Source organism: Halobacillus sp. A1, from assembly GCF_024189295.1.
Lineage (GTDB): Bacteria > Bacillota > Bacilli > Bacillales > Halobacillaceae > Halobacillus_A.
This window is the reverse complement of record NZ_JAIZEN010000001.1, coordinates 56,925-172,267: the sequence shown is the minus strand read 5'-3', so window position 1 is coordinate 172,267 and position 115,343 is coordinate 56,925. Positions and strand designations below refer to the sequence as shown.

At 41.5% G+C, this 115,343-nt stretch carries 100 protein-coding genes and 3 riboswitches; of the genes, 27 read left to right on the top strand and 73 right to left on the bottom strand.

What is annotated here, in order from left to right:
- Positions 1-222 precede the first annotated feature (222 nt).
- Positions 223-1,455, bottom strand: a complete 1,233-nt coding sequence (locus LF817_RS00860) for an NADH:flavin oxidoreductase/NADH oxidase family protein (RefSeq protein WP_253933865.1) — start codon at positions 1,453-1,455, stop codon at positions 223-225.
- Positions 1,456-1,735: 280 nt separating this feature from the next.
- On the opposite strand from LF817_RS00860, the gene LF817_RS00855 reads away from it, so the two are divergent.
- Positions 1,736-3,028, top strand: a complete 1,293-nt coding sequence (locus LF817_RS00855) for a DUF2254 domain-containing protein (protein WP_253933864.1) — start codon at positions 1,736-1,738, stop codon at positions 3,026-3,028.
- Between the two features lie 172 nt (positions 3,029-3,200).
- Here the strand turns inward: LF817_RS00855 and LF817_RS00850 are convergent, their stop codons facing one another.
- The 4 genes from LF817_RS00850 to LF817_RS00835 all read right to left on the bottom strand — a co-directional run bounded on the left by LF817_RS00850 (position 3,201) and on the right by LF817_RS00835 (position 8,712).
- Entirely contained in the window at positions 3,201-4,754 is a 1,554-nt protein-coding gene (locus tag LF817_RS00850; RefSeq protein WP_253933863.1) for a BCCT family transporter, read from the bottom strand.
- 212 nt (positions 4,755-4,966) lie between these two features.
- Complete coding sequence (locus LF817_RS00845; RefSeq protein ID WP_253933862.1) at positions 4,967-6,409, bottom strand: FAD-binding oxidoreductase; 1,443 nt, start codon at positions 6,407-6,409, stop codon at positions 4,967-4,969.
- 51 nt (positions 6,410-6,460) lie between these two features.
- Positions 6,461-7,894 carry an FGGY-family carbohydrate kinase gene (locus tag LF817_RS00840; protein ID WP_253933861.1) on the bottom strand — a complete coding sequence of 478 codons (1,434 nt, stop codon included), beginning with the start codon at positions 7,892-7,894 and terminating at the stop codon, positions 6,461-6,463.
- A gap of 41 nt (positions 7,895-7,935) precedes the next feature.
- Positions 7,936-8,712 (bottom strand): SDR family NAD(P)-dependent oxidoreductase, encoded by a 777-nt coding sequence (locus LF817_RS00835; RefSeq protein WP_253933860.1) that lies wholly within the window; start codon positions 8,710-8,712, stop codon positions 7,936-7,938.
- A 267-nt stretch (positions 8,713-8,979) separates the two neighbouring features.
- Here LF817_RS00835 and LF817_RS00830 point away from each other — a divergent pair, with 267 nt between their 5' ends.
- Complete coding sequence (locus tag LF817_RS00830; protein WP_253933859.1) at positions 8,980-9,546, top strand: glycerol-3-phosphate responsive antiterminator; 567 nt, start codon at positions 8,980-8,982, stop codon at positions 9,544-9,546.
- A gap of 153 nt (positions 9,547-9,699) precedes the next feature.
- Here the strand turns inward: LF817_RS00830 and LF817_RS00825 are convergent, their stop codons facing one another.
- From LF817_RS00825 to LF817_RS00790, 8 genes are all read right to left on the bottom strand, one after another.
- Positions 9,700-11,073 carry a hypothetical protein gene (locus LF817_RS00825; RefSeq protein WP_253933858.1) on the bottom strand — a complete coding sequence of 458 codons (1,374 nt, stop codon included), beginning with the start codon at positions 11,071-11,073 and terminating at the stop codon, positions 9,700-9,702.
- A 190-nt stretch (positions 11,074-11,263) separates the two neighbouring features.
- The gene (locus tag LF817_RS00820) at positions 11,264-11,647 is read right to left on the bottom strand and encodes a flavoprotein (protein WP_253933857.1); all 384 of its coding nucleotides are present in this window, start codon (positions 11,645-11,647) and stop codon (positions 11,264-11,266) included.
- Between the two features lie 572 nt (positions 11,648-12,219).
- Positions 12,220-13,128, bottom strand: a complete 909-nt coding sequence (locus tag LF817_RS00815; RefSeq protein ID WP_253933856.1) for a M23 family metallopeptidase — start codon at positions 13,126-13,128, stop codon at positions 12,220-12,222.
- Positions 13,129-13,154: 26 nt separating this feature from the next.
- Positions 13,155-13,910, bottom strand: a complete 756-nt coding sequence (locus LF817_RS00810) for a fumarylacetoacetate hydrolase family protein (RefSeq protein WP_253933855.1) — start codon at positions 13,908-13,910, stop codon at positions 13,155-13,157.
- 47 nt (positions 13,911-13,957) lie between these two features.
- Positions 13,958-14,653, bottom strand: a complete 696-nt coding sequence (locus LF817_RS00805) for a hypothetical protein (protein ID WP_253933854.1) — start codon at positions 14,651-14,653, stop codon at positions 13,958-13,960.
- Between the two features lie 231 nt (positions 14,654-14,884).
- A complete protein-coding gene (locus tag LF817_RS00800) occupies positions 14,885-15,748 on the bottom strand; it encodes a 5'-methylthioadenosine/S-adenosylhomocysteine nucleosidase (RefSeq protein WP_253933853.1) in 864 nt (287 codons plus the stop codon).
- Between the two features lie 150 nt (positions 15,749-15,898).
- Positions 15,899-16,002, bottom strand: a riboswitch (purine riboswitch).
- Positions 16,003-16,276: 274 nt separating this feature from the next.
- Positions 16,277-17,686: a hypothetical protein gene (locus tag LF817_RS00795; protein WP_253933852.1), complete on the bottom strand. Its 1,410-nt coding sequence runs from the start codon at positions 17,684-17,686 to the stop codon at positions 16,277-16,279.
- A 314-nt stretch (positions 17,687-18,000) separates the two neighbouring features.
- A complete protein-coding gene (locus tag LF817_RS00790; RefSeq protein ID WP_253933851.1) occupies positions 18,001-18,891 on the bottom strand; it encodes a hypothetical protein in 891 nt (296 codons plus the stop codon).
- A 178-nt stretch (positions 18,892-19,069) separates the two neighbouring features.
- Here LF817_RS00790 and LF817_RS00785 point away from each other — a divergent pair, with 178 nt between their 5' ends.
- Positions 19,070-19,492: a hypothetical protein gene (locus tag LF817_RS00785; protein WP_253933850.1), complete on the top strand. Its 423-nt coding sequence runs from the start codon at positions 19,070-19,072 to the stop codon at positions 19,490-19,492.
- A gap of 48 nt (positions 19,493-19,540) precedes the next feature.
- On the opposite strand, the gene LF817_RS00780 is transcribed toward LF817_RS00785, so the two are convergent.
- From LF817_RS00780 to LF817_RS00765, 4 genes are all read right to left on the bottom strand, one after another.
- Positions 19,541-20,086, bottom strand: coding sequence for a 3-dehydroquinate synthase II (locus tag LF817_RS00780; protein WP_253933849.1), 546 nt, complete (start codon positions 20,084-20,086; stop codon positions 19,541-19,543).
- A gap of 346 nt (positions 20,087-20,432) precedes the next feature.
- Positions 20,433-21,155, bottom strand: a complete 723-nt coding sequence (locus LF817_RS00775) for an exonuclease domain-containing protein (RefSeq protein ID WP_253933848.1) — start codon at positions 21,153-21,155, stop codon at positions 20,433-20,435.
- On the bottom strand, positions 21,152-22,120 hold the full coding sequence (locus tag LF817_RS00770) for a DUF294 nucleotidyltransferase-like domain-containing protein (RefSeq protein WP_253933847.1): 969 nt from the start codon (positions 22,118-22,120) through the stop codon (positions 21,152-21,154). The genes LF817_RS00775 and LF817_RS00770 overlap by 4 nt, the downstream gene beginning before the upstream one ends.
- A gap of 24 nt (positions 22,121-22,144) precedes the next feature.
- Positions 22,145-23,407, bottom strand: coding sequence for an ammonium transporter (locus tag LF817_RS00765; protein ID WP_253933846.1), 1,263 nt, complete (start codon positions 23,405-23,407; stop codon positions 22,145-22,147).
- A 1,337-nt stretch (positions 23,408-24,744) separates the two neighbouring features.
- Positions 24,745-24,850: riboswitch (SAM riboswitch) on the top strand.
- Between the two features lie 70 nt (positions 24,851-24,920).
- Positions 24,921-25,027: riboswitch (SAM riboswitch) on the top strand.
- Between the two features lie 140 nt (positions 25,028-25,167).
- Between LF817_RS00765 and LF817_RS00760 the strand changes: the two genes are divergently transcribed.
- From LF817_RS00760 to LF817_RS00745, 4 genes are all read left to right on the top strand, one after another.
- Positions 25,168-27,111 carry an acetoacetate--CoA ligase gene (locus LF817_RS00760; RefSeq protein WP_253933845.1) on the top strand — a complete coding sequence of 648 codons (1,944 nt, stop codon included), beginning with the start codon at positions 25,168-25,170 and terminating at the stop codon, positions 27,109-27,111.
- Entirely contained in the window at positions 27,111-28,271 is a 1,161-nt protein-coding gene (locus LF817_RS00755; RefSeq protein ID WP_253933844.1) for a thiolase family protein, read from the top strand. The genes LF817_RS00760 and LF817_RS00755 overlap by 1 nt, the downstream gene beginning before the upstream one ends.
- Positions 28,268-28,687: a Zn-ribbon domain-containing OB-fold protein gene (locus tag LF817_RS00750; protein ID WP_253933843.1), complete on the top strand. Its 420-nt coding sequence runs from the start codon at positions 28,268-28,270 to the stop codon at positions 28,685-28,687. The genes LF817_RS00755 and LF817_RS00750 overlap by 4 nt, the downstream gene beginning before the upstream one ends.
- A gap of 98 nt (positions 28,688-28,785) precedes the next feature.
- Positions 28,786-30,285 carry a sodium:solute symporter family protein gene (locus LF817_RS00745; RefSeq protein WP_253933842.1) on the top strand — a complete coding sequence of 500 codons (1,500 nt, stop codon included), beginning with the start codon at positions 28,786-28,788 and terminating at the stop codon, positions 30,283-30,285.
- 183 nt (positions 30,286-30,468) lie between these two features.
- Here LF817_RS00745 and LF817_RS00740 read toward each other — a convergent pair whose 3' ends face one another.
- The 4 genes from LF817_RS00740 to LF817_RS00720 form a co-directional block, all read right to left on the bottom strand.
- Positions 30,469-30,915 (bottom strand): YueI family protein, encoded by a 447-nt coding sequence (locus tag LF817_RS00740; protein WP_253933841.1) that lies wholly within the window; start codon positions 30,913-30,915, stop codon positions 30,469-30,471.
- 622 nt (positions 30,916-31,537) lie between these two features.
- Positions 31,538-32,524, bottom strand: coding sequence for an aldo/keto reductase (locus LF817_RS00730; RefSeq protein ID WP_253933840.1), 987 nt, complete (start codon positions 32,522-32,524; stop codon positions 31,538-31,540).
- Positions 32,525-32,720: 196 nt separating this feature from the next.
- Positions 32,721-34,166, bottom strand: coding sequence for a PH domain-containing protein (locus LF817_RS00725; protein ID WP_253934265.1), 1,446 nt, complete (start codon positions 34,164-34,166; stop codon positions 32,721-32,723).
- A gap of 4 nt (positions 34,167-34,170) precedes the next feature.
- Complete coding sequence (locus LF817_RS00720; RefSeq protein ID WP_253933839.1) at positions 34,171-34,659, bottom strand: PH domain-containing protein; 489 nt, start codon at positions 34,657-34,659, stop codon at positions 34,171-34,173.
- A 182-nt stretch (positions 34,660-34,841) separates the two neighbouring features.
- Between LF817_RS00720 and LF817_RS00715 the strand changes: the two genes are divergently transcribed.
- Genes LF817_RS00715 through LF817_RS00700 form a run of 4 tightly spaced genes read left to right on the top strand, consistent with a single transcriptional unit; the run spans position 34,842 to position 37,236 of the window.
- Complete coding sequence (locus LF817_RS00715; RefSeq protein ID WP_253933838.1) at positions 34,842-35,414, top strand: hypothetical protein; 573 nt, start codon at positions 34,842-34,844, stop codon at positions 35,412-35,414.
- 11 nt (positions 35,415-35,425) lie between these two features.
- Complete coding sequence (locus LF817_RS00710) at positions 35,426-35,638, top strand: helix-turn-helix domain-containing protein (protein ID WP_253933837.1); 213 nt, start codon at positions 35,426-35,428, stop codon at positions 35,636-35,638.
- A 12-nt stretch (positions 35,639-35,650) separates the two neighbouring features.
- The gene (locus tag LF817_RS00705; protein ID WP_253933836.1) at positions 35,651-36,334 is read left to right on the top strand and encodes an ABC transporter permease; all 684 of its coding nucleotides are present in this window, start codon (positions 35,651-35,653) and stop codon (positions 36,332-36,334) included.
- The gene (locus tag LF817_RS00700) at positions 36,334-37,236 is read left to right on the top strand and encodes an ABC transporter ATP-binding protein (RefSeq protein WP_253933835.1); all 903 of its coding nucleotides are present in this window, start codon (positions 36,334-36,336) and stop codon (positions 37,234-37,236) included. Before LF817_RS00705 ends, LF817_RS00700 begins: the two co-directional genes overlap by 1 nt.
- Before the next feature lie 433 nt (positions 37,237-37,669).
- Here the strand turns inward: LF817_RS00700 and LF817_RS00690 are convergent, their stop codons facing one another.
- Together LF817_RS00690 and LF817_RS00685 are read right to left on the bottom strand one after the other, a co-directional pair.
- Positions 37,670-37,855, bottom strand: a complete 186-nt coding sequence (locus LF817_RS00690) for a hypothetical protein (protein ID WP_253933834.1) — start codon at positions 37,853-37,855, stop codon at positions 37,670-37,672.
- Positions 37,856-38,149: 294 nt separating this feature from the next.
- Positions 38,150-38,686 carry a DUF5412 family protein gene (locus LF817_RS00685; RefSeq protein WP_253933833.1) on the bottom strand — a complete coding sequence of 179 codons (537 nt, stop codon included), beginning with the start codon at positions 38,684-38,686 and terminating at the stop codon, positions 38,150-38,152.
- A 345-nt stretch (positions 38,687-39,031) separates the two neighbouring features.
- On the opposite strand from LF817_RS00685, the gene LF817_RS00680 reads away from it, so the two are divergent.
- The gene (locus LF817_RS00680; RefSeq protein WP_253933832.1) at positions 39,032-40,306 is read left to right on the top strand and encodes an L-lactate MFS transporter; all 1,275 of its coding nucleotides are present in this window, start codon (positions 39,032-39,034) and stop codon (positions 40,304-40,306) included.
- A 120-nt stretch (positions 40,307-40,426) separates the two neighbouring features.
- On the opposite strand, the gene LF817_RS00675 is transcribed toward LF817_RS00680, so the two are convergent.
- The 4 genes from LF817_RS00675 to LF817_RS00660 all read right to left on the bottom strand — a co-directional run bounded on the left by LF817_RS00675 (position 40,427) and on the right by LF817_RS00660 (position 44,156).
- Positions 40,427-40,816 (bottom strand): VOC family protein, encoded by a 390-nt coding sequence (locus LF817_RS00675; protein WP_253933831.1) that lies wholly within the window; start codon positions 40,814-40,816, stop codon positions 40,427-40,429.
- A gap of 118 nt (positions 40,817-40,934) precedes the next feature.
- Positions 40,935-41,597: a hypothetical protein gene (locus tag LF817_RS00670; RefSeq protein ID WP_253933830.1), complete on the bottom strand. Its 663-nt coding sequence runs from the start codon at positions 41,595-41,597 to the stop codon at positions 40,935-40,937.
- Between the two features lie 53 nt (positions 41,598-41,650).
- Positions 41,651-42,250 (bottom strand): DUF1643 domain-containing protein, encoded by a 600-nt coding sequence (locus tag LF817_RS00665; RefSeq protein WP_253933829.1) that lies wholly within the window; start codon positions 42,248-42,250, stop codon positions 41,651-41,653.
- A 253-nt stretch (positions 42,251-42,503) separates the two neighbouring features.
- Positions 42,504-44,156 (bottom strand): CoA-disulfide reductase, encoded by a 1,653-nt coding sequence (locus tag LF817_RS00660; RefSeq protein ID WP_253933828.1) that lies wholly within the window; start codon positions 44,154-44,156, stop codon positions 42,504-42,506.
- Between the two features lie 485 nt (positions 44,157-44,641).
- On the opposite strand from LF817_RS00660, the gene LF817_RS00655 reads away from it, so the two are divergent.
- Positions 44,642-45,427, top strand: a complete 786-nt coding sequence (locus LF817_RS00655) for an SDR family oxidoreductase (RefSeq protein WP_253933827.1) — start codon at positions 44,642-44,644, stop codon at positions 45,425-45,427.
- A 249-nt stretch (positions 45,428-45,676) separates the two neighbouring features.
- Here LF817_RS00655 and LF817_RS00650 read toward each other — a convergent pair whose 3' ends face one another.
- The 17 genes from LF817_RS00650 to LF817_RS00570 form a co-directional block, all read right to left on the bottom strand.
- Complete coding sequence (locus tag LF817_RS00650) at positions 45,677-48,652, bottom strand: carbohydrate binding domain-containing protein (protein ID WP_253933826.1); 2,976 nt, start codon at positions 48,650-48,652, stop codon at positions 45,677-45,679.
- 69 nt (positions 48,653-48,721) lie between these two features.
- Complete coding sequence (locus LF817_RS00645; protein WP_253933825.1) at positions 48,722-50,068, bottom strand: GH1 family beta-glucosidase; 1,347 nt, start codon at positions 50,066-50,068, stop codon at positions 48,722-48,724.
- Between the two features lie 31 nt (positions 50,069-50,099).
- Positions 50,100-51,113, bottom strand: a complete 1,014-nt coding sequence (locus LF817_RS00640; protein ID WP_253933824.1) for a LacI family DNA-binding transcriptional regulator — start codon at positions 51,111-51,113, stop codon at positions 50,100-50,102.
- A 67-nt stretch (positions 51,114-51,180) separates the two neighbouring features.
- The gene (locus LF817_RS00635; protein WP_253933823.1) at positions 51,181-52,020 is read right to left on the bottom strand and encodes a carbohydrate ABC transporter permease; all 840 of its coding nucleotides are present in this window, start codon (positions 52,018-52,020) and stop codon (positions 51,181-51,183) included.
- A 3-nt stretch (positions 52,021-52,023) separates the two neighbouring features.
- Positions 52,024-52,971: a carbohydrate ABC transporter permease gene (locus tag LF817_RS00630; protein WP_253933822.1), complete on the bottom strand. Its 948-nt coding sequence runs from the start codon at positions 52,969-52,971 to the stop codon at positions 52,024-52,026.
- A gap of 59 nt (positions 52,972-53,030) precedes the next feature.
- The gene (locus LF817_RS00625) at positions 53,031-54,305 is read right to left on the bottom strand and encodes an ABC transporter substrate-binding protein (RefSeq protein ID WP_253933821.1); all 1,275 of its coding nucleotides are present in this window, start codon (positions 54,303-54,305) and stop codon (positions 53,031-53,033) included.
- Between the two features lie 402 nt (positions 54,306-54,707).
- Complete coding sequence (locus LF817_RS00620) at positions 54,708-55,436, bottom strand: TspO/MBR family protein (protein ID WP_253933820.1); 729 nt, start codon at positions 55,434-55,436, stop codon at positions 54,708-54,710.
- Positions 55,437-55,638: 202 nt separating this feature from the next.
- Positions 55,639-57,063, bottom strand: a complete 1,425-nt coding sequence (locus LF817_RS00615; RefSeq protein WP_253933819.1) for an aldehyde dehydrogenase family protein — start codon at positions 57,061-57,063, stop codon at positions 55,639-55,641.
- A 764-nt stretch (positions 57,064-57,827) separates the two neighbouring features.
- Positions 57,828-59,006 (bottom strand): formate-dependent phosphoribosylglycinamide formyltransferase, encoded by a 1,179-nt coding sequence (gene purT, locus LF817_RS00610; RefSeq protein ID WP_253933818.1) that lies wholly within the window; start codon positions 59,004-59,006, stop codon positions 57,828-57,830.
- 227 nt (positions 59,007-59,233) lie between these two features.
- Complete coding sequence (locus tag LF817_RS00605; RefSeq protein WP_253933817.1) at positions 59,234-60,562, bottom strand: 2-hydroxycarboxylate transporter family protein; 1,329 nt, start codon at positions 60,560-60,562, stop codon at positions 59,234-59,236.
- 41 nt (positions 60,563-60,603) lie between these two features.
- The gene (locus LF817_RS00600) at positions 60,604-61,785 is read right to left on the bottom strand and encodes an NAD(P)-dependent malic enzyme (protein WP_253933816.1); all 1,182 of its coding nucleotides are present in this window, start codon (positions 61,783-61,785) and stop codon (positions 60,604-60,606) included.
- A gap of 132 nt (positions 61,786-61,917) precedes the next feature.
- Positions 61,918-62,625, bottom strand: a complete 708-nt coding sequence (locus LF817_RS00595) for a response regulator (RefSeq protein ID WP_253933815.1) — start codon at positions 62,623-62,625, stop codon at positions 61,918-61,920.
- Positions 62,622-64,226: a DcuS/MalK family sensor histidine kinase gene (gene dcuS / locus LF817_RS00590; protein WP_253933814.1), complete on the bottom strand. Its 1,605-nt coding sequence runs from the start codon at positions 64,224-64,226 to the stop codon at positions 62,622-62,624. The genes LF817_RS00595 and dcuS overlap by 4 nt, the downstream gene beginning before the upstream one ends.
- Before the next feature lie 269 nt (positions 64,227-64,495).
- Positions 64,496-66,067 carry an L-lactate permease gene (locus LF817_RS00585; protein WP_253933813.1) on the bottom strand — a complete coding sequence of 524 codons (1,572 nt, stop codon included), beginning with the start codon at positions 66,065-66,067 and terminating at the stop codon, positions 64,496-64,498.
- Between the two features lie 282 nt (positions 66,068-66,349).
- A complete protein-coding gene (locus LF817_RS00580) occupies positions 66,350-67,351 on the bottom strand; it encodes an NAD-dependent epimerase (RefSeq protein WP_253933812.1) in 1,002 nt (333 codons plus the stop codon).
- Positions 67,352-67,471: 120 nt separating this feature from the next.
- A complete protein-coding gene (locus LF817_RS00575; RefSeq protein ID WP_253933811.1) occupies positions 67,472-68,521 on the bottom strand; it encodes a sugar phosphate nucleotidyltransferase in 1,050 nt (349 codons plus the stop codon).
- A 24-nt stretch (positions 68,522-68,545) separates the two neighbouring features.
- A complete protein-coding gene (locus LF817_RS00570; RefSeq protein WP_253933810.1) occupies positions 68,546-69,838 on the bottom strand; it encodes a UDP-glucose dehydrogenase family protein in 1,293 nt (430 codons plus the stop codon).
- Between the two features lie 198 nt (positions 69,839-70,036).
- On the opposite strand from LF817_RS00570, the gene LF817_RS00565 reads away from it, so the two are divergent.
- Together LF817_RS00565 and LF817_RS00560 are read left to right on the top strand one after the other, a co-directional pair.
- Complete coding sequence (locus tag LF817_RS00565) at positions 70,037-71,137, top strand: CotS family spore coat protein (RefSeq protein WP_253933809.1); 1,101 nt, start codon at positions 70,037-70,039, stop codon at positions 71,135-71,137.
- Positions 71,134-72,840, top strand: a complete 1,707-nt coding sequence (locus tag LF817_RS00560) for a glycosyltransferase family 4 protein (protein ID WP_253933808.1) — start codon at positions 71,134-71,136, stop codon at positions 72,838-72,840. Before LF817_RS00565 ends, LF817_RS00560 begins: the two co-directional genes overlap by 4 nt.
- 70 nt (positions 72,841-72,910) lie before the next feature.
- On the opposite strand, the gene LF817_RS00555 is transcribed toward LF817_RS00560, so the two are convergent.
- Complete coding sequence (locus LF817_RS00555; RefSeq protein ID WP_253933807.1) at positions 72,911-73,843, bottom strand: VanW family protein; 933 nt, start codon at positions 73,841-73,843, stop codon at positions 72,911-72,913.
- A gap of 111 nt (positions 73,844-73,954) precedes the next feature.
- Positions 73,955-74,605: an SDR family oxidoreductase gene (locus LF817_RS00550; RefSeq protein ID WP_253933806.1), complete on the bottom strand. Its 651-nt coding sequence runs from the start codon at positions 74,603-74,605 to the stop codon at positions 73,955-73,957.
- A gap of 162 nt (positions 74,606-74,767) precedes the next feature.
- Here LF817_RS00550 and LF817_RS00545 point away from each other — a divergent pair, with 162 nt between their 5' ends.
- Positions 74,768-75,658 carry a fructose bisphosphate aldolase gene (locus tag LF817_RS00545; RefSeq protein WP_253933805.1) on the top strand — a complete coding sequence of 297 codons (891 nt, stop codon included), beginning with the start codon at positions 74,768-74,770 and terminating at the stop codon, positions 75,656-75,658.
- 596 nt (positions 75,659-76,254) lie between these two features.
- On the opposite strand, the gene LF817_RS00540 is transcribed toward LF817_RS00545, so the two are convergent.
- The 8 genes from LF817_RS00540 to LF817_RS00505 form a co-directional block, all read right to left on the bottom strand.
- Entirely contained in the window at positions 76,255-77,901 is a 1,647-nt protein-coding gene (locus LF817_RS00540; protein WP_253933804.1) for a metal ABC transporter solute-binding protein, Zn/Mn family, read from the bottom strand.
- A 216-nt stretch (positions 77,902-78,117) separates the two neighbouring features.
- A complete protein-coding gene (locus LF817_RS00535; protein ID WP_253933803.1) occupies positions 78,118-78,531 on the bottom strand; it encodes a hypothetical protein in 414 nt (137 codons plus the stop codon).
- A gap of 177 nt (positions 78,532-78,708) precedes the next feature.
- The gene (locus tag LF817_RS00530) at positions 78,709-79,224 is read right to left on the bottom strand and encodes a YehS family protein (RefSeq protein ID WP_253933802.1); all 516 of its coding nucleotides are present in this window, start codon (positions 79,222-79,224) and stop codon (positions 78,709-78,711) included.
- 161 nt (positions 79,225-79,385) lie between these two features.
- Positions 79,386-80,705 carry a beta-N-acetylhexosaminidase gene (gene nagZ / locus LF817_RS00525; protein ID WP_253933801.1) on the bottom strand — a complete coding sequence of 440 codons (1,320 nt, stop codon included), beginning with the start codon at positions 80,703-80,705 and terminating at the stop codon, positions 79,386-79,388.
- Between the two features lie 136 nt (positions 80,706-80,841).
- Complete coding sequence (locus LF817_RS00520) at positions 80,842-82,977, bottom strand: type IA DNA topoisomerase (protein WP_253933800.1); 2,136 nt, start codon at positions 82,975-82,977, stop codon at positions 80,842-80,844.
- A 219-nt stretch (positions 82,978-83,196) separates the two neighbouring features.
- Positions 83,197-84,381 (bottom strand): alanyl-tRNA editing protein, encoded by a 1,185-nt coding sequence (locus LF817_RS00515; RefSeq protein WP_253933799.1) that lies wholly within the window; start codon positions 84,379-84,381, stop codon positions 83,197-83,199.
- 235 nt (positions 84,382-84,616) lie between these two features.
- Positions 84,617-85,279: a hypothetical protein gene (locus LF817_RS00510; protein ID WP_253933798.1), complete on the bottom strand. Its 663-nt coding sequence runs from the start codon at positions 85,277-85,279 to the stop codon at positions 84,617-84,619.
- 514 nt (positions 85,280-85,793) lie between these two features.
- Complete coding sequence (locus tag LF817_RS00505) at positions 85,794-86,378, bottom strand: 2OG-Fe(II) oxygenase (protein WP_253934263.1); 585 nt, start codon at positions 86,376-86,378, stop codon at positions 85,794-85,796.
- Between the two features lie 422 nt (positions 86,379-86,800).
- Here LF817_RS00505 and LF817_RS00500 point away from each other — a divergent pair, with 422 nt between their 5' ends.
- From LF817_RS00500 to LF817_RS00480, 5 genes are all read left to right on the top strand, one after another.
- Positions 86,801-87,961, top strand: coding sequence for a sensor histidine kinase (locus LF817_RS00500; protein ID WP_253933797.1), 1,161 nt, complete (start codon positions 86,801-86,803; stop codon positions 87,959-87,961).
- A complete protein-coding gene (locus LF817_RS00495) occupies positions 87,939-88,574 on the top strand; it encodes a response regulator (protein ID WP_253933796.1) in 636 nt (211 codons plus the stop codon). The genes LF817_RS00500 and LF817_RS00495 overlap by 23 nt, the downstream gene beginning before the upstream one ends.
- A 208-nt stretch (positions 88,575-88,782) precedes the next feature.
- Positions 88,783-89,715 carry an ABC transporter ATP-binding protein gene (locus LF817_RS00490; RefSeq protein ID WP_253933795.1) on the top strand — a complete coding sequence of 311 codons (933 nt, stop codon included), beginning with the start codon at positions 88,783-88,785 and terminating at the stop codon, positions 89,713-89,715.
- An 11-nt stretch (positions 89,716-89,726) separates the two neighbouring features.
- Positions 89,727-91,004, top strand: coding sequence for an ABC transporter permease (locus LF817_RS00485; RefSeq protein WP_253933794.1), 1,278 nt, complete (start codon positions 89,727-89,729; stop codon positions 91,002-91,004).
- On the top strand, positions 91,001-92,104 hold the full coding sequence (locus tag LF817_RS00480; RefSeq protein WP_253933793.1) for an ABC transporter permease: 1,104 nt from the start codon (positions 91,001-91,003) through the stop codon (positions 92,102-92,104). The genes LF817_RS00485 and LF817_RS00480 overlap by 4 nt, the downstream gene beginning before the upstream one ends.
- Positions 92,105-92,523: 419 nt before the next feature.
- Here LF817_RS00480 and LF817_RS00475 read toward each other — a convergent pair whose 3' ends face one another.
- From LF817_RS00475 to LF817_RS00395, 17 genes are all read right to left on the bottom strand, one after another.
- The gene (locus LF817_RS00475) at positions 92,524-93,288 is read right to left on the bottom strand and encodes a LamB/YcsF family protein (protein ID WP_253933792.1); all 765 of its coding nucleotides are present in this window, start codon (positions 93,286-93,288) and stop codon (positions 92,524-92,526) included.
- Positions 93,285-94,646, bottom strand: coding sequence for an acetyl-CoA carboxylase biotin carboxylase subunit (locus LF817_RS00470; protein ID WP_253933791.1), 1,362 nt, complete (start codon positions 94,644-94,646; stop codon positions 93,285-93,287). Before LF817_RS00470 ends, LF817_RS00475 begins: the two co-directional genes overlap by 4 nt.
- Positions 94,647-94,665: 19 nt before the next feature.
- Complete coding sequence (locus LF817_RS00465) at positions 94,666-94,899, bottom strand: acetyl-CoA carboxylase (RefSeq protein WP_253933790.1); 234 nt, start codon at positions 94,897-94,899, stop codon at positions 94,666-94,668.
- An 18-nt stretch (positions 94,900-94,917) separates the two neighbouring features.
- A complete protein-coding gene (locus tag LF817_RS00460; protein ID WP_253933789.1) occupies positions 94,918-95,895 on the bottom strand; it encodes a 5-oxoprolinase subunit C family protein in 978 nt (325 codons plus the stop codon).
- Positions 95,888-96,775 carry a 5-oxoprolinase subunit B family protein gene (locus tag LF817_RS00455; protein WP_253933788.1) on the bottom strand — a complete coding sequence of 296 codons (888 nt, stop codon included), beginning with the start codon at positions 96,773-96,775 and terminating at the stop codon, positions 95,888-95,890. Before LF817_RS00455 ends, LF817_RS00460 begins: the two co-directional genes overlap by 8 nt.
- A 40-nt stretch (positions 96,776-96,815) precedes the next feature.
- Complete coding sequence (locus LF817_RS00450) at positions 96,816-98,231, bottom strand: NAD-dependent succinate-semialdehyde dehydrogenase (RefSeq protein WP_253933787.1); 1,416 nt, start codon at positions 98,229-98,231, stop codon at positions 96,816-96,818.
- 62 nt (positions 98,232-98,293) lie between these two features.
- The gene (gene gabT / locus LF817_RS00445) at positions 98,294-99,652 is read right to left on the bottom strand and encodes a 4-aminobutyrate--2-oxoglutarate transaminase (protein ID WP_253933786.1); all 1,359 of its coding nucleotides are present in this window, start codon (positions 99,650-99,652) and stop codon (positions 98,294-98,296) included.
- A gap of 14 nt (positions 99,653-99,666) precedes the next feature.
- Positions 99,667-100,326 carry a GntR family transcriptional regulator gene (locus tag LF817_RS00440; RefSeq protein WP_253933785.1) on the bottom strand — a complete coding sequence of 220 codons (660 nt, stop codon included), beginning with the start codon at positions 100,324-100,326 and terminating at the stop codon, positions 99,667-99,669.
- Positions 100,327-100,734: 408 nt separating this feature from the next.
- On the bottom strand, positions 100,735-101,922 hold the full coding sequence (locus LF817_RS00435) for a GTP-binding protein (RefSeq protein WP_253933784.1): 1,188 nt from the start codon (positions 101,920-101,922) through the stop codon (positions 100,735-100,737).
- Between the two features lie 68 nt (positions 101,923-101,990).
- Positions 101,991-102,260: a 30S ribosomal protein S14 gene (rpsN, locus tag LF817_RS00430; protein ID WP_253933783.1), complete on the bottom strand. Its 270-nt coding sequence runs from the start codon at positions 102,258-102,260 to the stop codon at positions 101,991-101,993.
- 30 nt (positions 102,261-102,290) lie between these two features.
- Positions 102,291-102,836: a dCTP deaminase gene (gene dcd / locus LF817_RS00425; RefSeq protein WP_253934262.1), complete on the bottom strand. Its 546-nt coding sequence runs from the start codon at positions 102,834-102,836 to the stop codon at positions 102,291-102,293.
- A gap of 38 nt (positions 102,837-102,874) precedes the next feature.
- Positions 102,875-104,056, bottom strand: coding sequence for a GTP-binding protein (locus LF817_RS00420; protein ID WP_253933782.1), 1,182 nt, complete (start codon positions 104,054-104,056; stop codon positions 102,875-102,877).
- 71 nt (positions 104,057-104,127) lie between these two features.
- Positions 104,128-105,120: a CobW family GTP-binding protein gene (locus tag LF817_RS00415; protein ID WP_253933781.1), complete on the bottom strand. Its 993-nt coding sequence runs from the start codon at positions 105,118-105,120 to the stop codon at positions 104,128-104,130.
- Positions 105,110-105,547 (bottom strand): Fe-S cluster assembly sulfur transfer protein SufU, encoded by a 438-nt coding sequence (gene sufU / locus LF817_RS00410; protein WP_253933780.1) that lies wholly within the window; start codon positions 105,545-105,547, stop codon positions 105,110-105,112. The genes LF817_RS00415 and sufU overlap by 11 nt, the downstream gene beginning before the upstream one ends.
- 53 nt (positions 105,548-105,600) lie before the next feature.
- Positions 105,601-105,960 (bottom strand): hypothetical protein, encoded by a 360-nt coding sequence (locus tag LF817_RS00405; protein WP_253933779.1) that lies wholly within the window; start codon positions 105,958-105,960, stop codon positions 105,601-105,603.
- 252 nt (positions 105,961-106,212) lie between these two features.
- On the bottom strand, positions 106,213-106,602 hold the full coding sequence (locus LF817_RS00400) for a YbaN family protein (RefSeq protein WP_253933778.1): 390 nt from the start codon (positions 106,600-106,602) through the stop codon (positions 106,213-106,215).
- Positions 106,603-106,824: 222 nt separating this feature from the next.
- Entirely contained in the window at positions 106,825-107,793 is a 969-nt protein-coding gene (locus tag LF817_RS00395; protein WP_371924979.1) for an ATP-dependent 6-phosphofructokinase, read from the bottom strand.
- 1,045 nt (positions 107,794-108,838) lie between these two features.
- Here LF817_RS00395 and LF817_RS00390 point away from each other — a divergent pair.
- On the top strand, positions 108,839-110,296 hold the full coding sequence (locus LF817_RS00390; RefSeq protein ID WP_253933776.1) for an IS1182 family transposase: 1,458 nt from the start codon (positions 108,839-108,841) through the stop codon (positions 110,294-110,296).
- Between the two features lie 310 nt (positions 110,297-110,606).
- On the opposite strand, the gene LF817_RS00385 is transcribed toward LF817_RS00390, so the two are convergent.
- Positions 110,607-111,386, bottom strand: a complete 780-nt coding sequence (locus LF817_RS00385) for a carbon-nitrogen family hydrolase (protein WP_253933775.1) — start codon at positions 111,384-111,386, stop codon at positions 110,607-110,609.
- Positions 111,387-111,472: 86 nt separating this feature from the next.
- On the opposite strand from LF817_RS00385, the gene LF817_RS00380 reads away from it, so the two are divergent.
- From LF817_RS00380 to LF817_RS00365, 4 genes are all read left to right on the top strand, one after another.
- Positions 111,473-111,763 carry a GNAT family N-acetyltransferase gene (locus tag LF817_RS00380; RefSeq protein WP_253933774.1) on the top strand — a complete coding sequence of 97 codons (291 nt, stop codon included), beginning with the start codon at positions 111,473-111,475 and terminating at the stop codon, positions 111,761-111,763.
- A gap of 22 nt (positions 111,764-111,785) precedes the next feature.
- Positions 111,786-112,250, top strand: coding sequence for a GNAT family N-acetyltransferase (locus LF817_RS00375; RefSeq protein WP_253933773.1), 465 nt, complete (start codon positions 111,786-111,788; stop codon positions 112,248-112,250).
- A 26-nt stretch (positions 112,251-112,276) separates the two neighbouring features.
- Positions 112,277-113,170 carry a diacylglycerol/lipid kinase family protein gene (locus LF817_RS00370; protein ID WP_253933772.1) on the top strand — a complete coding sequence of 298 codons (894 nt, stop codon included), beginning with the start codon at positions 112,277-112,279 and terminating at the stop codon, positions 113,168-113,170.
- Positions 113,171-113,625: 455 nt separating this feature from the next.
- Positions 113,626-114,291 carry a lytic transglycosylase domain-containing protein gene (locus tag LF817_RS00365; RefSeq protein WP_253933771.1) on the top strand — a complete coding sequence of 222 codons (666 nt, stop codon included), beginning with the start codon at positions 113,626-113,628 and terminating at the stop codon, positions 114,289-114,291.
- 47 nt (positions 114,292-114,338) lie between these two features.
- Here the strand turns inward: LF817_RS00365 and LF817_RS00360 are convergent, their stop codons facing one another.
- A complete protein-coding gene (locus LF817_RS00360) occupies positions 114,339-114,878 on the bottom strand; it encodes an NADPH-dependent FMN reductase (protein WP_253933770.1) in 540 nt (179 codons plus the stop codon).
- 140 nt (positions 114,879-115,018) lie between these two features.
- Between LF817_RS00360 and LF817_RS00355 the strand changes: the two genes are divergently transcribed.
- Positions 115,019-115,303, top strand: coding sequence for a YkvA family protein (locus tag LF817_RS00355; protein WP_253933769.1), 285 nt, complete (start codon positions 115,019-115,021; stop codon positions 115,301-115,303).
- The last annotated feature ends 40 nt before the right edge of the window (positions 115,304-115,343 follow it).

Here is a 115,343-nt window from a genome sequence, read left to right as displayed (position 1 = left end):
TATTTCTATATTGATAAAATAATTCATTCCCAACACAATCTCCTAAATAAACTTTAATTAAACATATTCAGGGAATTTTTCATGAGATTTTTTCTCAAAGCTGAACAAATTCACTCTCGAAAACATGGGGGCAAATTTATCAACATTTACTTTGCCCCTGCGCTAGCCTTTGGTATAGTTACAAAGATACTTCATAGTAGCCAAGCTGCTTACACAGCATTTTTATTCTCTTCTTTTCTGAAAAACATCTCTCCCATTTTTTACAACGGTAAGCATGAGTGATAGGATCGGCGAGAATTCCGGCTTCGTGGGTTTTCCTTGTCCTATTCTATCCAGCTGCTGACTGTACCACGTCAATTCCAGCAGAGCTTTATCATCAATCAGGCCAATTCCAGTTTTGATAGGAGAAATTGAAATAGCCCCAGCACGATTCTGAAACAATCGGTTCGGGTAATCAGGGTATACCGCCATCGGCCTTGCCAGCCCAATACAATCGGTCGCCCCATCTCTCAAAGCTCGGTTCATGCCGGCTCGTGTCCTGAACCCTCCGGTCAAAACAAGAGGGATATCTGTTTTCTTTTTTAGCTGTTCGGCGTACGCCAGGAAGTAAGCCTCACGTTCTAAAGTGGAAGGCTTCACGTTTTTTCCAGTCATATTCGGCTTTTCATACGTCCCTCCCGAAATTTCGATAAGGTCCACACCGATTCGATCTAATTCCTGAATGACAAATTGGGACTCTTCTTCGCTGAATCCCGCTTTCATAAAGTCAGAACTGTTGATTTTAACTCCTATCGGAAAACCCTCACCTACTTCCGTGCGAATGGCCTGGTAAATTTCCCGCAAAAACTTGAACCGATTGGCTATAGGTCCTCCCCACTCATCCTCCCTCTGATTGTGACGGGGTGAAAGGAACTGACTGATCAAATATCCATGAGCAGCGTGAATTTGCACTCCCGTGAAACCCGCACGCTGGGCATGCTTAGCGGTCGTGGCAAACCGACCAATGATCTCTTTGATTTCATTTTGTGTAAGAGCTCTGCTTTTCGGAAAAAAACGCTGTAGCTTAGGATCAAAATTTACGGCAGACGGAGCTACAGCTTCTTTAGTCACCCCTTTGATCACCTGTTTGCCCGGATGATTGATTTGCATCCACAAATGGGTATCATTCTGCGTCCCTGCTTCCGCCCACTTTTTAAAGGAATCCAAATGTTCATCATCTTCTAACACTACATTGCGTGGTTCTCCAAGGGCACTTCTATCGACCATTACATTCCCGGTAATGACCAAACCCGCTCCGCCCTTTGCCCAGGCTTCATACAGCCGGAACATCGAAATATCTGGAAGATGACCTTTTGAAGCGAGTCCCTCACTCATCGCAGATTTAACAATCCGGTTTTTAAATGTCGTTCTTTTATCTTTCAATTGGAATGGTTGTGAGATTGTACATTCATCCATTGGAAGTGCCTCCTCTAATCTTTGTCAGATTCATTAGTGTAATCTTCTTTCTCCTTCTTTTCTCTACATTAAACGTAAAGGAGGCTGAACGTTTGGAGAAAGTCTCTTCCCACCGTCTTTCATGCGGCATTCAATCATACATTAAGAGCAATTGGCCAATGATAAAAGAAAACCGTGTAAAAATTTAGCATAACGTTGAAATCATTGCGAGTTGAGGAAACTTCGTGCAAACTAGGGAAGCTTATAAAAATCAGTTTACGAAGGAAAAGGTGAGTCAGGTATGAACAAAGAAAAAACATGGGTACACCTGCGAGATAGTTTTTGGTTTCTTCCCGTCATATATAGTTTATTCGCTATTCTCAGCGTTTCACTGGTCACGATGATAGACTTATGGATGACACCATCAATTAAAGAAAATATTCCGGCAATCTTTTTAATGGATAATAGTTCAGCACAGGCAATGTACGGAGCTTTGATAACAGGAATTTTGACAATGACGACCATCAGTTTCTCAACAATCATGGTCGTATTGACAACGTATACGACCCAATTCTCTCCACGTACTCTGCAGGATTTTATGAGAAGCCGGGTGACACAGCACGTATTGGGCGTTTATTCTTTTGGAATTGTGTATGTATTAATTACGCTGCTTCTCTTGGGGGAAGAAAAGAATAAAGCGTTGCTCAGCCCTTTTATAACCGCTGTCGTAGCCATCATATGTTTAGGGTTTTTCGTGTTATTCATTCACCACTCGTCCCGCTTCGTGCAAGTGAATAACTTGATTGGACAAATCCGCTCAAGCACTTCCAAAGTCATCCACAAAACCTACCGGGAAAAAGATTACATTGAGAGAACTGAATGGGAGGAAGAAGCTATTAACCATCGAAAAAGACATGAAAAACGTGCCATCTATGCCCAGCGTTCAGGATATACGCAAGGAGTCATGATGCAGCCTTTGATTAAGTGGGCTAAACAGCACAACGTATTATTAGAAGCAAATTTTTTTGTCGGATCTTATGTTCAAAAAGGGATGCCGCTTTTCTACTATTGGTCTGAAGAAAAGACAAAAATCAAGGAAGAGTGGGGAGAAGGATATGTATGGCTTGGAAACGAACGGACAGATCTGCAGGATATCGAGTTCTCCCTGCAAAAGCTGGTAGAAATCTCCGTAAAGGCTATTTCTCCGAGCATCAATGATCCTCATACAGCTATCAACTGCATCAACCGCATTGGATCGCTGCTAGCTGAGTTAGGAGAAGTGTATGAGCCGATCCGTTATTATGCCGATGACGAAGATGAACTCCGCATCATATTAGAGCCTTTATCTTATAGGGAATATTTATATAAAAGCTTTTACCAGATGAGAATTTATGGAAAGCATGATATCTCTGTCATGACTGGTATATTAGAAGCTTTGTATAAAATAGCGCTCGTTAACCGCGAAGCCATCAAGAAAGACGTTTGGGAATTTGGTCAATATATTATGAGATCTGTCGATGATGATCAACTTGAAAGGTTGGACCGGGAATACTATGATGATCAGGTCGCGAAATTGAAACAGGCGTGCAGCTGATTAATGGTCATGGACAGCTGAAGGATAATTTTAATCTCTTTTTCATTGATCTACCTAAAATCTGCGGAATCCGTATGATCAACTAAGGGTTTATCGACCGCGTTAACATCATTGGTCTACTTGTATTAATACAGAAAACCAGCTCTCCTGCGCAGGAGAGCTGGTTTTTGTTTTATGCTGAATTTCTTTCTTTTTCTTGCTGGAGGTGACGATCGAACTTAGCCGGCTGTCTCATGATGACAATTAATGAAAGAATACTCAGTATCCCTAAGAACAAGGCCGGAAATCCGCCTAAGTAAGATAACGTCATAATACCGTCGATGCCGAGTGTGGAAATGAAAATCAAAGCTACGGCTCCGACGATGACACCCCAGGTGATTTTGATGAATATGGGCGCCTCTTGAGCACCCTCAGTAATTCCAGTGGCACTGATACTAGCCATCGCGTTCGTTGTCGAGTCAGTCGCTGTAACAAAAGAAATCATAACAGCTAGTAAATAAAGAACGATAAGAACGCCCGCGAATGGTATTTCACTTAAGACGGCATAGCCGGCTGCTCCTGTTCCTTGTTCCTCGATAATTGCCGCAATGTCAACTTTTCCTGTCATTTGGAAGTTGATCGCTGTACCGCCTAACACAGTCATCCAAATGACACTGAAAAATCCAGGAATAACAAAGTTCATCATGATAACTTCTTTAACTGTGTAACCATAAGCGATTCTGGCTAGGAAGACGGCTGTTACAGGTGCCCAGGCCATCCAGTTGGACCAGTAGAAGGTCGTCCATCCGCTTGCCCAGGTGTCCTCTGCTGTTCCGCCTGTAAATAATGCTTTCTCAAAGAAGTTGGACAAGAAGCCGCCGAAGCTTTCTGTCCCCATGCTGAACATGAATACGGTCGGACCTAAAATAATCAGCGCAGCAATAATAATATAATACAAATAAATATTAAAGTCAGCTAGAACTCGAATACCTTTCATCAGTCCAGTACTGGAAGAGATAATAAAAGCTATTGTACCAATAATCGTAATGACGATCCATAGCGCCCGATCATTATCAATACCGGTTAATGAATTGATGCCGCCCCCCATATTCATAACAGACGTTCCAAAGGAAGACGATATGGCGGCAGCAACCGCAAAGAGAATGACTGCATCAACGATACCGTTAATTTTATCCTGGTTATAGTTTCTAAGAGCCGGTGATATTTGAGCGCCTACACTAAATGAACGTCTCATATTATAGTAAGCAAACGCAAATACAATGGTCGGAACAGAATAGAAGGCATATGGGATGAATGTCCAGTGCAGATACAGCGTCTCCATAGCGAAAATCGCAGCTTCCGCTGACATAGGTTCAATTCCCAGGGATTCAGGAGGGGCAGTTAAGTGAGATATAGGCTCTGCAGTTCCCCAGAATAAAATACCTGCGGCAATCGTTGTCGTTAATGTAATCGCGAACCACGTTTTCTTTTTAAGTAAAGGTTTCGCTTCCTTTCCTCCGATTTTCACATTACCTAAAGGTGAAAAGTATGCAAAAATGATCAGTACCACACAACCTACTCCAGCCAGACTGAAGACCCAGCCTACTTCTTGGGTCATAAAGTTTTGAGCCGTGGTGGTCACGCTTAGAAACCAGTCGTAATTCACAAAGTTAAGGATAATGGTAATTAAAAGTAAAATAAAGGCTGGAAAGAATACCAGCGGACGAATTGATTTAAGATTCTTCACATTTTTCCTCCTTGGTGATGTAAATTTGATGTGCACGTATCCTTTCCGTTTGGAAGTCACACGTCCATATTAAATCGTTTTCATTTTAAGAGACCATCTTTATGGAAAAAAGGTCTCTTTCTCCTTATCAGGAAACAATCATACAGGGTGCTGCAGAGACAGGGGTGTGAGCCCTGAGCTCGACAGCATGCTGTATTTTTCAATCATCTCTATTAATCTTCTTTTGGAAAAATCGTTCCTTTATTCATAATTCCATTAGGGTCAAAAGCTTTTTTCAACGTTTCTAAAATATAATAAGAAGATCCATACTCGTCTTTGATCCAAGGCGTACGGTGCTTCCCGACTCCGTGGTGGTGTACCATGGATCCGCCCGCCGCAATCGTTTCTTCAACGATGATCTTATTGATCGGATAGTGGTACTTCGTAATTTCCTCCTCAGGCTTAATATCAACGAGATCATAGTAATAGACGAAGTACATATTCGTACCGTTCATGTAACTGTGGGAAGAGTGACCGCCAAGCATCGTAATATGAGGAATTTCCTCACGGACACGCTTGATGCAGCGCTCATAAATGTCGTTAATGACACCCCATGAACCAGAAACTTCAGTCGTAAACCCAATGTTGTTCGTTTCCTTGATTTCTTGTCTTTCTTCACTGACTTTTGAAGGATCCCAGTTCAAGTTTTCGAACCAATTCTGAATCAAATGGCTTTCCACACGCTCACTCTCTGCAAATTCAGCAACGATATCTTCGATCGCTTTTCCTGTCGCTTCAGCTATGGACTTTGGTCCTTCCGCCATGAATATCAATACACACTTCCCTTTTGCAAAATTAAAGTGGTCCGCTGCGTCCTCAGGGTCGTACAGACGAGCTACGGATGGGCGATAACCTTGTACCATCACTTCACGAAGAATCTCAAATCCGGATTTCATATCGTCTAAAAGATAGCCATAATACTGATTGTTCTCAGGCTTGTATTGGAAAACTTTCACGGTCACTTCCGTGATATAACAAAGCGCGCCTTCATTTCCAATAATGACGTGGCGAATATCCGGGCCAGCTGCACGTCTAGGGATATTTTTGATTTTCGTAATTTCTCCGTTAGGGAACACCGCTTCAACGCCAATCACCATGTCTTCAATACCGCCGTATAACGTAGACAGCTGCCCGATGCTTCGTGTGGCTACAAGCCCTCCCATTTGTGCAAGCGGCTTCGATTGCGGAGAGTGTCCCGTTGTTAATCCTTGTTCACGCAATTTGTCTTCTAGTTCTTCTAAAGGCACGCCGCACTTCACTGTCGCAAGCATGTCATACTCGTCGATGCTTACAATTTCGTTCATAGCGGATCCATCAATGACAAGAGAGTTCTCAACAACTGTCTCAAGGCCGCCTTCAGTAGCAGAACCGCCAGTTCTCGGCACGGCATTGATGTTGTTTTCATTCATAAACTTCAGAAGATCAGCTACCTCTTGTTCGTTTTTCACCTTTACTACTGCTGCAGGAAGCGGCTGCGTGTACACGCCGTGAATGGTTTCATATTTACGGAAACGGTCTACGCTGTTCTCTTTTAAGACTTGTTCATCTGTAATGATTTGGTCCTCTGATACGATTGCTTTCAATTCGCTAATGATGTGTTCTTTCGTTAATCCCATTTATAAAACTCCTTTACCAATAAATTTTTTAATTTAAGTAGACATCTCTCATTATTCATTTAAAAAGGCATGAGCTTTTTTCAAGAGACCATCAGTATGAGCTGAAATTTGTTGATACACTTCTTTGTTAAACCGCGTGTAAAAATCATGCTTATCTTCTTCCGGGGTAAACGTATCACTCACCTCCACCATCTGATCGATAGCTTCTCCATAAGTGTTGTACACTTCAAGAGCCACTGCGGTGTTGATCGCAGCCCCGAGACTCGCTGATCCGTTAACCGAATTCCGCTTTGCCTCTATGCCGAATACGTTGGCAAAAATCTGCATCATCAGATCGCCATTCGATCCTCCGCCGGTAATGACGATGTTATCGAGTTTTATATCGAGTTCCTCACACATGGCATCCATATTCATCTTCATCGTTAAAGCGATGCCTTCTAGAATAGAGTGATACATATGGGCTCTACTGTGACGGCCGTCAAAACCGATCATCATCCCTTTTTTAAAAGGCTCATCAGCTGTAGAAAGCCAGTCGAGTACTGTCATTAACCCATCACTGCCAGCCGGTACAGTTTCTGCAGCTTCTTTATTTAGAAATTCTTCGGGTGATACCTTCAAGGCTTCTGCCTGTTTCGTCAACTCTTCCCCGAGTAACTCTTTAAACCAGCTAACAGTCCACATCCCCCTTCGAATTCCATTGCTTTCATATAAATATTCATGTGGAACCGCAGCAAAATTCGGAAAAAAATGAGTGGCGTCTCTCGGGTTCTCGCGCCCATGAACCATACCTGCTATATATGTCCCCAAGGAGATGAGCCCGGATTGATCAGATAACATGCCGGCTCCTAAGGCTTCGACCGCTTTATCATTAGCAGTAGCAATTACAGGAATGTCAGCAGGAAGACCTGTTGCTTCTGCTGCCTCTTTTGTCACACAGCCGAGAATGGTACCAGGGTTCTGAAGATCAAACAGCATGTGGCGTGGGATGTTGTATTTCTTGAAGACTTCATCATCTTCGCTCCAATCCCAAGTATCCGTATTGATCGGCCACAAACCTTGATAATTTCCTGATGAATCCTTGAATTCACCTGTCAGTCTGTGCGTAATGTATCCCGAAGACGTCGTAACGTAAGCCGTATAGTGGTTCGTATGTTCATAAGGCTTTGAGACTCGCTCGTCCATCCAGCTCATCGCCGGGGCTGCAAGCGTCCCATCTTCTTTCAACAGGCATCGTACGAATCGAATGGTGCAAAGTCCAAGACCGATAATATCTTCCTTTTCACCAGGGAAGCTATTCATAGCTTCTTGACTGGCATCCACTAAAGACGCCCATAAGTCGTCATCTGGATGCTCAACAAGTCCAGGTCTCGGTAAACTCATAGGCTGCAGTTCTTTCTTTCCTTCGCTTACGACCTTGCCTTTGAGATCATAAATCACCACTTTTGTACTTTGGGAGCCGCCATCGACTCCAATAATATATTTCATGCAGTCCTCACCTTCCTTTCACTAAAAGCAAAGAAAAATTCCTACCGGACGAGATAGCCGCCATCTACAGATAAAATGTGACCATTTACATAATCGGAAGCTCCACTTGCCAGAAATACAACGGCTCCCATTAAATCCACAGGTTCTCCCCAGCGATTGGCAGGCGTATGGTCCAGCACTTTTTGGTTTGTCTTCGGATCATTCCTCGTCTCTTTAGTTAACTCTGTCGCATAGTACCCTGGTGCGATGCCATTCACTTGAATGTTATAAGAAGCAAGGTCATCACAATAAGCTTTCGTTAATCCAGCCACCCCATGCTTGCTTGCTGCATAAGCTGGTGACCCTTGCCCTCCCTGAAAAGAAAACACTGAACAAATATTTATAATCTTCCCGCGGCGCTTCGGCATCATAGTCTTTGCAGCTTCATGACTCATTTCAAACGAAGCAGTCAAATTCACTTGGATCATCGGGTCCCACTTGTTTCTGTTGAATTCCTCAAAATCCGCTACTTTATTAAGACCTGCACTATTAACGACAATATCAAGCGCACCCATCGTTTCAATGCATGTCTCAACGACGCGCTTAGCCGCTCCGTCTTCCGTAATATCCACCTGCATGAATTCCATGCGGCGTCCTTCTTTTTCTATCAGCTTTTTCGTCGTGCCGTCATCATCGGTCAGACTCGGAATAAAAACGTCCGCACCTGCTTTAGCTAAAGCCAGTGAAAAAGCGCGCCCTAGTCCTGAGTTTCCTCCAGTGACGAGGGCCGTCTGGCCTTTGAGAGAAAAGAAGTCCATCGTGAAGTCTGTTATATTCATTTTCTGTATTCCCTCCCATTCCTTACAATGAAGAGCAAAAAAAAGAGAGAAAAGCATACTTCCCCCAGGGGAAGTTACTTTTCTCTCGGCTCTAGTAACTTTAACTGTTAATAGTATAGGGTTACCTTCTCAAACTGTCAACCGCCCCTGTTCTATTATTCTGCCTTTTTCGACAGATTACCTATTAAACCCGTTAAATTTTCCAACCTCTTTCATCTCCTATATAATAGGTTATGGAAATACTAAAAATAGGATAAGGAGATTATTATGAGAGAACAAGTGGAAGACGTCCTAGCAGAAAATCCGGTCATTGCCGCAGTCAAAGATAAAAAAGGATTAGAAGAAGCCATCCAGACAGACTGCACCATCATCTTCATCTTAAATAGTGATATTATCAATGTCGGTGACATCGTAGACCAAGTGAAAGCTCATAATAAGCTGGCTTTTGTCCATATCGACCTTCTTGAAGGCACCTCCAATAAAGAAGTCGCCCTGCAATTCCTAAAAGAAAGCACGAATGCGGACGGCATCATCAGTACGAAAGCTCAAATGGTTCACGCCGCAAGAAGCTACGGTTTTTATACAGTCCACCGTTTTTTCTTAGTCGATTCCATGTCATTTCGAAGCATGGATAAACAAATCGCAAACTCCAACCCTCACTTTATTGAAATACTTCCAGGTATGATGCCGAAAGCGATCGGCTGGGTCAAAGACAAGATTGATACCCCGATTATAGCCAGTGGATTAGTTTGTGAGAAAGAAGATGTCGTCACAGCACTACAAGCTGGCGCTGTTGCTATTTCTTCAACGAACAATGAAGTTTGGTATATGTAGCAGAAACATCCGCCTCGATCGTGGCCCGACCATATAAAAAGTCTTCTCCCCTCGTCAAAAGGGGGAGAAGACTTATTTTATGTTTACAGCTTTACGAAAGGTAACTTTTTATTCTATTGAATACTTAACTATATTTCTTATAATAAGTACACATCAGTAGATCTGCAGCGTAAACCAAGCGACAAGTATTCCTAGAAAACCAAGCACCAGACTGTGCGGAAGATTTTTCATAACGATTTTGTATGGATTCATCCGTAAACTGACAGACGTCAAAGTGACAATTAGTCCATAAGGAGCAGACGGCACAGTAGCTATTGCCGTGCTTGCAAGCAGAATCGTAAGCGTGACCGGAGGCAAAGCTCCCATCAATAACTCACTAATCCCTCCAAAAATCCCCATAGTTGCCAAAGGGTGTACGCCTAGTAGTGTCATTACTAGAAACGCAGCTTGAATGAATAGCATGATCAACAATGGATGTCCTTCTAGAGCGATGATTGGATTCTGCAAGTATTCCAGATATGGAGAAACGTTCAGTGACTCGGTCAAAAATGACAGAGCTAATAAGAGAACGATAAAATTGCTGAGGTGGTTCGTCTGTTTTTTCCATGTAGGCCAACCGATCGTAAGAAAGCTACTTTTCCGTTTCAAGAGAACGGCCCACAAAAAAGCAAATGGAAAGATGGCAATAGTAACGGCAAATAAGAAATCAAACTGGATGACATTCACCAGAAAGACAACGACGACCAGAAATAAAACAAGCGCCAGTAGAAATCCACCCAGTTTCTTTTTATGATCGCTGAGACTCTTTATAACAGAAGTCTGTTCTTCCAATTCATAGTTACGGAATAGCCATTTCCCTATTCCAGCATCTATCATAATTCCAAACAAAGCGATGAGCAGCATCCACGGCAAGACGACTAAATAATTCGCACCTGTGATGAAAATCGAAGTCGCTAACAAAATCTCAAGAGGGCTCCAAAGTAAAGCGAGGGAATACCCTCGGAGTGTGGTCATAGCAACAAAGCTGTTCCTAACTTTCGTTTTCACATGCTTCAGCTGATTGATCAATAAGTCCTGAGAAATCGTGGCGGAGGACAAATTAAGAAAAGCGGCCAAAGATACCATCGTTGCTTCACTGCGCACATACAAAGGTCCGAGAGAACGATTGCCGTTCCCCTGAAGCAGAGCGTGAAGCAACTTATTATACCTACCTGCCTTAACGACACTGTTCATCCATGGTAGCATCGACAGAAGGAATAACAACCCAACGTTTCCTGCAAAAAAAGCCGGAATTTTTCCAGCCGATACTCCACTGGAAATAAAAAAGAAACTTCCAGCTGCAAGAAGAATTCCTCCAAGTATTTTGAACACACGATCAGCTCGAGGAACACTTATGACAATCATGACCATTCCTGCCACACCGATTACCGTATAAAGAACAGGGTTTGGCCAAAAGACGTGAATGACATTCAATAAAAAAACCAGTGAGTAAAATATGTATACATGTTGTAAGAAACGGTTCCGCATTTTCATCCTCCTATTCCAGACAGGCGAACGGAAGATCATTGTCTTGAGTCACTTGAGTTCGTCTACTTCTATCTAATTCATGATATCTCCTAATGCTACCGATAATTGGATAGATTTTCAATCAAGAACACGAATCCCGCTATTAACCCCCACGAATAACCCCTCCGTTTTGCGTGGTTTTGTTAAACTATTATAAATGAGTATACTGGAATGACATGTCCTTCAGGTTCGAAATATGAACGCCCGTTTCTATGTAACTTCTAATCAATCTCCACCCGTGATCATTGGTAAATTTGAATGTTTGAAAAAATAAGCTAACGGTTTGTGAACGATCTCCCTCCATCACTAAATCAGCTGAAACAATCGCCATGACTTCATTATCTTTTACAGGAATTACCGCGATTTCTCTGAGATCCCAAGTACAAGGTTGATTTTCAGCAAATTGAAAACCTTGTTTCCAACCGCCTAAAGCCTCCTCATATCCAAAGTCTACGACATCTCCACCAGCAATCTCTCTGGCTTTATAACTTTCAGAAAGCATCTCTTTTATCTTGTAAATGACGATTGTCTCCACACTTCTAAATATTCATTTAAAAACTCACGAAATAAATAGTTACTCTTCACAATACCCTCCTCCACCTCAGTAGTTTCTAAAAAATCTATTCTTCTCTTTCACATAAAACACCTTATTCTACCGATCAACAACCTCCTTTAATTTTCCAATTTACATAATTATATCGTATAATATTCTTCCATAAAGACGTTCTATCATTAAAGTCCTCCTGGTCTCGCTATCAATGTATGTTTAAATAATAATAAAACCGCCCCACCATTCGTCAGTTCACAGCTGATAATGGAAGGGCAGTACTTTATAATCTTTTGGCTATATTAAAAGTGGTTGTTAATGTTTATAAAAGAGTTGTTCAACAATATATAAGGATAGTGGAAGGCTTGATTTGGATACATTTGGTAAGTGGATCAGGGCGGCGAGTGATTTCCCGGACCTTCAAGCACTATTTTTTAGTCACGGAAACTACCTAAACACGCCGAACCTGGGTCTTCAAGAATAGGGAATATTATAAATAAATGCCCTTACGCCACCAGAGCCGAGGATAAGAACCAAAGAGCTCATTGTTATACGTCACACTAGTTGAAAACTAAACTATTCCTTTTTAAAAACCGGTCATTGAACGTAATTGGCACCCCTTCTCCATCTCTCTCCGCATGAATATGCAAGTGAGGCTCTGTCGTATTCCCGGTATTTCCTACTTCGCCAAGTACATCTCCGGTATCTACGTCCTGTCCTTCTTGAACTTCGACTGTACCAGGTTTGAAGTGAGCGATGTGAATTTCAGCATTTTCACATGAAAGAATAACATGGTTGCCAGCAGGTTCTTCAGGTTCGATATCTGATTGCAATGGAGGAATATCCTCATATCCATCAACAGCAGAAAGTACGTTTCCTGCACAGGGGCTGTAAAGCTTAGCTCCATAAATCTCGTATTTTTCAAGCTCTGATGGAGTAATTCCCTCGGCCCTCAGTCCCCATCCATTCAGTTGCAGAATATCATAAGAATATCGCTGATTTGGATGGGAAGCATGATAATTAACTGTCGTCGTAGAACCCCCATGTCCCACCGCAAAGACACCGTCTTTTAAAGGAAAATCGAGTGCAATCTCCTCACCGCTTTTCTGAAAATATCCTGATAAGCCGACGATCATGATAAAACCGAAGTAAACAGCTAGAACGGCACTGATTCCAATTGAAAATTTATAACTCTTATCGTGTTTGGGTCCTCTCTTAGGAATCTTTTTGATCTTTTTAAAAGAAACAATCGATACGACGATAAAAATAAGAATCCATATGTATCGGAAGTAATAAAAGAATATGTGCCATGGTCCGACGACAAACAGAAACCCTATGAAAGCAGCGGTCGACAACCATTCTATAAACCATAGTCTTTGACTCGTATAGTCATTTTTAACTACCCTATATAATAAAAATAAAGGCAGCAGTAAATAAACGAATGCCTGGAACCACATCATAAGCTGCATTCTAGGCCCTCCTTGAAATCACCTGATCATTTTACCGTATTACGCAGTACGCCGATCCCATCCACTTCAGCCTCCACTATATCTCCAGGAGAGAGAGGACCTACACCAGACGGCGTTCCGGTATAAATAACATCTCCAGGATTCAATGTCATGACCTCCGTCACTTTTGAGACAAGCTCTGCAATATCATGAATCAAATCGTTTGTATTGGACTGCTGTTTCACTTCCCCATTTAATGTCAGCTTAATCGCAGACTCGTTCGGATTCAATTCAGTTTCAATGACAGGGCCGAGCGGTTTGAACGTTCCGAATGATTTTGCACGTGTATACTGGCCGTCTTTTTTCTGCAGGTGCCGATCAGAAACATCATTTCCTACCGTGTAGCCGAAGATATAGGAAAACGCATCTTCTTTCTTCACATGCTTCGCTTCTTTTCCTATAACAATCACGAGTTCGGCCTCATAATCGATGCGATGCTCTGTTGTTGGAAGAACAATATCAGTATCATGAGCCGTTACAGCGCTTGGTGACAACATGAACATCATCGGTTCTTCAGGAATCGGTTTACCTGTTTCTTCAGCATGCAACTCATAATTCAAGCCGATGCCGATAACCTGTCCCGGTACGACCGGCGTCAGCACTTCTACTTCCTCCAAAGAAAATTCTGTTGCAAGAGGGCGTGTTTCTCCCTTTATGTAATCCCCATCAAGCTGAGTGATGGAATGTCCTTTTACCACGCCAAAATAAGTTTCGCCGTCTTTTTTAAAACGCATGTATTTCATGATGAATTCCTCCTTCTTCTACTTAACAACTATTTCGATATCTACTGTTAAATTCCTTTTTTTCGACGATTTGCTCGTAACTGTTTAATGATTCCGGGTGCCACGGATAAACAAAAGTCGACCTCACCAGCCGAGATTTTTTCTGCATAGAGGGCTTTTGTCGTAATTCTATGAATTTCATTAATGGCCTGACTTTCAGGGATCCCGATCAATTTATTTTTTACAAGTACGTCTGCAGCCTCTGGTGTTCCAATGAATTCAACTGATTCACCTATATGTTCCCTAACTATAGACTTTAATTCCTTCCCCAGGCTGCGCCTTAATTCAAATAATCTTATCAGCGACTCATTGAGACGATCAACGGGTTGGTGCTGGGCCGTAAAATTTTTGGGAGATTCAGCTAGTATCGACTTTTCCAACTGTTTCAATTGACCTTCAGGTAATCCACTTGAAAAGTACAGGTTATTACTATTGGTAGTGTTGAGAATCAATTTGATTTCATTCAACGCTTCAGTCATTTCCTCCTGCACCTCTTCTAGTTCTTTTTTAAAAGAAAGCCCGAACAGACTCATTTCTGCGAAAAAAGGAATGAACGCCAGAACGATAAATAAACAAAAAATCAAATAGTCGAAAGTCTGGGCATCAGCTGATGTCAAATAGTCATACCTTGACATGAGGACCAAAGCGGAAAAGATCAAAAGAAACACCCACCAAATGACTTTAAACTGGTTATTGATATTCATAAGCTCTCCTCCAATTTTCATGCTTTACGCTACTCTTTTCACTATTTCGATAACGGTCGGTGGATGTCCTCTTTTTAAAAAACAGTCGCTGCAGGCTGTACTGCTAGATGTACAAGAAATTTTAAAAAACGCCAGCCCTTATACGGGTGGCGTTGATCATCGCTATTTCCAAAATTTTAAATTAAGCAGGGACCAGCTTTTTCTTCCAAGCTGGTCCCTAGCTTGTTTACATTACTCTCCGTCTGTAGTTGAAATATATTCTTTCACGACTTCATACACATATTCCTGGTTCGCTTCCGCTGTGTCAGGGTCGTATTCGCCGTCGTTAACTTTATTGTTAGATAATATACGAATGCCTAAGTAAGGTACTTCATATGCATCCGCAATTTGGGCTCCAGCAGCCCCTTCCATTTCTTCTACAGAGGTTTCATACTTTTCGTGGAACCACTGGATCCGATCAACTTCATTATTCCAAAGGTCAGCTGAACCGATTGTTCCTTCTACTACCTTACCTTCCTCATGGGTGTCTTTTACTTGCTGAGCAGCTGTAAGTAGATCTTGATCACCATCGTAGTATCGGATATTCTCAGCGTCAGGATCCTCCCCCGCACTTCCTTCTGAGGCCATTAGATCCATAGGAATCCAATTTGTCGGCTCGATGCCTTCTCCTTCATCCCTGTCCCCTGTTTTTAAAGCCCCGATGTTGGTCGTTCTTTCCCCTAAAACAATATCATATACTTCTAAATCTGGATCGTGTCCTCCGGATGTACCTTGATTTATGATGGCTGCCGGGTCATATTTTTCAATAGCCAAAGCGGTTGCTGCTGCGGTATTCTCCATACCTTTCCCAGTTTTAGCCACGATCACCGGGTAATCATCTACGGTGCCTTTGTAAAATACAAACGTTCCAGACTTCTCTTCCTCTACATCATCAAGACGTTCAGCGAATTGTTCAGCTTCGATCGGCATAGGACCTTGAACTAAGATCGGCTGCTTTTCCTCTTTTTGTTCGGCTTCCCCTTCTGTAGACGCGCTGCACCCTGCAAAAACAATTAATAACAGTACAGCAATTATGGTTCTTGATGCTTTTGACATTCTTTTTCCCCCTTGGTGTTGGATACCTTCGATAATTGGACCATAGGAAAAGGCCCAGAATGGCAGGATGTCTCTACCTTCTAGACCTAAAAAAGTCAAAGCATGGAGAATCAAGCAAAATCCGAACAATCACCTGATAAACTAAAAAAGCAGCACCACACTTCAACTCGTAGTCTAGTTCATTCAATGGGAACCAGGTAGAAACGTTCGGACCATATTACCGAAAATATACGAGTTACTATTTATAATAATTACTGTGCTACTATAGCAGACTTATTCAGGAGCTTCAATACAAAACACGAACTTTTATTGATAAACACATAAAAATATTCGCTTTATTTTCTTCTGAATTACTTTTTGATATTCAAATAAGCTAGCTTATTTTAAAGTCCTGAAAACTCATCGTCGCGATGGTTTCCGTTCCTGAGCTCCCCCGGAAAGCGAGCTATTCACCGCCGACCCGATCCACTTACCAAGTAACTACTTTATTAATTCATTACTTTGTTATTTACTACTCAACAACTACGTTTATATTAAAATAGTAACAATCTGTAAATACGCCTGAACAAAGGCATAAAAAACAACCGCATACAGAATATTGAATTGGAAACCATTTTTAAAAATGCTCAATCCGTTTTCACTGCTCAACACAATCGCCGGCAGAATAAACGGGGACAGCAGTGCGGAAATGACACTCCCTGATGTGATGGAAAGCACAAGCAGTTCCGGCGGATATGGCAGTGATACATTTTGCAGCACCCCGCCCACAAGAACTAATACAGGTAAGGGACCGATTCCAAAGAAGCTCAGAACCATTGGAACAAAAGGTAAGATGCTTAAGATGTTCAGAAAAGGTATAGTATCTTCAACCGTCAATATGCCATCAATCATCGTTTTGCCCCATCCTGAAAGGTTCAAGGAGGCAATCACTAGTCCTACAGATAATAGAATACTGAACTGCTGGGATTTGGATCTCAGGTAGCCTGTGAAATAATGTTTGATATTTTCATTCAAACTCACGAACCGTTGTTTTATAAAGAAATAAAGCAGCGTATAGCTTAAGATCACAGGAGGTATGATAAGCAGGATTTCCAGCCCGAACACGCCGTGAAGAAAAAAAATCGTTCCGAAAATCAACACGAATAGGCTGGCGAATTCGAGCACTTCACGGTTAATTTTTCCTCTTTCCTGAGATCCGATCGCTTTTTCAATTTCTTCTCTAAGAGCAGAGTTGATATCGATGTTATAGTGCTTTTCTTCATAATAAGAAAAAATAACAGCTAGTAGGATAGCACAAAATGATATAAAGGCTCCCTGCAGCATGGACATCCATAGAGAAGCATCCAGAAAGTTCACGATGAACACAAAACTCGGAATACTGATGACCCACAACGTACACAACGAAAAAGCCCGTAATAATGCGGTGCCCTTGAAATTCTCCCACCCTTCCCCTTTCCGGTCGCCTAACAACTGCTGGATCAATTGGTACACTGTCTGAATTGACCCGAACAATAAAAAGAAAGAGAGAATTTGGGTAATCAGCATGATGCCGAAATAAAATTTGCGACTGGTATTTAAAAAATTCCCCGCCAATGCCATGATTTTTTCAATGTAAGGCTCCTCATCTAAAATCCAGCTGATAATCGGCACGATCAATAATATCGCAATCAAGCTTGTCATCTGGCGAAACCCTTGAAGCATACCCTCTGCCAATGACGTTTCGGACAATATTAAAATGAGAAATGCAAATATAATCAAAGCTACCGGAAGAACTCGTTTGCGTCCGGATAAATAAAAAAGAGAAAACAAAAGGGAAAAGACACCAAGCACAGATAGAATCGTCAGCAGATTATCGTACTGCACTGTCCGGGTGAAATAAAATAGAACAATATAAAGATTTATGATAGCTGCGTATACATACAAAGTAACTTTCTCCATTAATATAGCTCCTGACTCTAGTGAATGGTTCTATTATATGACTCGCTCGGTACGTAGTCTAATGTTACAACCTCACCTATTCTGCATCATAGAAGTTCACACACAAAAAGACCAGTCCTTTCTATGGTAAGAAGGACTGATCCTGTGAGGCCAACCGGGCAAGCCAAGCTCCAGCATAAATACGAACCACGCTTGCATTATTTAACGAACCCCCGAAAGAAGTCTCCCTCTTCAAGCGTGTGAAGGGCAAAGCCCAACAACGCTAATGAAGGAGAGTTTTTTTCATTCAATAAACATCATCCTTTAAATAATCCCTACAAATCACTGTAATTCATCTGGATGAACTGGATAACAGTCCCTAACGTCCTCCCCTTAAATTCATCAGACACAGATTCACCTTCAGGATTTTCATAATAATAAGCTTCTACCTGTTCGTTATATTCAAAGCCAAGCTGAAGTAATTCATCGCGAAGGTCTTCTGGCAGCTCACTCGCGCCGGTTTGTTGGGTGAAATAAGCTGTAGGGTAAATCCATACGTCAACATCCGTTAATCCAGTATGTACGACGAATAAATCGCCATCGTATTGGGAAATCCACTGGTCTTTGGAATAAAGCGACACCCGCGACCCTTCAAGCGACGAGATACCATCTAAATTGATACCGAAAATTTGATTGATCACCCTTCGAATTTCCTGGCCATCAATTTTCTCACCATAAGATTCCAAATAAAAATCCATCACTTCTACTTTTGTTAATGATGAAAGATCCGCATCAGGGGCGGCCGCTTTCACGCCTTCAATGATTTCTTCCGGATAAACTTCGTCTTTACCTGCCCCAAGCTCAGATACCCGATTCAAATCAATCTCATAGATTTGTTCCACGATTCGCCGGATTTCCTCTGACTCTACTTTTTTACCATACGCATCAAGGTAACTGTCCATCACCTCGACTTTTTTCATTCTCTCAATAATCTCGAGAGCCTCTTCGTAGTAAAGAGGTCCTTTCGTTTCTTTTTTCAGCGTTTTCATGACCTTACTGGTGATTTCTTCTGGATACTTTAAATCTTCCTGTTCTGCTTGATTGAGTTCATGTTTAAAACTTTTTGCTTCAACAGGAACGGAAGGAACGGATATAGATGTCCCGGCAAGTATGATAATCCCTGTAACTACGATGAAATTTTTCAACGCTTGTGCAATCGACGGCATGTCTCCACCTCCATATTAATTTATGAGCTTTTTTTGTTAGCCTCCACCCTATTATCGGCTTTAAAATAAGGAAGGTGAACAAGGCTAGAACGGTTAATTTTCTAGATATTGATTGAATGAGAATAAAATTAAACTATACTGAAGGATAGAAGGATTAGAAAGGATAGTGGTTATAGAAATGCTGTACGTTTGGGATGTAGAAAAAATCATTAGAGAGACCTTAAGCGAGCATAGCCTCGATATAAATATTGAAATCAATAATAATTTACGGGCACCAATGAGCTACAACGTGTCCACTAATACGCTGAATTTCAATTATTTAGAAGTCAATGGGTATATGAGTAAAGTAAAAATGAAAGAATCAGAGGAAAATTTCGCTCGAATTATCGTCTACCATGAGATCGGGTATTATTTGACGTTCAAAAAACACAAGCATGACCTAAGGACACTGAAATACGGAGAAGATGAAGAAATTGAAGCGCTCCAATCTGAGATTGAAAGAAATGCATGGGATTACGGACGCACTTTGGTACCTGAACATCTAATTGAATCCTATGATAAAGTACGAGAGCAAGACGGAATGCTCATTAAAGGGCTGTAAATTATATAAACGAACTCCTGCAAAGAAAAAGCCGGGAGTTCGTTTCATTTATTTCTCCTCAATAACCTCATCAATTTGTTCCCCTAAATGCCGGCCCGGCTTGTCCATAAGGCCGAGTACTTTGTGGCCGGTTTTCAGCTGAAGCAAAGGGATTTCTCCTTCACTTTCCTCCATAAGATACACACTGCTGGATTGCTGCAGCGTGGCTGAAATAGTCCTTCCCCCAATTTCACCTTCCACCCTTACAAATGGACGCTTTTCCGTTTTTACTCGCCCGATAGAAATCTCTCTTTCTATTTTCTCATCGGTAAGTATCAGTTTCTCTCCAGGGGTAAGTTCATGAAGATAGTACGTTTTTGTTTTTTGATATAAGTATTGGTGGAATGCCCCGCAATTGATTCGAAACGGACGCGGGGGATATCCATCCGATTCGCGGTTTTCGGCCAGTACTTTAATGTAGCCGTGCCCTGTGTTGCCTACATATAGGCCGTCTGAAGGATTCAAGTTATCTATGAAATCAAGACATACTCTCATTCCTTCACCGACTTCTTCGATTTTAGTAATTTTTACAAATTCTTTCTCCTCATTGCTCATACATTTACACCTATCCTCTCTTCCATTCTCCTTCTTTTATTTTCCTGCTTAATGGTAGGTTTTGTCCACTAATACGAAAGATCGGTTTCGTTATTTTTGTTCGTAGATTCTAATGGTTTATCAAAGTCGTTTCCGAGCTACTAATCATAGTAAAGAGCTGTGAATCATAACGGAAACAGCCCGAATATCTCGAAACTGAGTCTTCAACTAAAGAGAGCTTTAAGATTTATGTAATGCTGGTATTACGGCTCTAGACCCCATTCCTAAAACCACCCTCTACTCACCTTAATGACAGAACAACAAACAGGAACTGTCCTTAAGGGTGAACAGTTCCTGTTTTTACGTTCTATTTGGAAGTAGCAAGGTAGGTATAGACATCCTGCAATTTAATGAATCCTTTTTGCTGGATATCCCGGATGCTTTCCACCCACAACTCGGCAGTGGCTTTTGCATCGTACAAGGCGTGATGCCGCTGTTCAATACCGATTCCATAGTGAGCACAGCAGTCGTCCAGGCTCATCATACTTTGATCCTGATGAACAATTTTCGTTAAAAAGGACGTATCTACGATGCGGTGCTGGAAGTTTTTCCTAAGGGCAAGCCACGTTGCGTGACTCATGAATTGTTTTTCATGATTGGCATGATGGGCCACCAATACATCACCTTTGACAAACGAGTAAAAATCTTTAAGAACATCCCGAAGAGGTGCAGCTGACTCGAGCATTTCCTTAGTAATTCCGGTCAGCTCCTCAATTTCTTGCGAGGGTCCGGTATCATTATATACGAGAGAATAGAACGTCTCCTCTTCTTTGATATGCGTTCCTTCGACCTTCACCGCCCCTATTGACAGGATATGATCACCTTTATAAGGATAAAAGCCTGTCGTTTCTAAATCAAAGACGATGACGTTCAAGTCTTCAAAAGGGATGTCTAGAACATCTTTATTTTTCATTTGTCGTTCCAAATTCCTAACGTAAGCTACTTTGGCAGGGTCATTCTGGTTTAAAGAAGAAAATCCATTCCCGAGCCGATCTGACAAATCCTTCACAAATTGAGAAAATGGATTCATAATCTCAGCTCTTTTCTAACGATGGATTTGGATTTAGCGAAAAGCTGATTCCCGCGTCTGATCAAATATTTCAGCTCCTGCTTTTCCTCTTTTGTTAAACGATCGATCGGCAGCAGATGAACCTTTTCATAATTTTCCGCTCCCTGTCTAAGTCGCAGGCGGAATTCGAGAAGATGTCTGAAGTCTTTCTCATATTCTTCAATGAATGGATACTTACCCTTCAAGGCTTCGAACCTTGAAATTGTTGGAGCCGCCATCGCTCCGCTTCGTAAAGCCAGAATACGCAGAGCATTCACATATGGAAAGTAAGCCGTTTCCTTCAAATGGATGTCGCCTTTCATCCCTTGCCTCTGATCAGGCAGCAGCTGCCCGAATACGCCAACCCCTTTTTTTATAAATTCAAAATTGTCGACTAGTCTTGCATACAAAGAAGGATGGTTCTCTAGTCGGGAATAAGCTTCGTGCTTTACCCTTTCTAGTAACTCTTCCTTGCCATACAATACACGGGAATCAATAATAATTGAGAAGTTACGCAGCGACTGCCAGCTGGCTTCATCCAGCCATTCAGAAATTTGATCTTGAAAAGAAACAACTGATCGGCACCACAACGGATTGGAAGCCATCACCTGGCCTTCACACCATTCATAACCTACAGTAGCTAATCCCCGGCTGATTTCCTCACCCAGCTCCAAAAAATAATGCTGCACGTTTTCGTCACCATCAAATACAATTCCGTGATCTTGATCGCTCCATACCGACTGCTCAAATCGTCCAGCGCTCCCCATCACAAAAAACGCAAAAGGAGCAGGTGGATTTCCCTGCTCACTTTCGATTTTATCCATTGCGATCGTTGCCGCCTGATACATCAATTGATCGTGGAAGGCATTTAATTGAAGATGGTCATCCGCTACAGACCTGATCGTATTTTCTCGCCATTGTTTCAATTCCTCATACGTACTGAACATAAGAACCCATTCCTTTATTCGTGTTTATGCTCCTGATTTGGATTCTGGACGAGTCAAGTTTTCAGGGTATCCATACCCACCGTGTTCACTGATATCAAGACCCATGATTTCCTCTTCTTCGGTAACACGTAAACCTCCCATGGCTTTATCCATTACCTTCAGAATAATCCAGGAAACGATGAATGCATATAGACCACAAGCCACAACACCTAGAAGCTGTACACCAAGCTGTTCAAATCCCCCGCCATAAAACAATCCCGGACGACCTACTGACGCAAGTTCAGGAGTCGCAAACAGTCCATTGGACAGCGTACCCCAGATCCCGACTGTTCCGTGTACAGAAAGAGCAAAGATAGGATCGTCGATTTTTCTTTTATCAAAGAATCTCATACTGAAGAATACGAAAGCTCCACCTACAAGACCAATAATCACAGCGGCCCATGGCTCAACAAAAGCACAAGAGGCAGTGATGGCTACAAGACCGGCTAAAGCACCATTCAGCGTCGTAGGCACATCCGCTTTTCCGGTAACTGCCCAAACCATAAGCATCGCACCAATAGCACCAGCGCCAGCCGCCAATTGAGTGTTCAATGCTACGTAACCGAAGAACGCATCTTCCACTCCAAACGTACTCCCTGCATTAAAACCGAACCAGCCTACCCATAGAAGCAAGACACCTAACGCAGTAAACACCTGGTTGTGACCAGCAATTTCGTTGGAAGATCCGTCTTTATTATACTTCCCGATACGCGGCTTCAAGATCATCGTAGCAGCTAAAGCCGCTGCCGCTCCGGTTAAGTGAACGACCGTGGAACCGGCAAAGTCCTGTTTACCGTGTTCACCCAACCAGCCGCCGCCCCAGATCCAGTGTGCAATGACTGGGTAAATGACAATAGAAAATAAAATAGCAAAAATTACGTAACCAATCAGTTTTGCACGCTCGGCGAATCCACCGAATGCAATCGTCATTGCGATTGCTGCAAACGCAAGCTGGAACATGAAATCAACAGAACCCGCAAGTCCCTCTCCCATCGTCGTTGCATCACCATAAAAGAAATTAGAAAAACCGATAAATGCATTTCCTTCACCATAAATCAATCCATATCCAACTGCCCAGAATACAAGAGAAACAATACCGACGGTAAAAACAGTTTTCCCGGCAATATGCCCGGCATTCTTCATTCTCGTGGACCCGGCCTCAAGTAAAATAAATCCACCCTGCATCAGCAGCACAAGAACCGTACACACGATAATCCATAAGTTATTCATCAAAAAAGTTGCATCCATTTGAAGCTATCCCCTTTATGTTATATTTTCTAACACGTTATGTTATACAATATACTATCAAAAACTGAAAATTTACACAAATGTTTTTTTAAAAGTTTATTCACTTTGTAGGTTTTCTTTACTATGAAGCTATACAGGACGTGATTATTCAGAAAATGCTATTTAGTTTTCTCAGGTTTAATTTGATTCACATACAAATGAATCCGACCGTTAAATCACACTTTTCTTTTATAGTGGCTAAAGGTGGTGGTTGATATTGATAAGTGAGTTATTCAACAATATGGCAGGATAGCTGAAGAATTGCTATCGAGATATTCAGGGTTCGTTGCCCTATTAAGAGTTAGGGGTTGTTGGGAAGCTACTCGCTTTCCTGTGGGGGAAGTGGCGAGCTTCCTCGGGCTTTTCAGCCCTGTGGGATCTCGCCTACATCCTTCTCCCACCTCTTACACCTATATTAGTCTAGGGCATGAATCATTTCATAAACCTTATGGGCGACTATCCAGCTCCAGCGCTTAGCGGCTACTGAGACTTCCTTCACTTCTGTACGATAAGTCAACATCGAATCACTCCGTTCTTCGTGTTTCCTTTATCTCCGGCAGCTCAGTCCAGTCCATACGCCGCTGACCAAAGCGCTTCCGCTTTTACAAAAGGAGTCTCGCAGCTTCCCAACAACCCCATTTGATGAAGGTGAGAAACGAACCCTCACATAAAAATGAGCGTCTTCCCGATTCCAGCGAAATGAAGATATTGCGTTCCACCTCAAGTTTTTTATCAAGAGACCTTTGTTACACCCCTCAGTATTTAACCTCAATGTTCGCATTTTCATGCAAAGCCTGCGCCGTAAACATCTGGAGCATTCGTGGTAATCAATTGCTACGTTTAGGTTTATTAATTAAGGAGAGAAGCTGCTTCTATTTGGGTATGACACATTACATGAATGGAGGGGGTTTATGTCTACTGCTAGCCATGTTCTGAGTGAAAAACTTCATAACGGTTCTAAGGTGCTGAAGTCCTGTCATAAGAGTTTCCGTTCTACTAACGACTGGCAAAGAGCTCCGGGAAATTGCGAGACTCCTGTGGGAAGAGAGTGCTTGGTGAGACCCCGGAGAGCGAAGCTCGAGGAGGCTCACTGCGCTCCCACGGAAAGGGAGTGATTTCTCGGAGCTCTTCCTGCTGTTAAACATAACGGAAACAGTACAAACATTTCGAACCTGAGTCTTCCAATAAAGGGAGCATATAGGAATACCAACACTGAACTATAACAAAGCCTTTATAATATGTAATTGACATCCAAGCTTTTCCCTGCTAACATGACACTTAATTAAATGAACGTAGTATTCTTATCCAGAGAGGTGGAGGGACTGGCCCTGTGAAACCCGGCAACCGCTATTTTAAATAGCAAGGTGCCAAATCCTACTGAGCAGCTGCTCAGGAAGATAAGAGAATTTTTAATCTCTTACCCTCTCTATTCAAGAAATAGAGAGGGTTTTTATTTTTTCAACTGAATAATTTGTTCTTATCCAGAGAGGCAGAGGGACTGGCCCTGTGACGCCCGGCAACCATCAAGTAATACCTTGATAAGGTGCTAATTCCTGCAGGAGAAATCCTGAACGATAAGAAGAGTCTAAAGCTCTCTTCTTATTGTGAAGAGAGCTTTTTTCTATAAGTATCTATTTAACTGAATCCCTTAACCATGAGAAATCAACAAAAGATATAAAACTACTAATCCGTTACCTTGCTAAACGAAAGGAGATTTATCAATGACTATATCCATTACCCCTTCCCACTCCTCTAGTGTATGGGAACCTTCTAAGGAAACAATTGAGCACTCTCACTTAAAAGCCTTTGCGGATTTCGCAGAACAGCCGCTTTTTCCATATGAACGTCTGCATCGCTGGTCTATTTCCCATTTAGATGAATTCTGGTCAAAGGTATGGGATTACGCAGGGATCATCGGTCACAAAGGGGATCAGGCTTATGTTCCGGCCTCTTCTATGCCGGATGCCGAATGGTTTCCACATGCACGGTTAAATTTCACGGAGAATCTACTTCGGGGTTCATCGGATCGTATTGTTGCGTATGAAGCAAGCGAATCAGGAGTTCATCGCAGCGTGACATTGAAAGAACTGAAAAAAGAGGTGGCTCAAGCGCAACAAGGGTTGAAAAACTTAGGTGTACAAAAAGGGGACTGTGTGGCGGGAATCACAACAAACGATATACAGGGCCTTGCCGCTTTACTTGCCACTGCTTCATTAGGTGCAATTTGGACGTCCTGCTCCCCTGATTTTGGTGCCAAAGGAATTATTGACCGAATCGGTCAGGTGAAACCAAAAGTATTAATCACTACCCTGGCTTATCAATATAAAGAAAAAGCTTTTAATATCGAGGAAAAAATCATAGAAACAACCAAAAGCCTCGATGACTTATCCGCCGTAGTTACATTAAATGGAAGAACCAAATTTTCAGAAACGAATACTCTTTCCTGGGAAGAGCTTTGTTCAAACGTCGCGGAAGAACCGGCTTTTACCCCGACAGCTTTTAATGATCCGTTATACATCCTATACACATCAGGAACAACTGGTCTGCCTAAAGCAATAGTCCATTCAGTTGGCGGCACACTTCTTCAGCACGTAAAAGAACATCAATTCCACTGCGACCTTCACAAAGATGATGTTTTGTTTTGGTACACCAATACAGCGTGGATGATGTATCCATGGCTTGTTTCCGGTCTAGCTAGTGAAGCCGCCCTGCTTTTGTATGATGGATCTCCTGTTAAACGTGATAATCTCCTTCACCTTTGGGATCTGGCTGATGAAGTAGGAGTGACCCATTTTGGGACGAGTCCTAAATATTTAGATACGCTGGCCAAAGCAAATACTAGATTAAAAGACACCCATTCGCTTACCTCTCTAAAAAGCGTGCTTTCCTGCGGTGCTCCTCTCGCTCCAGCGCAGTATGACTGGGTGTATCAGACATCAAAAGAAGACATTCTACTTGCATCGATTTCAGGTGGAACGGAAATCATCGGCTGCTTCGTCATGGGGTCACCCGTCCACCCTGTTTACCGGGGAGAGATTTCCTGCAAATCTTTAGGAATGGCTGTTGATGTTTTAGATGAACGAGGAGCTTCTGTATATGAAGAAAAAGCTGATTTAGTTTGCACCCAGCCTTTCCCCAGCATGCCGATCACCTTTTTCGGTGAAGGAGGGGAGGAACGTTACAGGAATAGTTATTTCTCAAAGCGTCCAGACATCTGGACCCATGGAGACCTCGCTGAACAGACGATTAATGAATCGTTCATTATTTATGGGCGGGCCGATACAACGTTGAATCCAGGGGGAGTCCGAATCGGCACAGCTGAGATTTATCGAGTGGTCGAACTTATCGAAGGTATTGAGGATGCGCTAGTGTTCGGCTTACCTAAAGACAATGATGAGGAAATCGTACTTTGTGCCGTTACAGACCAACTGGATGAGGATTACGCAAACCATATTCGCCAGAAAATTCGTTCCAAGGCTTCTCCTAGACACGTGCCTAAACGAATTTATCAAGTCGACGACATTCCTCATACCATCAATGGTAAGAAAGTGGAAGGGGCTGCGAAAACAGCCGCATTAGGAAAAGTTGTCACTAATGAAGCCTCCTTAAGAAATCCTTCCAGCTTACAGTCTTTCCGTCAGCTTACAAAAAAGGAGTTCTTATAATGGCCCGCAGACCTAAAGGTTCAATTATCGGAATAGGAGAACTTAAGCCTGTCCGTTATTCAACAGGAAAAACAACGTTAAGTTTAATTGCAGAGTCTGTCCGGCTGGCCATTCAAGATGCAGGCATTTCTAAAGGTGAAGTGGACGGCCTGCTCGTCGGACCACAAGTAGGAGAGACACCACAGCACGTTCCAGCAACGGTTTCGGAGTATTTAGGGATAAATCCAGCGATGTCCAACACCGTAGACCTCGGCGGGGCGACTGGCCCGGGCATGATTTGGAGAGCTGCAGCAGCCATCGAAGCAGGAATGTGTGAAACGGTCGTGTGTGTGCTCGCCAATAAAAATGAAAAAGGAGAAACCTTGCGCTCCCCTAACCGTAATCCAATACGCGAGTTCGATGTCCCGTTTGGAGCTTCAGGAGCGAATACCTCCTACGCCCTTTTAAAACGCCAGCACATGGAGGAGTACGGGTCAACGCAAGAGGAATTTGCACACTTAGCTTACTGGGCGAGGAAAAATGCTCAAAAGAACCCGGACGCCATTTTCTACGGAAAGCCTGCAGAGGTGGATGATATCCTGGCATCTCCTCTCATTTCCGACCCGCTTCATTTATTAGAAATCGTCATGCCAGTTGCTGGAGGAGCAGCCGTTGTCGTCACTTCCGAAGAAAATGCCAATCGCGGCCGGCATAAGCCCGTTTATTTAAGGGGAGCTGGTGAGAAAATCACTCATCGAGCTGTGAGTCAAGCTCCTGCTACCAACCAACTGCCGTTCAGCTACTCCATTCCAAAGGCACTTGAGCAGGCAGGAATCAACATTACAGACATCGACTTATTCTCCCTTTATGACTGTTACACAAGCGTTGTCGCCGTCACACTTGAAAGTGCTGGATTATGTAAGCCCGGGGAATTCGGATCGTTTGTAAAAAGTCACACCTTTGGTCATGACGGGGACTACCCATTAAATACACACGGCGGCCAGTTAGGCTTTGGACAGGCGGACCTCGCCGGCGGGATGTCTCATGTTATAGAGGCTGTCCATCAGCTTCGCGGCGAAGCTGATCAGCGTCAAATCAAAGACGCTAACCTCTCCCTTGTTACAGGTAACGGAGCCACTTTAAGCGAAACGACCGCTCTCGTGTTAGGAGGAGAAAGATGAACCCACAAACAAACATATCCCTGCCGCGTCCAACCATTACACCTGTCAGCCAGCCATTCTGGGACAGTATTAAGCAAGGGAAATTGACACTCCAACAATGCGAGAAATGTCTTGATTGGGTTTTCTATCCCCGTGAGCACTGTCCCCATTGCTTTCACGATGAATTGATTTGGCGGGAGGCCTCGGGATACGGACATTTAGTTACCTGGAGTGTCATTTATCGAGCAGGTCACCCGGCCTGGCAGGAACTTACTCCGTATATAGTAGGTATTGTGAAACTGGAAGAAGGACCTTCATTATTGACCCACTTGCTTATAGAAGAAAAGGATGTATTTCACCTCATGGAAGTGGAGATGGATATTCAGGAAATCGGTCCCCATCCCCTGCCATTTTTCAAAAAGAAGGAGGAAAATTAATGATTACTACCTATTTTGTATCTATCGCTTTGTTTTGGGCAGGCGGACTGACCCTATGGAAAATATCGTATGGAAAAAAGAAAGGAGAACAATAACTCATGCTCACAGAATCAAGTGTATTATTATGGACCGTTATTATTTTACTGACCGCATACTTTGCCGCTGTAACGTGGGTGGGTAAAAAAGGCCGTGCACACAGCCAATCGATGGCAGGGTTCGCAACTGCTCGGGGTAAAGTCAGCCCATGGCTGGTCGGGGCAAGTTTTGCAACATCCTATGCCAGTGCCAACCTCTTTATCGGAGTTCCCGGTTTAGCTTATGAGCACGGAATGGCAGTTCTTTGGTACACCCTCGGCTGTTTTGGTGTTTCCTGGATCGGCCTGCTCCTTTTTGCAAAAACATTTTGGCGCTACGGAAAAAAATTCGGTCGTGTTTCCACCATTCCCGAGTGGCTCGGAAAAAGATATAACTCTAAAGCTCTACAAGTCCTGGTATCATTATTAATATTATTCAATGTGTATTATATCGTGGGACAAAATGTCGGACTCGCCACCATTTTTGAAACGGTCATCGGCATTCCATATTTCTGGGGAATCATCATCGGTGTAGCCATTACCATTGTGTATATCGGTCTTGGCGGAGCATTTGCACAGATGATCACAGACGGCATACAAGGGATCTTAATGGCCATTACCTCTATATTGATTGTCGTTTCCTTCTTATGGACGGTAGGAGGCGGATTGAATGTATTCGGTGTGTTGACCGACCGCTTACACGCCATCGATCCAAACTTGACGGCAGCTGTAGCAGATGGCGGTCCCTACAACAGCGCGCTAGCCATTATGGCAGTTCAATTCATGCTGTTCAGCTTTATTTTAATGCCACACCTATTAAATAAGGTATTATCTCTTGAAAATGAAGAAGATCTCGCACCATTCACATTGTCAGCAGGGCTCGTTCTTTGTGTCATTTCTACTTTAATGGTACTAGGCGGACTGGCAGCACGTGTGCTCTTTCCATCATTACAAAGTGCCGATTCTGCGATTCCAATGTATGTCATCGAAGCCTTCCCTAGTTTTATTGCAGCCATTATGATTGTAGGAATCATTTCTGCGATCCTATCCAGTACGGACAGTTTGTATCTAGGTGTAACCACTAGTATTGGTAACGACTTATATCGCGTAGTGGCACCAATATTATCCTCAAAAAATATTAGTGAAAAAGATTTAGACAACCAGTCGCTGAAAGTGGCAAAAGGATCATTAATTATCATCGGGCTGCTCTCTCTTTATCTATCTTTAGAGCGACCAGAATCTTTGGCCTTCCTGATCCAATTCAGTTATTCTGCTATTATTTCCGGAATTATTGCTCCGATCACCCTCGGGTACTTGTGGAATAAAGCAAATAACTACGGGGCTATTGCGGCTCTTATTACGGGAGCTGCTTTATATGTACTATTTACTACCCAAAGCCTCATCGGTAATATTTTCATCGCGATGTTCATCAGTTCGACAGCTGCCTTTATCGTTATGGGAATCGTAAGTGGACTCACATCGCAAACGACTGAACAAGAATTGACATTAAAAAAATCCAGCTAAACAAACAGGGCTGCCCAGATGTTTATGGGCTTGCCCTGTTTTTTCTATAATAGCGCCATTTAAGTTTCACTACTTGTATACTCAACTTCAGTTGATTTCCACTCCTTAGAATGGAGCTTGAAGGTCCGTGAAAATATTCACATAGGCTTCCAGGAGAGCTAAGTTTATTATTCAGGAGACAACTTAATTAGAGGGCTTAAACAACGATTTCAGAAAAGCTTTGAAGCCGCCCTCCGGCTCACTCTCTTCCTTAGGAGGTGCTTTCGTTTCGATATGAATATCTTCTTTTTCGATGGCATAATCCACGGTTAAGATCGCCCCAACATCCGTTTCCGTCTCTTGATTAGAGACCGTTGTCGTATGAATATTATTTTTATTAGCCAATTGCCGATATGGCCTGCGAAAATCATACGTAACTTCACCGTTCAATAATAAGCTGGCATCCTTATGCACTTTCATTTGTTTTTCTAATTCATCCAGCCCATCTTGCTGCATGACTTCAGATTTACTCAGCAAGAGTATGATACGTTCCCGAAGCGTTCCCAGGTACATTTTCCGCTCTCCTGGTTTCGTTTGACGGCTGCCGTAAATCCCTTCCTGGAGATAGTCGTCCACATTTTCTTTACTCATAAGTACACCTCACTTTAAACTGTTACTATTATGTACATTATATCCTTCAATAGTCATGTACTCAAAGTGAAAAGCATCACAAGTCAGTAGAAGGTCAAAGCAGAACTTTAACTCCAGTCCTAGCGCTTTCCATAGCGCTGAACACCTTATCCATACTTTTAATATTATCCGTGCACTCCTTTTCAGCACGCCTTTTTTCTTCAAGGAACGAAAACATTTCATCCAGGCAGCCAAAATGACGTAATGATGAGTCATGAAACCCCTCCTTTTTCTAGGGTAGCATAAAAACAGGTAATGTTTACCAAAGTGCAGAGAATCGAACCAGAGATCCTCAATCTACCTCAACAAGGGTGACTTTATCTTAATTATTTTCAATACTAGTTTCAGCTTACTACATCGTTGAATTTGTCTAAATACATCGGAATAAATATTTCCCGGGAAATGAAGAGAGTAATTTGTAGTATATGGGCTTTTTTTATAATTTTTATTAAGCGGTCGTAAACTTGTTGTCTTTTTTTGCTAATCGTAAACAACCCGCTTTCATATCGAAATGTCCAATAAAAAACAGGTAACAGCATCGATAGCTGTTACCTGTTTTTTTACTAGAAAGTGTTATCGCTTATCAATTTCCGTTTGGCAGCGGAGCATTCGGAGCTACTAATCCTTGTTCCCGCATTTCCTGCCAGAATGAAGCAGGGATATGAGTATCCAGGGCATCTTGATCCTCTTTGATTCGCTCCGGGCGGCTGGCACCAGGAATGACCGCAGCGATAGCAGGGTGTGAGAGTGTAAACTGGAGTGCTGCCGCCTTCACACTAATTCCGTTACGCTCAGCGATGCTCTTGATCTTCTTCACTTGTGAAATGACTTCCGGAGATGCTTCCTGATACTCAAAATGGCTCCCGCCAACAAGTGCACCAGAGTTGTATGGGCCGCCAGCAACAATTTCTACGTTTTGTTCTAAAGCTGCCGGCAAAACTCGCTGTAACGCTTTTTCGTGGTCGAGCAGCGTATAGCGATTAGCCATCAAACATATATCCGGCTTGGCTTCTTCGAGGTCTAGAGTCAGTTCAATAGGTTCTGTACGGTTTACTCCTAGACCCCATGATTTAATAACTCCCTCTTCTCGTAAGCGGGTCAGCTCACGGAACGCTCCCGTTCGTGCTGTTTCAAACTGAGCAAGCCATTCATCGCCATGGAAGTCTTGAGCAATATCATGAACGTAAACAAAATCCAGGTGGTCCGTATTCAAACGTTTCAAGCTTTGCTCGATCGAGCGCAAGGTTCCGTCCGCGCTGTAATCATTAAGCACCTTGTTCTTACGCCCATGCTCAAATAGTCCCTCTGCAGGTTCTTCTAATTCATCTTCAATCACACGGCCTACTTTACTGCTCAGAACATAATCGTCTCGGTTATACTTCGACAGCGCTTTTCCAAGACGAATTTCAGCCAGACCAGCGCCATAAAAGGGAGCCGTATCGAAGTAACGGATGCCATGCTCCCATGCGGCATCAACAGTGGCTAACGCTTCATCTTCTGGTATATCACGGTACATATTACCTAAAGGAGCTGTACCAAACCCTAGTTTACCTTGCGTCATACTTTTCATATATACTTCCTCCTAATCGAATGTCAGTAGATGAATCTATTTTAGGCAGTAAGCGAAGGCTTACCTTACAATCCTTTTTTAAGAACCACTATTCTTTCATTACCCGACATTTTCAATTTTGAATCTAATATAATGGAATGAAAAGTACACTCTTTTAAGTAACGGAGATGCTAGTAAGTGCGTACTCCAAGAGTACTCAATTGTCTGAGTATACATGATGGCGCTCATACCAGTGATAAATTTTCCTACTTTCTTCTATTGTCAAATCCTTGAGTACTTTTGGCTTCATTGAACGATTTTTAGATTGAATGGTACCTAACCGAAGATATTTTTGAAGTAAATTCCGGGTCATTTGCATTTCTGTGATCTTTCCACTTTCCATCATAACTGTGTAATTGTGCAAGATGCCTGTTCTAAGTTGTAGAATTTCAGTATCAAAACTATAACGCGTTCTCCAAAAACTTATCCATTTGGCTAATACAACTACAAAAAAGAACAACATAGAATACACCCACCACGGCTGCATAATTCCATAAGGTACAGGCTCCCATAAAAATAAACCAACTGTAAATACTCCTCCTAACCAAAGCGGGTGTACTATACGGGATAACCCTCCCCTCTTAGGTAAACGGGTTTGAGGCCAAGCTATTCTATATTGGGGTAACAGCTCTGGTATCAGCGTATGGATTCTATTGAGAGGTAAGAATGGAAATAATTGATATGATTCAACTTCAGAAGGCGACGCTCCAGTAACCATCAAATTAACTTTAGCTGTACGTGTTATTCTTTTTGATATGGATTGGGTAACTTCAATTCCCTGCACTTTAAACTTGGGGATAGATAAAGAAGATTTATGACTTACCCCATTAGATATATAGATATAGAACTGATCAGTTGTAATTTCGTAATTTCCATATTTACTATAAGTTTTAACAATACCCAAAACAGTGCTGCCTATTAGAACAACTAAAGCAAAGAGGATCAACTGTCCCCATGAGAATTCGTGGTTTAATAAGTAATCGAGTACTTGTCTATCCCAGTCATTCAATTTGGATATAATTGATAAAGTAAAAGGGATGAACAGTAAAAAACTAAAAGAAACAAAAGAAGCTTTGAGTATATCTTTAATACCCGCCCTAAAGTTTACCATCAGCTCTGACTCTACACCTGTTTTATAAATGCTCTCCTTTATTTTATTGGAATTAATAAACTCATTACTTTTTACAAAAGATTCAATACGATCAGCTTCCTCTAAGGTGAGAACACGGAAGATAATATCTTCTTCACTATCCAATTCTGTTGCCAGTTCAATAGATGTCACACCAAAACATGTATGTAAGAAAGATGTATGACGATTGACGTGCTTAATGCTTCTGGAATAAAGTGTTTCATTTTTCTTTGCAAATACTCCCTTCTGCCACTCCAAAGCACCTTCCTCCAAGCTATATTTATGCGTGACCCACTGCATTAACGTCATCAACATACTCAAAGAAAAAGCTGTCACAAACACATATCTTCCATATTCAAAGAAAGCAGAATCATCTCCCCCACGAAGGATGAATAACAGGAAGATAAAAAACACTCCACTTTTCATTAGCTTTAGAAACTCAAAAAGAAGTACCAGCGGGTTCTGTCTTTTCATCACATCATTCACTCTCTTCCACGATTCTTGCATGAAAAGCTATTCGTTCTTTTAATTGAACCGCGATATCTTTTGGTAACATGGGAATTTCGTGCGATGAGCTGATGGTTTGAACCTTGATGGTACAAAGTCCATATTTTTTCAGCAATGGGCCCTGCTCCATTCGCACATGCTGAACCTTACTCATAGGTATCAAATCATGTACTTCTTTCAAGGCTCCACGTTTCAAGCGTAAAAACTCCACTGACACATCGTAACGCCAATTCCTATACAAAAGAAACGGCCTGTACATTGACCATGGAAGCAAGAAAATAGGAAAAACCGCAAAAAAGAAAAAACTCCATCTTATCCAAAGCGGCCAATCTAAATGTAAAGAAGCCCACAGCACAACTCCAACAACTAATAAAACAAAGATTGTTGCAGTAATTTCGGTAACTATCCATACTTTTACAGCTTGATTCGAAAGTCGTTTTCTGAGAATTGGACCGTTCATTTTAATCTCCCACTTTCTATTTTTTACATTTCTTTACACTGAATAACTTAACTGATAAAACTATTAAATTCAATAATAATTTATTGTTTATCAATAAATTATTATTGAATAGTAGTGATATACACTGTATACTTAGTACCATCAATAAGATACATATTCTTACATAAGGAGATCAACTGGATATGAAATTAAATGCCTTCTACAAAATTGCTTCAATTTTTTGCATCATACTTTTTTATGTTGTAGCACTAGCCGGGCTTCTTTCAATAGCCTTTCACATCGGTTACTTATGGTTTCCAGATAGTGCATTCACCAAATCAGTTGGGCCTTTTGAGCCCATCTATTCGTATTTAACTCTCCACTTTAACGAACAGCCCAGACTTTATGATGATCCGTCTTTTATAAGGTTATCTTTCTTAAATGTAGTAGCTACCTTTCTTTTTGCGAATCTTTTCTTATGGCTGCTGTATAGGTTCCTGAAAAACATTTATAAACATGGACTGTTCGTTGAGCAAAACGTCTCTGTCATCTTAAGACTAGGTCTTACCTTTATCATTCTGGGTACGGCGTACGCATACACTGATGAACTAATGACTGTGGAAGCAGTGGCGAGATTAGAAGTGACCAACGCGACCATCAGTTTTTCCAGCCTATATTACATAGACACTCTCCTTAGTGGAATTATTATGATCATCATCGCTTTAGCTTTAAGAACAGCAGTTGGAGCAGTAGAAGAAAACAAGAAAACAATATAAGGCGGTTAACTATGATACGAATCAAACTAGACGTAATGATGGCACAACGGAAAATGTCATTAAACAAACTATCCGAGATCGTGGGAATCACACCTGCCAACTTATCGATTTTGAAAAATGAAAAAGGAAAAGCCGTGCGTTTTTCTACACTAGATGCTTTGTGTAGAGCATTGGAATGTCAACCTGGTGATTTACTTGAATATGTGGAGGAAGAAGAAAAATAGGGAGGAAAAAGTATGTGGGCCATCTGTTTTAGAGAGTGCAAAGATTTGTTCAAAGGATTCAAACCTGTGTTAATTATTAGTATCCTACTGGGAATGGCGATGGTTTCAACAAGACTGGGAGCAGCCTTTCCGGATGAGATTGAAGGGGTGACACAGAAAGAGATGTACACATCAGGGCTTACTCTGACCATTACACTATTCGGCATCCTGTTCGTGTTTGCTCTCTCTCATAGTGTTATGAATAAAGAAATTGAGTCGAAAACCATTCGGTTCTTAGTTACTAAAACATCCAGGGATAGAATTTTGCTTGGTAAGTTTATGGGAACCGTCCTCTTCTGGCTGATTATCATAGGAACCTGTTTCGCGTTTATAACGCTTACCTCCAGAATGATTCACTTAACGAATTACATAGAGATTATGATTTTTCTCCTCTATTCCATTAGTGCGGCTTTCCTATTATCCAACACAGTTCCAAAATCCAACCAGTCCATGTTCATCGGCTTGATTCTCGCCCTGGCGATTCCGGGACTGTCGCTGTGGGCCTACTTTTCTGAACGCTGGTATGTCATGTGGCTCAAATACGTCACCCCTTATTACTATACGGATTTGGCATTTCCACTCCAAGGAGTGCCTTTACTATTTGCTGCTTTATTTATCGCCCTATCCCTCTACTTATTTAAAAGGAGAGATTTCTGATGCCTGTCATAGAAACCGAGAAATTATCCAAGTCATTTTCTAGAAACGAAGTAGTAAGTTCCATTTCCTTAAAGGTGGAGAAAGGAGAAATCTTCGGCTTTTTAGGTAGAAATGGTGCTGGAAAAACAACCTTTGTCAATATGCTCACCGGCATCACCCTCCCTACCTCAGGAAGGATGCTCCTGTTGAACAATAATAACGATATTGATCAAATTAAGCATCGGGTGGGCGTACTGCCTGATTACTCAACTTTTTATGACCACTTAAGCGCAAAAGATCATTTAAAGTATTTCTGCAAAGTTTCCGGTAAAACAGCTACCACCTCCAAAATCGAGGAAGTATTAAGAGCTGTGGGGTTAATAGGACACGAAAAGAAAAAAGTGGGCAAGTTTTCATTTGGAATGAAGAAAAAACTTGGTATTGCTCAAGCTCTTATCCACGACCCTGAACTTCTTTTTCTCGATGAACCCACATCTGGCGTTGATGCCGAATCCGCCATTCATATTCAACGACTCATTCTTGAATTACAAAAGAATGGAAAGACGATTTTCATGACCTCCCACAACCTTGATGAAGTGGAACGAATCTGTACGAGAATAGCAATTATGAAAGAAGGACATATTCAATCAACTGGCACGATGAAGGAATTGAAGAAAAAGTATCAAACGAGATCAAGGATGCAAGTAAAACTATCCTCACACATAAGAAAAGAGCAAAAAGAAAACATCAAAAACTTGTTATTTTCTTATTCTATAGAATGGAAGGACAGTATGCTATTGGTGGATGTCATGGCTGAAGAGGAAATACCGACGATTGTGCATGCTTTAAGCAAGGAAGGCATCGATATATATGCTGTACATGTCCACGAACCATCATTACAAGAAATCTTCCTAAGCCAGTAACTATTAAATAAGATTGATAAGCAACTGATTATCGAACAATATACCATCTGATAGCTATTTAAGAAGGCCTGCGCCCATGTATTAAAAACACGGGGAACAGGCCTTTATTGCGTTACTCTACCTCCATCTCCCTAACTATTTCGTCCATCCCTTCTCACACCCACTCATAATGAAGTTCTGAAGAAAAATAAGAATTGTCCGATCTTAAACTCCTCCTGGCGTAATATTCAACTTTTATCCAAAATCATAAGAATCGTACTTCCAGCCCACAATAAATAGGCTGCCTGTGTCATGATGAGCATTCCAAACTCGAAAGTTGAAAGCTTCCTTTGCCGTTTGATTTTTTTGAGATGTATGTAAAAGATGAAAGAACAAAAGAGCAACAGTAACACCGAAACTTCGTACATGTTTTCTAACAAATCAGGCAACGCAATCAATCCTCACTTTCCGTTTCATAATGAGATCCGCTCTTATGATAACCTTTTTCTTCTTCCAAATACTTTTCAAGTTTGTATGCTATAAAAACAAGCGCTGATGCACCGACTCCAATCATCACGCCATCTGTCAAAGCTCCAACCAACCCGCCTACCAAAATAAATGTAGTGATTTGATACTTCATAAAAAACCGTCACCTCTTTATCAATAAGTCTTAGCACTCTTCCCCTTCCTCAGTTCTTAGTTCCAATTATTTCAAAATACTTCTGTTAACTCAACCCATATAAAACGTAATTCTTTAATAGAATGACGCACACGATCATCCTTATTATGACTTTCATTTCTGATCATTTATTTATGGGATGTTTCAATATCTTGAATCAGTTGAGGCAAATCATCCTTAAAAAAATGATCCACGTTTTCGAAAATTATTGTCTTCGCATACGGAAGCCTATAGACATAAATGAGGTACTCTCTTTTAGTAACTTAAAGTCTCCCCTTTATTCACATCTATTATGTGATTATTTATCGAAACCTTATTATTACTTTGCCAATTAACCTTAGCGTGTTCTATGCGTTTTTGATAATATATTCTTTTTTTGAACCAAAGTGGTCCACTTAACTCCCCTCTTATTCCAAAGGTGCCAGCTGCTCCTGCATCCCACCGGTAGAAATCAATGGTGTGCTTTTCATTAGGAGAGCTCACTGTTTTAATATGCTCATCCACTCCCATCGAAGAAAAGAACGATGCAAATAACAAGGTTAAAGACAGGGCAGCAGCCAACAACAATGATAAAACCACAGTCAACCAGCTTCTTAATCTCGAAAGCCAGCTTCTTTTGTCTTTAAAACCTTTAACTCCTAAAACAAAAGCGGTGATACTAACTGCAAAAAGAATATAATTCGGAGGTGCAATCAACCATGCGTTATTAAAATTAGAATACAAAGAGTAAACAGCTAATCCTATGCAGAATAATATTAAACATAATCCTCCCACGTTATACTTTATTACCAATAAAAACACCCCGATAGCGTTTTAAGTTTTGTCTTCTAGGCTCAGTGACTCTTTACTATATAAGCCTGCAAAAAATCCGCCATATCTTTTTTTGAAATTACAACTTAATCACCGAATTATCTTCCGGGCAAGAGCTATACCGCGAAAGGATCCATTTTCATTATATATCCAACTTTCTTTCGGCTTCGCATCTTTTCCAAAACTTTTACTCCGCCTATACATCTATGTTACATTCTACATCTAATTTTACAGAAAGTTTAAATTATTATAAATTATTTGATTTTATTAGTCATTAGTTATATCCTTTTTGTATCCGCTTACATAATAGAACAGAGGAGGAATAACATGACAGCCAATAAAAACAGATGGCTGATTGCTTTATCAGCCATTGCTATTCATCTATCTATAGGGGGAGCTTACGCATACAGCGTGTACACTACGCCCGTAAGTGAACAAATGGGATGGTCCCCGACCGAAGTAACGATTGCATTTACCATTATGATGGCGCTTGCCGGGTCATCTGCCGCCTTATTCGGGAAATTCGTTGAAAAAAGCGGACCGAGAAAATCAGCGATCGTTTCTGCTGTTTTATTCGGACTTGGACAAGCAGGGTCTGGTGTCGCGATTGCTGTTGATTCCCTTACGCTATTTCTGCTTACATACGGACTGGCAAGCGGACTCGGACTTGGAATCGGTTATATTTCCCCTGTCTCGACACTTGTCAAATGGTTCCCAGATCGAAGAGGTTTAGCCACTGGATTAGCCGTATTAGGTTTTGGAACAGGGGCTCTGATCACCGCTCCTGTAGCTGCCAATTTAATGGCCACCGTCGGCATATCCAATACGTTCTATATATTAGGCTCTGCTTATTTCGTATTTATCACCTTAGGGGCTTCTTACATTGCTCCCCCTCCAGAAGGCTGGATGCCAGCATCGATGAAAAAGAATATGGCCTCTGGTAAAAAAGTTTTCAAAAAGGATTTGCAGCAGCTAACTTCAAAAGAAGCGGTAAAAACGAAACGGTTTTGGCTGCTTTGGATCATGATGCTCATTAACACGACTGCAGGGATTATGATGATTTCCGTGGCATCGCCTATGGCTCAGGAAGTAGTCGGCTTATCAGCCGCAGCGGCAGCTACGATGGTAGGTATTATGGGAGTTTTTAATGGAGGAGGCAGACTCGGCTGGGCAGCGGCATCTGACTATATCGGCCGCCCCAATGTTTTTCTTATCTTTTTCATCATTCAAATCGTGGCCTTCTTTACACTTCCTTTAACGACGAACGTCATTCTATTCCAAGTACTTATCCTGCTAGTTGTCAGCTGTTACGGTGGAGGATTTTCCAACCTGCCTGCTTTTATCGGAGACTTGTTTGGAACGAAACAGCTTGGCTCCATTCATGGATATCTTTTAACAACCTGGTCTTTAGGCGGCGTATTCGGTCCGATGCTAGTTTCACAAATCAGAGCAAGCACAAATAGTTACACAGCCGTCTTTTACGTTTTTCTCGGATTAATAACCCTGGCCTTTATTGTCTCAATTTTAATGAAATTAGACATTAAGAAGATCGAGAGAAAAACAAGGCAGAAACAACAGGAAGATGAAGCTGTCAATTATTAATAACTAAGAGGTGGCTATTTCAGTTGTAAAAATTGAAAAACAATCAAAAAAAAAACGATCCGAACTTTATATGGTCGGATCGTTTTTTGATTGGATTTAAACATCAAGTCACTGTGGAAATTAGTCTTCTGTCAATTGAGTGGATATCCACCAGGTGTTGCCTGCCGGATCTACAACTCCCCCACGTCGATCGGGATCACCTTCCTTATTTACAGGTTCTTGTAGTGATTTTCCACCAGCGTTTATCGCCCGGTTATAAGTGTTTAAAGAATCTTTTACGTAGAGGTGAATGTGAGTCGGATAGGACGGCCAGCCTTCTCCGGATTCTCCAATCATAATTACGGAATCATCCAGGCTTACTTCTGAGTGCATTATTGAACCATCGAGTCTCTCATAGACACGCAGTTCTTCACCATCGAAAGCTTCCTTTAAAAAATCTATCAAGGCTCTAGCATCGTCTACTACTAAATAGGGAGACACTGAGGAGTATCCTTTTGGTTTCCAGCTCATCCTTCATCATTCTCCTTTACGCAGTTTTTGTGAAGCACTTAACTTCCTATAAAAATTATACACAAAGAAAGCTCCCTTTGATTAACCTGAACAAATTTGATCATCAAGAATTCACAGATCACGTTTCTTCCTTACCCTCAGGAAAGACAGTTATTAAATGACTCAGCATCCTAGAAGATGAAGGCTTTATATCCAATTCGGTGAACACCTTCTTATAGTGATTCAACCATTCATCAATCGTAGTAGGTTTATGGCTTACATCATTAACAAAGTTAACAAGAACGAGCCAGGTAGGTATATTGAATTTCTCATTCATCAAATACAAGTAAGCGAACCGATTAGCCAACTGGTAATAGTGTTTCACCCATGTATCAATGGGCGCCTCTGACCCAAAAAAACTCTTCGTCTCCTGAATTGTTCTTAGAATTAATTCTATACTTTTATCGTCCGAGGCTCTCAATTGGGAGTTCATCTCCCTGACATGGGCTTTTGCTTCTACTAGCAGCAACCCTCTCCTGCCATCTTTTCCTTCGACCGTGGCTATCCCATCCCAGCTTGGCCCTATTTTTGGCCAATATTTGTCCATTTTATCCATATAGTGTGTCCAATTGTCATCACAATTGAGAAACTCATTTCGATATTCTTTATAACCACAATCTTTTAGAGGTGAATGCCATTGTATTTCTTTATCCTTCTCTATAAAGGATAGCAGTGAAGGTGAACTCTTAAGGATCGCATGATTGATTTCTGCTTGTTTGTTATTGACATACTCTCTAATCAATAATTGACTTCCTTTTTTAGGAATAATATCCTCTCGATGTTGAGCTACTAATTCTATAAGAATCTTTCTTTGGCTTTATTTAGTTGCGGTGCAGGATGATAATAATCTTCTTTGGAATCATCCTTTTTACCGATAACCGGTACATCTGCAGCCTCGATTGCTTCCAGCCATTTCTGTTTAACACCTTTAAGATTCGTCCAATTACTCTTTTGGTTAAGTCCCCAGCCAAGGAGAAGCCAGGGGTGTTGTTGTAATTCACTTTTCGAAACTAAAGACTCATCGAATGGATACTTTCGCATATCAACGTGACTTTCAAATAATTTGATGGCTTGTTCAGCATTTGTGTGGCGAAGCGTAAAGAGATTGTAGATGTGGAAGCGACCAGAGATTTCGGAGTTTTTTTCATAAATGGCTTCAACTATTCTAATCAGCTGTCTCATCGTTGGGTCTTCTGTTTTAATACGCCCCTTCGCGTACCCTTGTTCTTGTAGAGAATGTAATAAATCACCAGTAATTGTAGCAGAACCTGGATTAAGCATGAGGCATGCCCCTAACGATTCTTCAGAGTCTCCCCATTGTAAATAGGCTGATTTACGATAAGTGTGCTCACCTTTTTTCACAAAATCTCCATAAGCTTTTGCTTTTAATAACAAGATGTTCACCTCTCTTGGGATTGATTTATTTCCTTATTTTAGGTATTCTCTCCATTACTTAAATAACCTCTATTTCACGTGAAAAAGGAGCGTGATATTTACTTTTTCACGTGAAACTGACTAAAGGTAATGAAATAAAAAAAGATGATCCCTGTGAACTACAGAGATCATTTTCAAAAAGAAACAGGTTAGGTTACTTTTTTAAGTTTATTTTTTATAGGATCTATTTTACTAATACCCATACTCTTCTTATCTATGACTTTTGAGTAGCAGCCTGGTAGGTTTTATACCCACCACTTAAGTTGCTTGTTTGATAGCCGTTATTTTTCAGGATAGTTGAAGCTAAATAACCGCGAAGACCTACTTGACAATGGACATAGATATGTCGATCATCTGGCAGTTCATTTAGTCGAGCGCGCAATTCTCCTAAGGGAATGTTGATCGATCCGTCGATCATTCCTCCGTCTCTTTCTCCAGGTTCTCGTACGTCGATGAGAAGTTCCCCTTTATCTACGATGTCGCTTACATGATGGTAGTGAATAATATTCATTTCACCATCCAAGACGTTAGCAGCTACATACCCGGCCATGTTTACAGGGTCTTTAGCAGAAGAATACGGCGGGGCATAAGCCAATTCTAAATCGGCTAAATCCCGTACATTCAACTTTCCTTTAATAGCTGTAGCGATAACGTCTATACGTTTTTCAACACCCTTATATCCAACACCTTGAGCTCCTAAGATCGCCCCTGTATGTGGATCGAATAAAAGCTTTAAAGAAACAGGACTGCCACCGGGATAATAAGAGGCATTAGAGGCAGGGTGTACATGGATAGCTTCATAGTTTTTATTGAGTGATTTTAATAACTTTTCATTATTTCCCGTTGCCGCTACCGTCAAATTGAAGACTTGAGCTACTGATGTTCCCAGTGTTCCTTCGTAGGAAATGGAGCGCCCATTAATGTGATCGGCAACTAGCCGACCTTGACGATTTGCAGGCCAGGCAAGAGGAATCATAGCTGGTGTCTGTTGGATATAATCTTTTACTTCAATAGCATCTCCAATAGCGTAGATACTTTCATCTTCTGTTTGTAACTGTTCATTCACAAGAATACCTCCTCGAGAGCCGAGGGAAAGGTTTGCGTTTTGAGCAAGTTCGCTATCGGGTTGGACCCCTATGGACATGATCGTCAAATCGCTGTTCAACTTCCTCCCACTTTGGAGTTGAATAGTTTTTCCTTTATCTTGAAATGCTTTGACGCCGTCTTCAAAAATCAAATCCACACCATTTGCCTTCAATTCTTGATTAATAAGTGCTGCCATTTCGTAGTCGACTGGTGACATCACTTGGCTTCCTAGTTCAACAATTGTTACTTTTATGCCTCTATGGTTGAGATTCTCTGCCATTTCTAAGCCAATAAATCCACCGCCAATAACAACGGCTTCTTTCGGGTGCTGCTCATCGACCCATCTCTTGATTTGATCTGTATCCGGTACTGTGCGCAGCGTAAACAAATGCTCTGCTTCAGCAATCCCTTCAAATGGAGGGACGATCGGCTTCGCACCGGGAGATAAAATGAGTTTGTCATAGGACTCCTCATAGACTTCACCTGTATTTAAATTTTTTATTTTAATTGTCTTTTTCTCGCGATTAACCTCTATTGCTTCACTTAAATTACGGATGTCTAAGTTGAATTTATTGGACATCCCTTCAACCGTTTGAACTAGTAAGGCCTCTCTGTCCGTGATGACCTCTCCAATATAATAAGGAAGCCCGCAATTCGCAAAAGATATATATTCTCCTCTTTCAATCATGATAATCTGGTCTTCTTCACTTAACCTTCGCAACCTTGCAGCAGCTGTTGCTCCTCCAGCAACACCACCGACAATGATAATTTTTCTACCCAAGACGACCCTCTCCTTTTAGATAGCTGTTATGCTAATGTGATTAATTTCACATTTAACTTATAATTTAAGTTTACTCTTAACATATCGAGAAATCAATATACCCCTAGGTGTATATTTTGTGACAAAATTATCTTCTTTGAGAGCTATATTGTTTTTGGAACTCCAAAGTTGTTTGATGGCAGGCCCTTTTGACTGTTCTTCTAAATTACTTGTAGTTTCCGTAGGGTAATAATCTCTCTTTACAACTTTCTCTAACCCAAAATTAAAGGGAACCTGCAGCAAATTAAGCATACTGAAGAAGCTACTTAATTAAGCGGCTTCTTCAGTATGTGGATAGGCGGCATTTCAAAAATGAGTGTTTTTTTAAAAAACAACGTCCTTCCAAAGGAATATTTATAAAAGAGCTTAAAATCTCAAGTTACATTTTCATAGACAAGGGTATAAATCAACTAAACCTTTCCAATTGAAAAAGGAGATAGATACTTATGACACAGACAGTAGAAGGAAAAGTCGCACTAGTCACAGGAGGAGGCTCAGGCATGGGCAAAGCCTCTGCCATTCACTTAGCTAAAGAAGGGGCAAAAGTCGCCCTCGTCGACATTAAAGAAAAAGACGCACAGGAAACCAAAGAGGAAATAGAATCCATAGGCGGAGAGGCGATTATTATTGAAACAGATGTATCGAACGAGGAAGATATTGAGCAATGTTACAAGCAGCTCATTGATCGCTTCGGACAATTAGATATCATCTTCGCCAACGCCGGCATCAATGGAAAAATCACGCCGATTGAAGATATGAGCGGTGAGGAATGGAGTCAGACGATTGATACTAATTTAAAGAGCACTTTCTTAACGGTGAAGTATGCTATTCCTCATATGAAGGAAGAGGGCGGGAGCATCATTATTACGAGCTCCGTCAACGGAAACCGGGTCTTTTCCAACTTTGGTTTTTCTGCCTACAGTTCGTCGAAAGCCGGACAAATGGCTTTTGGAAAGATGGCTGCTCTTGAACTATCCAAGTACCAAATTCGCGTGAACGTCATCTGCCCTGGTGCAATCGAAACGAATATCGAGGAAAACACCCACCCTGAAGAAGATAATTTAGAAAAAATTAAAATTCCTGTTGAACATCCTAAAGGTGATCAGCCTTTGCAGGGTCGACCTGGAAAACCAGAAGAAGTTGCGGATCTAGTCGTCTTTCTCGGATCTGATGCCTCCCGCCATATTTCCGGCACAGAGTTATATGTGGATGGAGCAGCCTCGCTGCTTTAGCTCGTAGAATGCATGCAGCCTTAATTCATCTACTAAAAAGCAAACGCAAAAGCCCTCAGCTCTACAACTGAGGGCTTTTCCATTAAGTCTAATAGAAACACAGCTTCCTATATCTATAAAAAAAGTAGATTTATGGGATAAGTGGATGTATTCCCTGGAATTCTAGTAAATAAAAAGGCTATCCTTTTGGTGTAAGGATAGCCTCTTCAGACTTAAATTTTATTGCGGTAGAGCTAAATATTTTTTTGATTACTTATCATCATATTCACTTGCATTCTTTACTTCAAGCACGACATCATCAATAGAAATATTATGTTCTTCACTTACGTTGCCCATCAGAAATTTAAGAGAAGCTTGATCATCAGCCGTCATGTCAAACTCAAAATCAAAACGCTGCGCTTCTTCATTTAAAGAAACTGTTTCATTGAAATAGCGGTGATAATCTGCATTTTCAAGGGTAACTTCTATATCTCTAGCCACACTGGAACTGGCGTCAAAAGAGAGTACATAAGTGATTCCGTTCGTTAACGAAAGATCCTGCTGCTCGATAAGCACACCCCAGTCTTCGTTCCCGCCTTCTTGAATATCTACATTCAGTACTCCTTCGTCAGCGGAAACATTCGCTTCTGCATCGAAATGAATGTATTCCGTCCAATAGCCGAGACCTGATGAGAAATCACCATTCTTTAATGGGTAAAGGTCCATTTCGCTGGAGGTTTGAAGCATTTTTACATTATCTAAATACACGTCTCCTGACTGACCTCCGACCATAAACGTCAATTGTCCGTTCGAAACTGCTTCCGGCACCGTAAATTCAACAGTATGATCTTCCATTTCTTCAGTTAATGTCACCGGTTCACTCGCATAGTTTTCGCTGCCATCTTCACTTATGAGTCCAACTTCGATGGTTTTGTTTTGTTCTGCTCTTGCGTTAAAGGTCAGTTCATAATCCTGTCCTTCTGCCAAAGGGATTCCTGACTGTTTTACCTGCACATCTTCAGCATTTACACCTTCACTTTGAATATCAAGTTGCATTTCGCGCTGCTCTTCAGAAACTTTCATTTCAGCGGAAGACTGCTCTGATGTCACAAGATCCCAGTAGCTTGTCCTTGTCATATCCCCCTGATCAAAAGTTCCATTATAAATGAAGTTCCCGTCCGCTAAAGCAGGCTTTGTGCTGTTTTCCTGCTGTTCTCCCGTGATATTCTCCACTCGGACATTTCCAATAGAGACTGGGGCCGTTCCGTTGCTTCCCATATTAAACTCTATTCGAGCGCCCAGGTCTGTGTCCTGGTTTAGCGTAAATGTATATTCGTAGGACTGAACTTGATCACTAAGCTCCATCGTTTTTTCTCCGGAATAGTTAGCAAAGCCTCTTTCTTCTCCACCGGATACCTTCGTCATTATATTACGGTTGGTATCAGATTTTGCATCAAAGGTTACTTTATACGTATTCCCTTCCAGAATCGCGAGCTTTTGAATAAGCTGCAGGGACCATAAAGCATTACCAGGGTCTGTCACACTTGTTTTTGCAAAGGATTGGCCGTCAAGCTCTTCCTTCTCTATCGTTCCGCTTCCCTGAAAGTCTGGAAGCTGTACGAGATTCCAATAATTCTCATCAAACTCGTCTTCCTGTTGATCGATGATGGTAAAAGGTTCATTATACTCATTATCATAAATGAGGTTGCCATCTTCTAATGGCTGTTTCGCATCTTCAGGCAGCTCATCTTTTTCAACGACAGGTTCTACAGGCTCTTTATACTCACGGCCCGTTAACTCATAGGCTCTTACATAGTCGACTTCCATTGTTCCTGGAAACTCTGTTGATTCATCGGGATTGCCGCCATACCAGCCACCAACTGCTAGATTCATAATTAAATAGAATTCCTGATCAAATGGCGCAGGGAAAGCATATTTATCCGACTGATTCTCCCCTTTACCAAACCAATTGTCTAATGTTTGATATAATTCTCCATCCACATACCAGCGGATTTCTCCAGGTTCCCATTCCACTGAATATGTATGGAAATCGGTATAATCTTCTCTTTCAGGAAAATGATATTCGGTTCCTTTGTACGTATTATTCGGGTATTCCTCTCCGTAATGAATCGTACCACCAATTTCACTCGTATCTTTTCCAGCGGCTTCCATAATATCGATCTCACCGGAAACCGGCCAGTCACCATAAACTTCATCTTCAGGCATCATCCAGAAGGCCGGCCAGAATCCCTGACCTTCAGGCAGTTTCATTCTTGCTTCGAACTTTCCATACTTTTGGCTGAACAGCCCTTTGGATGTCAGCTTAGCTGAAGTATAGTCGTAACTTCCGAATGAGTCACTTTTCTCTTCTTCTTTCGCCTCGATGACCAGCTTACCGTCATCAATATAGGAGTTTTCAGATGAGTCAGTGTAATACTGCAATTCATTGTTACCCCATCCAGGGGAGACCCCTTCACCATTTTCGTCTACGATCCAGTTTCCAGTATCATGGGACCACTTCGATTGATCGATTTTACTGGATACGAACTCATCGGACCAAACGAGAGACCAGTCAGATTCCTTTTGGTCCCTATCGACGATTACTACGTTATCTAAGTCCGAGTCAATGGCCTGGACTTTATTTTGAAGCTTCTCATCAATATAGACGGTTCCGCTGACCGTCGTGTTCTCTAGTTGAATATTTCCCGGGTCAGCCCCTTCGCTAATATAAAGGTCCCCTTCAATCGTAGAGTCTATAAGAGCGACATCCGAATGATTGATCCAGGCATTTCCTTTAATTTGCTCATCCTCGTACGTTCCTTTTTCATAAAAGTAACCTTGTATTAGAGAGTCAATCATAGCCATAGCATCTTTGCGCTTTAATGGTTTGTTCGTACCCTCTTCTACTTCACTCATCCATGGATCTGGTAATACGTATTGAAAAATTTTGACCGCCTCTGCCTTTTTCACGGCGGAATTTTCATTTCTTGTTACATACCCGGCATCTTTAACCTCTTCCAACACACGCTCACTGCTTATGTTCAACAAGTTTCCAAGCAGTACTGTGTATTCTGAATAAGACATTGCAGCATTTTCACTCTTTTTCGTATTCAGCCCTGTCAGTAATCCTCTCTCTTCCCAGTATTCAACCCGATCATCTCCCTTATCTTTCTTAGCAAGCACAGAAGGGGACACGACTTGAAACACGACAGCAAACGTTAATAGGACAGTTAAGATTTTTCTCAAATTACTCCTCCTTAGAATGAGCTTATATTTTAGTAGCAGGGAAACCGGTTTCGTCAACGAACAAAAAAATTAAGTAATCTCAAATCTCTTATTTTCGACCGTGTTCTTATACCAATAGTAGCTTTCCTTCCTCGTTCTTTCGAAAGTATCAAAGTTGATGTGAATAATACCGAATCTCTTCTCGTAACCTTCAGCCCATTCGAAATTATCCAGCAGTGACCACACGAGATACCCTTTAATCGGCACACCCGCTTTGATTGCTCGATGCAGAGAAGTTAAGTGCTGCTTTAAGTAGTCAATGCGTTCCTGGTCATTTACTTTTCCATCTTCTACTCCATGATTATAGCAAGCCCCATTTTCCGTAATATAAATAGGAACGTCGCCGTAGGTTTCGTTCAAATTCTTCAAAGCTTTATAAAAGCCATCCGCATAAATCGGCCAGCCAATGTCCGTTTGCCGATAATCAAGAGGAACTTCCTCGACCTGAAACATTCCCGCCTCATCATTATGACGGCCAAGACTGCCTGTATAATAGTTGATGCCATAAAAATCAATCGGCTGAGAAATCAGTTCTAGATCTCCTTCTTCGATATGCAGTACAGCGTCATGCTCTTTAAAAATCTGAATCAATTCCTCTGGATATGATCCTTTAAAAACGGGATCCATAAACCACTCTTTCTGCCACAGCATCCCACGACGACACGCATCTTGATCTTCAGCTGCCGGACTAAATGGTTCCAGCCAGCCTAAGTTTGGTGCATAGCCTATTTCTCCATCAGGTACAAGTTCTCTAAAAGACTGAACAGCTTTACCATGGGCTGTAAGCAGATGGTGAGATACATCGACAGCCGCTTGTAAATCTTTTTTTCCAGGAGCGTGGATTCCTAAGAAATTGGACAAAAACGACGCACACCATGGTTCATTGATCGTAATCCAGTTCTTCACTTGATCACCGAATTCCTTAAACATCGCTTCAGCATATTCGTTAAAAGCGTCTATTGTGGCACGGTTCTCCCAGCCCCCTTTATCCTGCAGGACTTGAGGCAGATCCCAGTGGTAAAGGGTGATCATCGGTTCAATATCATATTTGAGCAGCTCTGTGATCAAGTTTCGGTAATAAGCTACCCCAGCAGGATTCAAGCTCCCTGTTCCTTCAGGCATGACTCTCGACCAGGAAATCGAAAATCGGTAAATATCGATTCCAAGGTCTTTTAAATGCTGGACATCTTCTTTATATAAATGATAACTGTTGCAGGCATGATCTCCAGTGTCTCCGTTTTTTACATTTCCAGGAGTATGAGAGAAAGTGTCCCATATAGAAGGACTTCTCCCGTCTTCATTAGCTGCTCCTTCAATTTGATAGGAAGCTGTTGCAGCTCCCCACTTTAATTCTTTCGAAAATTCTATTGTTGTCATATGATAACCTCCATCATGAACGTAAGTGGGACTAGCTTTCTATACTGGATGAACGAACCACAAGCTCTGGATCCACTTTCACCGGGCGAATGTCATTATGATCCAGGATGAGGTCATTCAGCATTGTAGCAGCCAGTTTCCCTAATTTCTGTTTATCTTGCTTGACTGTTGTGAGTGGCGGGTCACTGTATCGGCAAGCTTCAATGTCGTCACAGCCGATCAATTGAATGTCTTCAGGAACCGATAATCCTTTTTCCTTGATGGCTTTAAGCGCTCCAAGGGCCATCATATCTGATGCTGCAAAAACGGCTTGTGGTAATTCTTTCGTTTGCAAGATTTCTTTCATAGCTTCATAGCCGCTTTCCTCGAAGAAATCCCCAAACTTCACCCATTCGTCTTTTATAGGCAGTCCAAATTGCTGCATTGCATCGATATATCCCTGATTGCGGATACTCGCCACATGTGAATTCTGTTTACCGCCTATATAAGCCACTTTTCTTATTTGATTTAAATAGAAAAACTCGACAACCTTTAAGCCGATTTTCGCATTATCCGTCATGATATAGCTTGAGTTCGGACCTTCCAGTTTAAGGTCGATACCGATACATGGAATATTGCTTTCGGCGATTTCATGGACGGCCTCTTCAATCTCATCCCCAGCTATAATCAAACAACCATCGACGTGGAAATGTTTGCACCGCTCCAAATACTTACTTTCTCCCTCGTAAAATTTTTCGTTGGAAAATAAAAGGAGATCATATCCTTGTGCCCCCACTGTTTTCTTAAAGGTATTCACGACTTCATTGAAAAAGGGGTGCTTAAAGTCCACATTGATTTTCCCGGCATAAATCAAGCCGATTAAATTCGATTTTTTAGTTGCCAGCGATTTCGCTGAGAACGTCGGCTGGTACTTTGTATCCTGCATGATTTTATAAACTTTCTCTCTTGTCGGCTCACTGATACCGCCATAATTGTTGATAATCTTTGAAACAGTAGCAGGAGATACACCAGCCATTTTTGCTATATCTTTTATTGTTAAATCCATCTTCATACCTCTCCTTAGAAACTGCTATCTCAATTTATTGTATCAACAATCGGCTAGAGTAGCTCGCTTATTTAATTGAGCCTTCCGTAATACTGGAGATGAACCATTTATTGAAAATAAGGAAAATCACAACCAATGGAACAGTTGCCCAGAACACACCGGAAAGCAACATACCAAAATCTACATTGAATGAGTTGTTTAAAGAAGCCAGCGCCACTTGTAAAGTGTAAGAAGAAGGATCTCTCAGAACCGTGAACTGCCATAAGAATTCTCCCCACACGAGTGTAAACACGATAATCCCAAGCGTAGCAAAGGCCGGTTTTATAATAGGAAGCACAATACTCCGGTAAATTCTGAAGTTTGAGCAGCCATCTAATTTAGCCGCTTCGATCAGTTCATCTGGTACAGATTCGCTGATATATTGACGCATGAGAAAGATACCTAGCGGGTTTAATAAGAACAAAACCCCTGCTCCAAATAACGTATCCAGCCACCCTAATTGAGAAATCAGGTAGTATTGCGGGATCAACCCTAATTGAGGAGGGATGACCATCGTTAAAAGAATACATATGAACAAAAAGTTTTTGCCGGGAAATGAAAATTTAGCAAAGGCGAATCCCGACAGTGAACTAATCAATAGAACAATAATCGTAACGACTGAACACAACAGAATCGTGTTCCACATCGCCTGAAAAAATGGAATCGTGTTTAATACTTTCTGAAAGTTTTCAATCAGCATTCCACCAGGAAGCAATGTCGGAGGAATGGAATTATACGCAGCGCTTGGCTGGGTAGCCATTACAAACATCCAGTAAAACGGGAAAATAGACAAAGCAGAGGCGAATCCTAACGCGATATATACGGGAATGTTTCCACGCTTGAACCTTTTCTTTACATGCTCGCTCATTCTCTAAGCCCCCTTCTTTCTGCGTCCGGCCCCGGATGTCAGCCATGTATTCAGAGCTGCTGCACCTACGATGATGATCAGCAATAAAATTGCTGTTGCTGAAGCTGTACCGAAGGAACCTAAGCTAAACGCATCTCTGTATAAGTACATAACCACCGTCATCGCTTCATCACGTGTAAAGGCAGAACTACCTAAAAATACAGTAGGCTCAGCAAATAATTGAAGCGCTCCTACAGTTGCCATAAAAACGGTCAGCAGAATGAATGGTTTCAGCAAAGGAATCGTAATGTGCATGAACTGCTGAACTTTATTAGCCCCATCGATTGTCGCTGCTTCATACAAATGTTTCGGAATACTTTGCAGTCCTGCTAAGTAAATGATCGTATTATATCCGACCCAGCGCCAGAAGACCATAAGGGAAATGGCGAATTTCGCTCCCCACTCTGACGTTTTCCAGCTGACCGGATCAATACCAAACCAGCCAATAACATAGTTAGCGAGAGCTGTTTCATTGCTGCTGAAAAACACTCCGAACACCAATGCGACAGCTACCATGGAGGTAATATACGGCATAAATATCGTCACTCTGAAAAAATTAGTAAATCGTACCGCAGCCATATTCAGGAAATATGCTAGAATAAGACCGACAATCAGCTGAGGAGCGGTTCCCATCAGTCCGATAATGACCGTGTTATATAAAGATTTCCAAAATAGTGGATCCTGCAGGACGACCGTAAAGTTTCTCAACCCTACAAAGTCCATTTCCCCAAGACCATTCCACTCTTGAAAAGCAAGAACAATACTGAATACGGCAGGATAAAGACCGATAATTCCAAAGATGATAAAGAATGGAGCAACATACAAATAACCGGAGAGCATATCTTTCTTCTTCTCAGACAATCGACTCTCTTTCGCAGAGGAGACATGCTGTTGTTTTTCTACACTTTCCACTTTTCTACCTCCTTACATAGAAAGGGTCAGATTGAAATTCATCCGACCCTCCTTGTAAATTATCGATCAATTAACCCTTCGATACGTTCCACAGCTTCTTCCCATTCCTGCTCAGGATCTCCACCTTCTTGAACGTTTCTAAGCGCAGTCAATACTTCATTATTAACCGTTACATACTTAGGTCCTTTATAAACTTCAGGAATTTCTTTAGCTGCTTCAGCAAAATATTCTGCTGTGTTTTGTCCGCCGAAATACTCATCAGAGTTTGATGTGAATTCTTCCATTTCATATGTTTCTGGTGTAGAAGGGAAAAGACCGCTTTCTGTGAAAGATTCCAATTGATTCTCTGGTGATAACAGCCACTTGGAGAATTCATAAGCTTCTTCACTGTGTTCTGTCTCTTTAGGAATAGCTACATAAGAGCCTCCCCAGTTCCCGGCAAAGTCACTAGGAAGGGTAGTCACGCGCCAATCTCCAGCAGCTTCGGGTGCATTTTCTGTCATATAGCCCTTCAGCCAGGCAGGAGCCATTTCAACGCCGAAGCTTCCTTTGTTCAAAGCATCTCCCCATTCAGGAGTCCACATTTCAAAGTCACTCACATACCCTTGTTCATGTAATTCAACCGCATAATCGTAAGCGTCTTTCACACCGTTATTCTCACTAATCAGTAATTCGCCATCACGATTAAAATAACTTTGTTCTAACGCATCCATATTTGCTCGGAAAGCCATTTCCATACTATCGACCATAGGTTTATCTGTAGCTTCTAACACTTTATCCGCCGCATCCGCGAACTCTTCAGGTGTTGAAATCAATTCGCTCACTTCATCTGGATCTGTTGGAAGACCTGCATTTTCAAAAACTTCGCTATGGTAATACATCGCTTTTGGTCCGATATCAGTCGGAAGTCCGAAAAGGAAATCACCTTCCCCATTTGCTGCCATGTTCCATTTCCAGTCTAAGTATTGGTCTTCAATTTCGTCCGCGCCTAAGTCATACATATTAGTGAAACGATCTTGAGCTTCTCTATATCGATCCAGCTGGTCGACTTCGATCATAGTTAAATCAGGAGCTCCAGTACCTGCAGATATTGCAGTAAAAAGACTGTTATGATGATCTTCTAATTCAGATGTTTTAATATTAATTTTCACATCAGGGTTTTCTTCCTCGTACTCTTTTGCTAAATCTTCATAATTGGTAGCTCCAAAAACCCAGAAATCCAATGTAACATCCTTGCCTTCACCTGAAGCTGAATCTTCATCTCCACCACAAGCGATAAGTAACGCACTCATACTCAACAGTAAGCCAGAAAGTAAACTTTTTTTCAATTTCATTATGTCTTTCCCCCTCCATTTTAAATAACCAAGGAAACGATCATCCCATTAACGAAACCGGTTTCGTTAATGATTAAAAAAAATCAAGTGATTTGATAACTTAAGTTGATTATAAGGGTATATGTATCCGTTTTCAATAGTTTTTTTATAAAAATTCAAAAAACTAACAAGTTTCTTAGTAAACCGGTTTCTTAAAGGTGCAAAATGAAAGACTTTATACTGAATTATATTGTCAAAACAACGATGTAAACGCTAACATAAAAAGTTAATTTACCCATGTTCTTGAGTTATGATTATAGATTTCACCCAGACTGCATAAAGAAAAACGCGGCAAGACTGATTAGACTCGCCACGCTACCTAGGAAAAACTCATTTTCACAATGCCACAATGGAACACGACAATTATTTTCTTAACTTCAATGCGTATATAAAGGTGATAAGGAAAAGACCGGTTGCCAGGATATAGGATGAGTAAACGACTAACGGCACTTCAGCGACGTCGTTTTTAACACCAATGCCGATGAATGCCCAGACGAAAACGAGCGGGTATACCCAATCCTTTTCACTTCTCATGAAATAAAGAGCCAGTGTTACAGCCACAATTAATAGCACGAAAGTCCAGATCGACTCTGAGATTCCAAACCCGTTCCAGCCAATGTAAGTCAAATAGTAACTGATATTGGTGATCGTGGCGACGCTGATCCAGCCAAGATAGACTGAGAAAGGAAGTAATTCAAGGAAAGATGCATCTGCGGCTTTTGCTTTAACATATAAACGGATCAAGGTCGTCAGTAAAAGAAGCATCACAATGACCGAGAGACCAAAAAATTCATAGTGCCACATAAAAATCCAAAGGCTGTTCAGAATACTGCTTAATACAAAAAGAAAGCTCGTGGTCTGGTAAACAGGTAGGTTTCGGCGGCTTGAAGGAAATTGCGAAATGATCCAAATACCAAGGAGGATGTAAATGAATCCCCATATACTAAACACATATCCCGCCGGAGTAAACAGCACGTTAAGCCTATTTGAAATGTCACCTGTCGTTTGTCCATTAAGAGGTAAAGCATTAGCAAGCCCATTAACGGTGATCACGAGAAGGTAAGCGATTAGATTAATTATAAATTTGCCCATTCCACCACTCCTCTCCAAAAATAACTACGATACATAGTATTCCTTCATAATCATACGTAAAACATTTTTGTGCGTTCTTACCCTGCCTACCTTTATTTTTCCTTAGTATGGAACCCTTTCACAAAAAACGCCTGCCCCTCATTTCACACCAAGGGACAGGCAGGTAAATTTATTATTTGAAGTACATGGGTCGCTCATCTCTTTAGGACGGATAACCTAAAATGGTTTTCACTTCAAGATATTCTTCAATTCCAAAGTCGCCCCACTCTCTTCCGATACCAGACTGTTTAAAGCCTCCGAACGGTGAAGAAAAGTCAGCTTCGGCATCATTGACCTTCACTCGTCCTGCGCGGATGCTTGAGGCCACTTTTCTAAGCGTTTCTGGATCTTTTCCGTATACATATCCAGCCAGACCATAAATCGTATCGTTAGAAATCTGAATGGCTTCTTCGACCGTGTCATAGGTGATCACCGTCATGACAGGTCCGAAGATTTCTTCCTGAGCGATGACCATTTGATTGTCGACATCCGTAAAGATAGTCGGCTTCGTATAGTATCCCAAATCGAGTCCTTCTGGTTTACCGGAACCTCCGACAAGCAGAGTTGCTCCTTCTTCCATCCCTTTTTCAATATAGGATTGTACCGTATCCCACTGCTTCTTGGAAACGAGCGGACCTACGTAATTACCTTCACGTGGATCACCGACAGGAAAGTCTTCCAATGCCTTCTTCATTGCCTGCTCGAACTCTTCCTTCATGGAGGAAGGAATTAACGTGCGGGTGGCTGCAGAACAGACTTGGCCGGAATTTGTTGCAATGTGACTGACGGCTGCTTTTGCGGCGTCCTCTACATTCGCATCATCCAGGATGACAAGCGGTGATTTTCCGCCGAGTTCAAGTGCGACTTTTTTTATCGTTTCTGAAGCATTTTTCATAATTTTTTCACCTGTGGCTCCAGAACCTGTAAAGGATACAAAATCAATACCTGGATGGGAGCTGATTCCGTCGCCAATGACCGATCCTGATCCATTCACCAGGTTAAAGGCACCTTTTGGAACGCCGACTTTATCAAAAATTTCAGCCAAAATAATCGCAGCAAAAGGTGTTTGCTCTGCGGGCTTCAAGATGACAGGACTTCCTGCCGCAAACGCACTCGCAATTTTTGTGGATGTCTGATTAGTCGGGAAATTCCACGGGGTAATCAGACCGCTGACACCAATTGATTCCTTCACACGCGTATGACCGCCGTGGTCTTCCGTGAATGAAAATTTCTTCAGCGATTCTGCTGCTTGAGAAAAGTGGTTGTACCCCATCATGAAGTGTACTTTCTCAGAGATCTCTAGTGGAGATCCTAGTTCGTCCGTGATGGTTTCAATAATTTCATCTTTTCTATTTTCATATTCTTTCGCAATATTTTCGAGCATTTCTACTCGTTCTTCTTTCGTGGTTTGTGAAAATGCCGGAAACGCGTCACGCGCTGCCTGTACTGCTTTATCTAAATCTTCTTTTGTTCCTAAGCTGATGTTCCCAATGACTTCTTCAGTCGCCGGGTTGACGACTACTTCTGTTTCTGAACCGGTAGAGTCTACCCATTCACCGTTAATATAATGTTTCAAATAGTTTCTCATCATTTATTCTCCTTATATTTAAAATCTCAGATAGGTTTCGTTATTCTTGCTTGAAGAATGGGTTCTTGGAAATTGATCGCTTTCCGCGGGGAAGACGGCAAGCCTCCTCGAGCTAAAAGCTCTGTGGGGTCTTGCCAGTCTATCCTTTCCCGCAGGAGTCTCACCATTTCCAAGAACCCATTACTATAAGGCGAGATACGAAACCACCCTTATTGTAAGGGAGAGAGCATAGTCGATGCCTGGAATTCACATAACGCAAGGGATGGAGGGAAACGGCAAGACTCCTGTGGGATACGCGGGTTAGATGAGACCCCGGAAGGCGTAGCCTGAGTAAGCTCAGTGCACGCCCACGGAAAGCGAATCGTTTCCCGCAATCCCTGACTCTCACTAATATCTGGGAATTGATTCTTCCGGAATCCTGCATGCTATTTAATAAACTCTCTTAAAAGGAACTATATGTTCTGCATATATTTATATGGCTTTATTTAACCATCATGGTAGGAATGTATCCTTTATTTAGGAAATTGAAACATCTTTAAGCCTATCGCAGAATTTTTACAGGCGTTTGAAGGCTGCTTTTTCAGGCTGTGACCATCTACTAATTAAAATACTCTGTGTTTACTATATTTTGTGGATTTTCTAAGTAACAATCTGTTTATTGAACAAAAAAAGGGACCCTTTTTGTTTAGGATCCCTTTCGTGTGTTTAACGGCAAACATAAAACTGAGCAACATTCTTCTCTTATTCCATAACAGCCGTTGTATTTAAGTACTTCCTATATTCATTTGAGAAGCTGCCTCTTTGGCCCTCGCGCTTGCTTCTTCTACACTTTCCGCCTGGGTGAGCACTACAGCCATGCGGCGGCCGATATTGGTAGAAGGCTTACCAAAGATCCGTACTTGAGTGCGAGGCACAGTTAGTGCATTAGCTATTCCAGATATTTGATAGTTATTGCTTTCAATTGCAGATTTCACAGCGTGGCTTGCCCCTGCGGTGACAAGCTGAATATCTTCTACTGGATATCCTAAAATCGCCCGTACATGAAGAGCAAACTCCGATAGATCCTGCGTGATCAAGGTCACCATTCCAGTATCGTGAGGCCGCGGAGATACTTCACTAAAGTACACTCCATTTGATGTAATAAATAACTCAACTCCGAAGACGCCATACCCTCCGATCTCATCAGTTACTTTTTTCGCAATGTCCTTTGCCTGTCTGATGTTTTCTTCGCTCATCCCATGGGGCTGCCACGATTGAATGTAATCTCCGCCCTGTTGGAGATGACCAATGGGCGGACAGTAACATGTGCCTGTGGAAGAGCGGACGGTTAACAGAGTAATTTCCGATTCAAAATGAATGAACTCTTCTACGATCACACGTGTACTTTTGCCACGTCCGCTTTTGATGGCTTCCTGCCAGGAATCTTCGACATCCTCTTCTGTCCTGCACAAACTTTGCCCTTTTCCAGAAGAACTCATAATAGGTTTGATTACGCACGGCGTTCCGATAACGTTTACTGCTTCATTTAATTCTTCCAAGGAATTGGCAAACTCGTATTTGGCAGTTGGAAGATCGAGTTTTTCACTGGCCAGGCGACGTATGCCTTCCCGATCCATCGTTAATTGGGTGGCGTAAGCTGTAGGGATCACGTGATACCCTTCCTGCTCCATTTCTAACAGGGTGGCTGTCGCAATAGCTTCTATTTCAGGTACGATAAAATCAGGTTTTTCTTGTTCGATCACTTCGCGCAGTTGGCTGCCGTCCAGCATATCTATAACATGAAAACGATGGGCTGCCTGCATCGCTGGCGCCCCTTCATATCGATCAACAGCAATGGTTTCTACCCCTAGCCGCTGCGCCTCAATAACAACTTCTTTTCCTAACTCCCCTGCCCCTAGCAGCATGATCTTTTTGGCATTTTGTTGGTTTGGTGCTCCATACATGGCGAAAATCCTCCTGAATGTTTTTGATTTACCGTTATTTTATCCCCTATCACTACTATATATCAAGGTAATACAAGCAATTAACGAACATTTTTTTAAAAACAACAATAAACGTTCATATTTTATCTCCATCTCATTAATTCCAGAATGACTTATCCATAGATGATTAGCAGAATAAAAGGGCCTGTCCCCATGTAGAGAACAGACCCTTATTAGAGATAAAATTTTCATATTAATAGAGGAATAATCAAACCAGCCAGCAGCAGGATGATTGCGCCGCCTAAACGAGAGGAGATCTGGGCGAAAGGCATAAGCTCCATCCTTTTCGATGAGGAAAGCACAGCAACATCTCCTGTCCCTCCCATATTCGCCATACACAAACCAGCCGTTATTGCCGATTCGATCGGATAGAATCCCACGAGTTTACCGAGTAAACCAGCACCAATGACAGCTCCTATTACAACTCCGAGTACTGTAATAATATATTGCAGTGTCAAGGCTTGAAGCACTGTATTTAAATCGGTGTAAGCAATTCCAATTCCGAACAGCAGAGCGAGGGTCCAGTTTTTAGCAACGAACTTATACCACTGGTTCGCCCCGTCTAAAATACTTCGTGGAATAACATCTGCGATTTTAGCTATGGCCACAATAATAATCATTAATGCATATGCGTGAAGTGGGATGAAGCTGGCCAATAATGTACCGACCGTGAAAAATATGATGGCCGCCATTAATCCGATCCCCATCTTTTGTATGTCAAAAGTCGATTTTTCTTCTTTATATTCGAATCCCTTCAGCAGCTGCCCATTACCTGTTAAAGACGGGACTTTTTTGCCAAGGATATTCAGCATGCTCGCAAGAATAATAGCGAACACGTTACCAAGTGCCAGGGCAGGAACAAGCATGGAAATATAATAACTCGGGTCATTTCCCATTAATTCACTGTAAATCTGGCTCATTGGAACGGCTCCCGCTCCCATTCCTCCGCCCATGATCGGCATCGTAATAACAAGAACGGCATCAGTTAACGAGAATCCGACTAATGCACCGAATAGGCCGGCAACAGCCATAGCCCCGATCACTGCACCAAAGATCGGTAAAAAGTATTTGAGGCCCACTTTTATTAATATTTTTTTATTCATTCCAAGAATACTTCCAGTAATTAAAGCAGCAATATAAAAGTTCAAGAACCCTCCATCTTTCATAAACCCGTTAATCATTGTAACTGTGGAGTCCGGTATAAAACCAGCATACACCATATACGCTGCACCAAAGATGGCTAATATTGCTCCGCCTCCTAAATAGGTTTTCAACACCGGAGTATTGTCTCCAATCCATCCAAAAAGCTCTCCCAATACCATCATGACGAGCAGACTGCCAAGCATTCCTCCCGGTAAATTCCCTGTATACATACTGACTAACGTAAGGCCCGTCATTACAAAAAACCAAATGAGAGGAAGACCAAATATTGTAACCGCTTTCTTTTCTTTTTTTAAAAAGGGGACTGTTGACGTTTCTGTTGAGTAATTCTGTACTCTTTCAGCTGAGCTGGACATGTGAATCTCTCCTTTTTGTTATGGATTCAGAGTGCTTCGCTTTACACGAAGCACTCTACTTTATTACTTACGGTTCGCTCCACGGCATGGGCAACAGCTTGAGCTACGGTTTTGTTCAAAGCACTGGGAATAACGTATTCCGGGCATAATTCTTCATCGGAAACGACGGCTGCAATTCCTTCGGCCGCAGCTACCTTCATATCGACCGTAATATCTCTCACTTTTTGATTGAGGGCCCCTTTGAAAATTCCGGGGAAAGCAAGCAAATTATTAATTTGATTTGGATAATCGGAACGTCCTGTTCCTACGATGCGGGCTCCCGCTTCTAAGGCGTCTTCAGGATAGATTTCTGGAACAGGGTTAGCCATAGCAAAGATAATCGGATCCCTTTTCATCATCTGGATCTGATTTTTACTTAAAATTTCTGGAGCAGAAACTCCAATGAAAACATCCGCTCCTACAATGGCCTCACTTAACCCTCCGTCCACTCCATTTAAGTTTGTTCTTTCCGACATAACAGCCTGTCTCTCATTCATCCACGAGGCACCTTTTCTTATAACGCCTTCGAGACTGACCAGAGTCACATCGTGGAAACCGGCATATAAAAGTAAGTCAGCGATCGCTAATCCTGCAGCCCCGGCACCATTAATTACAACCTTTATGGAGCTTTTCGATTTTCCGGTGATTTTCAAGGAATTGATTAAAGCAGCTAACACGACAATGGCTGTGCCGTGCTGATCATCATGAAAGACAGGGATGTCCAACTCCTGCTTTAATCTTGCTTCAATTTCAAAGCACCTTGGAGAGGAAATGTCCTCGAGGTTAATACCAGAGAAAGTCGGTGCTAAGGCTTTGACAATGGAGATGATTTCTTCCGTATTCTTAGTGTCGAGGCATATAGGAAAAGCATCGATTCCGGCAAACTTTTTAAATAACAGGCTCTTGCCTTCCATAACTGGCATGGCTGCTTTCGGACCAATGTCACCTAGTCCCAATACGGCTGTTCCGTCTGTAACGACCGCTACCATATTCCCCTTGGATGTCAGCTCGTCGGCTTCATCAGGATTGTCCACAATAGCTTGACATATATCAGCGACTCCAGGAGTGTAAACTAAACTCAAGTCCTCTTCCGTATCTACAGGCAATTTACTCGTCACCTCTATTTTCCCTCTGAACGTCCTATGCAAATTTAAAGTTTCTTCTTTCAAATCTTCTCTGCTCATTTGCCTAACCTCCCATATAAGTAACCGCTTTCACTAATAAGTCTTATCATATAAGCAAACTTTCCGAATGCCTATCATATGAAAATAAAAATCTTATTGTAATTAAAAAAAGCAGCCGACATGGGCTGCTTTCTAATGATAGAACTCGAAATCTATCGGGCTTGCTGTTTTTATCCGGTATTGATAGACTGGGCGCCCTACTCCATAAATGAGTGTTTCTTCAAGGAAATCTATATTTTTTAGAAACTTTAAATATTTACGTACCGAGACTCGAGAAATATCTGTATCCCGAGCAATGTCTTCGGTGGAAAAAGAGGCTTGTTTTTTCTGACGGATCACCTGGATGATGTGGTCCAGTGTTGTTTTCGTCATTCCTTTAGGCACTTGAACCCTATGGCTGCTTTGGCGTTCAGGCTTACTGAAAATCTGATCGAGCTCGTCCTGACTTACTTTACGTTTATCCTGCAGGACATCATAGTTCTCTTTATATTTTTTCAAAGCTTCATGAAGTCGTTCGAATTCAAAAGGTTTGATCAGGTAATCCACGGCCCCAAGTCGGAGGGACTGCTGGATTTGTTCTTTTTCTGAAGCGGCTGTTATGAGAATAACGTCGATTTGTTCATCTTTCCCTCTTAATTCTTTCAGCAAATCTATTCCATTTCTCCCCGGCATATAGACGTCAAGCAGGACCAGATCCACCTTTGTCCGATCAAGGCACTGGTACGCTTCTTCAACATTCGAGGCCTCTTCGACAAGGTGGAAACCTTCCACTTGTTCGATATACTTTTTGTTCAAATCAGCTACCATCGGATCATCTTCTACAATTAGCACGTGAATCATTCCGTCTCTACCTCCGATTCATAAGGAACGATTACATTGAATGTTGTTCCTTGATTCAATTCAGAATACATCTCGATGGACCCACCCAGTGCTTCCACACTCGCTTTAACGAGGTGTAATCCATAGCCGCGGTCCGTCCCTTTTGCAGATACTCCTTTTTTAAATACTTCTGCCTGCATGTCTTCATCCATCCCCACACCTGTGTCGGCGACTTCAATAGAAAGTAAATCATCTACATAGGAGAGAATGAGTGATATTCTCTTTTCTTTATTTGACGTCATGCTTTCTATAGCATTGTCCAAAAGATTTCCTATAATCGTTACTAATTCATGCGTTACCCTGGAATCCTCAGATGCTGGGATTACAGTTTCACAAGTCACTGAGAGGTGCACGTTCTGTTCTCTGGCATAACTTAATTTACCAATCAGAAATCCAGCCAGGGCAGGGTCTTTCAATTTATTCGTAATCGTATCCGTTTCATGGACTTGATGGTCCACTACTTGTTTAATATAGGATTTCACTTCTTGATAGGATTGCATTTCAATCATACCGAGGAGTACATGAAGTTTATTTTTGAATTCGTGTGATTGGGCACGGAGCGATTCCGCGTACAACCTTACACCCGTCAGCTGTTCCGCCAGTTGGTTCACCTCTGTTTTATCTCGAAACGTTGAAATAGCACCGACTACTTCTTCATTCACAATTAACGGGACTCTGTTAACAATAATCGATGACCCGTTGATGATCTGTTCCTCATCTAGCTCAGACTCCCCCGTCTGCAAAACTCTCTCCAGCATCGAATGAGGAAGGTAGTCCGACACGTGCAGTCCGACAGGGTCTTCTGTCTCTATGCCTGCCTTATGAAAAATGTCACGAGCTGATTTGTTCACGAGCGTAATTTTCGCCTCTGCGTCCACAGCAATGATGCCTTCTCTTACAGACTGGAGCATCCGATTACGTTCCTCATGAATTCTTGCGATGGCGACAGGTTCTAATCCAAATAAACTCTTTTTGATATATCGCGCTAAAAGAAAAGCGCCAAGCACACCAACAAGCACACCAATCAGTGAACCAATCAAGATATTTTGATGGCTTTTCTGCAGGGAAGCTTCCACCGCATCTAAAGAAATACCGATCGATACGGCTCCCACCTGATCTCCGTTATCTGTATAAATCGGAGTGAACGCCCGTACTGAATGTCCTAACGTCCCTTCAGACATGGATATATACTCTTCCCCATTTAAAACTCTCGCTTCATCCCCGCCAACAAATCTCTCCCCGATACGCTCAGTATCCGGGTGAGATTTACGAATTCCCTCCATATCCATGACTACCACAAAAAGTACATCTGTCGCCTGTTGAATACTCATCGCATAATCCTGGATGGCTTCTTCATTGTCCGCAATACTCAAACCTTCCTTTACAATTTGTGATTCAGCTACCGAACGAGAAACGATCAATGCCTTTTCTTCAAGCTGTTCACGAATGTCATCGCTCGTATTTTCTGTAATGAGCAGGTCTGTGATCAATAATGAAAATAACACAACTAAAAGCACATAGAAGATGATCATTGTGCTCAGCTTAAACCGAGAATTTTTCATATGATTACTCCTATATCGAATGATGTTGTTTCATAAAGTGTATCATTCCTTCTCGTTTATGCAGTGATTTCTTGTAAAATTTAAAATTGCTTGATCGTACCTCTCTACATGATTAGATCTTTAACCTATTCTATCTCGATTTCAACATTCTGCTCGATTTTGGAAAAGATGTAGGACAGCCTTTTAACCAAGGTCAATAAAACGTAAAAAGTCAACGACTGACAGACTCTCGGCTGTGTCGTTGACTTTGTTATGATGACGGATGTTAGTTAAAAAAAGAAAGATAAGATAAATGTCCAAATACAAACAAAGATCAATAAAGCAATGCTGTATTTTAAAGCCATTTTAGTAAGCATAGCTTCACTCCCGATTTTACCAACGGCCGCAGTCGCTATAACGATGGATTGCGGAGATACTAGTTTTGCCATAACTCCCCCCGCTGTGTTGGCAGAAATTAAGAGGGCAGAATTTGTTCCAAGAATGTCTCCTGCAGTTGCTTGAATCGGGGCAAATAACGTATTGTTATTAACCACAGATCCCGTCATAAACACGCCAATCCATCCTAATATTGGAGAAAGCAGCGGGAAAATTGATCCTGTTGTGGCTACGGCCTCTCCTAAAGCCACAGTGAGTCCACCATAAGTCATTAGTTTAGCAATTCCAATGATTGCGCTGATCATCACAATAGGAATCCAGAACTCAACCACCGTTTTTTTAATGAGACCGAGCCCTTCAGGAAGGTTGATCGCTTTAGTTGTTGCTATCGTAGTTAACCCAGCTAACAATATAGCTGTGCCTGTTGCTCCAATTAAATTCAGACTGATATCAATGGAAGATCCAGGTATTCCGAATTTTATAAGCGACCCTGTAAGTAAGCCCCCCTCTGCGAATAATCCTTTAAACGCAGGTAAGCTCCATATGAATATGAAAATGGTCAGCAGATAAAATGGGGACCAAGCTTTAACGATAGAGCCAATACTGTATTTTTCTTGTTCAATTTTTTGTTCATTAAGTAAAAAGATATGCTGCGGCTGCCACTTTTGAAGAAATAGCGCCAATACTCCCATTGCTAATAAAGAAGGAATAATATCCGCCAGTTCAGGCCCAACCCAAACTGTAATCAAAGCTTGTGAAACTGTATAAGTAGCAGAAGTCACTATTATTGCAGGAAAAACTTCTTTAATTCCTTTAAATCCATCAATGATCCATATTAATAAAAACGGAATAGTAAAGTTGATAATTGGTAAAGTCAGTGCAGTCATAACCGAAACATCCATTGAAGATACTCCTTCAATGCTGAACGTATCGATAATTCCTACAGGTATACCAATCGCACCAAAAGCTCCTGAAGCACCATTCGCCACTAAACAAAGCATAGCAGCCTTCAAAGGTTTAAAGCCTAAGGATACTAACATTACAGCACATATAGCAATAGGTACGCCAAAGCCGGCTGCCCCTTCAAGAAAGGCGTTGAAGCAAAATCCAATAAGTAATAATTGAATACGCTGATCTTGAGAAATTCCAGCGATACTGCCGCGTAGTACATCAAATTTTCCTGATTTCATAGAAATTTTGTATAACCAGACGGCCATCACAATGATAAACCCTATAGGCATGACCCCTTGAATGAGTCCCTCGATCACACTCCCCACAGCTTCACCTAATGGCAATTCAAATACTATAATAGCAATACTGAACGTAACGGCTATGTTTAATAATGCAGCTTGTATACCTTTCATTCTTAAAACAGTTAAACATAATAAAAATAATAAAATAGGAATGGCCGCTACTGCTGCTGAAATCGCTAAGTTATCGAACGGATTAAATGTTTCTACAATCATGATGAACTGCCCCTTTAATTTCAAAAATTTTCACCAATTAATTGTGAATAATTTCACAAATACCCACAAAAAAATACCGGCTTAGAACGTTTACATATTGTGAAATACTTCACAATTAGAAGTTTACTACATGTGTATCGTTTTCGCAACAAGATAATTGTACTCTTAAACAATTATTTATCCGCCGCTCCTCCCCCTCTAAAAAACCACGGACATATGTAATCTCTTGGAATGGTAACATTTGAGAACCATCGAAAAAGGAGCGGGTGTTTTACCCGCTCCTTAAACTCCGTAATAGTCTTTATACCAATCCACAAACTTTCCGACGCCTTCCTTTATGGAGGTGTTCGGTTTATAACCTACATCTCTTACTAAATCGTCGACATCTGCATAGGTGGCAACGACATCGCCATCCTGCAATGGTAAAAAATCTTTCGTCGCTTGAATTCCCAGTTTTTCTTCAATGGCATTTATAAAATCCATAAGTTTTACGGGACGGCTATTGCCAATATTATAGATTTTGTAAGGAGCGTAGCTTGTTCCTGGGTCAGGCGAGTCCCCACTCCATTTAAGATTCGGTGCAGGCTCTTTCCCAATTAACCTGACGATACCTTCAACAATGTCATCAATATATGTGAAATCTCTTTCCATATGGCCATGATTATATACTTTTATCGTTTTTCCTTCGAGAATTGCTTTTGTAAAAGTAAAAAGCGCCATATCTGGACGTCCCCAGGGTCCATAAACGGTGAAAAATCGCAGGCCGGTAGTAGGTATGTTATATAAATGGCTGTAAGTATGAGCCATCAGTTCACCAGCCTTTTTAGTCGCGGCATATAGGCTGACCGGGTGATCAACATTATCGTGAACGGAGAAGGGCATTTTTGTATTAGCTCCATAGACAGAGCTGGATGATGCGTATATAAGTTGCTTGACCGGATGGTGACGGCAGGCTTCCAAGATATTCATAAACCCTGCCACATTGGAGTTTATATAAGCATGAGGATTTACCAAGCTGTAACGAACCCCTGCTTGGGCAGCTAAATCAATAACAACAGTTGGCTGATATTTATTAAAGATATGATTCAATTGATCACGGTTTTCCCGATCGACTTTTTCAAAAATAAAGAGTTTGTGCTTCAGCCACTGCAACCGGTCTTTCTTTAAAGTTACATCGTAATAATCATTTAAATTATCAATTCCTATTACAGCGTGCCCATCTTCAACAAGCCGTTTGGCCAGATGAGCCCCTATAAATCCGGCCGCTCCGGTTACTAATATCATAGATTAAACCTCAATTCCCAGAAAATATTCCTCTTGTACTGTATGTAATGAGGAGGATTCCTGTTCATTAAGATAGTCCCGCACCTCTTTCTTTAGCCGCAGGACTACTAGTGTAACTATCTATTCATTAGATTCCTTTTTCGTTTCGTCGACATCTGAAAAAATTAGAGAAGAATCATCACTAAACAGCCCGTGGAGTAAATGATTTTTTGATTTTTTTCCAATCAGCTTTGTATTTTCTCCAAAAATGCTTTCAGTAATCTCATAAGGGATATTTTTCAGGTGTGAGTTCTTTAGGATAATGCTATTCTTAATCGTGCATTTTTTTATAGTCGTATTTGGCTCAATAGATACGTAAGGTCCTATTACTGAATTTTTGATTTTACAATTCTCCCCTATTTTTACAGGAGGTATAATAACTGAATTTTTCACTTGGTCATTGTCCACTGGAAGAGCATATTTTCTCAATATCCATTGGTTGGCCTCCAACCACCTTTCCATAGTTCCGACATCGAATGTAGGTTTACTCGCTTTCACGTAGTTAATAGAATAATTATGATCAATGAGCCACTGTATGGCATCTGTAATTTCGTACTCTCCGCGCGCAGAAGGAGTGATGGAATGAATGGCTTTAAATATATGGACATCGAACATATAAGCACCGCATATGGCTAAATTGGATTTAGGCTTTGCTGGTTTCTCTTCTACATTTATAATTTTCTTCTTTTTTACTTCAACTATCCCGTAATCTTTTGGTTTATTAACTTTGGTGACCATAACAGTAGCGTGGATATCGTTCATATTAAAAGCCTCTTCCAAGGGAAACAAAGACTCATCAAATAGATTGTCTCCTAATAGCAGTACAAAGGAGTCTTGACCGATAAATTCCTCTGCTTGACCTACTGCATGTGCAATTCCTTTCTGCTCATGTTGATATATATAATGGAGAACTAAGTCTTCTTTATCCTCTAATTGTAAATATTCATTAAACACATCAGTTTGACCGGGCTGAATGACTAACCCCACTTCACGAATACCTAGATTATATAAGTGGTTAATCCCATATTGTATAACTGGTTGATTGGCCACAGGTAAAAGTGGTTTCGGTTTTGTGTAAGATAAAGGACGCAGCCTGGTACCTCTCCCAGCCGCCAAAATTAATCCTTTCATTTTTTTCTCCTTTCTAGGCAGACTTTAGTCATAACCTATTCCCTCATAATTGAACCCTAATTTCTTTATACAATCAGCCTCTAAAATATTTCTTCCATCAAAAATATAATGACCCTTAACTAATTCACTTATTTTAGCCCAGTCTATTTCTTTATATAGTGGCCAATCCGTGCAAATGATAATAAGATCAGCCTCCTCTGTTGCCTCATAAGGATCGTTAATTTGTTTAATTCCTTTATTCACCCATTCATTTGGAAGCTTTACAATTGGGTCATGAACAATAATATTTGCTTTTTCTTGTAATAATTTATTAATAATAGAAAAAGAAACAGACTCTCGTATGTCATCTGTATGTGGTTTAAATGATAATCCGAGTATTACAATCCTCTTACCTTCTAAAGAAGCAAATTTCTTCATTACCTTTTCTATAAAGTATTGTGGTTGATCGTGATTGACCCTTTCCACTTCTTTCAGAATGCGGAGAGGGCAGCCGCTATGATCAGCGGTCCACAGGAGTTCTTTTACATCCTTTGGAAAGCATGACCCACCGTACCCTAAACCAGCCTTTAAAAAGGCGCCCCCAATCCTGTCATCCAACCCCATTCCTTTGGCGACATCTTGAACATGGATGCCGAACTGATCACAGAGTCTTGCTATTTCATTAATGAAGGATATTTTCGTAGCTAAAAAAGCATTGGAAGCATATTTAGTCATTTCTGCCGCTACAGGCGTTGTTCTTATAAACGGACAATGTAAGTTTGAATAAATTTTTTCTAAAGTATTAAGAGCTTCGTCACTGTGACTTCCGAGAACAACGCGGTCAGGGTTAAGCGCATCCTGTAATGCTCTTCCTTCTCTTAAGAATTCAGGATTCATAACGACATCGAAAGGAGAAGGATCTTCAGTTGCCACTTCAATCCACTGTTTCACATTTTCCGTTGTCCCTAGAGGTACGGTGCTTTTCACAACTACTATTTTTTTGCCGTTTTTATATTTTCCGATCATTTCGGCTGCTTGTTTAATGTAGGTTAAATCTGCATTTCCATTTTTAAGGGAGGGTGTCCCGACAGTAATGAAGATAATTTCATTGTCTTTAATAGCTTCTTTTGGATCAGAAGTAAAGGATAACCTTTTGGTTTGAAGCTGCTTGGATAGCATCTCTTGTAAATCAGGCTCGTGAAAATATAGAATTCCTTTTGTTAATGACTCTATCTTTGCCTTATCCACGTCTAATCCAGTAACCTCATGACCTGTATTTGCCAGGGCAGCTCCCATCGTCGTGCCTACATAACCCATTCCAATAATTAAAATCTTCATTTTCTTAAAACTCCTTAATTAACGAGCTATATTACTATATTTAGCTTTATTAAATTAGGTAACGGCGAATAACTGAAACATAGAAAAAGGAGGAGGATACACTTTTACGAAATCCTTTTATTCCTATTTTCTAGCCATCCCCCCATACCTTCTCTCATTCAATTGAATAGAATGATACTACTATGGAGGTGAGAAAAAATGATCGATCAAATTATAGAACCATGGGAAGAAGATGAAACATTAAGTGAATTATATGTTCCTGAATATATTGAGAACATTGGACTTGAAGTTGCTAAGTATTACGACTTTACTGTTGAAAAAATGACAGTAATGGCCATAAAGCCCGAATACGGAGGAGCCATTTGGAAGATTGATACAGATAAAGGTCCTTTTAGTTTGAAGCTGTTGCACCGAAGACCCTCTCACAGTAAATTCAGTTTAGGAGCCCAGGATTATCTGGTGCATGAAAAAAAGGCCAGAGTGCCAGCTATAATCCCTACTAGAGACGGAGAAAAGTACGTTGAAAAAGGGGGGAAGTTGTGGTTTGTAGCCGACTGGATAGAGACATTACATCAACTTCCGCAAGATTTAGAAGGCACAAAACAGCTTTGCCGCGCACTTGGAGAATTTCACAACCTCACTAAAGGATATGAACCACCAGCCGACGCTGATATCATTTCACGTTTACATCGCTGGCCAAGAACCTATGAGCGAATGGAAAAAAAGATGAACTGGTTCAGGGATATTGTGACAGCATATAGTGAAATGCCAGCCAGCGCCACCATTCTTTCCGTTATTGATATGTTTCAACGACAAGCTCAGGAAGCTATAAACCGTTTAGAAAATTCCCCGTATTATGAGATCGTCTCGAGTGGAACAAAGGACGCCGGACTTGTTCACCAGGACTATGGATGGTCCAACGCTCAAATGGCAGAGGATGGGGTGTGGATCATTGACTTAGATGGGGTTTCATACGACATTACTATCCGAGACTTAAGAAAACTGATCAATCAAAGTATGCATTCAAATGGACGGTGGGACATTCATTGGATGCGGGAAATGATTCAAGCTTATCATGAAGCCAACCCTATTTCTGACGAAGTCTTCGAAATGTTATTAATCGATTTGTCTTTGCCAAATTTATTTTATAAACATATAAAATATATGGTTTATTCTCCTACCACCTTTTTAAATGAAGAGCTTGAATTAGAAGTTCAATCCATTATTAAGCTGGAGGAACAAAAATGGTCAGTGTTAGAAGAACTTGCTCAAGATAGGAAAGGAGGTACACCTGAGTGAAAGTTTTAATTATTTGTACAGAAAAATTACCTGTACCTGCCATTCGTGGAGGAGCTATACAAACTTATATTGATGGAGCTCTTCCAGTATTAAAACGACAGCATGACATTACTGTCTTAAGTCGAAGTGATGTCGATTTACCTGACAATGAGATAAGGGACGGAATACGTTATTCTCGAGTAGAAGGCGGGTTACTGGAGCCATATAGAGAAAATATAGTTGAATTTCTCAAATCATCTCCTGTTCAATATGATCTCATTCACATTTTTAACAGACCAAGGCTGGTCAGTGCCGTACGTGAATTAGCTCCAGAAGCTAAGATTGTTTTAAGTATGCATAATGACATGTTTAAAGCAGAGAAGATTGCTCGAGAAGAAGGAGCGGCGGCAGTAAGAAACGTAGACAAAATTATAACAATAAGCAATTATATAGGGAAAACGATAAGAGACTTGTTTCCAGAAGCTGCTCTAAAACTGCAAACGATTTATTCTGGAGTTGATTTAGAACGGTTTGCTCCTTCATATTCTAGCCAAGCTAAAGAAATGCGGGACCGATTAAGGAATGAGCACAACTTATCCAGTAAGAAAGTCATTCTTTTTGCGGGTAGACTTTCTCCCAACAAAGGAATTGATGTACTCGTTCGTGCAATTCCAGAACTAGCCAGGAAGCATGATGATATCGCATTAGTCATTATGGGAAGTAAATGGTTCAGTGACAATGCCGTTACTGATTATATAGCTTATGTCCGTGCATTAGCTGAACGACTCCCTATTCCAGTGGTATTAACCGGATTTGTATCTCCAGATAAAATTCAAGAATGGTTTGCGGCTTCGGATATTTTCGTTTGCACTTCCCAGTGGCAAGAGCCCCTCGCCCGCGTTCATTATGAAGCTATGGCGGCGGCATTACCAATCGTAACGACAAACCGCGGTGGAAATACAGAAGTTATCGAACCTTACAAAAATGGGGTTATAGTAGAAAACCCGGAAGATACAGGTGAATTTGTAAAACATATATCTTACCTGCTCTCAAACCCGGAAATTGGAGCACAAATGGGAAGGTACGGGCGAAGTCTAGCTGAGAAGTATTATTCCTGGGATAGGGTGGTGCAAGATATCTCTTCCGTATGGGATCAAGTGGAACACGCAGAAGAATACAGTGTAGAACCAGGATTAGAAGCAAATAAAGAAAGCTGCCTTACACCTGAACAAATCGTTACAGAAGCGGCCAATACGATAGAAGATGATGTTAAGTTGGAGTCTGCTGGTGAATTACAACTACCAGCTAATGATGAAAGCAGTCTTAATACCGAACAAACCGTTGCTGAAGTGTATAATATGCCGGAAAGCGAAGAATTGGAGTCTGCCGGAGAATTACAAGTATCAGCCAATAACGAAAGCAGTCTTAATACCGAACAAACCGTTGCTGAAGTGTATAATACGCCGGAAAGAGAAGAGTTGGAGTCTGCCGAAGAATTACAAGTACCAGTCAATAACGAAAACAGTCTTAATACCGAACAAATTGTTGCTGAAGTGGCCAATACGATGGAAGATGAAGTTAAGTTGGAGCCTGCTGATGAATTACAAGTATCAGCTAATGATGAGGTACAGTCCGAAAGTAAAAGAGAGAAAGATTTAAACCGACTAAAAGATATTTGCTTATTACTACTATTGTACTATCTTCAGGAGAAGAGAAGAATTTAATGCTAGTTTTTCACCCCAGGCTAATGGTCTGGGGTTACCTGATGATTCAAATGCTTTTATAAACAGCTATTTATCGTATTATCGGTTGACTAATGGTGCTTGTATTCTTTTCCTCAGGCAGCTTCTTACTGGCATCCGGAATATCCTTCGGGTCAAAATTAATAACGTCAGAAGAATAGATCGTAATACTCATCTGTCCTCCGTAAACATTTGAACGAATTAATATCGGCTGATTATACTGATTTTTAAAAGTAAAATCTGGACCATACCAGCTCACCGTAGCATCCCTTCCTGAAGGTACATAAGGTACACGTTTACTATGCGAATAGCGTTCCATCACTTTTACACCAGCGTTAGCTACGGAGTTAAACAACGTAGAAGAAACCTGACATATGCCGCCGCCAATTCCTTCAGTCACTTCTCCCTTCACAATCACGGGGGCATCCTTATACCCTTTTTCCTTTGTTCTTTTACCCACTACCTGATTAAATGAAAAAACTTCTCCTGGAAATACTACATGACTGTCAATTGCTTTTGAAGCTAGACGAATATTATGGGATCTTTCTTTATTGTTCGAATTAAAATAAGTCACATAATGGCCAATCTGCTTTGTCCGTATATTGGCGAGCAGTTCAACGTCTACTTTAGGAGATATGGCGATCTTAGGCACATGCATGGCTTCCGCCTCTGTCCCATATAAATACTGGTGAAATTTTTCTAAGAATTTTTCACGATATAATTTATATCCGATTTCTCCAGGGATGATTTCTCCTGAATCACGTATTTTTGCATTTACAGGTTCTTGGCTTACTTCTGGTTCCAGCTGTTCTATAAGCTGCTGTATTTTATCTTGATCTACAAATGGCTTTCCGAGAAACCCTGCTTCAAAGTTCTCTCGATTAACACGTTGAACCTCTTCCCCGTCATCGATGATGGATAAATCATCTTGTTGAATAAAAGGCTGAGCTGCAAGCAAACATAAAGACATTATCACAAATTTCATACGAAAATCCTCCTACCGTTAGTTAGTATAAGTAGAAGGTTAAAAATCATGTGAAGAACTTTAAAGATGCAAAAAGACAACTCACCCGCAGGAAAGTTGTCTTCTTTATAGTTAAATGGATTTAACAGCTTCCTGAATAGGATTTGTACCGCCTACGACTTGATATTCCTTGCTGATCGTTGAATCATTTTCCAAAGTGGCGACGATTACAGAGGCTACATCCTCACGCGGAATTTCTCCTCTTTCCACTTCTATTGCCGCTTCAACCTGACCGGTTCCTCTGTCATTAGTTAACTTACCGGGATGGATAATCGTATAATCCAAGTCCGTTGCCTGCAAACGCTCATCAGCATAATGCTTAGCTGCAACATAAGGTGCAAAGGATGAATTAGCAGCCAAAATCGCTTCACGACGCGTATCAAATGAGGAAATCATGACAAAGCGCTTCACACCTGCCGCTTTAGCCGCTTCCATTGTTTTTACCGCTCCATCCAAATCGATGAGAATCGTTTTATCCGGTCCTGTGTTCGGTCCGGAACCTGCAGTAAATACAACGGCATCGACTCCTTCGGCAGCTTTTGCAATAGTTTCGATATCATCTTCTAAATCAACCACTGCCGTTTCTGCACCGAGTTTTTCAAAAAAGGAGGCTTGCTCCTGCTTACGAATCATGGCCTTAGCTTTCATGTTGTCACGGTCCTGAATAAACGAAACGAGATGCTTTCCAATTTGCCCATTTGCTCCAACTACAAGAACTTTCATTTCCTTCATCCTTTCTGAGTAAAATATTATCTTTATAGTAAATCTTAAGTAGGATTGATGTCCACAATAGAGGCTTTCGGAATCGTCTCACTTTTTTGTTAGAAATTCCCTCATAACGGGAAGGGTATAAATAGATTCTAAATTAGAAAAGGGAGTGGAAGTATGAACAATCGTCAATTCGAAAAAATTCAAAACGGCCAGGGATTTATCGCCGCGCTCGATCAAAGCGGCGGAAGTACGCCTAAAGCACTGGCTGGGTACGGAGTTCCGGAAGATTCTTATTCCGGCGAAGATGAAATGTTTGATCTTGTCCACCAAATGCGGACTCGCATCATCACGTCCCCTGCCTTTGATGGCGATCGCATTATCGGAGCGATTCTTTTTGAGCAAACGATGGACCGGGAAATTGAAGGCAAATACACGGCCGATTATCTTGCTGACAAAGGCATCGTTCCTTTCCTTAAGGTTGATAAAGGACTGGCCGACCAGAAAAATGGTGTCCAGCTTATGAAACCGATTGATGATTTAGATGACAAGCTCCGCCGTGCCAACGAACGAAACATTTTTGGTACGAAAATGCGTTCAGTGATCCATGAACCAAACGAGAGCGGAATTCAGGAAGTTGTTGAACAGCAATTCGAAATTGGTAAACAGATTCTCGCTGCTGATATCATTCCGATCATCGAGCCGGAAGTCGATATTCATAGTGAGAACAAGGAAAAATGCGAAGAAATCCTGCGTGATGAAATTTTAAAACAACTCAATAACTTATCAGAAGATGAGCACGTGATGCTGAAGCTTACCATTCCAACAAATGCTAATGCCTACAAAGAGTTGATCGACCACCCTCGCGTTCTTCGTGTTGTCGCTCTTTCCGGTGGATATTCCCGTGATGAGGCAAACGCGAAGTTAAAAGAAAACGACGGTCTGATCGCAAGTTTCTCCCGTGCGCTGGCAGCTAATTTACAAGCCAATCAGTCTGAAGGAGATTTTGATAAGGCACTGAAGGAAGCCGTTGATACGATTTATGATGCTTCTGTAAATAAAAGATAATATTGTTGAAAGATGCGCTGCCCCATAGCGCATCTTTTTTTATTTCTGAAGAGTAAATGTAAGAAAATAGTGCTCATGTTCACGTTCATAATAGAGTCAGGGTTCGTTGCTGAATTAAGAATCAGGAGTGGTTGGGAAGCTGCTCGCTTTCCTGTGGGGGACCTGGCGAGCTTCCCAACCACCCCCTTCAGAGGTGCGAAACGAACCGCTTTACCAAGAAAGAGGGACTTCTAGATGCCTGTCGGGTGAGAATATGGCGCTTTACATCAAAGTTTTTAACATAAGACACTATACTAACATCAACGTTTGCTTTTTCTTGAAGCGGTTTCGAGATACTTATTTTGCAGGGGGCGGAAGGAAACGGCGAGACTCCTGTGGGATGAGCGGGACAGTTGAGACCCCGGAGAGCGAAGCTCGAGGAGGCTCAACGCCCGCCCCACGGAAAGCGAACCTTTTCCTGTAGCCCTCAACTCTCACTATGTCTCGAAACTAAGTCTTCAAGAAGAGGAGAAGCTCATATGAATATCAACACGGACATTTAACAGAGCCAGCTTTTTAAAAAAAGAAGACGAGCACAATGCTCGTCTTCTTCCTTATTAATGTGCCATCATTTCATGAGCAATATCGTGTCCATCCATATCTGACGGGTAGTAAGTAGGCCAGTGAGTCACTTCTTCTAATAAAGCCTCACGATCGTCTCCCCAGTACAGGTGATAGTGGTCCGCTTTAGTCGGATAGATACCATGATCACTGAACTGAATGTATTCTGGAAGTCCTTCTACATCTTCGTTGAGTTTAAAAATGTACCTTACCCCTCTATTTCCTGCATCATAGGTGAGGACTTCGTATCCATCGCTGGTATACTCACCTGAACGTTTTTCGCCATTCTCGAAAAACGTCACCTCACCATCTTCAATCACAATGCGATCAACCTCTGTCTGATATCCTTCTTCATAATACTCTTCATATTCCTCAGCTGTCATTTCTTCATCATTTTCTGCTTTATGAGCAAACACTTCATCAAGAGTCCCATCCTGAAGGTAAGGATAGACCGACTGCCAGTCTCCCTCCCAATCGGTAAGCTGACGGTCCTCGACCTGGTCATCATCAAAATAGCCATCATAAATTTGTTGAGATTCTTCATCATCTCCGTGACTATGATCGTGCTCATGGTCATGTTCATCATGCTCTTCTGATTCAGACGAGTTTCCTGCCTCTGATGATGATTCTTCAGATAAGGCTTTTGTTAGTTGCTCTAAGTTGTGCTGCATAAGTGTAAAGTAGTCTTCGTTGTTTTTAATATCTTCTTCTGTTAAAACTGATAAGTTGTGTATGCGCAGTGTCTCTGCGTCAATTTCCTTTCTGACGACTTCTGCCACTTTAGGTGTTACATTCTGTTCAAAAAACACATGCTTCAACCCGTGCTTTTCAGAAGTTTCAATAATATTTTGCACTTCTTTCTGCGAAGGCTCGTTCGTTGGGCTCAAGCCGGATAATGCGATCTGCTCGATCCCGTAAGCTTTCTCCCAATACCCATAAGCAGCATGAGAAACGATGATTTTATTCTCAGGTAAGCTTTCTAGCTGGGTGTGGAACTCTTGATCTAAGCTTTCAAGATTCCCTTTCAGCTCTTCAAAGTTTTTATTAAAGGCTTCTTCTTGCTCAGGATTCAATTCTACTAACGTATCTTTAATATGCTCCGCCATCTGAACCGAACGGACAGGGTCCAGCCATACATGAGGATCTTGGTCTCCATGATTGTGGCCGGCATGATCATCATGACTTTTTTCGTCAGCTTCATGATCATGCTCATCTTCATGACTGCCTTCCTCTCCCTCATGATCGTGAGCATGTTCTTCTAAATCGATGCCTTTTGATGCTTCTAAAATCGTGATGTCATCCGACTCAATAGATTCGGAGATTTTGTCTGCATAAGGTTCCAAACCGGCTCCATTATAAATAAAAGCATCGGCTTCAGCGATTTCCACCATCTCTTTTGTCGTTGGTTCATACGTATGCGGATCTGATCCAGGCGGTAGAATTGATTCTACAGATGCTTGATCTCCTGCGATTTGTTCGGCAAAAAATTGAAGTGGATAAACCGTTGTAAAAAGCTTCAGATCTTTGCCGGACCCTTCAGCTTCATCACTTTCATCACTGCTCGTCTCTTCTTCGCCTCCACACGCTGCCAGGGCAAAAATGACAATAAATAAACTAAGTATACTTGCATATCTTTTAAACATTGGCTCTCCTCCTTTATGTCGTAATTATTCTATCGTAACGATTACAATTTGTAAATAGTAATCGTTACTATTTTAAAATGCCAAACGTGGTTTATATGTACAAGGCCTATACATAAAACATTTACGAGGACATTCTATTAACTAAGAAACATCCGCTTCAACAGAAAAAAGCTTCTCAAAAGTTTGGTCAACTAATGAAAAGCCTTAATTTGTTTCTTATTTTATGCTCTGAACAATTGTCCCTTCAATAAGCGGCGTCCCTTCCTCATCTGTTCCCACATATGTGCCATACACTTCGACGATATCATCGGTTGAATACTCGGCATCTTCATCCATATTTTCTACAGTATAAGTTCCATATCCACTTTCTTCTTTTGTCGTTACCGTAAATGCTGCTGCTTCCTTCGAAACTTCCGAAGCAGAAACGGATCCTTGGATGATTACCTCCGCGCCTTGCTCCACTTCCCCACTAGTTACAGAAGCAAATTCAACGGGTACCGCTTCTGCTCTTAGTAGTTCCTCTAACTCTTGTTGAGAAGGTTTTTCCTCTGCATTACTATCACTTGCGCTCGTATCTTCGGAGCAGCCAATCAAAGCTGCTAAACCGATTATGGCTAAATATTTTTTCATACGTAGACCTCCATCTCGTTAACTTACTCTTCTAATTCTATATATTTACCTGAATCCCTTCGATGAAGTTTGTAAGATTGTGGCTGTTTTTAGCATTGTTCTCTTTCTTGTTAAGGAAGCACAAAAAAAGCCTCCCGCAAGTTCAAAAAACTTGAAGGAGACAGTATTTTTTACTTCTTATCCTCTATACTTGATGGCTAATCCTTTTAGGAAATTCCTCGCGTATTGATCACCGAACACTTTATAATTTTTGTGTCCTTCTTTTCTCAGAAGGGCGCTCAATTCTCCTTTTGTTATCGTGACTCCTGCTTCTTCTAAAATATCTATGATATCCTCACTCGTTAAGGTTAAGGCGATTTTGACTTTTTTCAGCAAAACATTATTAGCACTGGACTGACTCTTTATTGAACGGTCTGGTTTTGTCGGCTGTCCGGGTTTTGGTCCCCTTTTGAATGTAATGAAGCCATTTAAAAATGAATCCAGCATACTATTCGTGCACTTTATATGATCTTCATTTTCAACTGCCTCATCTTCGTCATAATCCTCATCGTAAGTGTCCTCTGATTTGGTTAAGATTTTTGACACATCTTCTTTTGTTACGTCGACGCCGCCTAATTTAAATATTTCTACCATGTCTATATCTTTTATATCCAAGGCATATCTTAATCTGATCAATATATCATTATTATCCATTTATAAACCTCCCATTTGATTGCCTGCTTTCACAAAGCTTCAACCTATGAAATGACTTCCTTTTACTTATAACGATCCTCTATTATTTAGAGGATGATTTATGATTTTCTTTCTGGTCCAGTTACTCGAACGAGGGGTAGAAAGACCTGGACTCACTTTTTTCATTGAAGGGCATCTACTATCTCTTCAGATGATTGATTAATTTCATTTATATCGACTGTATCCAGTGTACGATCCGAGAGGTTATATTTTTCTTTTAAGTGTAAAATTCTTTCCACGCTTTCATCTATTCTTTCTTCACTTATCGTTCCATTTTTAACTGCTTTTGTTAAACTGCTTACAGCTCTCTTCTTGTTTTCATGGCCGTGGCAGACTAAAACAATGTCATTTCCTGCTAGAACGGCTCTTACGGAAGCTTCACCTATATCATAGTTTTCGGTAATAGCTCCCATCGTCATATCATCGGTTATTACAACGCCGTTAAACTTCAATTCTTCTCTTAATATGTTGGTAATCACTTTTTTTGATAAAGAAGATGGAAATTCACTGTCTATTTCAGGTAGCATTATATGCGCAACCATCGTCATATCTGCCTGTTGATTAACCGCATTTTGAAATGGCACCAATTCCATTTGGCGAAGTCTTTCCAAACCATGGTGCACCACCGGTAGACCGAGATGAGAATCAACATCTGTATCACCATGGCCTGGGAAATGCTTTACTACAGGTATGATGCTTTTGGATTGTATACCTTTCATTTCTTCGATTCCCATCTTCGAAACCATTTCCTCGTTATCCCCAAATGCCCTCTTTCCAATCACCGGGTTGGATGGATTGCTGTTGATATCCAAAACAGGGGCCATCGTCATATTGAATCCAAAAGCTCCTACTCTTTCTCCGATCGCTTCTCCAACTTGATAGGCAAGCTGCTCATCTTGAGAATCACCAATCTCTTTACTGTCCGGTAAGTTTATAATTTCAGGAGGCATTCTTGATACTAAACCACCTTCTTCATCAACCGAAGTAAAAATGGGAATATCATGATGTTCCTCGTTCATTTCTTTTATTTGATTGTTCAATTCAACTAATTGCTTCGAGCTGGTAATGTTATTCTTAAATAAAATAAGCCCGCCGATATGATTGTCTTCTATTAATTTTCTAGTTTCCTCATTAACTTGGGTACCTTCAAATCCAAACATTAGCATTTGCCCAATTTTTTCTTCTATGGACATGGAAGTCATCGTTTCTTTAATCGAATCTGTGACAGCATCAGGTGAAGATTCTTCCATTTCTCCCTCTTCCTCATTGTTCTCGTCAACAATCTCTTCATTCTGATTATTATTTTCTTCATCTTTGCTTTCATCTGCACGATTTTCTGTGTCGCTGTTATTGTTGAAAATTTGGTTACAGCCGGCCAAAGTCATTAACATAATCAAAGAAAACACAAATAATAACCTGGGCCAATTTTTATTATTTTTCATAATCGTCTCCCTTGATTTAATGACAATACTCACCCACCCTGTAGTAACTAGAGGCTGATGTGCCTGCAGAAATTATTGCTCTTATTTAGAGTACCTCCTCATCAGCTCTTTAATACTGACAGGAGGTAGAATTTCTTCAAGCCTTCTCTTTGAAATCAAACTTGATCTTATAATCTTCATCCAGCGTTAAAGCTGTACTGAACGGTTTCTTCCCCTTAAATCCTTTCAAAACCTTCGTACGCTTCTTCTCACACAACGTTTTGATCATATTCGGCGATAGTGATTTACCTGCCAGCCTTTTCGGGAAGGTCACTTTGCACCCTTCTTTATAAGCGGAGCATGCGTAAAATTTATAGCGATCCATAATAGACCCCGTAGAACAGGCAGGGCATTTGGCGATCGGCTCGTTCCATTTCTTTTTCTCTCCGGTGCTGCGAATGTTCACCTGCTGAATCGTTTCAGGCGTTTCTTGAATCAGCTTTTCAATAAACTGACTGGTCTGCTTGATGAACATCTGCTTGGACGCTTCACCATTTCCTATTTTCTTCAGATAAGACTCCCATTTTGCGGTCATGGAAGGGCTGGATAAAAGGGTTCCTTCGATCGCTTCGCAAAGCATGACCCCTTTTTCGGTGACGTATACGTTGTTTTTCTTCACTTCAATATATTTCTGAGTTTTAATCGTTTCAATGATACTGGAGCGGGTGGCTTCTGTTCCAAGCCCTTCGACTTCCTTTAAAATTTCCACATCTTCTTCATTTTCCATTAGCTTTCCGCACGTTTTCATCATGTTGATCAGCTGTCCTTCGGTATAAGGCTTCGGCGGCTGCGTCATGCTTTCTTTAATTTGAAGACGCGCGCCTACTTCTTCCCCTTTATGGACATCCGGAAGGTCGGGCTCTTTTTCTTGATTGGATTTAGTGGGCTTTGGAAACAGCTCTTTCCAGCCTTTTTTCACTTCTCTTCTGCCCGTAGATTTAAATGGTAAATCGCGAACATTTGTAAAGATCACCGTCTCTTCGTACACGTAGTCCGTATGGAACATGGCAAGTGTCGTAGCCATCACTTCATTGTAAATATTACGTTCCTCGCGGCTTAGTCCGCTCAGCTTCTTCTCGGTGGGAACTGTTTTGGTTGGAATGATGGCATAGTGTTCCTGAACTTTACTACTGTCCACATACCGTTTATTCGGCCTTAAGGAAGCGGCTTTGAAAGAGACGTTTAACGTTTCCTGGTAAGAATTCAGGTTTTTCACTAAATAAGCAAATTCGTTTTCGGTTATAAAATTACAGTCTGTTCTCGGATACGAGACCAGACGTTTTTCATAGAGTTTCTGCATGGTCTTCAGTACTTGCGACGGTGTATATTTCCACCGCCTGTTCGCCACACTTTGTAGGGTGGACAGGGAATGCAGTTTCGGTGATTTCTGGTGCTTTGTCTTTTTGTCCAGGCTTTGGACTGTCCCCTGGGCCGCTTCGTTTTCCTTCAGTCCGTGTTCGTCCATAAGCCTCTGCACCTTCGCTTTATCCTTTTCCTTAATCTTTGCCAGACCTTTGTAGGAACCTTTTTCAGATTGAAACAAGCCCTCAATTTGATAAAAAGGCTCTGATACAAAGTTTTCAATTTCTTTATGCCGTTGGTAGATCAAGTAAACCGTAGGGGACTGGACACGTCCTATCGATAAGTAATTGGAGTACCCTTTTTTCTGCAGGAGCAGAGTGAACAGGCGGCTCGCATTGATCCCTACCATCCAATCACTGATTTGACGGGCTTTCGCTTCATCAAATAATCGCAAGTCCTTGTCGTTGTTTTGTAAATTATTAAACCCTTTACGAACTTCATCCTTCTCGAGTGAGTTGATCCACAACCGTTGGATCGGTTTTCCCTTCACGCCTGTTAAACGGAGGATGCTGTAAAAAATATTCGAGCCTTCACGATCAACATCGGCCGCATTTACGAGTACATCCGCTTGCTGGAACAGCTTCTTGACCGCTTGGAACTGCTCCCATTTGCCTTTGGAAACTTTTTCAAGGAAACGGTCAGGAACAATCGGCAGCTGATCAAGCTTCCACCTCTTCCACTCCGGTTTATAGTCATGAGGTTCTTTTAACTCCACCAGATGGCCGACGCCCCAGGTGATCGTCGCTCCATTTGGAAATGTGTCATCCGGCTTTAATTGTATATAAGTTTTCGTTTTTTCCTGTATCTTAAAAGCCTCTGCATAAGCTTTGGCCTGAGATGGTTTTTCGGCTAAGATGACCACTTTCGTCATGGTCGATCCACTCCTTTCAACGAACCACAACATTACTATGAGATGAAATGGAAAGCAAGGGATTAAATGGGGATGGAGATTAGGAGAAGGAAGCTTACTAATAGAAGCTTCCAGTATAGATTTAAACACGCTTAACAGGAATTAATAAATTCGTTTCACTATCCATTCAGCACCTGTCCCTTTTCGAATATCGAAAAGGGGAAACATACTACTCTATCATTATAATAGATCCTTCACTCGATTAGCGAAAGCAGCTCCGTCTATTATCTTTCTGCCGCCTCCTTGGACAAAAACCGGTTTACCCCCGCCCTTTCCTTCAATAAGAGGCATCGTTTGTTTGGCGATATCATTCATGTTTCGATCGATCTCAGCACCACGAGCCAGTACAAACTGAAGCTGGTCCTCCTGCTCACTGACAAGGATAAGATAAACATCAGGCATTTGTTCGGTGATCGCTTTTCCTAGAGACTGGAGAGCTTTGATCGGCCGGTCATGAAAAACTCGTTGAATCACTTGATCTCCCTGTGCCTCAGAAATAATAGTACGCGCTTCATGCTGGAGTAATTGTTCTTCAAGCTCAGCAATCTTCTTATCTTTCTCCTTGCTTGATTGGATCATCTCGCTGACTTCTTGAACAAGCTGCTGCTCCGGCCTTGGAACAACCTGCTTCATTTCAGTTAATACCCGGTGCTTTCGGTCGAGCTTAGACAGTACCCGATAACCGCAGACAAACTCCAGACGTACCTGCTTCTTACTTTTTGTCCATCCTAGAAATTTTGCAGCCATGACTTCGCCCGTAGACCTGGGGTGGGTCCCTCCGCAACCGTTGTAATCAATGCCCGGAATAATGACAAGGCGGACGTCACCTTCGACGGCGAGTGGTTTACGAAGCGGATACTCTTTCGCCTCTTTCGCAGGCAACCACTTTGTTTCTACAGGAAAATTATCATATATAACTTGATTCACCTGCTCTTCAGCTTCATGCAAACGTTCGTCGGAGAGATGTTCCGTATCCAAATCTATCGTCACCGTATCTTTTCCTAAATGAAAGCTTGTCGTTGGAATTTGGAACTGATCGTCGAAAACGGCCGAAATGATATGCTGTCCACAATGCTGCTGCATATGGTCAATCCGTCGCTCTCTATCAATAATTCCGTGCACTTCTTCAGTACCTTCAGGAAACTCTTCTTTTATGTAATGGCGCACCTCATCCTCTACTTCTTCTACATCTGCCACTTCGATGCCATTTAATGTTCCTTTATCATGAGGCTGGCCGCCACCGTTAGGATAAAAAGCTGTTTCTTCTAAAACTGTATAAAGACCGCGCACATCTTGGTCTACTCTTATAACCTTGGAGTCGAACTCCATCCTATAAGGGTCTGCGTAGTAAAGCTTTCTCGTCATTGTACCTTCCTCCTATGTTTTCCTAATGGTAGTTTACCATTTTTATATGGGAAGAGGACATTATATGAAAAGTGGTTTCTAATGATTTAGACTTAAATGATTGATAAAACCCCAGAACCACTTTTTTTCAGGTTACCTGGGGTTGTATCATATGAGATCAAATTAATTTTTTGATCTCTTTGTTATGGTAGTTTCCCTTTAAAACGTGCAGTCACAGAAAAACAGTTCCTTATTTTTATCCATTCTGGCTATTACATTCCGGAAGTAAATGAAGAACATCAAAAGTGAGAGTAGCCTTGTTACCTGCCCGATAGTCAGACACTAAGACAGCAACAGACTGTACACCAAAGTTGCAGAAATCGGGACATGGATCGGAATCTTCCAACGAAGCATAACATATCACTTGATCGGCACACGTTGTTCCCGTACATGAGAACGGTAAAGTGTTGACCAAAGCGCAGTTGCTCTCTCCTTCATTAAAGAACGTGCTGAATTCAAGGTTAAAATAATAGTTGATATACCCTACAGCCTTCACTTCATTCACTGTTACTCCCCCTACATTACCACATGGGGTAGAAGCAGAGACTTGAACTGGAGTGATACAGCAGTCAAGGAAAAATGGATCACTGAGAACATTTACAAAAAACGGAGGCTCTACTAGACCAGTTTGAACTGAATTAGCAGGAAACTCTATCGTACATTGATCGAATAGAATGGAAAGGCAGTTAGCTTGTTGTATTTGCTGAAGATCAGTCAATAAATCTGTAAGCTGTTGGTGTGATCTTGTGTTACTAGTTTGATTAAGCTTATCTTCAACCCTTTTAATCGTCTCTTCCAGCTTTAGTTTATTCGCCTTCTCAGTGTCATTATTTCGGCTGACATTGTAGTTTTTACGCAAAAGAACACCTCCTTTCTTGTTTCTATTAGAATATTCATAGATTTAACGACTGATTGGACAAATTGAGCATAACTATCAGCGTAATATTATTTTTCATAGAGAATTAATAGATATCCCGAGATAAGAACGACTGGAAACAAAAAAAGAAACCTGCTGGATCTTCAGGTTTCTTTAATCGCTTAGTTTTATAATCTATTGATGATCTATTTCAAAATGTACCGAGTGTTATGTGTTGAGGACTCCGTTTCGAGTTTAGGTGGCTTCCGTAATTAAGAATAAAGTTTGAAGGCCCCCCGCAGGAAAGCAAGCATTTTACAGGCCAATCCACTTCAAACGACAGCCAACCCTGGTTATCTCGTAACGATCTCCTCAACAATCCTGAAACATCATTATAAATAAAGAGGGCCAACCCCAACGACTGGGTTGACCTCCTTTATTAGATAATTTGCAACGATGGTCAGAACTTAAGCCTGTTTATCACACTGCCACTTTGTCCATGTTTATGGACAACTCATTACTTCGTATACTGTTTTCTCCGTACCCACATTGTAGCTGCCCACTTCTCTCCCGCTGTGACAGGTGATCCCCCGTGAAGCGTTCTTTCATTGAGTACAGGATCCGAATAAAAATATTCAAAATAAACCGCCATGCCTTGTTGAGGGGAAACAGAAAGATTCATTTGTGGAAAATACGTTTCCCCTCCCTCTTCCACATCATTCAAGTATAAGACGAGCGTACTAATTCTTGGGTTGTTCGTTGCTTTGGCCTTTGACCTGAAGTAGTCGTAATGCGCTTTGTACTCCTGGCCTTGTTTATAATTCAATATGTGAAGTCCTTCTCCATGTTCTACGGGTACGTTCATAATATGCGCCAGTCTTTTCTCAATCCTGGTCGTGACATCGTCCTCGGGAAGAAAAGTACTGCTGCTTGTCCGAATGTCGCTCACTTCGTGTGTCGATCCAATTTTTGATCGGTTCATCCGGTCTTTGGAAATACGAATGATCTCCTCACATTCCGCCTCACTCACTACGTTTCCCAGGATAGCGATTTTAGGTTCTTCCATTTTTGCGATCATCGCTATTTCACGGTCTTCGGTCATAATCTTGTTTCCCGTGTGGTCGAAAATTGAAGCTTCTTTCACGTGTATTGTCACTTTTTCATCAACCTTTTCTAATTTGATAAAATACTAACGACAACAACCTTTTATCCTTAAAGAATAAATAGAACACAGGAATAATTTTACCACATTTTTACTTTTATTTCTTTATTATTCATAAAAATCAAAAAAATGTTCACAAATGGATAAACTCCCTACGTATCTTGAAAAAATCCGACAGCCTCTAACTGTACTCCCAGCCAAAGGACTTTTTGCCAAGTGAAATGTGATAAGATACGATTATCATACTTACCCGCAGCCAAGTGGTTGTTTGTGTGAATGAAATTAAGGCAACACTTGACGTAAGTTGCTTGGATTGAGTTTATCGTACTCTTAATGATCTAAGATGAAATAAGGTGATACCAATGAAACCGTTTTTAATATGGTTGACGTTACACTTATTGGTCTGGGCAGCCATAATTTACCCTTTGTTCAACGATGTCGACCTTCATATATGGAGGTTATTAGGTGTGGCGGTATACTTTTTATTATTTTTTATAACGCCGCTTTTCCACAAAAGAATCTGGTATTTAACTCTCTTATTTTGTTTCAACGCGGTCATAGTTTCTTTAGTTTTTTTCCCTAATGACACCTATGAATTCAATCTTCTTGTTATCCTCATCTATATGCTTCTTATGGCGGAAGCTGCTGAACGGCTGCCTCTCAAATATATGATCATTCCGTATGTTTTCAGCCTTCTATCCATCATGAGTTTCTTAGTTTTCGGAAATGTATCGATGAAGACCGAATTATTTATAGGTATGTTTTTACTGTTACTCGGCCCAGGGCTTATATATTATAAAATAAAAGATAGCCAACACCAGAAGCTTACATCTAAATATGACCACTTACATAAAGAGTTTCGCATGCTGAAAAGGCGTTTGGCTCAGGATGAGGAAAGCGCTCGGCAGGAAGAACGGCAGATGATTGGTAAGGAAATACATGATTCTGTCGGCCATAAATTAACTTCACTCATCATGCAGCTAGAAGCCTACAGAATCCAATCTGATACAAAAGATAATCCGCACGTGAAACGTTTGAAACAGTTGGCTGACGAAAGTCTGGAAGAAACTCGTCGAGCAGTAAAAACATTTAAGCAGGAGGAAATCGGTGGCTTACAAGGGGTCATGCGGCTGATTCGCAAGCTGGAGTTAGAGAGCTTTATCCGCATTCACTTCTCTGTTCATCATGGTGCTTTTGCTGCTCCCCTCACTGGTGAACAATCCTTCGCCATTTATCGTGCCGTTCAAGAAGGATTAACGAATATCATGAAGCATAGTCATACGAGAGAAGCTCAAATTACATTTGAGGCGCCCGGGGGGAGCATTTTTAGATTTGAAATTATAAATCCGATTAAACAACCCTCACCTTTCAAAGAGGATTATGGACTTAGTTCGATGCGCGAGCGATTGGAAAAGTTAGGCGGAGGTCTGGAAGCTCAAAGTAATGAAAAAGAATTTATTTTACGAGGATGGGTAAAATTGAAAGGACGGGGAGATCTTCATGATTCGAGTGCTTCTAGCTGAAGACCAAATTATGGTTCGACAAGGTTTAAAAGTAATGATTGAATCTGATCCAGAAATAAAAGTAACGGGTGAAGCAGATGACGGCAAATCCGCTGTTGATCTTTGTGAAAAACAGGGATTTGACATTGCGGTTCTAGATATCCGCATGCCTGTCATGGACGGCATTGAAACAGCGAGAATTATAAGAGAACGCTGGCCTTTAATAAAAATATTAATGCTGACTACGTTTGACGATGATCAATATGTAATGGATTCACTCAAACTCGGGGTCAACGGTTATATGTTAAAAAACGGGAATACAGAATCACTGATCCGCTCCATTAAAAGTGCATTATCAGGCGGTTTAACCATTGAAGACCAGGTAGCAGCTAAAGTTATGCCGGCTTTGTTAAATCAGCAATCACCGATAAAAAGAGTGGATGAAAGCTTAACTCCACGAGAACGGGCCATATTAAAATGTATTGGTGAAGGACTAAGTAACCAGGAGATTGCTAATCGACTTGGCCTCTCTGTCGGAACGGTAAAGAATAATACGAGCCACATCCTCGATAAGCTTGATTTACGTGACCGCACCCAATTAGCTATCTATGCCATACGTCACCATTTGGTGTAGTTAATAAAATGACGGAAGTCACGGTTTTCTGTGATTAAATGACTAGAGTCAGTATCGGCTCTAGTTTTTTTCATTTATCTTAGAATTAGTTCTTATAAAATCTTCAGTTGCTCTCAATCAATCCTACAGAAATCTTTAAATTACCCGTACGCCCTTCTCCACCCAATAGTTTTTACGGAAATCAACAAATCGTCAGGGAGGTTCAAACATGATAGAAACTATTCAATTAAGTAAAAGATTTAAAGAAAAAACTGTTGTAGAAGGTGTTGATCTTTATTTGGATAAGGGGGAATCTGTTGGTTTACTCGGTCCCAACGGGGCAGGGAAATCAACAACGATATCGATTATTTCATCCTTATTAAAGCCAACAACCGGTGATGTGAAATTAGACGGAGAGAGTGTTATTAAGAATCCAGGTGACATAAGAAAAGTACTCGGTGTAGTACCACAGGAGATTGCTCTATATCAGGAGCTTACGGCTTATGAAAATTTGAAGTTTTTTGGACGTATTTACCGTGTTCCAAAGAGTCAACTGGAATCGCGCATTCAAACAACGCTTGAATTGGTTGGTCTGAAAGATCGGCAAAAGGATTTAATTAAAACATTTTCGGGCGGGATGAAACGCCGTATCAATATTGCTTCAGCCCTGCTGCACCACCCAAAAATTTTAATTCTCGATGAGCCGACCGTCGGAATCGATCCGCAGTCACGCAACTATATTTTAGAAATGATCCGCAAATTAAACGAGCAAGAAGGAACAACAGTGCTTTACACGAGTCATTATATGGAGGAAGTCGAACAACTTTGCGACCGAGTGTACATTATGGATCATGGGAAAGTGATCGCTTCCGGCAGTCAATCAGAGCTGTTAAGCATCCTTTCTAATGAAGATACGATGAAAGTCCAGCTGAACCAAATGAGCAATGAGCTCGTCAAAGCAATACTGGAAATCGACGTTGTACGTCACGTTGAAGAAACGGGAGACAGCATCAAAATCATTGCCAAAAAATCTTCGAATATCATAAGCAATCTTGTCAAACTCGCTGACCAACAAAACATTAAAATTATGAACTTCCAAATGGAAAATCCAAGCCTGGAAGATGTTTTCCTCCATTTAACGGGTCGAACACTTAGAGATTAGGAGGTGCCTGGATGCTGACATTTTTAATTAAAGATTTACTGTTATTTTGGCGTGACCGCAAAGAAGTTGTCACCGTAATCATCTTACCGCTTGTAATAGTTGTTGTTTTAAGTATTTCCATGTCAGGGATATTTGAAGAAAACCAGAGTGAGAACTACGACTTATCATTAAGTGTAGTGGTAGAAGATGACCAAAGCGAAGCAATCGAAGAATTTAAAGCTTCAGTCAGCCAATCGGAGCAAATAGCTAATGCCATGAAACAAAACGTGATAGCCGGCGTTGAAAAAGCGCCGCCTGTGGAATCGCTGATGCAATTTCTTAATAGTCCTGAGTTAGAAGATTGGATCACTGTAAACACCATGTCAGAAAGCGAAGCAGCAGAAAGTGTAGAAAAGGGTGATCATCATGCTATGCTCGTCATTCCTGAAGGATATACATCGCAATTATTAAGTAACATCTACCTCGACCAGGGAACAGAACCTGCTCTAAAATTTTCCGCTGAGGAAACAGCAGTGGAAGTCGATATGGTCCATGATGTCATCCAAGGCTTCCTCGATCAAATGAACCTTCAATACGCTGTATCTACCTCAGGGGGTGAAGTTGATATGAATCAAGTTCAGCTGCCTGAGGGCGGGACAGAAACCTTGGCAGACGATCAGTCTTTTTCGCTTAACATCGATCAATATTTCACGTTATCAATGGGAGTTTTGTTTGTGTTGTTTATGGCCAGTACAGTCGCTAGTAGAACAGGTGTCGAAAAACGTGAGCATACGTTTAACCGGATCACTCTAACGAATACACCCGCCCTTCACTTCTTATTCGGTAAAACATGTGCAACCTTTATCCTCGCCTGGCTCCAAATCCTATTGATTTTTATCGGGTCACATTTGATTTTAGGTACTTTTTCCGATCGATCGTTCACATTTTGGATAGGGATGGTCTTTGTGTCATCTGTTTTCTGCTTTGCTGTTGCAGGGATGTCATCCATTATGACATCGATTTCCCTGCGACTAAAAAATCCGGAAGCGGCCGACGGTATTTTCATGTCGATCATTATGCTTTTCGGTACCATTGGAGGAAGTTTCATTCCCATCTATGTGCTGCCGGACTGGCTCCAACAGATCGGAGAATTCACACCAAACGGCCTGACGCTGGCTGTATTAATAGAATGGTTCCAATTCGAAGACCTGTCCACACTGTGGATGCCATCTATTGCTTTAATTGGCTTTACATTGATCCTTATCTTTGTGAGTATTATTTTGCACCCTAAAAAGGGGGAAATCTCATGATTCCAGTGTTTTTGGCTCAATTGGCGAAAGACCGCCGCAACCCATTAATACTTATTATATTCATCGCAGCCAGTATTGGGGGGACGATCCTATTCACAGGTGGAACTGAGACGCCGACAACTATATCTATTTTCAGTGAAGAAGAAAACGACCAAGCTATTGAGGATAAATGGGAGTCCCTTTTAAATGAAGGAAGTGACATGCGTTTCGTTGTCACGGACTCCGCAGAAGCTAGAGAGAACGTCCAGCAAGGGCAGTCGGATGTAGCAGTGAAATTATTGGAAGAAGATTATAAACTGATTACAACCTCTAATTTACCTACAGTCGACTACGTCGACCAGCACGTAAGAACAGTGTTCGAAAAAGAAGCACTTATCCAGTCAGCTGTAGAACAATCAAATGACATTGAAGGCTTAAGGACAGAAATTGAAACGACCCTGAATCATCCACCATTGGACATGGAGGTCACCTCGATTACGGGTGAAGAACTTTCAAGTTACGATATGGGAACCCAATTAATGTTCGCTTTCACCCTGCTTGTAGCCATGTTCATCATCGGGTTTCGAGTCAACAATATTTTAAAAGACAAAGTGTATGGCTTATGGGACCGGTTGATCTTATCACCCGTCTCAAAAACAGGGATGTATACAGCTTACATTGCCTACGCCTGCTTTATTGGATTTGTGCAAATGCTGACCGTCATCCTTATTTTTAAATATGTATTAAACTATGACATCGGGGAGCGGCTGGATCTATTGCTCATCATTCTTGCGTTTTTCACTTTCAGCATGGTGAGTATCGCTACACTATTGACCGGCCTTGTGAAGAAACCAGAACAGTTTTACGCACTGTACCCATCGGTTATGCCGATTATTCCTTTAATCAGCGGGGTTTATATGATGCCGGGTACGATCACCAATCCTGTGCTGACGTTCATCGGAGACCTCTTTCCGGTTTCCCATGCAATGGATGCCATTATTAATGTTGTTATGTATGATGCTGCTTGGCAGGATATTACCCAGCCTCTGATATTGATGGTCCTTATCGGAGTGGTCGCTATGGGGATAGGTATCAACCTTGTCGAACGAAGAACGACCTGATTTATTTAGTGACTACTTACACTTCTCACACAATATTTCAATGCTGGAAACCAATTAGATCTGTAGCTGCATCTAATTGGTTTTTTCCTGCATACGCGTTGGTGTTTGAAAAAAATGGATTTAAGCTCCTCCTTTGGATTACGTTATAGAATGGTCAGGCTATACCTCACCCCTATAAGTAACCCTCTGCTACATTAATGTACCCATGTGTTCAATTTTATGTGAAAATATGAAGAATTGATCATTATATAGACCTAATTAACCTTATTCATTCTTTGTTGTACTGTAATATAAGACCCTGCTTCCCACTATCCTCTGGTAGTGCCTAAAGTACAATATCATGTTAATGATGAAACGAATAGTTAAAGTGAATAGATTAACTGAAATAGAGAGTACCCCGGTTTTTACCGGGGTACTCTCTATTTCAAGATATTTTGAATAGGCGTGACTTCGATGTCATTGTTTATCAATGATTCATGGATGGTTTTCGCTAACTTTACTGCTCCTGGGGTATCACCGTGTATACAGACGGTTTCTGCAGCAACATCGGCATCATTGCCGGTGTGGGCAGTAACTTTTCCTTCTTTCACCATTCGCACTACGCGGGTGGCCATGGTTTCGTAGTCATCAATGGCAGAGCCTTTCCTGGTCATGATAATTGATCCAGTCTCGGTATGCTCCCGGTCGGAATAGGTTTCTTTCGCGACGCGGACGCCCATCTTTTCTCCGAGTTCTACCACTGCTGAGTTGTTCATGGCGAATACGATAATGTTATCGTCAACTACTGCTATCGCTTCTAGAATTGCTCTGGCCACTTTTTCCTCTTCCATTGCCATCATATACATTGCACCGTGCGGCTTGCAGTGGGCGATCGGCAGATCATATCGGCGTGCGAATTCCCGTAATGCGCCTAATTGATAATTGACGTAGTCTTTTATTTCAGCTGGTGTGCAGTTCATGTGTCTGCGGCCAAACCCCATCAAATCAGGAAAAGCTGGATGGGCACCGATCTGGACCTCGTACTCTTTCGCCAGCTCAACGGTCCTTCTCATCGTGCTTGGATCACCAGCATGGTATCCGCATGCGATATTGGCCGAGGTGATATATTGCATCATTTCTTCATCGCTGCCAAGCTGGTACATGCCAAAACTTTCGCCCATATCACAATTCAAATCTACCTTCATTTTGTCGTCCCCTCCCCTGCTTTTCTTGTTTGCAAGTAGTTGGTCGTATATCTGCCATCTCGGAAGTCATTTTCATTAACGAGCTGTTTTATTAATGATAGATTAGTAGTAATACCTTCCACTTCAATTCGATCTACGATGATATCTAGTTCATCCAGAGCCTCTTTCCGGTTCTTTCCATGGACGATGATTTTGCCCACCATAGGATCGTAGAAAGGAGAGACCGTGTTTCCTTCTTCATAAGCAAAGTCAAATCTCCCGGTATTTTCTGGCAGCTTTAACGTGGTCAGCTTGCCAGGGGATGGGAAATAGGTCTCAGGATCTTCAGCATAGAGACGGGCTTCTATAGCATAGCCGTTATTCGTAATATCTTCCTGGGTTAGACCAATCTCCTGCCCCGCTGCGATTTTCAACTGAAGTTCAACAAGGTCGAGACCCGTGATTTCTTCGGTAACCGGATGTTCTACCTGAAGCCTTGTGTTCATCTCCAGGAAATAGAAATGTCCGGACTCATCATCAAAGATGAATTCCATTGTTCCTACATTTGTGTACCCAATTTCCTTTACACCTTTGACGGCCGTTTCACACAATTTCTTACGCAATGCTTCATCCAAAAATGGAGAAGGACTTTCCTCGATGACCTTTTGGTTGCGGCGCTGGATTGAGCATTCCCGTTCGAAAAGATGAACCGTGTTGCCATGATTATCAGCTGCTACCTGTACTTCGATATGACGGGCATGTTCGATGAACCGTTCTAAAAACACCGTGTCATCCCCGAATGATGCACCTGCAGTCTGCTTGGCGGAAGAGAAACTTTTTGTCAGCTCTTCTTCATTACGGACGACATGCATCCCTATGCCTCCACCTCCGGCACTCGCCTTCAGCATCAGTGGATACCCAAGATCTTCCGCAACTTCAAGTGCGTGCTCAACAGATTCTAGCTTGCCGTCCCATCCTGGCACTACAGGAACTCCAGCTTTTTCCATGTGACGCCGTGCTTCGATTTTATCCCCCATTAGTTGAATCTTTTCAGAATCTGGGCCAATAAAAAGTATTCCTGCTTCCTCGCAGTGTTTCGTAAACTTTGTGTTCTCCGATAAGAATCCGTAACCAGGATGGACTGCTTCTGCTCCTGTTTCTTTGGCAACCTGTATAATTTTATCGATGTTGAGATAGCTTTGATTAGCCTGGGATGCTCCGACATGATGGGCCTCGCTGGCCTCTGTGACATATGGTGTATCGGCATCAGCATCCGAGTAAATAGCAACAGTTTCAATCCCCAAACTATTGCAGGTCCGGATAATGCGGCGCGCAATTTCCCCTCGATTAGCAATCAGAATCTTTTTGAAATATGTCATATCTCCACTCCCCTAGCTTTTATTCTAGCTCGGCAACAACTTGTCCTGCTTCGACAACTGCTCCATCTTCAACTTTGATGCTTTTTATAACTCCGTCATCTTCCGCTTTAACTTCCTGAAAACTTTTCATGACTTCGATAAGTCCAATCGTATCTCCAGCTTTGACCTCATGACCTTCTTCCACGTACACCGGTTTCTCCGGATCTGGTCTTCTATAAAAAACTCCTGGTAATGGGGAAGCGATTTCTTTCATAACAATTCTCTCCTTTAGTTAGCTTGATTGGATAATATTTTTGATTTCTTCCAGCTTACGATTGGTCTCCTGACGAGCTTTCAATGCTTCTTCAAGTGATACGGAAACAAATTTAACCTTTTCATTAGTTTTCGCCTGTCCGATTCGATTTAAGTCAGTACTGATGATAGTAGCAACTGTCGCATATCCTCCACCTGTAACTGCATCATTCAACAAGGCGATCGGCTCGACCCCATCAGGAATCTGAATCGATCCAATCGGATAGCCAAGGTCGACGACATTTGAAGGGTTGCTTCCAGCCCCGAATGGCTGCTCACGGGGTACAAAATCGAGCCGCTCCCCTTTTAAGCGGTAACCAACCCGGTTCGCTTCGGGAGTTACTGTCCATTCAAGTTCTAGAAAGCGCTGCTTGCTTTCTTCGGTCAGTCGGTAGCTGCATAACCCGATTATGACCCGTATTTCATGACTGGTAGAAAACTCAGGGACGTATTCCTCTGTTAACCGGGTCCCTTCCTTAACATCAGTTTCCTGAACGTCCCCAATAGAGAGTGCATCTCCCTCCTGTAGCGCGCGGCCATTAAAGCCGCCAATGCCACATAACGTGTAGGTAGATCTCGAATCCATAATGACCGGGACATCGATTCCTCCAGCAATAGCAAGATATGACCTTGCCCCTTGTTTTACAAAATCAAAGGAAAGCACATCCCCTCGATTGATTTTCACCGTCTCCCACATTGGGACAGCTTCGCCATTGATTTTCGGAGGTATATTCCCTCCTGTTATTGCAATTGTGGCATCCTGTTGGAATTCGAGCTCCGGACCCATATACGTAATTTCGAGGACAGCCGCACCCTTCTTGTTTCCAGCCAAAAGGTTAGCAACTGCATAGGAATACTGATCGACTGCTCCTGAAGGCGGCATGCCAGTTTCATAAAAACCGACTCTTCCATCGTCTTGTACCGTTGTCTGTAAACCAGGTTTTAATACTTTAATCATTGTATAACCTCCCCAAAACCATATCAGAAAATGCACGTGGATCTTTCAGTACATCGTCAGGACGGAATGTGAAGTCTTTTTTTCGATATTCAAACGTGCCAGCTTCTACTTCTGCACGGACTGCATCATATTCTTCACGTGTTACATCTCGGTAACGGAAAATGTCTCCCTGGCGAGGGAATACAATGGAGTCCTGGAAGTCAGGAAGCTTCTGTTCTTTGTCGAACACAGGAGTTGCCGCAATCCCGAACATCTGATAACCTCCAGCACCTTGCACTGGATAAATTACTGAAAAACCTCCGCCGAAACCAAAGCATCGTTCCGGGGTAAACGTACGCGGGCGGACATATTTCGGTACTTCTATCTGCTCTTCCCGCGGCACGACCTGAAAACAAAACGGGAGTCCCGGGACAAAACCTATCATAGAGACCAAAAAAGGAGAACCTGTTATCGCTTTGATAAAGTCTTCCTTTGATTCATAGCCATTAATACGTGCAGCATACTCGATATCAGTGGATTCTGGATCCTGATGTCGGTCTCGGAACTGCATAACCGCTTCATGGGTCCAGGGGTCCTCGAATAGCACCGGAACATCAACTAGTCGAGAATTAATCACAACATCATCTAGATTCTCTACAGAACTTTCGAGCTTCTTTAATTCATCAATAAGCTCATCCGGGTGAATCTGGTCTGGGTTAAAACGAACCATATAGGATGCATTGGAAGGACAGATATCTAGAATCCCCGGCATGTTTTTCTCTCTAAGCTTTTTCGTTATTGCCATCGCTTGAAAATTGACCTCTAAACTCATGTCTTCACTAAGCTCAACGAATATAAATTCATCGCCACCGTAACTGTAACGTGTTTTCAAATCAGACAATATCAGTCACCTCACTCAAATTTTTTGGATTGCTCTTTCCTTACAATCCAATCGATATATATTTCGTTTCTAGATACTCCTCAATGCCGTGATGCCCGCCTTCTCTTCCCATACCGCTTTCCTTAAACCCACCGAATGGGGCCTGGGCAGCAGAGGGCGCGCCATCATTCAAGCCGACGATTCCATAATCTAGTTTTTCAGAAAGGGTTAGTGCTTTGCTGAGATTTTCAGTGAACAGGTAGGCTGCCAGGCCAAATGGTGTATCATTGGCACGCTTGACAGCAACGTTTTCATCACGAAATGGACTGATAGGGACCACAGGACCAAAAGTTTCTTCGTTCATACAGAGCATTGTATCTTCAGCATTTGTTATAACAGTAGGTTCGATGAAATAGCCGCTGTTCTCTTCAAATCCCCTGCCGCCAACGACAACTTCCGCGCCTTTTTTGACAGCATCCTCAATATGTTGGGTCACTTTTTCATAGCCATCCTGATCAATTAGTGGTCCAATATCCGTATTTTCCTGGAGACCGTCACCAACCTTCAACTGCTCTACAGCTGGCTTCAATTTATCAGTAAAAGCCTCAAGAACATCCTCATGGACATAGAAACGGTTCGAACAGATACACGTCTGCCCCGCGTTTCGGAATTTTGAAGCTATCGTACCTGCCACTGCTTTATCCAAATCCGCATCCTTCATGACAATAAAAGGCGCCTGTCCACCAAGCTCGAGGGAAATGCGTTTCATTGTATCCGCAGACTTTTTCATTAAAACTTTTCCGACCTCAGTAGAACCTGTGAAAGAAAGCTTACGAACTCGGGAATCAGAAAGCCATACTTCACTGATTACTCTTGCGCTTCCAGTTATGATATTGATCAGCCCAGCCGGTGCGCCTGCTTCGTGTGCCAGTCCAACTAATCGAATCGCAGTTAATGGAGTCTGACTTGCAGGTTTAATCAACACCGTACAACCTGCAGCAATAGCTGGTGCAACTTTCCTTGTGATCATTGCAGCCGGAAAGTTCCACGGGGTAATTGCTGCCATTACACCGACCGGCTGTTTTTGGACGATAATTCGTTTATTGCGCTTCGATGCCGGAATAGTTTCCCCATAAATCCGCTTCGCTTCCTCTGCGTACCAAGATATATAATTATTGGCGTAATTGATTTCCCCTAACGCTTCTTTTAATGGTTTTCCCTGTTCTTTAGTCATGGTTTCCGCCAATTCTTCCTTATGTTTATCAATCAATTCGTACCATCTCCACAAAAATTCCGCCCGCTCATCTGCAGTGGTTTCCTTCCAATCCTGAAATGCTTCATAAGCAGCGTCTATTGCGAATTGTGCATCCTTTTCTCCGGCATCAGGAACAGAATCAATCCGCTCCTGGTTAATAGGGTTGGTTACATCAAAAAAATTCTCAGTGCTATAAGGTTTTCCATTAATAAAATTATCCACCGATAACCCTCCTCTTAAAACGCTTTTTTCATCATTATCTTATTTCCCGAAACACCCATGAATTAGACTGAATATTGTGATTTATTTTGCCATATGTTACGTACCGACCTTGTGATGATGCCTAATCCTTCTTCTAACTCGCCATCTGAAATGACAAGCGGCATTAAGAAGCGAATAACATTGCCATAGACTCCTGCGCCTAATACAAGCAGACCTTGTTTCTGTGCCTGGGCGATCATTTGTGAGGCAAGCACCTTATCTGGTGTTTTGTTTTCTTTATCATTGACGATTTCGACAGCAACCATTGCACCTATTCCTCTGACATCACCGATGCATTCAACTTCTTCGCGCAATTGATTGAACGTGTCTTTTACCTTTTGGCCGATTTCATTAGCCCGTTCATTCAACCCTTCTTCTTCGATGATTTCAATTGCTGCAAGAGCCGCACGACACCCTAACGGATTACCACTATAAGTTCCCCCAAGCTCTCCTGAGTTGGCAGCATCCATGATTTCCTGTCTTCCTATGACACCACTGATCGGTGTTCCTGCCCCTAATGATTTGGATACCGTAATCAGATCAGGAATGATGTCAAAATGTTCGACAGCAAAGTAACTTCCCGTTCTCCCAAATCCTGTCTGAATTTCATCGGCAACAAACAAGATGCTATGTTGTTTACAAAGATTCCTTACTGCCTGCACAAATTTTCTATCTGGAACGATAAAGCCGCCTTCTCCCTGGACAGGTTCCATTACCACTGCAGCTATCGTTTCCGGTGCCACTTCTTTGATAAGAAAATCGTTGAACTGATCGATCATAAAATCTATATATTCTTCTTCACTCATCCCCTCTGGACGTCGGTAGGCGTATGGGAATGGGGCTTTATACACTTCCGGCGCAAATGGCCCAAATTCGTACTTATAAGGCTTGACCTTGCTTGTCATTGACATCGTCATCAACGTGCGTCCGTGGAAAGCGTTTGCAAAAGTCACAATACCTTGCCTTCCCGTATACTTCCTAGCGACTTTAACAGCATTTTCGACAGCTTCAGCACCGCTATTTTGCAGTAGCACCTTCTTGTTATGACTTCCCGGTGCGAGCTCAGCCAACTTTTCTGCTAATTCAACATAAGGCTCGTACATCATGACGTTGAAGCCAGTATGGATATATTTTTCAACCTGGGCATGAAGTGCTTCTTTTACCTTCGGGTGACAATGCCCTACATTAATCGTACCGATCGCACCAGCGAAATCGATGAATGTATTGCCGTCAACGTCTGTAATTACTGCGCCTTCTGCCTTTTCTGCGAATGTAGGGACCCCGTAGCTGACTGCATCCGGCACAACCTGATGCCTGCGTTCGAGCAGATCGCTGGCGACAGGACCCGGAAGATTTGTTTTTACTACAGCATGATTTGTCATGATATCTCTCTCCTTTAGTTAAAAATGGATGTCCGTTCGGATAAATCATTCAATGTAGACAACAAATGAGCCTCTACTGCTTCCTCTAATAGATCAGCATCCCTTTTACGAAGTGCTTCTACAATGCGCCCGTGTTCTGGAATTGACTTCACTTCACTCAGGGGGATAGTATAAAAATCATCCTTCAAAATCAGATATCCATCTGTCCACTGGTTGAGCCTCTCCACCTGTTGGAGCAGAAACTTATTGTCGGATATCTTAGCGGGATAGGCGTGGATCTGTCCATTTACCCGCATAAATTCCTCGAAGTCTTTTGCCTTATAAGCGTCTACTTCTTGTTCAAGCAACTGTTCCATGTAAGTAATATCTTCATCCTTCATCGTAGTAACTGCCAACTGCCCTGCATACTTTTCCAAAACAGTGCGGAGATTGAAAACATCTTCGAGTTCCTTGTTGGACGGGTTATAGACGATGGCTCCTTTGTTAGGAACCAATTGAATCAACCCTTCATTCTCCAAACGCTTTAAAGCTGCCCTTATAGGAGTCCGGCTCATTTTCAGTTCTTTACTGATCCATTCCTCTGTCACCCGCTGCCCGGCACCAAGCTTCTTAAGCATGATTGCCCTCTTTACTTTTTCATAAGCAAATTCTTCGTTATTCTTCTTGTTTTTCATTACTCAACCCACCATTGTATTCCGAGATTGTATACAATCTTCTAAGTTATCTAACATATTAACGTAAATCTATTTAAATTTCTAGTTATTTTTCAGAATATATTCATAATTACATTAATTGAAAAGGCTTTCTTAACTCAATAGCATGAAAAATCAAATGAATTTACAGACAGAAAAATACAAAATCATTAATTATATTGGTCAAGTCTAGTCCATTCCTTGTATGGCTTCAGGAATAGCTCTTATAAAGAAGTAGAAGAAAACGAAAAGGAACCAAAAAACGCGCATCAATAGATAATTGATGCGCGCTGACTGCTTAGCTTTTTACTGCCAACTACAGACGTAAGACCAAGCACCCGACAGCTTTATTGAATTATTTAACGCTTTTTATTATTGCCCTTCTTTCTATTAAATCTCACTTTCAATAAATGGAGGCAGCGGATCACGGAATTTATTCCAGTCCACCCCCATTTCTTCATCTGTTAGTAAACATTGATCCAGTCCTTTGATGATACCTTCTTCATCAACATCTATACCAATAAACACCAACTCGGTCATGCGATCTCCATATTGGTCGCCCCAACGATCGGCTATATCATGTTCCTCTTGCAAAACTCTGGTGCGCTCTTGTTCAGGGTAGGCGGCAATCCACTTTCCTGCTCCTTGTATAGAAAGTGAGGTTCCTGCCTGGGATAATAGCCCGGCCGTATTATTTCTTGTAGCCAGCCAGAAAAAACCTTTAGCTCTAACGATGCCGGCGGGCCACTGTTCTAACCACTGGGTCCATCGCTCAGGATGGAAGGGCTTTTTGCTACGATAAACAAATGAGCCGATGCCGTACTCCTCTGTTTCAGGAACATGTTCCTCGTTAAGTTCCTTTATCCAGCCAGCTCCCTGACTCGCTTTTTCAAAATCAAAAAGCCCTGTATTCAATACTAGATTTAAAGGTACCTGACTAAACCTGGTATCGATGACCTCGGCATCAGGGTTCAATTGTCTTAAGACCGCCTTTAACTTTTCCCTATCCTCTTGCTTCACTAAATCTACTTTATTTAAGAGAATAATATTTGCAAACTCGATTTGGTCGATTAATAGATCAATAACTTCTCTGACATCGTGATCATCTGCTCCTTCATTACGGTCCAGTAAGCTTTCTCCTGAGCCATAATCATCCCAAAATCGGTTGGCGTCTACCACAGTTACCATTGTGTCCAAACGGCAGTGTTCACCAAGATGAATACCAAGTTCTTCATCTTCATAAGTGAAGCTTTGGGCAACAGGAATTGGTTCTGATATTCCTGTTGATTCAATGACTATATAATCAATGTCTAGTTTCGATAGTTGTTCTACTTCTTTTATTAGATCTTCTCTAAGGGTGCAGCAAATACAACCATTTTGTAACTCAACCAATTGTTCTTCCGTCCGACTGAATCCACCTTGCTTAATCATATCCGCATCAATATTGACTTCACTCATATCGTTCACGATAACTGCAATTTTACGATCCTCTTTATTGTGTAACAGATGATTTAGCAAGGTAGTTTTTCCAGAACCTAAATAACCACTCAAAACTGTTACTGGTATCTTTTTTGACAAAGCTTCTTCCTCCTAAACGGTTCGATTCGGTCACTCCAATAATGATCCAATAAGGAGAGAACTGTTTTTTACCAGCTGGATTTTTTCACCCCTGGGATCTGTCCTTTATGCGCATAATCTCTAAAGGCAATCCTGGACATTTTGAACTTTCTCATATAGCCGCGGGGCCGCCCAGTTACTTCACACCTTCCCGTTAAGCGTGTTGGTGAGGAGTCACGCGGAAGTTGCCGCAGTCCTTCGTAATCTCCTTTAGCTTTAAGCTCTCTTCTTATTTCAGCATATTTTGCTACCATTTCCTGTCTCTTCTTTTCTTTTACAACCTTTGATTTCTTAGCCATTTTTCTCACCTTTCTTTAATCGTTTATTTATTACAAGTAACTATCCAAATCTTTATAAACAGCGCTTGGAGTGGTACTCGACTGTCCTGTATATTTACCACTGTAGCTTTTGGTCGGCTGATCCATTTCTGCAATGACCAATTGGCAAATTCTCCACCCTTCTATTAACTCAATGGGAGAGCGACTCGCATTGAAAAGTTCAAGAGTTATACGGCCTTCAAATCCCGGATCCACCCACCCTGCGTTTTGCACAAATAGCCCCATTCTTCCAATTGAACTTCTTCCTTCTACAAACGCAGTCAAATGATTCGGCAGTTTGATCCATTCTTTTGTTGTAGCCAGCATAAAAGAATGGGGAGGGATAATAATAGACTCTTGCGCTCCTATATGAATGTCTCGATAGGAAGCACTTTCTCTCAATGAAAGTTTACCTGTACTATGCTCATCCACAGTCATAAAATGCCGGCCAAGTGTCAGGTCTGCTGAGGCCGGTTGAATGTGCGAAAGGTTTACCGGGTCAATTATTAATTCTTTACTCTCCAAATAGTGGAGAATGGTTTGGCTTGATAGAATCACTTCATCCACCTTCTCTTTTCTTATTGAGTAGAAACTTCTCAAGTAAATGGATCCTGCATACTAGCCCATTCCTCGTCCATTTCTTCTGGAGTCAATAAACATTGATCCAGTTCTTTAACAATTATCTCCTTTTCAAGATCCACCCCTATGAATACAAGGTTAATCATGCGGTCGCCAAACTCTACGTCCCATTCATTTAAAATGCCAGGATTTTGTTCGATTGTTCGATCCTTTTGTTCTTTAGGGAGAGAAGCTACCCAGTAGGAGACAGGTTCAATGGAAACAGAGGGACCTGCCTGAGATAATAATAGAGCTAATTGATTTCTTGTAGCACACCAGGCAATGCCTTTCGCACGAACGATCGATGCTGGCATTTGACTGATCCAATCATAAAACCGCTGCGAGTGAAAAGGGAGCCTTCGTCTATATACAAAAGATTGAATCCCATACTCTTCAGTTTCCGGAGAATGTTCTTCAGGACCAGCCGTCAACTCTTTAAGCCAGCCCGCCGATTGACTTGCTTTATCAAAATTAAAGCGATGTGTATTTAAGATTTTTGCAGGATCCACTTCACTATAGGTCGTACGGATAATTTCAGCCTCGGGCTGCAAAGTTTGGATCACTTGAGTCAACGCATTCAGCTGTTCCTCTGTCACCATGTCACATTTATTCAGCAAGAGAACATCACAAAACTCAATCTGGTCAATTAGTAAATCGGCAAGATTCCGCTCATCATCTTCTCCAAGCGCCTGCTTTCGGTCAAGCAGCTTATCCCCGGACTCGTAATCATGCCAAAAACGATAGGCATCTACAACGGTAACCATCGTATCAAGGCGACAGAACTGAGTAAGGTCAATTCCAATTTCTTCATCAATATAAGAAAAAGTCTGGGCGACGGGCAAAGGTTCGCTAATCCCTGTAGATTCAATAACGATATAATCAATATTGCCGGCTTTTGCAATTTTTTCAACTTCAACGAGCAAGTCTTCTCTTAATGTACAGCATATACATCCGTTAGACATTTCGACTAAATTCTCTTCTGTTCTTGAAAAATGCCCTCCCTTCTCTACTAAATCTGCATCAATGTTAATTTCACTCATATCATTCACGATGACTGCTATTCTCAGCCCTTTTCGATTGTTTAAGATATGATTAAGCAGCGTAGTTTTCCCTGACCCTAAATATCCACTTAAAACCGTAACAGGAATTTTCACACTCATACTTACCCTCCTCATTTAGTTTAATGTGGTTCATCTCCCACCCTTTTAAAAGTAATCATTACGATTTAAAATCAACTAAAATTTTTTTCAGTAATACATTGTCTAAACTGCTCTTCAAGTTTCTTTTTGTTTAAGTCTTTTCCGATAAAAACTAACTCACTTACACGTGGATCGCTTCCCCACGAGCTCTTTTCCTCCATCGCAAAAAGCATATGGACTCCTTGAAAAACAAAGCGATGCTCTTTTCCCTTTATATTTAATACCCCTTTATAACGGTAGAGACTTTCCCCTTGGATTTGAACGAGAAATGAAATCCATAGATTGAGCTTGCGTAAATCAAGAGGTCTGCTTTCTTGTATGGATAAAGAAGTTATTTCATCATCATGATAGTGAGAGTCCTCTTCATTAAAACAATGGGGATTCAGCTCCACTTTTTCATTCAAGTCAAAAGAATAAATGCCTAAAACCTTGTCCAATTCAATATGACTGTTTTCACATAAATACGTACCAGCTGTTGGGTTTATGGTTTCTAATCGCTTGATTAAAATATCTAATTCATCGATTGTCACTAAATCTACTTTGTTCACAAGGATAACATCAGCAAAAGCAATTTGACTCAGTGCTTCACTTTTGTGCTCGAAATGTTTGGAAATATGTTTAGCGTCTACTAAGGTGCATACGCTGTCTATGATAAAGTCTTCCATTATTTCCTTATCCATCAGAAAGGTTTGAACAACTGGAGCTGGGTCTGCAAGTCCTGTAGTTTCGATAACCACCCGCTCAAACTCGACCACTTTTTCTTCTCTTGAGAAAGCAAGCATAGATAACGTATCTATTAAATCTTTACGAACATTACAGCAGATACATCCGCTGTTAATTTCAATAATTTCTTCGTTCGTGTGTTCAATGAGCTGATCATCGATTCCGATATCTCCAAACTCATTCACAATGAGCGCCACTTTTTCTTCAGTATGATTTAAAATATGGTTTAGAAATGTGGTCTTCCCGGACCCCAAATATCCGGTTACTATAGTAACGGGGATCCTAGATTGATTATCCACCATTTCTATGTTCCTCCAGCCATTTATCAAGTGCCTGCCATGGCATAAGGGCGCAATTGTGTCTAGCCGGTAAATTGTGGACTCCTTGGAGAGAAGCTGCATCCCCTAAATCATCTTCGTCATCTAGTTCTCCTTCTCGTATTAACCGTTCGAATGCTTCCCTCTTATTCACGCATTCCTTTACTGTCCGATTTTTCAAAAGATCGGTCATCATCGAGCAGGAAGCCATGCTAATGCTGCACCCTTCCCCTTCAAAGGATAAGTCCTCGATCTTTTCCGTGCCTATTCGTATATATAAGACCATCACATCTCCACACGTAGGATTCTTATAGTGAATCTTATATATATCACTCTGACCAGATAATTCTCCGTAGTTTCTTTTATATTTGGCATGATCCATAACAACCTGACGATATAAATTATCTAACACGAAACAACCTCCTTAAAAAGGATTCGTTACTTCTTGCAGCTTATCTTCAATTTTTATTTAGGTATTGATAAGAAAAAAATCTTTTGGTCCCTATCTACTTTTAACTTAGACCTTACTAACTCCGTACAATCTTTCCAGCGCACAGCATTCAATTTCATTTCAAGCAAGCTGCCAATTTCTCTGTCGATTTGGTTGATAGTCTTTAAAAGGTCAGCAGTGGTCATATTAAAGTACCTGGCTGCACGTCCATAGGCAGATTCACTCTTAAGAAGGACCATAAACTCCTCAGCAGTGGCAGCTTCTTCAGCAATTTCATCTTCCATGTTAATCACATGTTCATATATTTCTCTCTTTTCTTTTGGCAGTTCTCCTACAATCTTATCTTTTAAAATTCTTATTAAGTACTCGCTCATGTTTTCACCTCAAAAGGGTTTATGGCTAATAACTACATTTTAAATCGTAATAATTACTATTTAAAATGTACAGAAAACAATTTACCATTTATTTTTATAAAAAACAAGAGGTATTTTTGTGTATTAATAAAATAGTGATTGAGATTTATGTGTTATTAGGAGTAAAAATTGGGAGAGGTCTCTATCATTGTTTTAAGGGAGTTCACTTTAAAAATAGTGTCTGATCCCTGTTGGACCAGACACCTAATAAATTCATTCCTTTTTCTCGTCAGGTCTATACGTTTTAGTCATAAAGATAACCGCTGTGAAAAAACACCCGCCGAAGATAAAGCCGGCTCTCAGCCAGGGGCTTGTTGCCACATAAAAAGCAGAAAACAAGAAGGAGAACCAAATCATGATAAGCATTGAAATTTTCGCTTTAAGAGGAATGCCCCTGCCTGCTTTATAATTACGTATATACGATCCAAACCATTTATTCGTCATCAGCCAGTTATACAGGCGATCAGAGCTTCGCACGTAACATGCGGCTGTCAAAAGCAGAAAAGGTGTGGTCGGGAGAAGTGGAAGCACAATTCCTAGCACGCCGAGAGCAAGGGATACACTTCCAATCACAATCAGCAGAATTCTAACAACTTTTTTCATAAATGAACTCCTTAACGTATGTTTATTTTAAGAGGGATTCCTTCTTCCTGCCTTCCTAACATCAGGAAAAGTGTTCTTTTACTATAGTAAACCCCTACGTAGTTGTTTTCCATCATTCCATTTTCAAAAAATACTTTTTCGTCAGCAAACATTCCCAAATCAAAGAGGATCAGCTTAAACTACACTGATCCTCCCTAAGCCTATATAATTTCTTTACCCATATTATATAGACAATCTACCCGACAACTCGTACATACTTTCATCAATCTTCGTCTTTTGTAAAAAGATTTCACTTATATCATAGTTCATAAGGTTATTATCTTTTATTACAACAAGCTTACCAGATTCTTGATTTACAAGCAGGTCAACCGCGTATGCTCCTAAACGGCTGGCCAAAACCCGGTCTCTTGCGGTAGGAGCTCCACCACGCTGCGTATGTCCCAGAACGGTAACACGTGATTCTATTCCTGCTTCTTCTTTAAGTCTGGCGTTGAGATCGATTCCACTTACCGTTCCTTCGGCTACGATAATAATGCTGAACCTTCTGTCAGATGACGATCCATTTTTGATCTGTTCGACCACCTTCTCTACATCTTCTTGTTTTTCAGGAATTAATATATTTTCTGCTCCGCCGGCAAGACCAGACCATAATGCCAGATTCCCAGTATCCTTCCCCATCACTTCAATAATTGATGATTTCTCATGAGAGAAAGCTGTATCAAGAATCTGATCTATGTACTCAATAATCGTATTTAAAGCTGTATCGAATCCGATCGCCTCATCCACGCCTGGAATATCATTTTCAATCGCTGAAGGAATGCCGATACACGGAAACCCTTTCTCAGCTAATGCTGCTGTGACTTTCAATGCTTCTCTTCCTCCAATAACCACGAGGCCCTCTATTCCCTGTTTCTTCAAGTTTTCTATAGCTTTCTTTTGTCCTGCATCGGTAGAAATCTCTTCACAAATGTAGGATTGGAGGATAGTCCCTCCTCGTTGAATAATAGGGCCTACAGAGGCTGAATCCATTTTTTCCATAGTTTCATTCAATATTCCTTGAAAACCATACTTGATTCCAACCATTTTTATCCCATAATGAAGCCCGGACCTTACTACTGAGCGTATGGCTGCGTTCATGCCCGGAGCATCTTCGCCGCTTGTTAACACACCAATCTTATCCAAATTTATCACTCACTCCCTACAGTTATTACTATGCACATTCTATACTTTAGTTATGGGAGTAACAAGAGCGTTCACTTGATGACGTCTAGCAAGAAGAGAAAAGCGTCTGATGACTACTATCCGAAAAATACTACAATGCCAGATCAGCAAGAAAATGCTTGTCGCCCCCCTTTTTATCGCATTCTTCCCCCATATTTCCTTGTTCAACTATTATAAAGCATTAGCAGTTAAATAGTAGAATATTTGAGCTTTTCATAAAAAAAGCAGCGTAGTTCAAAGAGAGTTATTCAACAATATGGCAGGATAGTGGAAGACTTGGTTTCGAGATAATTTGTGTTCGTGGCTGTAATGAGAGTCTGGTGTGGTTGGGAAGCTACTCGCTTTCCTGTGGGGGAAGTGGCGAGCTTCCTCGGGCTTGCAGCCCTGTGGGATCTCGCCTACATCCTTCTCCCACGGGAGTCTCGCAGCTTCCCAACCACACCAATCGATAGGAGATGAACGAACCCTCTTATACCGTTCTTTGAATTATTTTTATCTCCGCCAGCTCAGTCCAGTCCGCTGAACGAAGTGCTTCCGCTTTCAAAGGTAGGAGCCTCACACATTCCTAAAACCCTTTTCATTTCCGTGAAAGTAAGCTAGAAATGAATCTTTTTTGCAAGAAGTAGCGTCTTCTTTATCCCTTTCCAGTGAGAATATTGCAGCTGTTCAACATGGGCCGCATGTTTATGAAAATCAGCATACGACCATCTATTTTTTGGGGTGAAGCGGTAGTTTATAGGGATAAACCGCTCAATATCAAGTTTTTATTATAACTGTCGCGCAGCATCTGACATCCTGAAATCGGTGTTTCCGTACCCCCTTATCATCGCAAAGAGCTCCGGGAAATTACGAGACTCCTGTGGGAAGAGAGTGCTTGGTGAGACCCCGGAGAGCGAAGCGAGGCCACTGAAAAAGTCCCTCTTACAAGAAAAACCGGAAGCATTTCGTCCGAATGGGCGAAATGCTTCCGGTTTTCTTGTACACTAAAGACAATACATAAAAGTGAGGGATTCAGATGCTTGAACGTCAGATGACCATGAACATAAGTGGATATTCCAATTTATATGATTTGATTGTACCCAAGGACCATTTTCTCCGGCAGATCAATGACCTTGTCGATTTCACTTTCATTTATGAGGAATTAAAAACGAAGTATTGTCACACGAATGGACGTCAAGCGGTTCATCCGATTCGTATGTTCAAATATCTTTTTCTTAAAACTACTTATCAGTTGTCCGATGTCGATTTGGTGGAAAGAGCTCGCGTTGATATGTCCTTCAAATACTTTCTAGAACTGGCCCCTGAAGACGAAGTAATTGAGCCAAGCTTACTGTCTTACTTTAGGAAAAATCGCCTTAAAGACAAAGAATTTTTAAATCTTCTGATCAAAAAAAGCGTCGAAACAGCGCAGGAAAATGGCGTTCTTCAATCCTCGGCGATCATTGTGGATTCCACTCACACGAAGGCTCGTTATAATCATGAATCTCCTCAGGAAGCTTTGCGATCCCGTTCAAAAGTCCTTCGAAAACATGTTTATGCCCAAGAAGAATCGCTGAAGGAAAAGATGCCTCCAAAACCAACGGGTTCATCAATAGAAGAAGAAATAGATTACACCCAAAACGTTCTTCAGGTCGTTGAAGACCATCCTACGTTAAAGACCTACCCGAAAGTGAAGGAATCTTTCAACTTATTGAAAGAAACGGTAGAAGATGACTTAGAACATCTTCGATTGTCCGCAGATCCCGATGCGAAAGTGGGTCACAAGTCAGCGGATACTTCTTTTTTCGGTTACAAAACTCATCTGGCCATGAGTGAAGAACGAATTATCACAGCCGCCGCCACGACGACGGGCGAAAAAAATGATGGGAAATATTTGACTACGTTGATTGAAAAAAGTATAGAAGCAGGTATGGACGTAAAAACGGTAATTGGGGATGCCGCGTATTCGGAAAAGAAAAATTTAATATATGCCAATGAGCAGGAGATTACGTTAATCTCCCGACTTAATTCCACCATTACACACGGAACACGAAGAAAAGACCAAACCTTTGAATATAATAAAGACGCTGGGATGTATGTATGCCCCGCAGGTCATATGGCCGTTTTTAAGCGCAGAGATAGCCGAAAAGCTACAAAAGATAAAAGCCCTAGAGTTCGGTATCATTTTGATATTGAGAAATGTAAAGTTTGTCCATTGAGAGAAGGGTGTTACAAAGAAGGGGCTGGAAGTAAGACCTATACGATCCGAATCCAATCTCATGAACATCAGGAACAAGCAGCATATCAAGAAACGGAGGAATTTAAAGAACGAGCGAAAAGCCGTTACAAAATTGAAGCGAAAAATGGAGAATTAAAGCAACGGCACGGATATGAGACCGCCTCATCTTCGGGTCTTGAAGCCATGGAATTACAAGCAGCGATGGCGGTCTTCACCGTTAATATGAAACGAATAGTAAAATTAAAGAACCAATAAGGGAGAAATCCCTTATAAAAGATGTTAAAAATAGCGGTTTTCGGAAAAAAACATTCCGAAAACCGCTATTTATTTTTCTGAGTGAGAATTACCAACAGTTTTTCAGTGGCCTCAGCGAAGCTCGAGGAGGCTCAGCGCCCGCCCCACGGAAAGCGAACCTTTTCCTGCAGCCCCTAAACTCTCACTATGTCTCGAAACTAAGTGTTCGAGAATAGGAAGCTTTTATGAAATAACATAGAGAATTAACAGAGCAAAAAAAGGCTGCCCATAAAAGTCTATTTCTTAGACTTTTGGGACAGCACCTTTTTAATCATTCATAAAGTTCCGGGCGGCGATCTTGAAAAATAGGAATTTGTTCACGGATAGCTTCAACTCGGGAAAAGTCGACCTCACACATGAGGACCTCTTCATCATCTCCAGCTTCCGCTACTATGTTACCCCATGGGTCCACAACAATTGAATGTCCGCCGAATTCGTTGTTTTGATCGGAACCAATACGGTTGCATGCAATAACAAAACTCTGGTTCTCAATGGCACGGCTAATCAACAAATTTCTCCAATGTTCAACTCGTGGTTTAGGCCACTCTGCCACGACGAACAGCCCTCTGGCTCCGTTCAGCATATGAGTTCGGATCCATTCTGGGAAACGAATATCATAGCAAATCACTCCGGCTACAAGTGTATCTTCAAGAATGAAATTACCCTTATGATGGCCTGAATTCAAAAATTTCTCCTCATCCATCAGCCGGAATAAATGAGCTTTACGATAGTTAAGGGTTCGATCACCGGACCGATTGTAAGCTACCATTGTATTGTAATATTCTCCGTGATCATCCTCAGCGACAGAACCAGCAATCGTTACTTCATGCTTTTGAGCCAGTTCGGCCAACATCTTATGAGTAGGACCTTCCAGCGTTTCAGCAATTTCATCAAAGCGGCTCAAATCGTAGCCTGTCGTCCAAAGCTCAGGTAGAAGGATGAACTCCCCACCTTTTGAAACAGCTTCTTCAATTAGTGGAAGTGCTATACTGCGGTTTTTTTCTGGATTTCCAAATGCAATATCCATTTGTATAATGGCTATATTCGTCATGAGCGTTTCACCTCTTTCCTTTTATTCTAACAGAAGAAATTTATGAATTCATGGCTTATATTTTTGTTCATCAGGGAATACAAGGGATGGAAAGGGTGGAAATGATGGCACAAATCAAACAACAAGACGGACGTTTTTATATAAATGAAAAAGGAAATGAACTTGCAGAATTGGTATATGAAGAAGAGGGATCACTTCTTAAGATAACGCATACTCACGTTATTCCTCCAGAGCAGGGAGAAGGACTGGCTACAGAGCTTGTCGATCATGCCGTACAGTATGCTAGAAACAACAATATGACGATTGACCCTGTATGTTCTTTTGCTGAAAAGGTGTTAAACGGCGACTCGAAATATGAGGATGTTCTAAATAAATAATCACTGGGAGGATGGATGAGTTATGGCCATTATAAGAGAACCAGCTGAGAAAGATTTAATGCACATAACAAAATATGCAGTGGAAAATACGTGGATCAGCATCGACTCTTCTGAACCTGAGGGTGCCGAGAGACTAAGGAAGAGAAAAGAATGGGCAGCCGATCATCTGTTCAATGAGCATTCCGATCAACGCCTTCTCGTCGCTGAAGAGGGAGATAGAACGGTAGGATATGTTTATGGAGAAACAGCCGAAGAAGATGGGCGGACTGTAGGGAAAGTAAAAGAAATTTACGTCGATGAATTCTATCGCCGCGAAGGGGTAGGATCTGAATTAATTCAGTCTATGTTTAAATGGATGAGAGACAAAGATGTGGATACAATTGAAAATATGAACCCATCCGATGATGAAAGGGCTCAAGGATTTCTTAATTCCATAGGATTTTCACCAGATGGAATTTTTTCACCCGACGGAAAAAGAGATGTTTAGTTCGTTGTAGAGGAAGGAGTGATTGCGTGAAGCAGGCAATGATTATTGTGAATCCTTCTTCAGGTAAGGAAGAAGCTGTGGATCATGTAGAAAAAATCGAAAAAATACTTGAGGGAAAAGAATATACTGTGAAAACAGTTCAGACAGAAAAAGAACTGGATGCGACTCAATTCTGTCAGGATGCCTGCTCCCAGGAGTTCGATCTAGTCGTTTCTTTAGGGGGGGACGGGACATTAAATGAGACGATTAATGGAATGGTCGACCAGGAACACCGTCCGAAGCTGGGTATCGTTCCGATGGGAACTGTGAATGACTTTGCGAGAGCCTTGAATATTCCGCTGGATCCTGAAGCAGCGATCGAAACTTTAGAATCCGATCTTACGAAAAAAGTGGATATAGGAAGCTTCAATGATCGCTATTTTGTTAATATCGTGGCGATTGGAGCCATCGCAGAAGCGACTTCTGAAGTTTCTCCTGAACAAAAAACCAGGTTCGGCCCTTTAGCTTATTTGATGGAAGGGGTGAAGACCCTTGCTTCAAGTAACGCTTACCCCTTACGTATCGAGTATGACGATAAAGTGTGGGAAGGGGATTCCTTCTTATTTCTTGCGGCGCTGACAAAATCAACGGCAGGATTTGAGAAGCTCTCACCAGATGCTAAAGTGAACGATGGGGTGCTTCACTGTTATGTTATTAAAAATGTAAATATGCTTCGGGTAGCTTCGATCGTAACGGCGGTTTTGCGTGGGAATCTCAAAGAGGACAAGGATGTAGAATACTTCCAGGCGAAGAAACTCCGCGTTTCTTCAAGTGAAAAGCTTCACACGAATGTGGACGGAGAAGAGGGGGATCCTTTACCGGTGGCTATGGAAGTCAAACCACAGCACATTGAAGTAATTATAAATGAGGGAGCTCGCTAATACAGCGGGCTTTTTTTTATTTTGTAAGAAAACCTATAAAAAAACCTATAAAAAAACCTTCCTTTCACAGTGAAAGGAAGGGAGGCAGACACTTCGCTCAGGGAGGCTGCCATGTAATCTACAGGTCTATTCTTATATAGAATAGATAGGGTGATTCGACTTCAGAGGCAAAAGAGAAAAATTGAGACCCTATGACCAGATCATCTTGATTAACTAGAACCAAAGAATATTCAAGATAACTTAGAGTTTCTCTTTTGCTATTCTTCATTATATCATCGCCCGGGGAAACTTGGCTTTGGGAAAAGTGAAGCTGATGGAGCGGATTGATGAGTATTTATCAGATGAATTTTCGCAAGTTTTGGGTTAATTTGGGATTTATTGTTTTAAAAAGGAATATTGTGTCATTTACCTTTATGCTGTAAAATATAGATACCAACTAATATAGGAGTGGACTGATGGATTTTAATAGTGTTCGAAGTTTGATGCAAACGCAGGCTATGTCTTTTATGAATGGAGAAAGCAGCTCTTCGTCCAATTCTAGTATGAACGGAGTTTCTTTCCAGGATATGCTGGGGCTATTACTATCGCAACAATCGCCATCTCCTCAAATGAATGCTTCGCCTATGAATATTACTAGTCTACAAGCTTTTCAACAGCAGCCAATGCACATACATATCCATTATATTGACTCTGAGAAATCAGAAAAGGTGGACGAGGTTGTGGAAGAAGTGAAAAAGAAAGAAGTAAAAACCGGTAATGAAGACCTGGACACCTTGATCAAAGAAGCGGCAGAGAAGATCGGGGTTAATGAATCCCTGATACGGTCTGTCATACAAGCTGAATCCAATTTTGATCCAAATGCTGAAAGTCATGCTGGTGCTCAAGGTTTAATGCAGCTGATGCCCGGTACGGCAAAAGGACTAGGCGTAACGAATTCGTTTGACCCGAGAGAAAATGTCATGGGCGGCACTAAATATTTGAAACAGATGCTGGATCGATATGACGGCGATACGAAGCTGGCTTTGGCAGCTTACAATGCGGGTCCAGGTAACGTTGATAAATATGGAGGAATCCCCCCGTTTAAAGAAACTCAGAATTACGTTGGTAAAATACTAGGATAAATGATCAAAACCCCCTATGACCAAAACTGTCATAGGGGGTTTAATGTCTAAATTTCTTTGCTCATCTGTATATATTGATGGAAAACACGCGTCATTTCTTGCAGGCGGTTATGAACATCTTCGTCGATCAGTTCACCTTGTGTTGAGAAGTGGTTCGTGTGGGTATATACGTAATTAGGTGTGACGAGACAGCGGAAATAATTTAAAATTGGTTTCAACTGATTCTCAATCACGAGATGGTGCTGAAGGGTACCGCCATTAGCCACTATGGACACTGGTTTGTGGCGCATAGCCAAGGGGGAAACTGCATCGAATACGTTTTTTAACGTGCCGGGGATGGACCCCTGGAAGATTGGAGTGGCGATGACATACGCGTCAGCTTGTTCCATTTCTCGAATCAAATATTGCATATCTTCATTATACTGATCGTATGGACGACCATCGACAAACTCCATTTGATAATTTTCCAAGTTTATTTGTTTCGTTTCATATTCTGCTTTCAAACCAACTATATATTTGTCTATTTCATGCAATAATGTTTTAGTTTTAGTGCCTACGACTGTTCCGTTCAGAAGTAGAATCTTCATGACGAGGTCTCCCCTTTGATTGATTCAATATAGCAAAGATTTAACATTTTGATTATCCATCATTATGTTAAATCATACGTGCCGAATAAGCAATTGTGACTGGCTTAAAATCATTGAGGCGTCCAGCAGGAGGGAAATGTATGCTGAGAATCTGGAGGAGAATAAAATTTTTAGCTAATTTTAGGAAGTCGATTCCGTTTTTGTTAGAGCTTTTTCGCTCGCCTGATGTAAGTTTTAATAAAAAGTTGATATCTGTAGTATTGATGGGGGCTTACCTCCTATTTCCCTGGGATATAATTCCTGATTTTTTAGTTTTGATCGGGCTCGTCGATGATATAGCTGTGTTGACCTTTATATTGCAGCAAATTGTAAAGATGGCTCCTGAGCCAATTAAAGAAAAATATCAAATCGATGAAAAGTCGTGATGTTTAATGGTTTTGAAATTGAGGTATATATTGGTTGTGA

What these genes read in the sequence shown, in the direction of transcription:
- rpsN (WP_253933783.1), bottom strand. Translation starts at nt 102,260, where the DNA reads ATGGCTAAGAAATCAAAGGTTGTAAAAGAAAAGAAGAGACAGGAAATG.
- LF817_RS00790 (WP_253933851.1), bottom strand. Translation starts at nt 18,891, where the DNA reads ATGCCGTCGATTGCACAAGCGTTGAAAAATTTCATCGTAGTTACAGGG.
- LF817_RS00550 (WP_253933806.1), bottom strand. Translation starts at nt 74,605, where the DNA reads ATGAAAGTTCTTGTAGTTGGAGCAAATGGGCAAATTGGAAAGCATCTC.
- LF817_RS00730 (WP_253933840.1), bottom strand. Translation starts at nt 32,524, where the DNA reads ATGAAAAGTATGACGCAAGGTAAACTAGGGTTTGGTACAGCTCCTTTA.
- LF817_RS00785 (WP_253933850.1), top strand. Translation starts at nt 19,070, where the DNA reads ATGCTGTACGTTTGGGATGTAGAAAAAATCATTAGAGAGACCTTAAGC.
- LF817_RS00500 (WP_253933797.1), top strand. Translation starts at nt 86,801, where the DNA reads ATGAAACCGTTTTTAATATGGTTGACGTTACACTTATTGGTCTGGGCA.
- LF817_RS00390 (WP_253933776.1), top strand. Translation starts at nt 108,839, where the DNA reads ATGCTTGAACGTCAGATGACCATGAACATAAGTGGATATTCCAATTTA.
- LF817_RS00770 (WP_253933847.1), bottom strand. Translation starts at nt 22,120, where the DNA reads ATGTTCAGTACGTATGAGGAATTGAAACAATGGCGAGAAAATACGATC.
- LF817_RS00605 (WP_253933817.1), bottom strand. Translation starts at nt 60,562, where the DNA reads ATGTCCAGCTCAGCTGAAAGAGTACAGAATTACTCAACAGAAACGTCA.
- LF817_RS00830 (WP_253933859.1), top strand. Translation starts at nt 8,980, where the DNA reads ATGAGAGAACAAGTGGAAGACGTCCTAGCAGAAAATCCGGTCATTGCC.
- LF817_RS00690 (WP_253933834.1), bottom strand. Translation starts at nt 37,855, where the DNA reads ATGAAGTATCAAATCACTACATTTATTTTGGTAGGCGGGTTGGTTGGA.
- LF817_RS00375 (WP_253933773.1), top strand. Translation starts at nt 111,786, where the DNA reads ATGGCCATTATAAGAGAACCAGCTGAGAAAGATTTAATGCACATAACA.
- LF817_RS00625 (WP_253933821.1), bottom strand. Translation starts at nt 54,305, where the DNA reads ATGAAATTGAAAAAAAGTTTACTTTCTGGCTTACTGTTGAGTATGAGT.
- LF817_RS00595 (WP_253933815.1), bottom strand. Translation starts at nt 62,625, where the DNA reads ATGATTCACGTGCTAATTGTAGAAGATGATCCGATGGTAGCTGATTTG.
- LF817_RS00400 (WP_253933778.1), bottom strand. Translation starts at nt 106,602, where the DNA reads ATGAAAAAAGTTGTTAGAATTCTGCTGATTGTGATTGGAAGTGTATCC.
- gabT (WP_253933786.1), bottom strand. Translation starts at nt 99,652, where the DNA reads ATGACAAATCATGCTGTAGTAAAAACAAATCTTCCGGGTCCTGTCGCC.
- LF817_RS00805 (WP_253933854.1), bottom strand. Translation starts at nt 14,653, where the DNA reads ATGAATATCAATAACCAGTTTAAAGTCATTTGGTGGGTGTTTCTTTTG.
- LF817_RS00460 (WP_253933789.1), bottom strand. Translation starts at nt 95,895, where the DNA reads ATGATTAAAGTATTAAAACCTGGTTTACAGACAACGGTACAAGACGAT.
- LF817_RS00710 (WP_253933837.1), top strand. Translation starts at nt 35,426, where the DNA reads ATGATACGAATCAAACTAGACGTAATGATGGCACAACGGAAAATGTCA.
- LF817_RS00860 (WP_253933865.1), bottom strand. Translation starts at nt 1,455, where the DNA reads ATGGATGAATGTACAATCTCACAACCATTCCAATTGAAAGATAAAAGA.
- LF817_RS00645 (WP_253933825.1), bottom strand. Translation starts at nt 50,068, where the DNA reads ATGACAACAATAGAATTTTCGAAAGAATTAAAGTGGGGAGCTGCAACA.
- LF817_RS00745 (WP_253933842.1), top strand. Translation starts at nt 28,786, where the DNA reads ATGCTCACAGAATCAAGTGTATTATTATGGACCGTTATTATTTTACTG.
- LF817_RS00755 (WP_253933844.1), top strand. Translation starts at nt 27,111, where the DNA reads ATGGCCCGCAGACCTAAAGGTTCAATTATCGGAATAGGAGAACTTAAG.
- nagZ (WP_253933801.1), bottom strand. Translation starts at nt 80,705, where the DNA reads ATGAAAAATAATAAAAATTGGCCCAGGTTATTATTTGTGTTTTCTTTG.
- LF817_RS00440 (WP_253933785.1), bottom strand. Translation starts at nt 100,326, where the DNA reads ATGAAAAACAAGAAGAATAACGAAGAATTTGCTTATGAAAAAGTAAAG.
- LF817_RS00415 (WP_253933781.1), bottom strand. Translation starts at nt 105,120, where the DNA reads ATGGTGGATAATCAATCTAGGATCCCCGTTACTATAGTAACCGGATAT.
- LF817_RS00530 (WP_253933802.1), bottom strand. Translation starts at nt 79,224, where the DNA reads ATGGATAATAATGATATATTGATCAGATTAAGATATGCCTTGGATATA.
- LF817_RS00355 (WP_253933769.1), top strand. Translation starts at nt 115,019, where the DNA reads ATGCTGAGAATCTGGAGGAGAATAAAATTTTTAGCTAATTTTAGGAAG.
- LF817_RS00795 (WP_253933852.1), bottom strand. Translation starts at nt 17,686, where the DNA reads ATGGAGAAAGTTACTTTGTATGTATACGCAGCTATCATAAATCTTTAT.
- LF817_RS00555 (WP_253933807.1), bottom strand. Translation starts at nt 73,843, where the DNA reads ATGAAATTTGTGATAATGTCTTTATGTTTGCTTGCAGCTCAGCCTTTT.
- LF817_RS00515 (WP_253933799.1), bottom strand. Translation starts at nt 84,381, where the DNA reads ATGACGAGAAAGCTTTACTACGCAGACCCTTATAGGATGGAGTTCGAC.
- LF817_RS00575 (WP_253933811.1), bottom strand. Translation starts at nt 68,521, where the DNA reads ATGAAAGGATTAATTTTGGCGGCTGGGAGAGGTACCAGGCTGCGTCCT.
- LF817_RS00580 (WP_253933812.1), bottom strand. Translation starts at nt 67,351, where the DNA reads ATGATATTAGTAACCGGAGCGGCCGGATTTATAGGGGCTCATCTGGCC.
- LF817_RS00655 (WP_253933827.1), top strand. Translation starts at nt 44,642, where the DNA reads ATGACACAGACAGTAGAAGGAAAAGTCGCACTAGTCACAGGAGGAGGC.
- dcuS (WP_253933814.1), bottom strand. Translation starts at nt 64,226, where the DNA reads ATGAAAAATTCTCGGTTTAAGCTGAGCACAATGATCATCTTCTATGTG.
- LF817_RS00565 (WP_253933809.1), top strand. Translation starts at nt 70,037, where the DNA reads ATGATCGATCAAATTATAGAACCATGGGAAGAAGATGAAACATTAAGT.
- LF817_RS00620 (WP_253933820.1), bottom strand. Translation starts at nt 55,436, where the DNA reads ATGGGCAAATTTATAATTAATCTAATCGCTTACCTTCTCGTGATCACC.
- LF817_RS00835 (WP_253933860.1), bottom strand. Translation starts at nt 8,712, where the DNA reads ATGAATATAACAGACTTCACGATGGACTTCTTTTCTCTCAAAGGCCAG.
- LF817_RS00675 (WP_253933831.1), bottom strand. Translation starts at nt 40,816, where the DNA reads ATGAGCTGGAAACCAAAAGGATACTCCTCAGTGTCTCCCTATTTAGTA.
- LF817_RS00520 (WP_253933800.1), bottom strand. Translation starts at nt 82,977, where the DNA reads ATGACGAAAGTGGTCATCTTAGCCGAAAAACCATCTCAGGCCAAAGCT.
- LF817_RS00535 (WP_253933803.1), bottom strand. Translation starts at nt 78,531, where the DNA reads ATGAAAAAATATTTAGCCATAATCGGTTTAGCAGCTTTGATTGGCTGC.
- LF817_RS00480 (WP_253933793.1), top strand. Translation starts at nt 91,001, where the DNA reads ATGATTCCAGTGTTTTTGGCTCAATTGGCGAAAGACCGCCGCAACCCA.
- LF817_RS00750 (WP_253933843.1), top strand. Translation starts at nt 28,268, where the DNA reads ATGAACCCACAAACAAACATATCCCTGCCGCGTCCAACCATTACACCT.
- LF817_RS00470 (WP_253933791.1), bottom strand. Translation starts at nt 94,646, where the DNA reads ATGACATATTTCAAAAAGATTCTGATTGCTAATCGAGGGGAAATTGCG.
- LF817_RS00405 (WP_253933779.1), bottom strand. Translation starts at nt 105,960, where the DNA reads ATGAGCGAGTACTTAATAAGAATTTTAAAAGATAAGATTGTAGGAGAA.
- LF817_RS00825 (WP_253933858.1), bottom strand. Translation starts at nt 11,073, where the DNA reads ATGCGGAACCGTTTCTTACAACATGTATACATATTTTACTCACTGGTT.
- LF817_RS00715 (WP_253933838.1), top strand. Translation starts at nt 34,842, where the DNA reads ATGAAATTAAATGCCTTCTACAAAATTGCTTCAATTTTTTGCATCATA.
- LF817_RS00540 (WP_253933804.1), bottom strand. Translation starts at nt 77,901, where the DNA reads ATGTTTAAAAGATATGCAAGTATACTTAGTTTATTTATTGTCATTTTT.
- LF817_RS00680 (WP_253933832.1), top strand. Translation starts at nt 39,032, where the DNA reads ATGACAGCCAATAAAAACAGATGGCTGATTGCTTTATCAGCCATTGCT.
- purT (WP_253933818.1), bottom strand. Translation starts at nt 59,006, where the DNA reads ATGTATGGAGCACCAAACCAACAAAATGCCAAAAAGATCATGCTGCTA.
- LF817_RS00780 (WP_253933849.1), bottom strand. Translation starts at nt 20,086, where the DNA reads ATGAGCAATGAGGAGAAAGAATTTGTAAAAATTACTAAAATCGAAGAA.
- LF817_RS00720 (WP_253933839.1), bottom strand. Translation starts at nt 34,659, where the DNA reads ATGAACGGTCCAATTCTCAGAAAACGACTTTCGAATCAAGCTGTAAAA.
- LF817_RS00845 (WP_253933862.1), bottom strand. Translation starts at nt 6,409, where the DNA reads ATGGGATTAACGAAAGAACACATCATTAGCGAATTGAAAGCAATCGTA.
- LF817_RS00740 (WP_253933841.1), bottom strand. Translation starts at nt 30,915, where the DNA reads ATGAGTAAAGAAAATGTGGACGACTATCTCCAGGAAGGGATTTACGGC.
- LF817_RS00545 (WP_253933805.1), top strand. Translation starts at nt 74,768, where the DNA reads ATGAACAATCGTCAATTCGAAAAAATTCAAAACGGCCAGGGATTTATC.
- LF817_RS00490 (WP_253933795.1), top strand. Translation starts at nt 88,783, where the DNA reads ATGATAGAAACTATTCAATTAAGTAAAAGATTTAAAGAAAAAACTGTT.
- LF817_RS00570 (WP_253933810.1), bottom strand. Translation starts at nt 69,838, where the DNA reads ATGAAGATTTTAATTATTGGAATGGGTTATGTAGGCACGACGATGGGA.
- LF817_RS00585 (WP_253933813.1), bottom strand. Translation starts at nt 66,067, where the DNA reads ATGATTGTAGAAACATTTAATCCGTTCGATAACTTAGCGATTTCAGCA.
- LF817_RS00615 (WP_253933819.1), bottom strand. Translation starts at nt 57,063, where the DNA reads ATGAGAAACTATTTGAAACATTATATTAACGGTGAATGGGTAGACTCT.
- LF817_RS00465 (WP_253933790.1), bottom strand. Translation starts at nt 94,899, where the DNA reads ATGAAAGAAATCGCTTCCCCATTACCAGGAGTTTTTTATAGAAGACCA.
- LF817_RS00485 (WP_253933794.1), top strand. Translation starts at nt 89,727, where the DNA reads ATGCTGACATTTTTAATTAAAGATTTACTGTTATTTTGGCGTGACCGC.
- LF817_RS00635 (WP_253933823.1), bottom strand. Translation starts at nt 52,020, where the DNA reads ATGAGCGAGCATGTAAAGAAAAGGTTCAAGCGTGGAAACATTCCCGTA.
- LF817_RS00765 (WP_253933846.1), bottom strand. Translation starts at nt 23,407, where the DNA reads ATGGATGCAACTTTTTTGATGAATAACTTATGGATTATCGTGTGTACG.
- LF817_RS00505 (WP_253934263.1), bottom strand. Translation starts at nt 86,378, where the DNA reads ATGACCGAAGACCGTGAAATAGCGATGATCGCAAAAATGGAAGAACCT.
- LF817_RS00840 (WP_253933861.1), bottom strand. Translation starts at nt 7,894, where the DNA reads ATGAAATATATTATTGGAGTCGATGGCGGCTCCCAAAGTACAAAAGTG.
- LF817_RS00380 (WP_253933774.1), top strand. Translation starts at nt 111,473, where the DNA reads ATGGAAAGGGTGGAAATGATGGCACAAATCAAACAACAAGACGGACGT.
- LF817_RS00420 (WP_253933782.1), bottom strand. Translation starts at nt 104,056, where the DNA reads ATGAGTGTGAAAATTCCTGTTACGGTTTTAAGTGGATATTTAGGGTCA.
- LF817_RS00495 (WP_253933796.1), top strand. Translation starts at nt 87,939, where the DNA reads ATGATTCGAGTGCTTCTAGCTGAAGACCAAATTATGGTTCGACAAGGT.
- LF817_RS00705 (WP_253933836.1), top strand. Translation starts at nt 35,651, where the DNA reads ATGTGGGCCATCTGTTTTAGAGAGTGCAAAGATTTGTTCAAAGGATTC.
- LF817_RS00760 (WP_253933845.1), top strand. Translation starts at nt 25,168, where the DNA reads ATGACTATATCCATTACCCCTTCCCACTCCTCTAGTGTATGGGAACCT.
- LF817_RS00810 (WP_253933855.1), bottom strand. Translation starts at nt 13,910, where the DNA reads ATGAAATACATGCGTTTTAAAAAAGACGGCGAAACTTATTTTGGCGTG.
- LF817_RS00360 (WP_253933770.1), bottom strand. Translation starts at nt 114,878, where the DNA reads ATGAAGATTCTACTTCTGAACGGAACAGTCGTAGGCACTAAAACTAAA.
- LF817_RS00365 (WP_253933771.1), top strand. Translation starts at nt 113,626, where the DNA reads ATGGATTTTAATAGTGTTCGAAGTTTGATGCAAACGCAGGCTATGTCT.
- LF817_RS00475 (WP_253933792.1), bottom strand. Translation starts at nt 93,288, where the DNA reads ATGAAGGTAGATTTGAATTGTGATATGGGCGAAAGTTTTGGCATGTAC.
- LF817_RS00815 (WP_253933856.1), bottom strand. Translation starts at nt 13,128, where the DNA reads ATGCAGCTTATGATGTGGTTCCAGGCATTCGTTTATTTACTGCTGCCT.
- LF817_RS00800 (WP_253933853.1), bottom strand. Translation starts at nt 15,748, where the DNA reads ATGTCAAAAGCATCAAGAACCATAATTGCTGTACTGTTATTAATTGTT.
- LF817_RS00700 (WP_253933835.1), top strand. Translation starts at nt 36,334, where the DNA reads ATGCCTGTCATAGAAACCGAGAAATTATCCAAGTCATTTTCTAGAAAC.
- LF817_RS00725 (WP_253934265.1), bottom strand. Translation starts at nt 34,166, where the DNA reads ATGAAAAGACAGAACCCGCTGGTACTTCTTTTTGAGTTTCTAAAGCTA.
- LF817_RS00385 (WP_253933775.1), bottom strand. Translation starts at nt 111,386, where the DNA reads ATGACGAATATAGCCATTATACAAATGGATATTGCATTTGGAAATCCA.
- LF817_RS00600 (WP_253933816.1), bottom strand. Translation starts at nt 61,785, where the DNA reads ATGAGCAGAGAAGATTTGAAAGAAGAAACTTTAAATTTGCATAGGACG.
- LF817_RS00640 (WP_253933824.1), bottom strand. Translation starts at nt 51,113, where the DNA reads ATGGATTTAACAATAAAAGATATAGCAAAAATGGCTGGTGTATCTCCT.
- LF817_RS00775 (WP_253933848.1), bottom strand. Translation starts at nt 21,155, where the DNA reads ATGAATCCATTTTCTCAATTTGTGAAGGATTTGTCAGATCGGCTCGGG.
- LF817_RS00855 (WP_253933864.1), top strand. Translation starts at nt 1,736, where the DNA reads ATGAACAAAGAAAAAACATGGGTACACCTGCGAGATAGTTTTTGGTTT.